The sequence below is a fragment of the Cognatiyoonia sp. genome (genome assembly GCF_965661665.1).
GTDB lineage: Bacteria > Pseudomonadota > Alphaproteobacteria > Rhodobacterales > Rhodobacteraceae > Cognatiyoonia.
In genome coordinates, this window is record NZ_CBFIEO010000008.1 from 1 (window position 1) to 109,603 (window position 109,603).

The 109,603-nt window shown below is 56.5% G+C and carries 119 protein-coding genes, 1 tRNA gene, 1 other RNA gene and 4 pseudogenes (1 of these 125 cut by a window edge); 67 read left to right on the forward strand and 58 right to left on the reverse strand.

Annotation, left to right across the window (positions count from 1 at the left end; genetic code table 11):
• Positions 1-144: 144 nt before the first annotated feature.
• The 3 genes and pseudogenes from ACTF5F_RS06645 to ACTF5F_RS06655 form a co-directional block, all read right to left on the reverse strand.
• On the reverse strand, positions 145-1,398 hold the full coding sequence (locus ACTF5F_RS06645; protein WP_438956096.1) for a sirohydrochlorin chelatase: 1,254 nt from the start codon (positions 1,396-1,398) through the stop codon (positions 145-147).
• Between the two features lie 17 nt (positions 1,399-1,415).
• Complete coding sequence (locus ACTF5F_RS06650; protein ID WP_438956217.1) at positions 1,416-1,646, reverse strand: MerR family DNA-binding protein; 231 nt, start codon at positions 1,644-1,646, stop codon at positions 1,416-1,418.
• Positions 1,613-1,732, reverse strand: a pseudogene (locus tag ACTF5F_RS06655) (Cu(I)-responsive transcriptional regulator); the annotation flags it as partial. The pseudogene ACTF5F_RS06655 and the gene ACTF5F_RS06650, both read right to left, overlap by 34 nt.
• Positions 1,733-2,421: 689 nt before the next feature.
• Between ACTF5F_RS06655 and ACTF5F_RS06660 the strand changes: the two are divergent.
• Complete coding sequence (locus ACTF5F_RS06660; protein WP_438956097.1) at positions 2,422-2,607, forward strand: GDCCVxC domain-containing (seleno)protein; 186 nt, start codon at positions 2,422-2,424, stop codon at positions 2,605-2,607.
• Positions 2,608-2,724: 117 nt separating this feature from the next.
• On the opposite strand, the gene ACTF5F_RS06665 is transcribed toward ACTF5F_RS06660, so the two are convergent.
• Together ACTF5F_RS06665 and ACTF5F_RS06670 are read right to left on the reverse strand one after the other, a co-directional pair.
• The gene (locus ACTF5F_RS06665; RefSeq protein WP_438956098.1) at positions 2,725-3,357 is read right to left on the reverse strand and encodes a response regulator transcription factor; all 633 of its coding nucleotides are present in this window, start codon (positions 3,355-3,357) and stop codon (positions 2,725-2,727) included.
• Complete coding sequence (locus tag ACTF5F_RS06670; RefSeq protein ID WP_438956099.1) at positions 3,354-4,781, reverse strand: cache domain-containing protein; 1,428 nt, start codon at positions 4,779-4,781, stop codon at positions 3,354-3,356. Before ACTF5F_RS06670 ends, ACTF5F_RS06665 begins: the two co-directional genes overlap by 4 nt.
• A 242-nt stretch (positions 4,782-5,023) precedes the next feature.
• Between ACTF5F_RS06670 and ACTF5F_RS06675 the strand changes: the two genes are divergently transcribed.
• The 4 genes from ACTF5F_RS06675 to ACTF5F_RS06690 all read left to right on the forward strand — a co-directional run bounded on the left by ACTF5F_RS06675 (position 5,024) and on the right by ACTF5F_RS06690 (position 11,240).
• Positions 5,024-6,106 carry a TRAP transporter substrate-binding protein gene (locus ACTF5F_RS06675; protein WP_438956100.1) on the forward strand — a complete coding sequence of 361 codons (1,083 nt, stop codon included), beginning with the start codon at positions 5,024-5,026 and terminating at the stop codon, positions 6,104-6,106.
• A 116-nt stretch (positions 6,107-6,222) separates the two neighbouring features.
• Complete coding sequence (locus ACTF5F_RS06680; RefSeq protein WP_438956101.1) at positions 6,223-7,242, forward strand: TRAP transporter small permease subunit; 1,020 nt, start codon at positions 6,223-6,225, stop codon at positions 7,240-7,242.
• Between the two features lie 12 nt (positions 7,243-7,254).
• Positions 7,255-9,609, forward strand: coding sequence for a TRAP transporter large permease (locus ACTF5F_RS06685; protein ID WP_438956102.1), 2,355 nt, complete (start codon positions 7,255-7,257; stop codon positions 9,607-9,609).
• Between the two features lie 53 nt (positions 9,610-9,662).
• Positions 9,663-11,240, forward strand: a complete 1,578-nt coding sequence (locus tag ACTF5F_RS06690) for a sulfatase-like hydrolase/transferase (RefSeq protein ID WP_438956103.1) — start codon at positions 9,663-9,665, stop codon at positions 11,238-11,240.
• On the opposite strand, the gene ACTF5F_RS06695 is transcribed toward ACTF5F_RS06690, so the two are convergent.
• From ACTF5F_RS06695 to ACTF5F_RS06710, 4 genes are read right to left on the reverse strand one after another with little or no spacing between them, the layout of a single operon-like run.
• On the reverse strand, positions 11,237-12,061 hold the full coding sequence (locus ACTF5F_RS06695; protein WP_438956104.1) for an arginyltransferase: 825 nt from the start codon (positions 12,059-12,061) through the stop codon (positions 11,237-11,239). The genes ACTF5F_RS06690 and ACTF5F_RS06695 overlap by 4 nt on opposite strands.
• A 60-nt stretch (positions 12,062-12,121) precedes the next feature.
• The gene (locus tag ACTF5F_RS06700) at positions 12,122-12,409 is read right to left on the reverse strand and encodes an RDD family protein (RefSeq protein ID WP_438956105.1); all 288 of its coding nucleotides are present in this window, start codon (positions 12,407-12,409) and stop codon (positions 12,122-12,124) included.
• Positions 12,410-12,430: 21 nt separating this feature from the next.
• Positions 12,431-12,937 carry a hypothetical protein gene (locus ACTF5F_RS06705; RefSeq protein ID WP_438956106.1) on the reverse strand — a complete coding sequence of 169 codons (507 nt, stop codon included), beginning with the start codon at positions 12,935-12,937 and terminating at the stop codon, positions 12,431-12,433.
• Positions 12,938-12,960: 23 nt separating this feature from the next.
• Positions 12,961-13,428, reverse strand: coding sequence for a YbaK/EbsC family protein (locus ACTF5F_RS06710; RefSeq protein ID WP_438956107.1), 468 nt, complete (start codon positions 13,426-13,428; stop codon positions 12,961-12,963).
• 62 nt (positions 13,429-13,490) lie between these two features.
• On the opposite strand from ACTF5F_RS06710, the gene ACTF5F_RS06715 reads away from it, so the two are divergent.
• A complete protein-coding gene (locus ACTF5F_RS06715) occupies positions 13,491-16,253 on the forward strand; it encodes a glutamine-synthetase adenylyltransferase (protein WP_438956108.1) in 2,763 nt (920 codons plus the stop codon).
• A complete protein-coding gene (locus ACTF5F_RS06720) occupies positions 16,250-16,522 on the forward strand; it encodes a hypothetical protein (RefSeq protein WP_438956109.1) in 273 nt (90 codons plus the stop codon). Before ACTF5F_RS06715 ends, ACTF5F_RS06720 begins: the two co-directional genes overlap by 4 nt.
• A 3-nt stretch (positions 16,523-16,525) precedes the next feature.
• Here the strand turns inward: ACTF5F_RS06720 and eda are convergent, their stop codons facing one another.
• Positions 16,526-17,167: a bifunctional 4-hydroxy-2-oxoglutarate aldolase/2-dehydro-3-deoxy-phosphogluconate aldolase gene (eda, locus tag ACTF5F_RS06725; RefSeq protein WP_438956110.1), complete on the reverse strand. Its 642-nt coding sequence runs from the start codon at positions 17,165-17,167 to the stop codon at positions 16,526-16,528.
• A gap of 15 nt (positions 17,168-17,182) precedes the next feature.
• Positions 17,183-18,988, reverse strand: a complete 1,806-nt coding sequence (edd, locus tag ACTF5F_RS06730) for a phosphogluconate dehydratase (protein WP_438956111.1) — start codon at positions 18,986-18,988, stop codon at positions 17,183-17,185.
• 152 nt (positions 18,989-19,140) lie between these two features.
• Here edd and ACTF5F_RS06735 point away from each other — a divergent pair, with 152 nt between their 5' ends.
• Positions 19,141-20,337 carry an RSP_2647 family RNA methyltransferase gene (locus tag ACTF5F_RS06735; protein ID WP_438956112.1) on the forward strand — a complete coding sequence of 399 codons (1,197 nt, stop codon included), beginning with the start codon at positions 19,141-19,143 and terminating at the stop codon, positions 20,335-20,337.
• Positions 20,334-20,873: an RSP_2648 family PIN domain-containing protein gene (locus ACTF5F_RS06740; RefSeq protein ID WP_438956113.1), complete on the forward strand. Its 540-nt coding sequence runs from the start codon at positions 20,334-20,336 to the stop codon at positions 20,871-20,873. Before ACTF5F_RS06735 ends, ACTF5F_RS06740 begins: the two co-directional genes overlap by 4 nt.
• Before the next feature lie 71 nt (positions 20,874-20,944).
• On the opposite strand, the gene mmsB is transcribed toward ACTF5F_RS06740, so the two are convergent.
• The 4 genes from mmsB to ACTF5F_RS06760 all read right to left on the reverse strand — a co-directional run bounded on the left by mmsB (position 20,945) and on the right by ACTF5F_RS06760 (position 24,786).
• Entirely contained in the window at positions 20,945-21,814 is an 870-nt protein-coding gene (gene mmsB, locus ACTF5F_RS06745; protein ID WP_438956114.1) for a 3-hydroxyisobutyrate dehydrogenase, read from the reverse strand.
• Position 21,815: 1 nt separating this feature from the next.
• On the reverse strand, positions 21,816-22,850 hold the full coding sequence (locus ACTF5F_RS06750) for an enoyl-CoA hydratase/isomerase family protein (RefSeq protein WP_438956115.1): 1,035 nt from the start codon (positions 22,848-22,850) through the stop codon (positions 21,816-21,818).
• 18 nt (positions 22,851-22,868) lie between these two features.
• Entirely contained in the window at positions 22,869-23,204 is a 336-nt protein-coding gene (locus ACTF5F_RS06755; protein ID WP_438956116.1) for a cupredoxin domain-containing protein, read from the reverse strand.
• A gap of 82 nt (positions 23,205-23,286) precedes the next feature.
• Entirely contained in the window at positions 23,287-24,786 is a 1,500-nt protein-coding gene (locus ACTF5F_RS06760) for a CoA-acylating methylmalonate-semialdehyde dehydrogenase (RefSeq protein WP_438956117.1), read from the reverse strand.
• A 101-nt stretch (positions 24,787-24,887) separates the two neighbouring features.
• Here ACTF5F_RS06760 and ACTF5F_RS06765 point away from each other — a divergent pair, with 101 nt between their 5' ends.
• The 3 genes from ACTF5F_RS06765 (at position 24,888) to coaD (ending at position 26,843) form a co-directional block, all read left to right on the forward strand.
• The gene (locus tag ACTF5F_RS06765; RefSeq protein WP_438956118.1) at positions 24,888-25,766 is read left to right on the forward strand and encodes a LysR family transcriptional regulator; all 879 of its coding nucleotides are present in this window, start codon (positions 24,888-24,890) and stop codon (positions 25,764-25,766) included.
• A gap of 62 nt (positions 25,767-25,828) precedes the next feature.
• Positions 25,829-26,263: a CBS domain-containing protein gene (locus ACTF5F_RS06770; RefSeq protein WP_438956119.1), complete on the forward strand. Its 435-nt coding sequence runs from the start codon at positions 25,829-25,831 to the stop codon at positions 26,261-26,263.
• A gap of 85 nt (positions 26,264-26,348) precedes the next feature.
• Positions 26,349-26,843 (forward strand): pantetheine-phosphate adenylyltransferase, encoded by a 495-nt coding sequence (gene coaD / locus ACTF5F_RS06775; RefSeq protein ID WP_438956120.1) that lies wholly within the window; start codon positions 26,349-26,351, stop codon positions 26,841-26,843.
• 55 nt (positions 26,844-26,898) lie between these two features.
• Here coaD and ACTF5F_RS06780 read toward each other — a convergent pair whose 3' ends face one another.
• The 4 genes from ACTF5F_RS06780 to gap (ACTF5F_RS06795) form a co-directional block, all read right to left on the reverse strand.
• Positions 26,899-27,060, reverse strand: a complete 162-nt coding sequence (locus tag ACTF5F_RS06780; protein WP_438956121.1) for a hypothetical protein — start codon at positions 27,058-27,060, stop codon at positions 26,899-26,901.
• Between the two features lie 196 nt (positions 27,061-27,256).
• Positions 27,257-28,258, reverse strand: a complete 1,002-nt coding sequence (gene gap, locus ACTF5F_RS06785; RefSeq protein WP_438956122.1) for a type I glyceraldehyde-3-phosphate dehydrogenase — start codon at positions 28,256-28,258, stop codon at positions 27,257-27,259.
• A 96-nt stretch (positions 28,259-28,354) separates the two neighbouring features.
• Entirely contained in the window at positions 28,355-28,498 is a 144-nt protein-coding gene (locus tag ACTF5F_RS06790) for a hypothetical protein (protein ID WP_438956123.1), read from the reverse strand.
• A gap of 40 nt (positions 28,499-28,538) precedes the next feature.
• Entirely contained in the window at positions 28,539-29,540 is a 1,002-nt protein-coding gene (gap, locus tag ACTF5F_RS06795) for a type I glyceraldehyde-3-phosphate dehydrogenase (protein WP_438956124.1), read from the reverse strand.
• A 216-nt stretch (positions 29,541-29,756) separates the two neighbouring features.
• Between gap (ACTF5F_RS06795) and ACTF5F_RS06800 the strand changes: the two genes are divergently transcribed.
• Positions 29,757-30,716 (forward strand): DUF808 domain-containing protein, encoded by a 960-nt coding sequence (locus ACTF5F_RS06800; protein WP_438956125.1) that lies wholly within the window; start codon positions 29,757-29,759, stop codon positions 30,714-30,716.
• Here the strand turns inward: ACTF5F_RS06800 and tkt are convergent.
• A complete protein-coding gene (gene tkt, locus ACTF5F_RS06805; RefSeq protein ID WP_438956126.1) occupies positions 30,713-32,731 on the reverse strand; it encodes a transketolase in 2,019 nt (672 codons plus the stop codon). The genes ACTF5F_RS06800 and tkt overlap by 4 nt on opposite strands.
• Before the next feature lie 236 nt (positions 32,732-32,967).
• On the opposite strand from tkt, the gene ACTF5F_RS06810 reads away from it, so the two are divergent.
• From ACTF5F_RS06810 to ACTF5F_RS06825, 4 genes are all read left to right on the forward strand, one after another.
• Positions 32,968-33,441 carry a hypothetical protein gene (locus ACTF5F_RS06810; protein WP_438956127.1) on the forward strand — a complete coding sequence of 158 codons (474 nt, stop codon included), beginning with the start codon at positions 32,968-32,970 and terminating at the stop codon, positions 33,439-33,441.
• A 1-nt stretch (position 33,442) separates the two neighbouring features.
• Entirely contained in the window at positions 33,443-33,826 is a 384-nt protein-coding gene (locus tag ACTF5F_RS06815) for a cell division protein ZapA (protein WP_438956128.1), read from the forward strand.
• Between the two features lie 114 nt (positions 33,827-33,940).
• Positions 33,941-34,168 carry a LysE family transporter gene (locus tag ACTF5F_RS06820; RefSeq protein WP_438956129.1) on the forward strand — a complete coding sequence of 76 codons (228 nt, stop codon included), beginning with the start codon at positions 33,941-33,943 and terminating at the stop codon, positions 34,166-34,168.
• 104 nt (positions 34,169-34,272) lie between these two features.
• Positions 34,273-34,548, forward strand: a complete 276-nt coding sequence (locus tag ACTF5F_RS06825) for a LysE family transporter (protein WP_438956130.1) — start codon at positions 34,273-34,275, stop codon at positions 34,546-34,548.
• A 92-nt stretch (positions 34,549-34,640) separates the two neighbouring features.
• Here ACTF5F_RS06825 and grxD read toward each other — a convergent pair whose 3' ends face one another.
• The 5 genes from grxD to ACTF5F_RS06850 form a co-directional block, all read right to left on the reverse strand.
• Positions 34,641-35,000 carry a Grx4 family monothiol glutaredoxin gene (gene grxD / locus ACTF5F_RS06830; protein ID WP_438956131.1) on the reverse strand — a complete coding sequence of 120 codons (360 nt, stop codon included), beginning with the start codon at positions 34,998-35,000 and terminating at the stop codon, positions 34,641-34,643.
• Entirely contained in the window at positions 34,997-35,251 is a 255-nt protein-coding gene (locus ACTF5F_RS06835; protein WP_438956132.1) for a hypothetical protein, read from the reverse strand. The genes grxD and ACTF5F_RS06835 overlap by 4 nt, the downstream gene beginning before the upstream one ends.
• A gap of 4 nt (positions 35,252-35,255) precedes the next feature.
• Complete coding sequence (locus tag ACTF5F_RS06840) at positions 35,256-35,489, reverse strand: BolA/IbaG family iron-sulfur metabolism protein (RefSeq protein ID WP_438956133.1); 234 nt, start codon at positions 35,487-35,489, stop codon at positions 35,256-35,258.
• A gap of 64 nt (positions 35,490-35,553) precedes the next feature.
• Positions 35,554-37,713: a phosphoribosylformylglycinamidine synthase subunit PurL gene (gene purL, locus ACTF5F_RS06845; RefSeq protein WP_438956134.1), complete on the reverse strand. Its 2,160-nt coding sequence runs from the start codon at positions 37,711-37,713 to the stop codon at positions 35,554-35,556.
• 402 nt (positions 37,714-38,115) lie between these two features.
• On the reverse strand, positions 38,116-39,033 hold the full coding sequence (locus tag ACTF5F_RS06850; RefSeq protein ID WP_438956135.1) for a LysR family transcriptional regulator: 918 nt from the start codon (positions 39,031-39,033) through the stop codon (positions 38,116-38,118).
• A 411-nt stretch (positions 39,034-39,444) separates the two neighbouring features.
• Here ACTF5F_RS06850 and ACTF5F_RS06855 point away from each other — a divergent pair, with 411 nt between their 5' ends.
• From ACTF5F_RS06855 to ACTF5F_RS06900, 10 genes and pseudogenes are all read left to right on the forward strand, one after another.
• The gene (locus ACTF5F_RS06855; RefSeq protein ID WP_438956136.1) at positions 39,445-40,149 is read left to right on the forward strand and encodes a lysophospholipid acyltransferase family protein; all 705 of its coding nucleotides are present in this window, start codon (positions 39,445-39,447) and stop codon (positions 40,147-40,149) included.
• Entirely contained in the window at positions 40,130-40,942 is an 813-nt protein-coding gene (locus ACTF5F_RS06860; protein ID WP_438956137.1) for a glutamate racemase, read from the forward strand. Before ACTF5F_RS06855 ends, ACTF5F_RS06860 begins: the two co-directional genes overlap by 20 nt.
• Positions 40,943-40,994: 52 nt before the next feature.
• Complete coding sequence (gene argC / locus ACTF5F_RS06865; RefSeq protein WP_438956138.1) at positions 40,995-42,023, forward strand: N-acetyl-gamma-glutamyl-phosphate reductase; 1,029 nt, start codon at positions 40,995-40,997, stop codon at positions 42,021-42,023.
• Entirely contained in the window at positions 42,020-42,463 is a 444-nt protein-coding gene (ccmE, locus tag ACTF5F_RS06870) for a cytochrome c maturation protein CcmE (RefSeq protein ID WP_438956139.1), read from the forward strand. The genes argC and ccmE overlap by 4 nt, the downstream gene beginning before the upstream one ends.
• Before the next feature lie 58 nt (positions 42,464-42,521).
• Positions 42,522-43,132: pseudogene (locus ACTF5F_RS06875) on the forward strand (holin-associated N-acetylmuramidase).
• Between the two features lie 70 nt (positions 43,133-43,202).
• Positions 43,203-43,481, forward strand: a complete 279-nt coding sequence (locus ACTF5F_RS06880) for a 3TM-type holin (RefSeq protein WP_438956140.1) — start codon at positions 43,203-43,205, stop codon at positions 43,479-43,481.
• A 131-nt stretch (positions 43,482-43,612) separates the two neighbouring features.
• Positions 43,613-43,819, forward strand: coding sequence for a pseudouridine synthase (locus tag ACTF5F_RS06885; RefSeq protein WP_438956141.1), 207 nt, complete (start codon positions 43,613-43,615; stop codon positions 43,817-43,819).
• Between the two features lie 63 nt (positions 43,820-43,882).
• Positions 43,883-45,850 carry a heme lyase CcmF/NrfE family subunit gene (locus ACTF5F_RS06890; protein ID WP_438956142.1) on the forward strand — a complete coding sequence of 656 codons (1,968 nt, stop codon included), beginning with the start codon at positions 43,883-43,885 and terminating at the stop codon, positions 45,848-45,850.
• Positions 45,847-46,290 carry a cytochrome c-type biogenesis protein gene (locus ACTF5F_RS06895; protein ID WP_438956143.1) on the forward strand — a complete coding sequence of 148 codons (444 nt, stop codon included), beginning with the start codon at positions 45,847-45,849 and terminating at the stop codon, positions 46,288-46,290. Before ACTF5F_RS06890 ends, ACTF5F_RS06895 begins: the two co-directional genes overlap by 4 nt.
• 71 nt (positions 46,291-46,361) lie before the next feature.
• Complete coding sequence (locus ACTF5F_RS06900; RefSeq protein WP_438956144.1) at positions 46,362-47,135, forward strand: enoyl-CoA hydratase-related protein; 774 nt, start codon at positions 46,362-46,364, stop codon at positions 47,133-47,135.
• Between the two features lie 53 nt (positions 47,136-47,188).
• Here ACTF5F_RS06900 and ACTF5F_RS06905 read toward each other — a convergent pair whose 3' ends face one another.
• From ACTF5F_RS06905 to ACTF5F_RS06915, 3 genes are all read right to left on the reverse strand, one after another.
• Positions 47,189-47,422 (reverse strand): DUF2087 domain-containing protein, encoded by a 234-nt coding sequence (locus ACTF5F_RS06905; protein WP_438956218.1) that lies wholly within the window; start codon positions 47,420-47,422, stop codon positions 47,189-47,191.
• Positions 47,423-47,885: 463 nt separating this feature from the next.
• A complete protein-coding gene (gene xth / locus ACTF5F_RS06910; RefSeq protein ID WP_438956145.1) occupies positions 47,886-48,665 on the reverse strand; it encodes an exodeoxyribonuclease III in 780 nt (259 codons plus the stop codon).
• A gap of 120 nt (positions 48,666-48,785) precedes the next feature.
• A complete protein-coding gene (locus ACTF5F_RS06915) occupies positions 48,786-49,112 on the reverse strand; it encodes a HesB/IscA family protein (RefSeq protein ID WP_438956146.1) in 327 nt (108 codons plus the stop codon).
• A 71-nt stretch (positions 49,113-49,183) separates the two neighbouring features.
• On the opposite strand from ACTF5F_RS06915, the gene ACTF5F_RS06920 reads away from it, so the two are divergent.
• The 7 genes and pseudogenes from ACTF5F_RS06920 (at position 49,184) to scpB (ending at position 57,331) form a co-directional block, all read left to right on the forward strand.
• A complete protein-coding gene (locus ACTF5F_RS06920; RefSeq protein WP_438956147.1) occupies positions 49,184-50,356 on the forward strand; it encodes a deoxyguanosinetriphosphate triphosphohydrolase in 1,173 nt (390 codons plus the stop codon).
• Positions 50,346-52,026, forward strand: a pseudogene (locus tag ACTF5F_RS06925) (cation:proton antiporter). The gene ACTF5F_RS06920 and the pseudogene ACTF5F_RS06925 overlap by 11 nt, the downstream one beginning before the upstream one ends.
• 83 nt (positions 52,027-52,109) lie before the next feature.
• The gene (argS, locus tag ACTF5F_RS06930) at positions 52,110-53,852 is read left to right on the forward strand and encodes an arginine--tRNA ligase (RefSeq protein WP_438956148.1); all 1,743 of its coding nucleotides are present in this window, start codon (positions 52,110-52,112) and stop codon (positions 53,850-53,852) included.
• Positions 53,853-53,918: 66 nt separating this feature from the next.
• Positions 53,919-54,890, forward strand: coding sequence for an SPOR domain-containing protein (locus tag ACTF5F_RS06935; RefSeq protein ID WP_438956149.1), 972 nt, complete (start codon positions 53,919-53,921; stop codon positions 54,888-54,890).
• Positions 54,891-55,880, forward strand: coding sequence for a glycoside hydrolase family 3 N-terminal domain-containing protein (locus ACTF5F_RS06940; protein ID WP_438956150.1), 990 nt, complete (start codon positions 54,891-54,893; stop codon positions 55,878-55,880).
• A 13-nt stretch (positions 55,881-55,893) separates the two neighbouring features.
• Entirely contained in the window at positions 55,894-56,685 is a 792-nt protein-coding gene (locus ACTF5F_RS06945) for a segregation and condensation protein A (protein WP_438956151.1), read from the forward strand.
• A complete protein-coding gene (scpB, locus tag ACTF5F_RS06950; protein WP_438956152.1) occupies positions 56,678-57,331 on the forward strand; it encodes an SMC-Scp complex subunit ScpB in 654 nt (217 codons plus the stop codon). Before ACTF5F_RS06945 ends, scpB begins: the two co-directional genes overlap by 8 nt.
• A gap of 59 nt (positions 57,332-57,390) precedes the next feature.
• On the opposite strand, the gene ACTF5F_RS06955 is transcribed toward scpB, so the two are convergent.
• From ACTF5F_RS06955 to ACTF5F_RS06975, 5 genes and pseudogenes are all read right to left on the reverse strand, one after another.
• The gene (locus tag ACTF5F_RS06955; RefSeq protein ID WP_438956219.1) at positions 57,391-57,669 is read right to left on the reverse strand and encodes a VPLPA-CTERM sorting domain-containing protein; all 279 of its coding nucleotides are present in this window, start codon (positions 57,667-57,669) and stop codon (positions 57,391-57,393) included.
• Between the two features lie 222 nt (positions 57,670-57,891).
• Positions 57,892-58,983 (reverse strand): 2'-deoxycytidine 5'-triphosphate deaminase, encoded by a 1,092-nt coding sequence (locus tag ACTF5F_RS06960; RefSeq protein WP_438956153.1) that lies wholly within the window; start codon positions 58,981-58,983, stop codon positions 57,892-57,894.
• 67 nt (positions 58,984-59,050) lie between these two features.
• Positions 59,051-59,127 (reverse strand) — tRNA-Pro (locus tag ACTF5F_RS06965).
• A 73-nt stretch (positions 59,128-59,200) separates the two neighbouring features.
• Positions 59,201-60,217, reverse strand: coding sequence for a betaine--homocysteine S-methyltransferase (gene bmt / locus ACTF5F_RS06970; protein WP_438956154.1), 1,017 nt, complete (start codon positions 60,215-60,217; stop codon positions 59,201-59,203).
• Positions 60,218-60,324: 107 nt separating this feature from the next.
• Positions 60,325-60,591: pseudogene (locus ACTF5F_RS06975) on the reverse strand (DUF1476 domain-containing protein); the annotation flags it as partial.
• 139 nt (positions 60,592-60,730) lie between these two features.
• Between ACTF5F_RS06975 and purC the strand changes: the two are divergent.
• From purC to ACTF5F_RS07010, 7 genes are all read left to right on the forward strand, one after another.
• Positions 60,731-61,492 carry a phosphoribosylaminoimidazolesuccinocarboxamide synthase gene (gene purC, locus ACTF5F_RS06980; protein ID WP_438956220.1) on the forward strand — a complete coding sequence of 254 codons (762 nt, stop codon included), beginning with the start codon at positions 60,731-60,733 and terminating at the stop codon, positions 61,490-61,492.
• A gap of 14 nt (positions 61,493-61,506) precedes the next feature.
• Positions 61,507-61,737 (forward strand): phosphoribosylformylglycinamidine synthase subunit PurS, encoded by a 231-nt coding sequence (purS, locus tag ACTF5F_RS06985; RefSeq protein ID WP_438956155.1) that lies wholly within the window; start codon positions 61,507-61,509, stop codon positions 61,735-61,737.
• Positions 61,737-62,405 carry a phosphoribosylformylglycinamidine synthase subunit PurQ gene (gene purQ / locus ACTF5F_RS06990; protein ID WP_438956156.1) on the forward strand — a complete coding sequence of 223 codons (669 nt, stop codon included), beginning with the start codon at positions 61,737-61,739 and terminating at the stop codon, positions 62,403-62,405. Before purS ends, purQ begins: the two co-directional genes overlap by 1 nt.
• A gap of 44 nt (positions 62,406-62,449) precedes the next feature.
• The gene (locus tag ACTF5F_RS06995) at positions 62,450-64,204 is read left to right on the forward strand and encodes a sensor histidine kinase (RefSeq protein ID WP_438956157.1); all 1,755 of its coding nucleotides are present in this window, start codon (positions 62,450-62,452) and stop codon (positions 64,202-64,204) included.
• A gap of 10 nt (positions 64,205-64,214) precedes the next feature.
• Positions 64,215-65,552, forward strand: a complete 1,338-nt coding sequence (locus ACTF5F_RS07000) for a sigma-54-dependent transcriptional regulator (protein WP_438956158.1) — start codon at positions 64,215-64,217, stop codon at positions 65,550-65,552.
• A 447-nt stretch (positions 65,553-65,999) separates the two neighbouring features.
• Positions 66,000-68,585, forward strand: coding sequence for an Rne/Rng family ribonuclease (locus ACTF5F_RS07005; RefSeq protein ID WP_438956159.1), 2,586 nt, complete (start codon positions 66,000-66,002; stop codon positions 68,583-68,585).
• A gap of 148 nt (positions 68,586-68,733) precedes the next feature.
• A complete protein-coding gene (locus tag ACTF5F_RS07010) occupies positions 68,734-69,024 on the forward strand; it encodes a hypothetical protein (protein ID WP_438956160.1) in 291 nt (96 codons plus the stop codon).
• A 10-nt stretch (positions 69,025-69,034) separates the two neighbouring features.
• On the opposite strand, the gene ACTF5F_RS07015 is transcribed toward ACTF5F_RS07010, so the two are convergent.
• Both ACTF5F_RS07015 and ACTF5F_RS07020 read right to left on the reverse strand, forming a co-directional pair.
• On the reverse strand, positions 69,035-69,796 hold the full coding sequence (locus ACTF5F_RS07015) for a L,D-transpeptidase (protein WP_438956161.1): 762 nt from the start codon (positions 69,794-69,796) through the stop codon (positions 69,035-69,037).
• Between the two features lie 155 nt (positions 69,797-69,951).
• A complete protein-coding gene (locus ACTF5F_RS07020; protein ID WP_438956162.1) occupies positions 69,952-70,176 on the reverse strand; it encodes a sulfurtransferase TusA family protein in 225 nt (74 codons plus the stop codon).
• A 103-nt stretch (positions 70,177-70,279) separates the two neighbouring features.
• Here ACTF5F_RS07020 and ACTF5F_RS07025 point away from each other — a divergent pair, with 103 nt between their 5' ends.
• Complete coding sequence (locus ACTF5F_RS07025; protein ID WP_438956163.1) at positions 70,280-71,035, forward strand: cytochrome c biogenesis CcdA family protein; 756 nt, start codon at positions 70,280-70,282, stop codon at positions 71,033-71,035.
• A gap of 296 nt (positions 71,036-71,331) precedes the next feature.
• The gene (locus ACTF5F_RS07030) at positions 71,332-72,036 is read left to right on the forward strand and encodes a hypothetical protein (RefSeq protein ID WP_438956164.1); all 705 of its coding nucleotides are present in this window, start codon (positions 71,332-71,334) and stop codon (positions 72,034-72,036) included.
• 47 nt (positions 72,037-72,083) lie between these two features.
• Here ACTF5F_RS07030 and ACTF5F_RS07035 read toward each other — a convergent pair whose 3' ends face one another.
• The 5 genes from ACTF5F_RS07035 to ACTF5F_RS07055 all read right to left on the reverse strand — a co-directional run bounded on the left by ACTF5F_RS07035 (position 72,084) and on the right by ACTF5F_RS07055 (position 75,188).
• A complete protein-coding gene (locus ACTF5F_RS07035) occupies positions 72,084-72,302 on the reverse strand; it encodes a ribbon-helix-helix domain-containing protein (RefSeq protein WP_438956165.1) in 219 nt (72 codons plus the stop codon).
• Entirely contained in the window at positions 72,295-72,471 is a 177-nt protein-coding gene (locus ACTF5F_RS07040; protein ID WP_438956166.1) for a DUF4169 family protein, read from the reverse strand. Before ACTF5F_RS07040 ends, ACTF5F_RS07035 begins: the two co-directional genes overlap by 8 nt.
• Positions 72,468-73,859, reverse strand: a complete 1,392-nt coding sequence (gene fumC, locus ACTF5F_RS07045; protein WP_438956167.1) for a class II fumarate hydratase — start codon at positions 73,857-73,859, stop codon at positions 72,468-72,470. The genes ACTF5F_RS07040 and fumC overlap by 4 nt, the downstream gene beginning before the upstream one ends.
• Before the next feature lie 63 nt (positions 73,860-73,922).
• On the reverse strand, positions 73,923-74,402 hold the full coding sequence (locus ACTF5F_RS07050) for an SspB family protein (RefSeq protein ID WP_438956168.1): 480 nt from the start codon (positions 74,400-74,402) through the stop codon (positions 73,923-73,925).
• 90 nt (positions 74,403-74,492) lie between these two features.
• Positions 74,493-75,188: a DUF1194 domain-containing protein gene (locus ACTF5F_RS07055; RefSeq protein WP_438956169.1), complete on the reverse strand. Its 696-nt coding sequence runs from the start codon at positions 75,186-75,188 to the stop codon at positions 74,493-74,495.
• A 116-nt stretch (positions 75,189-75,304) separates the two neighbouring features.
• On the opposite strand from ACTF5F_RS07055, the gene ACTF5F_RS07060 reads away from it, so the two are divergent.
• Entirely contained in the window at positions 75,305-75,658 is a 354-nt protein-coding gene (locus ACTF5F_RS07060) for a hypothetical protein (protein WP_438956170.1), read from the forward strand.
• A 55-nt stretch (positions 75,659-75,713) separates the two neighbouring features.
• Here ACTF5F_RS07060 and ssrA read toward each other — a convergent pair.
• Positions 75,714-76,063: a transfer-messenger RNA gene (ssrA, locus tag ACTF5F_RS07065) on the reverse strand.
• A 167-nt stretch (positions 76,064-76,230) separates the two neighbouring features.
• Between ssrA and ACTF5F_RS07070 the strand changes: the two genes are divergently transcribed.
• From ACTF5F_RS07070 to ACTF5F_RS07090, 5 genes are all read left to right on the forward strand, one after another.
• Entirely contained in the window at positions 76,231-76,359 is a 129-nt protein-coding gene (locus tag ACTF5F_RS07070) for a hypothetical protein (protein ID WP_438956171.1), read from the forward strand.
• On the forward strand, positions 76,360-76,566 hold the full coding sequence (locus ACTF5F_RS07075) for a cation:proton antiporter domain-containing protein (protein WP_438956172.1): 207 nt from the start codon (positions 76,360-76,362) through the stop codon (positions 76,564-76,566).
• A gap of 45 nt (positions 76,567-76,611) precedes the next feature.
• Complete coding sequence (locus tag ACTF5F_RS07080) at positions 76,612-77,397, forward strand: cation:proton antiporter domain-containing protein (RefSeq protein WP_438956173.1); 786 nt, start codon at positions 76,612-76,614, stop codon at positions 77,395-77,397.
• 20 nt (positions 77,398-77,417) lie between these two features.
• Positions 77,418-77,720 (forward strand): NAD-binding protein, encoded by a 303-nt coding sequence (locus ACTF5F_RS07085; RefSeq protein ID WP_438956174.1) that lies wholly within the window; start codon positions 77,418-77,420, stop codon positions 77,718-77,720.
• A 108-nt stretch (positions 77,721-77,828) separates the two neighbouring features.
• Entirely contained in the window at positions 77,829-78,032 is a 204-nt protein-coding gene (locus ACTF5F_RS07090) for a hypothetical protein (RefSeq protein ID WP_438956175.1), read from the forward strand.
• A 63-nt stretch (positions 78,033-78,095) separates the two neighbouring features.
• On the opposite strand, the gene msrB is transcribed toward ACTF5F_RS07090, so the two are convergent.
• The gene (msrB, locus tag ACTF5F_RS07095; protein WP_438956176.1) at positions 78,096-78,488 is read right to left on the reverse strand and encodes a peptide-methionine (R)-S-oxide reductase MsrB; all 393 of its coding nucleotides are present in this window, start codon (positions 78,486-78,488) and stop codon (positions 78,096-78,098) included.
• 68 nt (positions 78,489-78,556) lie between these two features.
• Here msrB and ACTF5F_RS07100 point away from each other — a divergent pair, with 68 nt between their 5' ends.
• The 3 genes from ACTF5F_RS07100 (at position 78,557) to ACTF5F_RS07110 (ending at position 81,136) form a co-directional block, all read left to right on the forward strand.
• Complete coding sequence (locus ACTF5F_RS07100) at positions 78,557-78,811, forward strand: hypothetical protein (RefSeq protein ID WP_438956177.1); 255 nt, start codon at positions 78,557-78,559, stop codon at positions 78,809-78,811.
• Between the two features lie 134 nt (positions 78,812-78,945).
• Positions 78,946-79,350 carry a hypothetical protein gene (locus tag ACTF5F_RS07105; protein WP_438956178.1) on the forward strand — a complete coding sequence of 135 codons (405 nt, stop codon included), beginning with the start codon at positions 78,946-78,948 and terminating at the stop codon, positions 79,348-79,350.
• A complete protein-coding gene (locus ACTF5F_RS07110; protein ID WP_438956179.1) occupies positions 79,319-81,136 on the forward strand; it encodes an ABC-F family ATP-binding cassette domain-containing protein in 1,818 nt (605 codons plus the stop codon). The genes ACTF5F_RS07105 and ACTF5F_RS07110 overlap by 32 nt, the downstream gene beginning before the upstream one ends.
• A gap of 39 nt (positions 81,137-81,175) precedes the next feature.
• Here the strand turns inward: ACTF5F_RS07110 and ACTF5F_RS07115 are convergent, their stop codons facing one another.
• Together ACTF5F_RS07115 and mazG are read right to left on the reverse strand one after the other, a co-directional pair.
• Positions 81,176-82,180 carry an extracellular solute-binding protein gene (locus ACTF5F_RS07115; RefSeq protein ID WP_438956180.1) on the reverse strand — a complete coding sequence of 335 codons (1,005 nt, stop codon included), beginning with the start codon at positions 82,178-82,180 and terminating at the stop codon, positions 81,176-81,178.
• Positions 82,181-82,258: 78 nt separating this feature from the next.
• Positions 82,259-83,080, reverse strand: a complete 822-nt coding sequence (gene mazG, locus ACTF5F_RS07120) for a nucleoside triphosphate pyrophosphohydrolase (protein ID WP_438956181.1) — start codon at positions 83,078-83,080, stop codon at positions 82,259-82,261.
• Positions 83,081-83,142: 62 nt separating this feature from the next.
• On the opposite strand from mazG, the gene ACTF5F_RS07125 reads away from it, so the two are divergent.
• From ACTF5F_RS07125 to ACTF5F_RS07155, 7 genes are all read left to right on the forward strand, one after another.
• A complete protein-coding gene (locus tag ACTF5F_RS07125; RefSeq protein WP_438956182.1) occupies positions 83,143-84,309 on the forward strand; it encodes a M20 aminoacylase family protein in 1,167 nt (388 codons plus the stop codon).
• Between the two features lie 57 nt (positions 84,310-84,366).
• Positions 84,367-85,335 (forward strand): agmatinase, encoded by a 969-nt coding sequence (gene speB, locus ACTF5F_RS07130; protein ID WP_438956183.1) that lies wholly within the window; start codon positions 84,367-84,369, stop codon positions 85,333-85,335.
• Positions 85,335-86,276 (forward strand): agmatinase, encoded by a 942-nt coding sequence (gene speB / locus ACTF5F_RS07135; RefSeq protein WP_438956184.1) that lies wholly within the window; start codon positions 85,335-85,337, stop codon positions 86,274-86,276. The genes speB (ACTF5F_RS07130) and speB (ACTF5F_RS07135) overlap by 1 nt, the downstream gene beginning before the upstream one ends.
• 11 nt (positions 86,277-86,287) lie before the next feature.
• On the forward strand, positions 86,288-86,749 hold the full coding sequence (locus tag ACTF5F_RS07140; RefSeq protein ID WP_438956185.1) for a DUF1499 domain-containing protein: 462 nt from the start codon (positions 86,288-86,290) through the stop codon (positions 86,747-86,749).
• An 18-nt stretch (positions 86,750-86,767) separates the two neighbouring features.
• Positions 86,768-87,823, forward strand: coding sequence for a peptide chain release factor 1 (gene prfA, locus ACTF5F_RS07145; protein WP_438956186.1), 1,056 nt, complete (start codon positions 86,768-86,770; stop codon positions 87,821-87,823).
• A gap of 23 nt (positions 87,824-87,846) precedes the next feature.
• Positions 87,847-88,668 carry a peptide chain release factor N(5)-glutamine methyltransferase gene (gene prmC, locus ACTF5F_RS07150; RefSeq protein ID WP_438956187.1) on the forward strand — a complete coding sequence of 274 codons (822 nt, stop codon included), beginning with the start codon at positions 87,847-87,849 and terminating at the stop codon, positions 88,666-88,668.
• A gap of 224 nt (positions 88,669-88,892) precedes the next feature.
• Positions 88,893-89,330, forward strand: coding sequence for a DUF4167 domain-containing protein (locus tag ACTF5F_RS07155; RefSeq protein ID WP_438956188.1), 438 nt, complete (start codon positions 88,893-88,895; stop codon positions 89,328-89,330).
• Between the two features lie 113 nt (positions 89,331-89,443).
• On the opposite strand, the gene rsmA is transcribed toward ACTF5F_RS07155, so the two are convergent.
• From rsmA to lptF, 6 genes are read right to left on the reverse strand one after another with little or no spacing between them, the layout of a single operon-like run.
• The gene (gene rsmA / locus ACTF5F_RS07160) at positions 89,444-90,283 is read right to left on the reverse strand and encodes a 16S rRNA (adenine(1518)-N(6)/adenine(1519)-N(6))-dimethyltransferase RsmA (RefSeq protein ID WP_438956189.1); all 840 of its coding nucleotides are present in this window, start codon (positions 90,281-90,283) and stop codon (positions 89,444-89,446) included.
• A complete protein-coding gene (gene pdxA, locus ACTF5F_RS07165) occupies positions 90,283-91,257 on the reverse strand; it encodes a 4-hydroxythreonine-4-phosphate dehydrogenase PdxA (RefSeq protein ID WP_438956190.1) in 975 nt (324 codons plus the stop codon). The genes rsmA and pdxA overlap by 1 nt, the downstream gene beginning before the upstream one ends.
• Positions 91,250-92,440: a peptidylprolyl isomerase gene (locus tag ACTF5F_RS07170; RefSeq protein ID WP_438956191.1), complete on the reverse strand. Its 1,191-nt coding sequence runs from the start codon at positions 92,438-92,440 to the stop codon at positions 91,250-91,252. The genes pdxA and ACTF5F_RS07170 overlap by 8 nt, the downstream gene beginning before the upstream one ends.
• Positions 92,441-92,459: 19 nt before the next feature.
• On the reverse strand, positions 92,460-94,496 hold the full coding sequence (locus ACTF5F_RS07175; protein ID WP_438956192.1) for an LPS-assembly protein LptD: 2,037 nt from the start codon (positions 94,494-94,496) through the stop codon (positions 92,460-92,462).
• Positions 94,497-94,555: 59 nt separating this feature from the next.
• A complete protein-coding gene (gene lptG / locus ACTF5F_RS07180; RefSeq protein WP_438956193.1) occupies positions 94,556-95,650 on the reverse strand; it encodes an LPS export ABC transporter permease LptG in 1,095 nt (364 codons plus the stop codon).
• Entirely contained in the window at positions 95,650-96,771 is a 1,122-nt protein-coding gene (gene lptF / locus ACTF5F_RS07185) for an LPS export ABC transporter permease LptF (RefSeq protein WP_438956194.1), read from the reverse strand. The genes lptG and lptF overlap by 1 nt, the downstream gene beginning before the upstream one ends.
• Before the next feature lie 127 nt (positions 96,772-96,898).
• Here lptF and ACTF5F_RS07190 point away from each other — a divergent pair, with 127 nt between their 5' ends.
• Positions 96,899-98,365, forward strand: coding sequence for a leucyl aminopeptidase (locus tag ACTF5F_RS07190; RefSeq protein WP_438956195.1), 1,467 nt, complete (start codon positions 96,899-96,901; stop codon positions 98,363-98,365).
• Positions 98,366-98,827 (forward strand): DNA polymerase III subunit chi, encoded by a 462-nt coding sequence (locus ACTF5F_RS07195; protein WP_438956196.1) that lies wholly within the window; start codon positions 98,366-98,368, stop codon positions 98,825-98,827.
• A 95-nt stretch (positions 98,828-98,922) separates the two neighbouring features.
• Here ACTF5F_RS07195 and ACTF5F_RS07200 read toward each other — a convergent pair whose 3' ends face one another.
• From ACTF5F_RS07200 to ACTF5F_RS07210, 3 genes are read right to left on the reverse strand one after another with little or no spacing between them, the layout of a single operon-like run.
• Positions 98,923-99,501: a retropepsin-like aspartic protease family protein gene (locus ACTF5F_RS07200; protein WP_438956197.1), complete on the reverse strand. Its 579-nt coding sequence runs from the start codon at positions 99,499-99,501 to the stop codon at positions 98,923-98,925.
• A gap of 16 nt (positions 99,502-99,517) precedes the next feature.
• Positions 99,518-100,144, reverse strand: a complete 627-nt coding sequence (locus ACTF5F_RS07205) for a MarC family protein (protein WP_438956198.1) — start codon at positions 100,142-100,144, stop codon at positions 99,518-99,520.
• Positions 100,141-101,991, reverse strand: coding sequence for an ABC-F family ATP-binding cassette domain-containing protein (locus ACTF5F_RS07210; protein ID WP_438956199.1), 1,851 nt, complete (start codon positions 101,989-101,991; stop codon positions 100,141-100,143). Before ACTF5F_RS07210 ends, ACTF5F_RS07205 begins: the two co-directional genes overlap by 4 nt.
• Positions 101,992-102,123: 132 nt before the next feature.
• Here ACTF5F_RS07210 and ndk point away from each other — a divergent pair, with 132 nt between their 5' ends.
• Complete coding sequence (gene ndk, locus ACTF5F_RS07215) at positions 102,124-102,546, forward strand: nucleoside-diphosphate kinase (RefSeq protein WP_438956200.1); 423 nt, start codon at positions 102,124-102,126, stop codon at positions 102,544-102,546.
• A gap of 656 nt (positions 102,547-103,202) precedes the next feature.
• Here ndk and ACTF5F_RS07220 read toward each other — a convergent pair.
• The 5 genes from ACTF5F_RS07220 to ACTF5F_RS07240 all read right to left on the reverse strand — a co-directional run bounded on the left by ACTF5F_RS07220 (position 103,203) and on the right by ACTF5F_RS07240 (position 105,375).
• A complete protein-coding gene (locus tag ACTF5F_RS07220) occupies positions 103,203-103,592 on the reverse strand; it encodes a TfoX/Sxy family protein (protein WP_438956201.1) in 390 nt (129 codons plus the stop codon).
• A complete protein-coding gene (locus ACTF5F_RS07225) occupies positions 103,589-103,765 on the reverse strand; it encodes a hypothetical protein (RefSeq protein WP_438956202.1) in 177 nt (58 codons plus the stop codon). The genes ACTF5F_RS07220 and ACTF5F_RS07225 overlap by 4 nt, the downstream gene beginning before the upstream one ends.
• Positions 103,766-103,889: 124 nt before the next feature.
• Complete coding sequence (locus ACTF5F_RS07230; protein WP_438956203.1) at positions 103,890-104,474, reverse strand: HD domain-containing protein; 585 nt, start codon at positions 104,472-104,474, stop codon at positions 103,890-103,892.
• 8 nt (positions 104,475-104,482) lie between these two features.
• A complete protein-coding gene (locus ACTF5F_RS07235; protein ID WP_438956204.1) occupies positions 104,483-104,722 on the reverse strand; it encodes a hypothetical protein in 240 nt (79 codons plus the stop codon).
• Positions 104,722-105,375 (reverse strand): alpha/beta hydrolase, encoded by a 654-nt coding sequence (locus ACTF5F_RS07240; protein WP_438956205.1) that lies wholly within the window; start codon positions 105,373-105,375, stop codon positions 104,722-104,724. Before ACTF5F_RS07240 ends, ACTF5F_RS07235 begins: the two co-directional genes overlap by 1 nt.
• A gap of 155 nt (positions 105,376-105,530) precedes the next feature.
• Between ACTF5F_RS07240 and ACTF5F_RS07245 the strand changes: the two genes are divergently transcribed.
• The 5 genes from ACTF5F_RS07245 to sufC form a co-directional block, all read left to right on the forward strand.
• A complete protein-coding gene (locus ACTF5F_RS07245; RefSeq protein WP_438956206.1) occupies positions 105,531-105,989 on the forward strand; it encodes an Rrf2 family transcriptional regulator in 459 nt (152 codons plus the stop codon).
• The gene (locus tag ACTF5F_RS07250) at positions 105,986-107,023 is read left to right on the forward strand and encodes a cysteine desulfurase family protein (RefSeq protein WP_438956207.1); all 1,038 of its coding nucleotides are present in this window, start codon (positions 105,986-105,988) and stop codon (positions 107,021-107,023) included. Before ACTF5F_RS07245 ends, ACTF5F_RS07250 begins: the two co-directional genes overlap by 4 nt.
• Before the next feature lie 22 nt (positions 107,024-107,045).
• Positions 107,046-108,569 (forward strand): Fe-S cluster assembly protein SufB, encoded by a 1,524-nt coding sequence (sufB, locus tag ACTF5F_RS07255; protein ID WP_438956208.1) that lies wholly within the window; start codon positions 107,046-107,048, stop codon positions 108,567-108,569.
• Between the two features lie 135 nt (positions 108,570-108,704).
• Positions 108,705-109,229 carry a hypothetical protein gene (locus ACTF5F_RS07260; protein ID WP_438956209.1) on the forward strand — a complete coding sequence of 175 codons (525 nt, stop codon included), beginning with the start codon at positions 108,705-108,707 and terminating at the stop codon, positions 109,227-109,229.
• A 111-nt stretch (positions 109,230-109,340) separates the two neighbouring features.
• Positions 109,341-109,603 carry the 5' end (the start) of a Fe-S cluster assembly ATPase SufC gene (gene sufC / locus ACTF5F_RS07265; RefSeq protein WP_438956210.1) on the forward strand. 493 nt of this gene lie beyond the right edge of the window, so 263 of the gene's 756 nt are visible here — the first part of the coding sequence; its start codon is at positions 109,341-109,343; its stop codon lies beyond the right edge, outside the window.

A 109,603-nucleotide genomic window follows, 5' to 3' on the forward strand; every position in this document is an offset into this window, starting at 1 on the left:
TTTGATGTCTTTGACGATCTTCTCGCCAGGACTCTTTATTGTTTTTCTCGTCGTCCACTCCTTGGTGGTTACGATGAGCCAAGAAAACTCTCTTATCAAATTGCCCTTTTTGGACCCATAAGCGCTGACGTCAGACACGGCTGACTAAGCCTCCTCCGCCCGTTTCGCGCGTTCGGCGTCGACGACCTCTTGCGGGAACTGGCTCATGAAGCAGCAGCAGACGCCTTCGTCGATCATGGTGCGCGGACCGTTGGGGTGGGCGATGTGTTTGTAGACACCGTGGCTGTGGCCATGGCTATGGTCATGCCCGTGATGGTGATGGTGATCATGCCCGTGCCCATGGCTGTGATCGTGGTCATGGTCGTGATCATGCCCGCCACCGGCTTCCTCATCATCTGGGTCGCGGTATTCGGCGTGGTGGTGATGTACGTCGACCTCACCCTTGGCGAGCCTATCTTTGAACGAGGCCATTAGGTCTTTCGTCTCCGTCAGCGAGCCTTGGCGCGCTTCCTCGATCCGCTCCACAAAGGTATCGATAACGTGGTCTTGGTCCTTGAGGTATTTGGCTTTCAGGAATTCAATCTCTGGATTCGCTGCCGCCACGCGGTCAACATACCCTTCGATCCGTTTGATCAGCTTGCCGGTGAAGAGGAAGTAGGGCGCAACAACGATCCGCTTGAAGCCCAGCTTCGTCGCCATCTCCAACCCGCGCCCGACGGAGGGGTAGGTGACACCGGAGTAGACTGTCTCCGCCCAGCCGAAGCCCATGTTTTCGCACACAATCCGGCAGAGACGCGCAGCCTCTGCATTGGCCATCGTGTCAGACGTGCCGCGACCCACGACGACCAGCATGGTGTCGTAAAGATCGCCGTCATGGACGTGACCCATGCCAAGCGCCTCAAGGATCCGCGCCTCAAATGCAGCGATCATCTGCGGGTGGAGGCCAAGCTCCCGACCGTAGGATACCGTCAAACCGGGATGCTTTTCGGAATAGGTCGTCAGGACGGACGGGATGTCGTTCTTGGCATGTGTTGCCGCAAAGAGCATGCCGGGGACCGCTGCGATTTCTGTCACGCCCGCTTCAACCAGCCGGTCGAGCCCCATGTGTATGTTGGGCGCAGAATATTCGAGGAACCCGTATTCCACCGGAATATCAGGATACCGCTTACGGATGCCTTTGGCGAGCAGGCTGAATTCCTCTTCCGCCGATTTCGCACGGCTCCCGTGCCCACAAATCATGATGCCCAGTTTCGACAAAGCGCATGCCTCCCATGTTCGTTGTGCCGCGCCTTTCTGATGGATCGCGCCGGATTTGGAAAGATCGAAAGTGCAGGCTTGGAGTGCGTTTTGAGGGCGCTGGGTTGGATGTCTGCAGTGCTGCTCGAAAATCCTACCCAACGCATGACTGCATTACTTTAACGCGCCCGCAGAGCGTCGAGCATTGGGCAGTCGCTCTTACCATTTGCGCAATTCGAGACAAGCTCCGCCAATGCTTTTTCAAGCTGGCTTAGCTCGTTCAATTTTGCCCTAACGTCGGCAAGGTGCTTTCGCTCAAGCCTCCCAACTGTCTGGCGCGAGTTGCTTGGTGCATCGGCTAGATCACGAAGTGCTACTACGTCCGGGATTGAAAACCCAGATCTCGGCAGCGCTTGATAAACCCAAGTTCGGATACTTCAGCATCCAAATAGGTCCGTCGTCCTGACGCGGTGCGTCCTGCCTTCGATATTATGCCCTCACGTGCGTATTAGCGGATGGTCTCAATTGAAACACCGCTGAGACGGGATGCCTCACCAATCGCGATCATGTGATCAAATCCCACTTGCGTCTGTAGTTAATACAAGATGCATAGACTTAGTCATGATGTCGAATACTGAAACGCTCCGCGTCGAAACCAAAGGACCAAATCGCCTGCTAGTCGGTGGAGCTGGATTGCTGGCTTTGCTCAGTGCATCGTGCTGCGTTCTGCCAATTGGGTAGTGAATCCTTGGCCTGGGCGGAACATGGCTCGCGATGCTTGGTCCATTCGTCGAGTAACGCATCGAAATTCTGGTTGTCGTTGGGATGTGTTAACTTGTGGTTGGCAACGTCTATGGCGACGTTGGCAGTGCGCGAGCCATAGACTTTCGACCGTGGTTTTACTTGGCTTTACAACATTCACATTTCTCTTGGCCGCCAGTTCGCCTTTTTGGGAAGAAGACGCGGTGCGCTTTATGTTCGCCTTGTTCCGGCAATACAGATGAAGGGTTGGTTGCTTCCCTTGAGCCTTGGCGGTGCCGGATTGGCCGCCATCTGTTGCCTGACGCCCTTCTTGCCATGTTTGTTCTCACCTCTGGGGAGCAGTGGCGCGCTTAGCTACGTCTACAGAGACGATGGATTGCTGCCTATTCTGGCAGTTTTTTTAATTCTAGCGGGATATGCGCTATGGCGACAAGAGAAGCAAAAGTACTTGGATCAACTCTGACTTGTCCTTCATGTGGGCATGCAAAAGTGGAAACAATGCCCACGGATGCCCGCCAGTGGTTCTATGAATGCAATGCGTGCAAGACGGTCTTGAGGCCTTATAAAGGCGATTGTCGCGTGTACTGCTCCTATGCCAATGTGCACTGACCGCCGATACAGGAAGGTAAGTCCTGTTGCGCATAGTAGAAGGTCGCCTTATCGCAACTATACTTAGGTTTGGAGTGACAGCGATCGTTCATTTGAGCACCTCCAAATCCCTGAACCCTAAATCCCAGTCCCTTGCAGCACCCCATGCTCCATAGCATAGCGGGTGAGGCCGGCGGTGCTGCTGATGCCGAGCTTGCGTTTGATGTTGTTGCGGTGCGTCTCCACCGTACGGACGGAGATGCCGAGTGTTGCGGCGACCTGTTTGTTCGATTTTCCTTGGGCCAATTCCAGCAGTATCGTCTGCTCGCGGTTGGTCAGCGGTTCGCGCCCGTCCGCGATTTTTGGGGCGAGCGATCCGCTTGCTCCGGTGCAGAGGTATTGCTCCCCCCCCATGACCGTATCAATCGCAGTGCGGATTTCCTCGGTGGGCACGTCCTTCAAGATATACCCCTTCGCCCCGTGGTTGAGCGCGGTTGAAATATATTCAGGGCTGTCGTGCATCGACAGGATCAGGATGCGCGTCGCTGGCCGCTTCTCCAAGATCATCTCCGTCGCGTTGAGCCCACTGATGCCCGGCATGTTGAGGTCCAAGAGCATCACATCGGGGGCCAGCGCCTGTACTTGATCCACGGCGTCTTGCCCGTTGGTTAGCGTGCCCGCAACTTCGATGTCGTCGTAGCTTTCTAAGATCGATTGGATGCCTTCGGTGACCATCGGGTGGTCGTCAACAATACAAACGCGGATCGTCATGCGCTTTCCTTTTGGCTGTCTTGCGGCCGCAGCATATGAGTCAGTGGTACCTGCGCGTCAATTGTTGTGCCCTGGTCTGAGGACACGATGCGGAGGCTGCCCCCCAGCTGTTCAACCCGTTCCTGCATGTTGCGCAAGCCCAATCCGCTGTCGCTTTTGCGGGAGGGTTTGGTCATCGGCATGCCGGACCCGTTGTCGGTGATCCGCAACTGCGCGCCCTTGCGCGTGCCCCTCAGCGCGACCGTGACATGTGTCGCCCGCGCGTGACGTTCGATATTGGTAAGGGCTTCCTGTGCAATACGGTATAGCGCGATCCGTGCTTCTTGGTCCAGACGGTTGCGGAAGACGACGGTTTCAAACTCCACCTCGATATCCGTGCGGGCGCTGAAATCGTCGGTCAACGCTTGCAGGGCTGGGCCAAGGCCAAGGTCATCAAGCACACCGGGGCGCAGGTCGCGACTGATCCGGCGCACCTCCTGAATGGCGCTGCCCAAACCGCCGATGCCTTGCTCAAGACTTTGATCGGCGCGGGCATCCCCGATGCCAATGCGGCGGCGGGTGAGCTCCAGCGCATAGCGGACACCCACCAACATCTGGCTGATCCCATCGTGGAGCTCCCGCGCGACGCGGCCGCGCTCCTCTTCCTGAGTGTCAATGATGCGTTGGGTCAACGCTTTCAGCTTCAAGTCCGCAAACCGGCGTTCGCGCAGGTTCAGGACGAGACCGGACAGGAACACGCCCAAGACAGCGAAGGACGCGATGAGGAGGATATAAAGCGACGTGCGGTTGATCCGCTCTTCCACGTCCGACCGTGCGGTCGCAATGCTTTGAACCACATCGTCGATGAAAATTCCGGTGCCGATCGCCCACCGCCAATCTTGCAACCCGTTCATATAGACAACCATCTGTCCAAGCTCACCGGTAGAGGGGCGGGGCCATTCGAAAGAGTGATACCCGCCGCCCGTCCGAGCAATGCGGATAAGCTCATCTGTGATCGGCACGCCGTTCCGATCTACCAGCCCGCTCCAATTCTTGTTGATCAGATAGGTCTGACGTGGGGCGACAAGGTTGGTGCCATTGTAATCGAACACAAAGAAGTAGCCGTCTTGCCCATACTGCATAGCCGCCAACTCACGACTGACGGCGAGCTTTGCCGCCTCGTCATCGGGTGCCGCACGCCCATAGGTGTTCACAACAGCGGTCCGTGCGATGGACAGGTAGTTTTTCAGCTCATCCTGTTTCGCTTGGATAAGTTCGGCCTCAAGCACGGCGATTTCCCGTTCCGCCAACTGACGCGACTGTGAGGTCACAACCAGCGAGATCAGCGCAACAGCCAGGATCAGGGGCACTGTCGCCAGTAAGAAGACCTTCTGACCGTAGCTTAAATCGAAGAGATCGCCGAAGATGGCGCGCCGCTTTTCCATGGCTCTTGGTGCTGCAAGAATCACCTGCGAAGCAAGGTAGAATCTGTTGGTTTTTGCCCGATGTGAGGATTGTTAGCGCCCAAACTTTCAACGAATTCGCTGCATTTTGCGTACCCGATGACGAAAATTACGCAGTACTACGTATTTGCCAATGAAATCCCCTGCGCTACCTTTTCTCCACTAAATGATCCGCGCGGACGCCAGACACGGCGCCCGTGTGCGAACCTAATGGGAGGAAATTCATGGATCGTCGTTCATTTATTGGCAAAGCAGCCCTTGGTGGGACAGCCGCAGCAGCATCTGCGCTGGCCGCACCTGCATACGCACAGGGCAACCGGACACTGACATTGGTCACCACATGGGGCCGTGGTCTTGCAGGTGTTCACGATGCCGCGCAGCGTGCCGCTGACACAATCACAGCCATGTCCGATGGCAGCCTGACAATTGACCTGAAAGCTGCTGGCGAACTCGTCGGCGCGTTCGAGGTTTTCGACGCTGTTACATCCGGTCAGGCCGACATGTACCACGGTGCAGACTACTACTTCGTAGGTCAGCATCCAGGCTACGCATTCTTCACATCCGTACCATTCGGTATGACACCACAAGAATTGACAAACTGGTACTACCAGGGCTCCGGTCATGCGTACCACGACGAACTGGGCGAAATCTTTGGCCTGAAATCCTTCTTGTCTGGTAACACAGGCCCACAGGCTGGTGGCTGGTTTGCGAAAGAAATCGCAGGTCCAGAAGACTTCCAAGGTCTAAAGTTCCGTATGCCAGGTCTTGGTGGTCAGGCTCTGGGTCGTATGGGTGCATCCGTGCAGAACCTTCCAGGTGCGGAAGTGTACCAAGCGCTCGCATCTGGTGCGATCGACGGGACAGAGTGGATTGGCCCATGGGCGGACGAGAAAGCTGGTTTCCAGGAAATCACTAAGTTCTACTACACAGCCGGTATGCACGAGCCAGGCGCAGGTCTGTCCCTGGCAACAAACCTCGACGTCTTCAATGAGCTGTCCCCAGCACACCAGAAGATCATCGAGATTGCTGCAGGTGAAGCACACCAGTGGAACCTGACACAGTTCATGAACAACAACGGTGCAGCGCTTCAGCGTCTACAAGCCGGTGGTGTTAAAGTCCTCGAATTCCCAGACAGCGTTTGGGATGCGATGGGCGTTGCTGCGATGGAGACTATGGACCAGTACAACGGTGACGATGTCTATGACCGTCTGCGCGCTGACTACAACGCATCCATGGCCGCATCGTCCGGCTGGATCCAGCGTTCCGAAGGCGCATACCGCGCCCAGCGTGACCGCGTCATGGGCTAATGGCTGACAGCGATTATAACCAGATTGGGCCCGCTGTCGCGGCGGGCCCTTTTCCACCACACTAAAGACTTTTCGCGGTGCGGGTCGCGTGATCCCCGCGAACCACGGGGGCTTCTATGGAAGACGAGATTGCCTGCTCAGGCTTTTTCCGCGCGAACGCAGAAGAAACGATCAGCTGTTTGGAGAAATTCCAAGAAGGCAGCGGCCTCGGCTTCGTCGTCGGCGGACTTGTTGAGGCTCCGTACAATCTGATTGCCGCACTCAGCAATCCGTCGTCATGGCTCGAATGGCTCAGCCACATCTCTCTCAAAGACAAAATCCGAGATCTCGAAGCGGCGCAGTCCCTGATCCGCTTTGTCTATTACGGCGCATCTTGGGAGTTGTTCTTCGTTTTCCTGTTCCTCTTCCTCGTCTGCACCGTTATCGGTTTTTTCCGCAACAGCTTTATGTGGGGCGCGGTGCGGGTGCTGGAGGCGATCAACAACTCCGTCGGGCGCTTCTTTGCGTGGGCTGGCCTTCTGATGGTCCTTCAACAGATCATCATCATTTTCATGCAGCGGGTCTTCGCGGTGTCTGAGATCAGCCTAGGCGTTGGCATGACCGTCACCTACGACGTAAGTTGGTGGTCGGAAGAACTCAAGCTCTACAACGCGATGATAGTCTGTATGTGCGTGGGCTATACCTTCATTCAAGGCAGCCATGTGCGCGTCGACCTGATCTATTCCGCAATCAGCTACCGCGCGAAACGTGTGATCGACATGATTGGTGCGATCGTCTTTATGATCCCAGCGGCGGCGCTGACCTATTTCTATGGCTGGTTCTTCCTCTGGCGGCACCTCGTGACGCCCAAGCTTGCCGCATCCGATGCCTCTAAAGACATCGACAAACTGCTGAACAAAGCGCGGGCGTTGAAGTTCAACGTTGAAACCATTGGCTTTTCGCCCAACGGGTTCAACGCGTACTTCCTGTTCAAGTTTTTGCTGGTGGCCTTCACCATTCTCGTGACGCTTCAGGCAATCGCTTTCTTCTACCGCTCGTACCTTGAGCGCAAAGAAGGGCCGAAGAGCGAAGGCAAACACCTCGACAAAGACCAACTCGGCGACGCTCAGTCAGAGCTTGTCGCAGAAATTCACTAAGGCGGACTGACCATGCTTTTCGGACTTGATGGCGTAGAAGTAGGCATCATCATCGTGTTCCTGACGCTCTTTGCGGGCATTCTGTCAGGTTTCCCTGTGGCGTTTGCCATTGGCGGCTCCGCGGTGATTTCATTCACAATCATTGCCCTTTTGGATGGCGGTGGCATCTTGCAGCACGCGGCCATTGATACCAGTACGGACGCGTATCGCGGGGTCGTGGCGGAGGGGATAAAACCCGACACCATATCGGTGTTCACCCATCCGGATTTGCCGCGATATACCACCGCGCTATTCCCGAATGGCTGGGAACATGCGCTTGACCGGAACGTCTCCTTCGTTGTGAACCGCATGAACGAACGGGTCCTGGCTGGTCAATCAATCGAAACGCTGCTGGCGGTGTTGATGTTCGTGATGATGGGGATCGTGCTTGAACGCTCCCGCATTGCGGATGAATTGCTGACGACGATGGCAAAAGTCTTTGGCCCGCTGCCGGGTGGATTGGCCGTGTCTATCGTGATTGTGGGTGCGTTCCTTGCAGCCTCTACCGGTATCGTGGGCGCGACAGTTGTGACCATGGGCTTGCTGGCGCTGCCTACGATGTTGAAGAACGGCTACTCGCCAGAGCTTTCGACAGGCGTTATCGCGGCCTCTGGCACCTTGGGTCAGATCATCCCGCCTTCTATCGTGATCGTCCTCTTGGGCACATTGGCCGGTGACTTGTATTCCGCCGCTCAGGAGGAACGTGCGCAGCTCGCCGGTTGTACCGATGCGCTGACGTTCCTTGGCGAACCCGCTGTGGTTTCTGTCGGCACGTTGTTCCAAGCAGCACTCTTGCCCGGTATTTTGCTGGCGGGCCTCTATGCAGCCTACGCCTTCGGCTTTGCGCTTTTGAACCCATCCAAAGCGCCTGCTGTCCCAAGCGACGGGTCCGGCACGGGTGAAGTCATCACCCGCAATGATGCGCTGACATGGTTCCTTGCGATGCCGGTTCTGGCGATTGGCCTTGTGATCCTTGGTGGTCAGGTGGGCGTTGTCGGTTCACAGTCCGTGATCGTCGACAGCTACACTGATGCGGGTCAAACCGCTTCCCTCCGCACGAACGTGGGGGAGGAGTGCGCAGCGTCGATGCAAGAACTCCACGGTGATGAGGCGTGGACCCAAGCGTTGGAAGAGCAAGCGGCGATTGATGCGGCAGGCGGCGTCGAACAAGCCCGCGAATTGACCGTGGAAGAGCGGGAAGCGCTTATCGTCAAAAAGATCGAGGCTGCTGCGCCCTTCGGCACAGGGCTGACGGTCGGCGCGCTGCTGTTGGGGCTGGTCCTGATCCTCGCCCGCGGCGTGGCCCCGTCGCAAGATCAGCGCCCGATTGCAATCGGGGCTGTAGGTGTCCTGCTGATGCTGCTGGTTGATGCCTTCATCATCGGGCCAACAACGTCACCGGGCACAACGGTTCTTTTGATTGCCATCCCGCTCATTATAGCATGGCGTGGGTTGACCGTCGCTGCGCGCCGCCTTTTTGCGAACGAGCTGTTGCGCGTGGTCTTCCCGCCGCTGGTTCTGATCGTGGCGGTGTTGGGCTCCATCCTGGGTGGCATTACCAACCCGACACCCGCTGCGGCGCTAGGTGCTGGTGGTGCGATCCTGCTAGCGGCTTTCCGCAAGCTTCAGGACGAAGGCAAAGACGGCAAGATGGTCCTCTGGACCGCTGGCGCGATTGTCCTGATGCTGCTCGTTGGCGTGAATTTCGACATGCGTCTGGGGCAGGAGAACGTACTCTTTGAGAACTACCTCGCGTTCTTCGTCGCTTTCGCCGCCTTCCTCTTCTCCATGTTTGGTCTGCTTTGGGCCTGCTGGACGCTGTGGTCTGGTGGGGTTCTAAGCCCAGTTGTCCGCGAGACCGCCAAAGTCACCTCCATGGTCTTTACCATCTTGATCGGCTCGCAGCTTTTGAACCTCGTTCTGATTTCATTCGGTGGGGAACATTACATCCAGCAGTTTTTAAAGTCCTTTAGCAACGAATGGACCGTGTTCCTGATCGTGATGCTGGTGCTCTTCGTCTTGGGCTTCGTGCTCGACTTCTTGGAGATTATCTACATCGTGATCCCAATCGTGGGTCCGGTCATCTATGGCGGCACGTTCGATCCGAAATGGGTGACGATCATGATCGCGGTGAACTTGCAAACATCGTTCCTGACCCCGCCCTTTGGATTTGCATTGTTCTACTTGCGCGGTGTGGCGCCGAAAGAGATCACGACAGGTCAGATTTACCGTGGTGTGATGCCCTTTATCGGTATTCAGGTGCTGGGTCTCTTGCTCTTGGCGCTTGTGCCCGGCTTCGTGACCATCGTTCCGAATTTGCTGCAATAACAATTCTACCAAACATCTTGTTAAGCTGGGCAATCTGATTGATTGTCCGGCTTATGTCTGAGCGGCCCAATATTGTTGTCATCCTCGCCGACCATGTTGCCTTTGCTGGGCACTATGGCTCGGATCGCTTCAATTACCGCTGGCCGCACCTCGAACGTATCGCGCAACAGGGCGCGTGGTTTGATTGCGCCTATGCGATTACCCCTGTCTGCACACCGTCCCGCGCCAGCTTTCTCACGGGCAAGCGGCCTGACAAACACGGGCTGCGGTGGAACAGCGAATACCCGATCCCCTACAACCGCACCGAATTCCGCGAAGACGAGGAGCTTTATGCCCAACACCTCGCACGCGCGGGCTATGACAATCACTACTACGGCAAATGGCACTGCGGCATCGACAAGACCGCCGCTGATTATGGTTTGAAGGGGTGGAGCCTGCCGGAATACGGCAACCTCTACGCCAGTGACACCTACAAGGACTACCTCGCTCGCATTGGTGAGCCGCAACCGATGTGCAAGATCGAACACCACCTGTTGCAACCCGACCTCAACGGCCAAGACGTCCTTATGGATCCGGCGGAACCGTGGGACTACATGGATGGTGCCGGCATCCTGCAAGGCTCACCCGAGGTGCAAGAGCAATTCTTTGTCGCCAACATGGCCTGCGACGCGCTGCGCGATCTCAAAGACAGCGATCAACCGTTTTCCATGTTCATCAGCATGTGGGGGCCGCATCACCCGTATTACCCCAGCCAAGAGTTTGCGGATCGCATCAACCCCGCTGATATTCCCAAATATCCCAGCTTTGGCGAAGACCTGAGCCAGAAGCCGTGGCGGTACCGCGTGCAGCGCGACCTGCGCTGCCAGCACCGCGCGATCGAACGCTGGCCGGAGTGGGAGACATGGCAAACCGTGCTCGCCCGTTGCTACGCCGCAGGTCTGCAAACCGACGCCGCCATCGGGCGTGTGGCCGATTGTTTGGAAGAGACAGGGCTTGCTGAGAACACACTCTTCATCGTCACAGCCGACCACGGCGACGGGATCGCTGCTCATGGGGCAGGCTGGGACAAGTATTCATCCTTTACGGAGGAGGTGGCCCGCATCCCGCTCGTCATGCGCCACCCAGCGTCGATCCCCGCAGGCACCCGCATCGACACGCCGGTCAGTCTGTTGGATGTGACTCAAACCATCTGCACCGCCGCAGGTGCCACCGTGGATCACCCGCTGCCCATGGACGGTGACGACCTGATCGCCATGACCAAGGGCGCGGTGACACGCGACACCCTCATCTGCGATCACTTCGGGCATTCCGGCGATGTGAGCTTCCAGAAAATCCTCTACCAAGACGGCTGGAAATTCGTTGCCTGTTGGGGGGATGGGGATGAGCTTTATGATCTTACGAACGACCCTTTTGAGCTTACCAACCGCATCACAGACGACACCCTCACGGATCGGAAACACGCCATGCGCCACCAGATCATCGAACATCTGGATGAACGTCGCGCCGAACGCGCCAATTGGCATCCGGCTGAGTTTTGGGAAGACGGCATCGTCTTTTCCTCCGCCGAATGGCCACGGGAGGAGACACTGCTGCTCTATAAACTAAGAACGCTGGTGGGTTCGCCGACCTAGGTTGCGGGCTGGCTGCCCGGCAGTTCGATCCGCGCCACCTGTTCGGCTATTGGCTCCGTCGATAGGGGATCGACAGCGCCAGAGAATTTGTCAGGCGATACCAAATCCTGCCAGCGCCCGCCGGCGAAGACTTCCATCCCTGCAAAGTTGGCTTTGTACCCCATCTTGGCACTGCCCGGCACCCAATAGCCAAGGTAGACGTAAGGTAGACTCAACTCGCGCGCGATCTCCACATGATCGAGGATCAGATACGTCCCGGGGGAGTTTGGCTCCAAACTTGGCTCAAAAAAGGAATAGACCATCGACAACCCGTCATCGAGGATATCGGTCAGGCAGGCCGCTACTGGTTGTCCATCCTCACGCGTCACATCGGTGTATTCCACCACGCGGCTGCGGATCGGTGTCTCTTCCACCATTGCGGCGAATTCGAACATATCCATATCCGCCATGCCACCATCAGCATGCCGCTGGTCGAGGTATTTTCGGAAGAGCTCGTATTGATCTTCGGTTGCCCAGGGCGATGTCGCGCGGTGCTTCAGATTGGCGTTTCGCTTCAAGACACGGCGCTGGCTGCGGGAAGGTTTGAAATCCGCCACACGGATGCGGGCTGACATACAAGCGGCGCAATCGGAACAGGACGGGCGATAAAGCACGTTCTGCGACCGACGGAAGCCTTGCTTGGACAGTTTGTCATTCAACTCCACCGCCGCATCGCCTTGCAAGGCGGTGAACAGCTTCCGCTCCATCCGCCCGTCAAGATACGGGCAGGGTTGCGGGGCCGTCACATAAAATTGGGGCGCTATGGGGAGCGTATGTTGCATGCCCATAAACTGCTTTGAAATGCGACGCCGCGCAACCCCTCTGACAGCAGCGCGGCGCTGTTACACAGGGCGGTTGATGGCGGCCGACCTCATCAGGTGATCGGTCAGGCCCTGACCACGGGGTGTCACGCATATCATGATGATCGAAATCAGCTGCAAAGGCGCGACCTCAACGGACACGGTAAAGCCCAGCGTGTGCAGCAGGGCCGAGCTTGACTCGAACTGCCCGCCACCATGATCGCGAAACTCAATCGCCATCAGGCGCATGCCCCAAGTGGTGGACCCGCTGGCAATCGTGAACCACCAATAAAGCAAAGCCTTCATCATCAACAAATGGAATTTGTTCATTAATCGCCGCTATGTGCGGTTTTATGAGTTCAGCTTGCGCGCAATTCTTTTTGCAGATGACGCGATTGTACGTGTCTGTTCAGATCCTAATTCAGGGGTCGCGGCGAGCGCCGCAATGGCAGCTGTTCCCACTTCGGAGACCTTTCCAGCCTCTGCCACTTGCAAAGCAGTGGTCGCATCCTCGATCCCGATGCAGCCATTCGCAAACCGCAGGTCTGTCAGGTAATCCGCCAGAATGGCATAGTGGTCTTTTTCCCGCGCCAAACGGAAAGCCTCACGAATGCGCGCGGCCTCGTCCATGTTCTCATTGCCTGGTGTGTCGCGAATTAAATCCATCACGATTTCAGTGTGGGACATAGGTTTGTCGAAATAATCAGGCTCAATCGCCAGCGCGATCGCCACATGCAACAGCTCGCTATTGGCGGTTTGAATGGGTTGTGCTTGTCCTTCGAGCCTCGCAATCGTCGCTTGTGCGATATAGCGCTGAAAAGCGCCCATGCCGACAAGCATGACCAAAGCCGAGATCATAAAAACAAGTTATGGCGACAGCCTCAAATCACAAAGTCCTCTAACGCGCCCTCTATCATCGCAATTAATTTTGACGGTTTTATGGGAAAGATATGACGCGGGGTGCCTGCGGCGGCGAAAATGACGTCTAATTCGGACAAACGCGGATCGACGAAGGCTTTGATCGGCGTCAAATGACCCACAGGAGACACGCCGCCGATTGCGAAACCCGTGGTTTTGCGAATGAGCGCAGCATCCGCCTGCGATAAGGGGCGGCCCGCGATCGCGCTTGCCTTGTCTAAATCCACACGGTTCCCGCCGGCGGTCAGGAATAGAAAGCAGGTCTCCTCCTCTGCCCGCAAAATCACCGACTTGGCAATCTGGTCCAATGCGCACCCTGCCTGATCTGCGGCTTGTTGGGCTGTACCTGTCTCGCCCGCCATCTCCAACACTTCGGTTTGCACATCGGCGGCGTCCAGCGCGGCCATGACCCGTTTGTAGCTTTTGCTCATTGCAGCCTCGGTTTTGTGTTTCTCAGATTGACCCCAAGGGCGGTGAGCCGCACTTTAGCCATATGACGACGCTCGTAAATCCCCCGCGCTCCACGCACATATTCGACCAAGACCGCGCGGCGGAGACGCCTGCACATGTGCCATGGGCAACGGGAGCGCTGGCGGAGCTCTTGGCCGCCACAGCCAGTTGCAGCCCGTACCTTTTCGACCTCATTAAGCAGGAGGGGACATGGCTGGAAACCGCAGTCGCTGATCCCAATGCAGCGGTCGAGGCAGCGCTGACAGAGATCAAGTCGATGGAGACGAGCGATCTGACTCAAGGCCTGCGGCAGCAAAAACGGCGCATGGCGTTGCTCATCGCGCTCGTGGACATTGGTGGTGTTTGGTCGCTAGAAATGGTTACGCAAACGCTGACTGATTTTGCGGACGCCTGTGTGGGGCAAACCCTGCGATGCCTCGTCGCTGACGAACTCAGGCGCGGCAAGATTCCTGGGATGGGGGAAGGCGAGGCTGAAACCGCCGCGGGGATGACAGCCCTCGCCATGGGCAAGATGGGTGCGGGGGAGCTTAACTATTCCTCCGACATCGACCTCATTTGCCTGTTCGATGACACGCGGTTTGATCCTGCTTATGAACATGACACCCGCGCCGCCTTTATCCGCGTTGCGCGCCGGATGACGACCATCCTGTCAGATACAAAACCGGGTGGCTACGTGTTCCGTACAGATTTGCGGCTGCGGCCCGATGCCTCCGTCACGCCGGTATGTATTTCGATGGAAGCGGCGGAGCGGTATTACGAAAGCGTTGGTCGCACATGGGAACGCGCCGCCTATATCAAAGCGCGCGCCTGTGCAGGTGACATCGCGGCGGGGGAAGCGTTCCTGAAAACTCTGCAACCTTTCGTCTGGCGCAAACACCTTGACTTTGTGGCCATCCAAGACGCCCACGACATGCGCCTCAAAATCCGCGATCACAAAGGGTTGGCAGGGCCTTTGAAGCTTGAAGGCCATGATATGAAGCTGGGGCTTGGCGGTATTCGGGAAATCGAGTTCTTTACGCAGACCCGCCAATTGATCGCAGGGGGCCGTGACCCGTCGTTGCGTTCCCGCCAAACAGTCGAAGGTTTGGCGCAACTGGCCGCTGGCGGCTGGATCGCGGAGGGGGAGCGGGACCAACTTACAGACCACTACCGCTTCCACCGCGAGGTGGAGCATCGCCTGCAAATGGTTCGTGATGCGCAAACGCACGCGCTGCCAAGTGATGAAGCTGGCTTTGACCGTCTCGCTGCGTTCATGGGAAAGACGCGGGATGCTTTGCAGAAAGACCTGCGAGATCAGCTCCACGCTGTGCATGATCTGACCGAAGGCTTCTTTGCCCCCGATGCGGCGCCGCGAGTGACCTCAGAATGGGGGCAAGAAGTGACAGAGCGGTGGATCGACTATCCCGCCTTCCGCAGCGCCCGCGCGCAGCAGATTTTCGAGCGGGTGAAGCCGCTGATCCTGACGCGCCTTCAAGACGCCGCCAAACCGGATGAGGCTTTGGCCGCCTTCGACCGTTTCCTCGCGGGGCTGCCAGCGGGGGTGCAGCTTTTCTCGCTTTTTGAAGCAAACCCGCAACTCACCAACCTGATTGTGGAGATTGCTGCAACGTCGCCCGCGCTCTCCACCTATCTGTCGCGCAATTCCGGCGTTTTGGATGCGGTGCTTGCAGGGCATTTCTTTGACGACTGGCCGTGGTTGGACGCGCTCAAGGATAGCGCCCGTGCCGCGATCGCTGCGCCCGCTGATTATGAAGGGCGGCTGTCTGCCGCGCGCCGCTGGGCAAAGGAATGGCACTTCCGCATCGGCGTGCATCACCTGCAAGGGTTGATTGATGCGCGGCAAAGCGGCCAGCAATACGCCGATCTGGCCGAAGCGGTGGTCGCCGCGATTTTCCCCGTTGTGCAGGAGGAATTCGCAATCAAACACGGCACCATCGCAGGGGCCACCGCCGCGGTGATCGGGATGGGGTCGCTTGGGGCGGCACAGCTCAACGCTCTTTCCGACCTCGACCTCATTGTCATTTATGATGCTAACAGCGACGCCACATCCGACGGCCGCCGCTCGTTGCCTGCGCGGCTTTATTATTCGCGCCTAACGCAAGCACTGATCACTGCGCTTTCCGCCCCAATGGCGGATGGGCATCTTTACGAGGTCGATATGCGGCTGCGCCCCTCTGGGCGGCAGGGGCCCGTGGCGACGTCTTTCGCTTCCTTCGCAGACTACCAGCGGAATGAGGCGTGGACGTGGGAGCATCTGGCGCTCACCCGGGCACGTCCCGTCGCGGGGGACGCAACGCTTTGCGATAGGATTGAAGTGGTCCGCCAAGCCGTGTTGCTAGAGAAATCAAGCGGCCCGACTGTCACCGAAGACGTCATCGACATGCGCCGCCGCTTGGATGAAGCCAAAGCAACAGGCGATCCATGGGACATGAAAACCGGTGCCGGTCGCCAACAAGATATCGAACTTTTTGCCCAATCCCTTGCCCTCCGCGCGGGTGCGGCAAACCGCAAAGTGCCGCAACAAATCGCAGCGGGTGTCGCAGACGGGCGACCTGAAGCCGCTGACGCGCAGACCCTGCAATCGGCCTATGACCTTATGTGGCAAGTGCAATCAGCCGGGCGTCTGCTGGCGGGTGGCATCCTGCAACCTGACGTCATCGGGGAAGGGGGACGCCGCTTTGTCTTGCGCCAAACAGGGTTTGAGACGATGGATGCGTTGGAGACGAAAGTCGCCGAATTGGCTAAGGCGGCAGATGCGGTCATAACGAAAGGGCTCGCACGATGAGGAAAGGGGACGCATTGGACCCGAAGGGCCTGATCCAAGAGGCCTATAAAATCGACGGGATCACAGCAGGAGAATGCCGGACGATCTTCCTGGATTGGGCGCTCGGCGTGCCTGTTGGCCGCGATACCAAAGCAGACGTGCGCACGATCCTGACCCAATACGCCGATCAACCGGCGGACCACCCAATGACACAAACCCTCGTCGCGGCCTTGCGCGATGGGGGACCGCCGCGCAGACGCGGTGGGCGGGCCGCGCGGGTCAAAGACTGATCATTAACGGGGCAGCGCGGCGGCTTCTTTGGCAAGCGCTGTGATGCCGTCCCAATCCTTCGCCGCGACAAGTTCCTTCGGGGCCACCCAGCTGCCGCCGACACAGGCCGTGTTGCTGAGGGCCAGATAGTCTTTTATGTTCTTCAGGCTCACGCCGCCTGTGGGGCAGAATGTGACCTGCGGGATCGGCGCGCCAATCGCTTTCAACGCGGGTGCGCCACCGTTGGCTTCCGCTGGGAAAAACTTCTGCATGCTATAGCCACGCTCGAGCAGATACATCGCCTCCGTTGCGGTCGCCGATCCGGGCAGAAGCGGCAATTCATTGGCGACACAGGCGTCGATCAAACGATCTGTCGCGCCGGGGGATACACCGAACCGCGCACCCGCTTCTTTGGCTTGTTCAACGTCTTGGCTCGTCAAAAGCGTGCCCGCCCCCACAACACCGCCCTCAACCGCGGCCATTTCGCGAATGACGTCAATCGCAGCCTTGGTTCGCAGGGTGACTTCCAACGCAGGCAAGCCGCCAGAGATCAAAGCTGCGGCCAAAGGGGCGGCAATGCCAGCATTCTCAACCACAAGCACGGGCACAACAGGAGCAAGTTCGCACACATTGCGCGTTTCGACGGAGGCTTGTTGCGGGGTCATATCAATTCCAGTTCCTTAAAGGGTCACACTCGCGCCCGTGTCGGCAGACCCGACGGTGCGACGGAAGACTTCAAACAATTCGCGGCCAACGCCATTTCCGTTTCCGGTGAGGTCAGCAATCGCGGTTTCGCGGGTCTCAAGGTCAACGTCAACCGCCTCCAGCACACCCGACGTGGCGTTGAGCCGCACAATGTCACCGTCGTGCAGTTTCCCAATCGGTCCACCGTCGGCGGCTTCGGGGCTGACATGGATCGCGGCGGGAACTTTGCCCGATGCGCCCGACATCCGGCCATCCGTGACCAGCGCCACACGCAAGCCTCGCTCTTGCAAGACGGACAGAACAGGTGTCAGGCCATGCAGTTCCGGCATCCCGTTCGACTTCGGCCCTTGGAAGCGCACCACGACGATGGTGTCTTCGGTGATCTCATTGTTCTGGAACGCCGTTTTGACAGCTTCTTGTGTGTGGAACACGCGCACGGGGGCCTCAATCACATGGCGGTCCTCTGCTACGGCAGAGATTTTGATGACGCCGCGCCCTAGATTGCCTTTCAACTGCGCCAAACCACCGGTTTTGGAAAAGGGATGAGACACAGGCCGCACGATCTTGTTATTCAAGGTCTCGCGCGTTCCGTCTTCGTACAGAACCGCGCCGTCTTTCAGCTTCGGCTCTTTGGTGTAACGGTTGAGGCCATCGCCAGCGATCGTCTTCACTTCTTCATGCAGCAGCCCTGCATTCAGAAGCTCCCCAATCAGAAAGCCCAAACCACCCGCCGCGTGAAAGTGGTTTACGTCCGCCAGACCGTTTGGATAGACCTTGGCGAGGAGGGGGGTCGCTTCCGACAGAGATCCGAAATCCTCCAGATCAAGGATAATCCCCGCGGCCCGCGCCATTGCTGGCAGATGCAAGATGAGGTTGGTAGAGCCACCCGTGGCCATCAGACCGATCATTCCGTTGACGAAGGCGCGTTCGTCCAGAACCTCTGACACGGGCGTGAAATCATTACCTAAGGCGGTGATCTGCAACGCCCGCTCTGTCGCGGCGACGGTCAACGCTTCGCGGAGCGGTGTGTTGGGGTTCACGAAGGACGAGCCGGGAAGCTGCATCCCCATGAATTCCATCAGCATTTGATTGGTGTTTGCGGTGCCGTAGAACGTGCAGGTGCCTGGCCCGTGGTAGGATGCCATTTCCGCCCGCATCAGCTCATTCCGGTCGCAAACGCCGGTGGCGAAGTCTTGACGCACCTTGGCCTTCTGATCGTTTGGGATCCCGCTGACCATAGGGCCCGCAGGCAGGAAGATCGACGGGATATAGCCAAACGTTGCCGCCGCCATAATCAACCCCGGAACGATCTTGTCGCAAACGCCAAGGTAGAGCGCGCTGTCAAAGACGTTGTGCGACAGGCCAACACCCGCCGCCAAAGCAATTACATCGCGGGAAAAAAGCGACAACTCCATCCCCGTTTGGCCCTGCGTGATGCCGTCACACATCGCGGGCACTCCACCGGCAACCTGAGCTGTGCCACCTGCGGCACGAGCCGCTGCGCGGATCACATCAGGATAACGCTCATATGGTTGGTGCGCGGATAACATGTCATTGTAAGCGGTAATAATGCCAACGTTCTCGGCGCGACCACCCGCCAAAGCCGCTTTGTCATCACCAGATGCAGCATAGGCGTGGGCTTGGTTGCCGCAGGTCAGATGCGCACGGCGCGGGCCTTCGGCAGCGGCGGCGGCCATTCGGTCCAGATAATCGCCGCGTGTTTGCTCGCTCCGCTTGCGGATACGGTCGGTGACTTCGGTGATGACAGGATGCAGGGCCATGGCGACTCGCTCTCATTGGCTTGTTTTGCCTGGTCCTAGCATGGGTCGTTAGCGCTAACAAGATCGGTCGGCAGTATGCCGCACCGCAAATCCGCGCCCTGCGTTGCGTTCTCAGCTTCCCTTGGCGCATCGGCTTCTGTAAGCGCTCCCCTATGACTGATGACCTCTTCCCCACAGTGCGCTTGCTGCCAAAAGGCGATGCCCGCGCGATCCGACACGGCTTTCCTTGGGCTTATGCCAACGAATTGGTCATGGACCGCCGCACCAAGAAATTGGACCCCGGCACACTGGCTGTCCTGCAAGATGCGGAGCGGAAACCGCTGGGTGTTGTCGGGGTGAACCCGCTCTCCAAGATCACCTGCCGCATACTCGACCGCAAAGTGGGGACCAAGATCGATTATGCGTGGTTCGTCGCCAAGTTCCGCGCGGCGCTCGCACACCGCAACAGGCTCTATCCCGATCCGTTCTACCGCCTGATCCATGCCGAGGCTGATGGGTTGCCCGGTGTGATTGTGGACCGCTTTGGCGATACGGCGGTGATCCAGCCCAATGCCGCTTGGGCCGACAAATTGCTGCCAACGATTCTTGATGCGCTTTGTGACGTCAATGGTATCACCAATGTTATCGTCAATGGCACGGGCCGCGCCCGCGTCCTTGAAGGGCTCGATGACCGAACCGAAGTGGGGCGGGGCACGGCACCAACCGCACCCATCCCCGTTCCAATGAACGGCGCGATCTATATGGCGGATGTGATGGGGGGGCAAAAAACCGGCCTTTTCTTCGACCAACGCCCGAACCATGCGTTCGTGGCGGGCTTGGCGAAAGACGCGAAGGTGCTGGATGTGTTCAGCCATGTCGGTGGTTTTGGCCTTGCGGCGCTAGCAAATGGCGCGGCATCCGCGCTCGCGGTAGATGGCTCGCAGGATGCGCTGGCCTTAGCCGCAAAAGGTGCGGCGGCGATGGGCGTCTCTGACAAATTTCAAAAGCGCAAAGGCGATGCCTTCGCGGTTCTTGAAGAACTCGCCAAAGAGGGGGCGAGGTTCGAAGTTGTCGTCTGCGACCCACCCGCTTTTGCACCGTCCAAAAAGGCGCTCGAGTCTGGCCTGCGCGCTTACGAACGGGTTGCGCGGTTGGCGGCCCTCTTGGTGGCAGAGGGGGGATACCTCACACTCTGTTCTTGCAGCCACGCGGCAGACCTCACCAAGTTTCGCAACGCTTCCGCCCGTGGGATCGGGCGCAGTGGGCGGCACGGACAGATCATCCATACAGGGTTTGCTGGACCAGACCACCCGCTGACGCCGCACCTTGCTGAAAGCGGATACCTTAAATCACTGGTCTTCCGCCTTTGAGAGTGCTGATCGACGCCTGCGTTCTTTATCCGACCGTGTTGCGGGAGGTGGTGCTGGGATGTGCCAACATGGGCGTGTTCGAGCCCAAATGGTCCGACCGCATATTAGAAGAATGGGTCCGCGCAACGCACAAGCTGGGACCAGAGGCGGAGACGATTGCGCGGGGGGAGGTGGCACTGCTGTCCGCTCAGTTCCCGTCCGCGATGGTTCCGGCGCATGAGGGGTTGGAACAGCGGTTTTGGCTGCCGGATCCCAACGACGTTCATGTGCTTGCGTCTGCCGTCGCGGGGTCGTGCGACGCGATTATGACGCTCAACGCGAAAGACTTCCCGCGTAACATTTTGGCAGAAGAAGGCGTCAGTCGTGTTGATCCCGATGGGTTCCTCATCGGGTTTCTTGAAAACCATAACGTGGACATTCGCGCGGTGTGCGAGGGCGTCCTCGCTACCGCTCGTGAGATGTCGGGGGAGGATTGGACGATGCGTAAATTGCTCAAAAAGGCGCTGCTGCCGCGTCTGGGCAAGGCACTAGCGTAGGCCAACCTGTACATACGCTGTGTTTACGCCCTGTGTACGCACCGTGTAAGTGAAAAATATGGGATTTCATGCTATCCGCGCCCGCGCTTTTCGAACCGCGGCAGCATGGCGGAGAAGTCTTTGCCTAGCCCGTCCTCATCCTCCACAAAGCTCTGATAAAGTGCTGTTGCCGCTTGCCCCATCGGCGTATCTGCATCCGTCGCTTCCGCCGCCATCTGACTCAAACGCAGGTCTTTCAGCATCAATTCCGCTGCAAATCCGGGGGTATAGCCGTTGTCGGCTGGTGACTGTGGCCCCACACCAGGGGCGGGGCAATAGGCGTTCATCGACCAGCTATAACCTGACGAGGTGCTCACCACGTCAAACATCGCCTGCCGGTCGAGGCCCAGCTTGTCGGCTAGATTGAACGCCTCACAGGTGCCGATCATCGTGATCCCAAGGATCATATTGTTGCAGATCTTCGCCGCCTGACCATTCCCCGCAGCCCCACAATGCACTGCCTTTTGCCCCATGATCTCAAACAGCGGTTGGGCTGTGGCGAACGCCTCTTCCGATCCGCCTGCCATGAAGGTGAGCGTGCCCGCCTCAGCGCCGCCTATGCCGCCGGAAACGGGCGCATCGACTGCGGATAGGCCCGCATTTTCAGCGGCTTCCCCGACGATCCTTGCGCTGTCTACATCGACGGTGGAACAATCAAGATGCAGCGCACCGGCTTTCATCGCGGGGTGAATTTCAGCGGCGACAGCTTGCAAGATCGCGCCGTTGGGCAGCATGGTGATGACCGCGTCAGCGCCCGTTGCGGCCTCCGCCGCGCTGCCTGCCATCGCGATCCCATCGGGAGTAGTGGCGGTGTCAAACCCTACCAACTCGTGACTTGCTGCAATCAGTTTGCGGGCCATTGGCGCGCCCATATTGCCGAGCCCGATAAAACTAATTTTCATCTCAATCCTCCCACGCCAGCGCGTCTTGGACCAAAGGCAGTGTCATTTGCAAAACGTCATTTGCACGCACGTCTTTCCAACTGTCATGTGCCCATTTGGGCGATTTGTCTCTGTCGATGATCGCCGCGCGGATGCCTTCGATGAAGTCCCCTTGGGCCACCGCACGGTGCGTAAACCGATATTCCTGATCGAGCGCGCACCTAATGTCATCGCGCATCCTGACGCGGTGGATCGCGGCCACAGCGACACACATGGCGAGGGGGGCGTTCTTGGCGATGGCTTTTTGGGCGTAAGTCAGGGCGTCGCTTGGTGCATCCGGAATCGCCCGCATGATATCGCCCAAGGTCTCACCGCCAAAAACGGCGTCGATGTCCGCCTGCCATTTAGCTAAGGTGCTTTCGGGTTCTGGTTTCGCGGCTGCGTCAATTAGGCTGACGGCGCCTGTAGAAATGAGTGAAGATTTCAGCGTATCCCATTCATAATAAGGAATAAAATAGTCTGAAAACTCTGCGTGGATCGCATCGCCAGCGGACATGCGATAGCCGGTGACGCCTAAGAACTCACCCAACCGCCCGGGCGCGCGGGCCAGCAGCAACGTGCTGCCTACATCTGGCAACAAGCCGATTGCGCATTCCGGCAGGGCGATTTGGCTGCTGTCACAGACGATCCGATGAGAGCCGTGGCACCCGACGCCAACGCCGCCGCCCATTGTGAACCCTTGAAGGAAGGTCACGACAGGTTTTGGAAACTCAAAGAGCTTGGCATTCATTCGGTATTCGTCGCGCCAGAATGTGCGCCCGTACTCCAGATCGCCCCGCAGCCCGCTGTCGTACATGTCCTGAATGTCGCCGCCGGCGCAAAAGGCTTTGTCACCCACGGCGTCAATGATGAGCAGATCAATGTCCGCCTCCGCCCAATCCTCCAAAGCCGCTTCAATTGCGCGACACATCTCCCACGTCAGCGCGTTCAGAGCGTCTGGGCGATTGAGTGTGATCCGGCCCGCTCGGGCTTCGATCCGTGTGAAGATATCCGTCATAGCGAGCCGTGATCGTGGTTAAGCGACAGTCAAACTGCCTTTCATGCTGGGGTGAATGGCGCAGAAATAGCTGAAAGTGCCAGCCCCACCAAACGTCAGCGTCGCCGACTGGCCACGGGATAGCGTGCCCGTGTCGAATGCACCGTTGTCAGCGGTGGCCGTGTGCGGGGCGCTGTCTTCGTTGGTAAAGACCACCTGATCGCCTGCACTGATTGTCAGGGTCTCAGGCTCAAAAGCAAAGCCTTTGATGGTCACAGTGTGGACGGTCTGGGCCTGCGCCACATTTGCTGCGGCCACGCCAGCAAAAGCAGCACCAAGGGCCAAAATGTCTCTGCGGGATTTGTCACTCATCATTTGTACTTTCATCAATCAAACTGGAAATAATGATTTCAACTATAACCGCCATTTCCAGCGCTGAAAGGGGGTGACGCCATCGTTACTCCATCACAGGGATGGAGAATTCGCCGCCTTCCTTGATGCCCGATGGCCAGCGGGACGTGACGGTTTTCGTCCGCGTGTAGAATTTGAAAGCATCCGGACCGTGCTGGTTCAAATCACCGAACACGGATTTCTTCCACCCCCCAAAGGTGTGATAGGCCAGTGGTACTGGGATCGGGACGTTCACGCCGACCATGCCAATGTTGATGCGGTTGGCAAAATCGCGCGCGGTGTCGCCATCGCGGGTGAAGATCGCGGTGCCGTTGCCGTACTCATGATCCATCGCCAAACCGATTGCTTCTTCATAAGACTGCGCACGCACGGTGGACAGCACTGGCCCAAAAATCTCGTGCTTGTAGATGTCCATGTCCTTGGTGACGTTGTCAAAAAGATGCGGGCCGACGAAGAAGCCATCCTCATAGCCTTGCAGTTTGAAATCGCGCCCATCGACGACGAGTTTAGCCCCTTGGTCGATGCCGGTCTGGACCAAACGCTCGATATTCGTTTTGGCCGCTGCGGTCACAACGGGCCCATAGTCCACATCGTTCCCAGCGGTGTAGGGGCCAACCTTCAGGGCGTCGATCCGTGGGATTAGCTTTTCAATCAGGCGGTCGGCTGTTTCATCGCCCACCGGCACCGCGACAGAGATTGCCATGCAGCGCTCACCTGCCGCGCCATAGCCCGCGCCTACAAGCGCATCTGCAGCTTGGTCCATATCCGCATCCGGCATCACGATCATGTGGTTCTTGGCTCCTCCAAAGCACTGCACGCGCTTCCCTTGTGCACAGCCGGTGCCATAGATGTATTCCGCAATCGGCGTGGAGCCAACGAACCCAACAGATTGGATCGTCTCGTCATAAAGGATCGCATCGACCGTTTCCTTGTCGCCGTTCACCACTTGCAAGATGCCTTTCGGCAGACCCGCTTCTTCCATCAGTTCGGCCAGCATCAGCGGGACGGAGGGGTCACGCTCGGACGGTTTCAGGATGAAGCTGTTGCCACAGACAATGGCAGGGGCGAACATCCACATCGGGATCATGGCTGGGAAGTTGAAGGGTGTGATGCCTGCGGTCACGCCCAACGGCTGTTTCATCGAGTACATATCGATGCCGGGACCAGCACTGTCGGTAAACTCCCCCTTAAGCATGTGCGGGGCACCAATGCAGTATTCAACGACCTCGAGCCCGCGCTGCACGTCGCCCGCCGCATCCGGGAGGGTCTTGCCGTGCTCGCGGCTCAGGGCCTCGGCCAATTTGTCCATATCGCGTTGGAGGAGTGCGACGAACTTCATCATTACTCGCGCGCGGCGCTGCGGGTTGGTGGCGGCCCAAGCAGGCTGCGCGGCAGCAGCAATGGCCACTGCTTGCTCAACTTCTTCCTTGCTGGCGAGCGGGACTTTCGCTTGAACCTCGCCGGTGGCGGGGTTGAAGATATTGGTAAAACGGCCTGACGTGCCTTTGACATGTGCGCCGTCGATGTAATGAGTGAGCTCTAGCATGGGATCCTCCAACAAGTTGAGCGGAACCATACTCTTGCGTTTTTGCGTGATAAAGTGGCAATCAGGCAAAATCATTTTGCGATAATGCAAGGATTGGTGAGATGCTGAATTGGGATGACATGCGCGTTTTTCTTGGGGTTGCCCGGGCTGAACGGCTGAGTGCGGCCGCCCCGAAGCTCAAGATGGACCCTGCCACACTCAGCCGACGTATCATGCGGCTTGAACAAACCATGGGCCAAACGCTGTTTGTGAAATCGCCGCAGGGCTATCGCCTGACAGATGCGGGCCAACGGATATTAGAAGAGGCGTCGGAAGCCGAAACAGCACTGATGCGCGCCTTTGATGCCTCTGCGCGGTCTGGAACGGCGCTTTCGGGTCAAATTCGGATCGGCGCGCCGGATGGCTGCGCAGGGTATTTGCTGCCGCAGGTCTGCGCCAAGATTCAGGCAGACAATCCAGAGCTGGAGATACAAATCCTGTCGCTCCCGCGGGTGGTGAACCTGTCCCAGCGGGAGGCGGACATGGCGATCACCGTTAGCCCACCCAGCACGGGCCGCTATACCGTTCAAAAGATTACAGACTACTCCTTGCGCTTAGCGATGAGTGCGGATGCGACCCCGCCCAAAACCTTGGCTGATCTGGGTGATCTGCCGGTCGTTGGCTACATTCAGGATATGATCTTCGACAAAGAACTTGATTATCTGGACACCTTGAAACGTCAAACGGCACAGCTCACCTCCAACTCCGTCGCTGTGCAGATGCATCTGATTCAGCAATCGCGTGGCGTTGGGTTTGTCCATGACTTCGCATTGCCCGCCTTTCCAAATCTGCGACGGGTGTTGCAGGCCGATGTTTGCTTGACCCGCAGCTATTACCTTGTCCGCCACGCCTCTGACCGTACATCCGAACGCCTGAAGACCTTTGCGGAGGCGCTCTTAGCCGGCATGCGGGCCGAAGTTAGCCGGTTAGAGGCAGCATAACCTTGACAGACTGATCCTTCCGGTCGCAGGCTAAGAAGACAGCCAAACAAAGGAGGGCTGCTATGCTCGTTCAAAAAATTCTTGCAACGAAACAAGACCTTGGAGTCATTTCCATCAAGCCAGATGCGCCGGTGGCCGATGCGGCCAACATACTTTCGTCCAAAAGGATCGGTACGGTCGTCGTGTCAGAGGATGGCGAAACGCTGCAAGGGATTTTGTCGGAGCGGGACATCGTCCGCGAACTTGGAAAGCGCGGGGCAGGGTGTTTGACTGATCCTGTTTCGGATCTGATGACACGTAAGATCGTGACCTGTTCTCAAGCTGATACCGCAGATCGCGTGCTCGAGATGATGACCAAGGGCCGCTTCCGTCATTTGCCTGTGATGGATGATGACAAGATGATTGGCCTGATTTCTATCGGTGATATGGTCAAGGCTCGTCTGTCAGAACTGTCGATGGAAAAGGACGCCCTGCAAGGGATGATTATGGGTCACTGAACCTAACGTTGCTTTTTCAAGCGGGTTGCAATCCGCCCCGCAATATTGTTGCGTGCGCGAAAGCAAGTCAGAACGAGGGTCCAGAATGCGTATTGGGCTGTATCCGGGCACTTTTGATCCCATTCACCATGGGCATATAGACATTATTCGCCGTGGCTGTTCGCTGGTGGATCGCCTCGTGATCGGTGTTGCCATCAACCGCGACAAGGGGCCGATGTTCACGCTTGAAGATCGTGTGGCGATGATCGAAGCTGAGGTAGGACCTGTCGGTGAGCAAACCGGTTGTGAGATTGTCGTGCACTCGTTTGAAAATTTGCTCATCGACTGCGCCCATGACGTAGGTGCATCGGTGATTGTGCGGGGTTTGCGTGCGGTGGCTGACTTTGAATATGAATACCAGATGGTTGGGATGAACCGCGCTTTAGATGCCAGCGTTGAAACCGTCTTCCTAATGGCGGATGCCAAGAACCAAGCGATTGCGTCGAAACTTGTGAAAGAGATTGCCCGTCTGGGCGGTGATGTTAGCAAGTTCGTAACGCCAGCGGTTCGGTCGGCGCTGATGGGCAAACTCAGCACCTAAAAAAGGGGCAAAGCGGTTCTCACATGCTCCTCGGGATTCCCAAACTGTTGATCGCTTATGCACCGTAGACCGCGCGGGACGCGATTTTAGCGCCGTCGCCTTTGTAGATGTCGAGGTCGAGCGCGATATCAAGCGGCATCCGCTCCAGCTCTGCTTTTGTGCGCAGGTAAGTTGCCCGCTTCTGAAGTGCAGTTTGAACAGTTTTCAAGACAGACATGTGCGGTGCTCCTTCGGTTGAACTGCAGTTTCGCTGTGTCTTGTCCCATGATTTAGTCATGCTTCAGCGCAGCACCACTGACGGTTTCGAAATGACTTTGCATGAAATGCATGACACTGGTTGCAAGATGTCCATTTGCCCCCGAAACGCAAAAAGCCGCCCAGAGGACGGCTGATTACGATGAAGTTTCAGGCGTTTAGATAAGTTTACCCATCGCCACAGCCGTATCGGACATGCGGTTAGAGAAGCCCCATTCGTTGTCATACCAAGTCAGGATGCGCACCATATTCCCGTCGAGGACTTTGGTCTGATCCAAATGGAAGACCGAAGAATGGGGATCATGGTTGAAGTCGATGCTCACCATCGGCAGGTCGGTATAGCCCAACACGCTTTTCAGCGGACCGTCCGCCGCCGTTATGATGGCGTTGTTGACCTCTTCCACAGTTGTTTCGCGGGATGCTTCAAACGTCAGATCAACAACGGAGACGTTCGGCGTCGGCACGCGGATCGCAACGCCGTCAAGCTTGCCATTGAGCTCTGGCAGCACGAGGCCAACAGCCTTGGCCGCACCGGTGGAGGTTGGGATCATCGACATCGCCGCGGCACGCGCGCGGTAAAGGTCTTTGTGCAGCGTATCCAGCGTCGGCTGATCGCCCGTGTAGCTGTGGATGGTGGTCATAAAGCCTTTGGTGATGCCGATCGCGTCGTTAAGGACTTTGGCGACAGGGGACAGGCAGTTCGTGGTGCAAGAGGCGTTGGACACAACGATATCATCGCTGGTCAGCGTGTCATGGTTCACACCGTAGACGATTGTTTTGTCTGCGTTTTTGCTAGGGGCAGAGATGAGGACGCGGCTGGAGCCATTCTCTAAATGTGGCTGGCAGGCTTCTTTGCTTGTAAAGATGCCGGTGCATTCCATCACCACATCTACATGCGACCACGGAAGGTCCGCCGGATTGCGAATGGCGGTCACGTCGATGGGGCCACGGCCGACGTCGATTGTGGCCTCTGTCGTTTTGACTTCGGCAGGGAAGCGTCCGTGGACGGAGTCAAAGCGCAGCAAATGCGCGTTTGTCTCAACCGGACCCAAATCATTGATGGCGACAACTTCTATATCTGTGCGTCCGCTTTCGATGATCGCGCGAAGCACGTTTCGTCCGATACGTCCAAATCCATTGATTGCAACTTTGACTGCCATAAAAGGGCCCTCCGAAATACTGCGCTGGGAGTTAGCGCGATTGTTGGCGCTAACATTGCGATTTTCAGGGAAAGGTCAATGGCAGGGCAAAGCGAATTACCGCCAAAAGGCGATGTATTCGATCAGGTCCAGAAGAAGTTTCATAAAGCCAATAAGCAGCGCCGAGTCGAAAAATAGGTAATCAACGGTAAAGAGCGCGAGGATGATCGCGGCAATCCAAAGGATGAGGGTGTTGGTCATGCTGCTCCGTACAGCGAAGCGGCAGGTGTTGCGAGTGTAATCAGTGAAGCAGACCCATGGCGGAGGCGACATCGGCCATCCGCGCGGAGAAGCCCCACTCATTATCGTACCACGCCAGAACCCGCACCGTGCGTCCACCGACGACCTTGGTCTGATCGGGGGCAAAGATGCTGGATTCGGTGGTGTGGTTGAAATCGATCGAGACTTTCGCCTCCGCATCATAGCTGAGCACCATGCCCATGTAGCCGTTCGCGGCTTCTGCGACGATTTCGTTCACGTCATTGGCGGTGACGTACTTGCCCGCCTCAAACGTCAGATCAACAGCACTGACATTCGGTGTCGGCACACGCATCGATGTGCCGTCAAGCTTGCCGCTGAGTTCTGGCAGCACTTCCCCCAAAGCTTTCGCGGCACCTGTGGAGGTTGGGATCATCGCCATAGCTGCAGCACGCGCGCGGTAGAGGTCTTTGTGCCGACGGTCCAGCGTTGGCTGGTCGCCTGTGTAGCTGTGGATCGTCGTCATGATCCCACGCTCAATTCCGATGGCGTCGTTCAGGACTTTGGCCAGAGGGGCGAGGCAGTTCGTGGTGCAGGACCCGTTGGAGATCATCCGCTCCTCCGCCATCAGATCGCGGTGGTTCACGCCATAGACAACGGTGCGGTCGACGTTGGTGGCAGGGGCGGAGATCAGGACTTTCTTCGCGCCACGGTCAAGGTGGACGGCGGATTTCTGACCGTCGTTGAACTTGCCTGTACATTCCAGCACGACATCCACACCGTCCCAGTCGAGTTCCTGAGGCTCATAAGTCGACATCACGTCAATCGGGCCACGGCCTAGTTCGAGTGAGTTCCCGTCAACCTTTATGTCACCGCCAAAGCGGCCATGCACGCTGTCGTATCGAAGGAGGTGGGCATTGGTTTCAATTGGGCCAGTGGCGTTGATCTTGACCACTTGGACGTCGTTTCGCGCGGCTTCCGCGATATATGCCAAAGTACAGCGACCGATGCGGCCAAATCCGTTAATGCCCACCGTTACTGTCACAACGTACGTCCTCTCATGTCGGAGCCCTTGTGCGGCATATATCGTGCTCAAGCGGGATCATGAAGAAAAAATGTATTTTTGTCAGTATGTTATCGCAAACAATCAACGTTAGCGGTAACGAATTTCGGATTGTTCAGCGGTGGTTGCGCTAACGATTGTATTGGCATGGGTTAGAATGGCATTACCTATCAAATCTCAGAGAATCATGGAGGCCACATGAGTGGACTGCTGGCATTGTTGGATGATGTGTCTGCGATTGCGAAAGCAACAGCGGCGAGTGTGGATGATGTGGCCAGCATGGCTGCTAAGGCGGGGTCAAAGACTGCCGGGATCATTATTGATGATGCCGCAGTGACACCAAAGTATGTCGAGGGCTTGGATGCAAGCCGTGAGTTGTCGATTATTTGGAAGATCACGCGGGCATCGTTCTTCAACAAGCTTGTGATCCTTTTGCCCTCCCTTTTGCTGCTGAACGTATATGCACCTTGGTCTGTTACCTATCTCTTGATGCTCGGCGGGAGCTATCTTTGCTTTGAAGGGGCGGAGAAGGTCTTCCACGCTTTGTTCCCGCATGGGGACAAACACGTCGAAAAGGATATGGATATCGGGGATCCGCTGCATCTGGAAGAAAAGCGCGTACAAGGGGCGATCAAGACGGATTTCATTCTGTCGGCTGAGATCATGACCATCAGCTTTGCGGCCATTCCCGCTGCGTCTTTCTGGCTCGAAACGGCCACACTCGCTGTTGTTGGGATTGCGGTGACGATTGCGGTCTATGGCTCCGTCGCGCTGATTGTGAAGATGGATGATGTGGGTCTGTGGATGGCCAAGAACGGTCGCTCCAGTGCTTCCCAGAGTTTTGGGCGTTGGTTGGTATTGGCAATGCCGAAACTGATGAAAGCCCTGTCGATCATCGGCACCGCTGCCATGCTTTGGGTCGGCGGCTCGATTATTATTCACGGGCTTGAGGTGACGCACATCTGGGCATGGCCTTATGAGGCGATCAAGGCGCTCGCCCTGCAGTTGGCGTCCGGCATGGAAAGCGGCACGGGGTTCATCAAATGGTTGATCACCGCGACGCTGGATGGTGTGTTTGGTCTGATCTACGGACTGATCCTGATCACGATCGGCACGCGCATTGTCGCGCCGATCATGTCCCGTATCAGATTGGCTTAACCCAAAAGCTCTTTCGCTTTAGCGGCTGTGGCCTCTGCCGTGATGCCGAAATTTTGGAACAGAACGCCAGCGGGTGCGGATGCGCCGAAGCTGTCCATGCCGACAAAGCCCGCCTTCTGCTCACGGCCGCGTTCGCCTAAGAGCCACTGATCCCAGCCTTGGCGCACGCCTGCCTCAATTGCGACGCGCACAGGACCGCCGGGCAGCACGCGCTTGCGATAGCTGGCGTCTTGCTCCGCGAACACCTCCATACACGGCATGGAGACGACACGGGTGCCGATCCCTTCGGCTTGCAAAAGATCACGTGCGGCAATGGCGACGGAGACTTCGGAGCCTGTGGCCATCAGGATTACCTGACGCTTACCCTCAGCATCGGCGAGGACGTAAGCACCTTGTGCAGACAAGTTCTTGGCCTTGTGGTCCTTGCGAACTGTTGGTAGCCCCTGACGGGACAGGGCCAGAACGTGCGGCGTTTTCTTTGACGTCAGCGCACATTCCCACGCTTCTGCTGTTTCCACGATGTCCGCCGGGCGGAAGACGTGGGTGTTTGGTGTCGCGCGGAGCAGGGCGAGGTGTTCGACCGGCTGGTGCGTTGGGCCGTCTTCCCCCAGACCGATGGAGTCGTGGGTCATGACGTATGTCGTCGGCACTTCCATCAAGGCTGACAGACGCATCGCGCCACGAGCGTAGTCAGTAAAGCACATGAACGTGCCGCCGTATGGCCGCGCACCACCGTGCAGCACCATGCCGTTCATCGCTGCGGCCATGCCGTGCTCGCGAATACCGTAGTAAATATAGCGCCCACCGCGGTTCTCTGGCTCAAAGACGCCAAGGTCGGCTGTCTTTGTGTTATTGGACCCTGTGAGGTCGGCAGAGCCGCCAATGGTCTCTTTCAAAATCGGGTTCACGACGCCCAAGACCTTTTCGGACGCGGCGCGGGTCGCGAGTTTCGGCGCAGTCTCAACCATTTCCTTTTTGAAAGTGCGTATTGCGGAGGTGAGCTTCTTCGGCGCTTCCAGTGCGTAGGTGCGGTTGAACTCCGCCTGCTTGGCGCTGGAGAGCTTCAGGAAGCGATCCTGCCATTTGGCGCGAGCTTCTGCCCCGCGTGCGCCCATTGCTTCCCAGCCTGACTTGACGTCGGCAGGGACTTCGAACGGGCCGCCTTTCCAGCCGTAAGCGTCCTTCGCCGCTTGCAGTTGCTCTGGATCCGTCAGTGCACCGTGGCCCTTGGACGTGTCCTGCGCCGCGTGGCCAAGTGCGATATGCGTTTTGCACGCAATCATCGACGGGCGCGGGTCTTTCTGTGCGGCGACGATGGCTTTGTCGATGGCAACCGGATCATGGCCGTCGATGGAAATGACGTGCCAGCCTGATGCCTCAAACCGCATGATCTGATCGGTTTTATCCGCAAGGTCGACGGTGCCGTCGATGGTGATGTTGTTGTTGTCCCAGAAGACGATGAGGTTGCCGAGCTCGTGCTTACCTGCAAGGCCAATCGCTTCTTGGCTGACGCCTTCCATCAAGCACCCGTCGCCCGCGATCACATAGGTGCGGTGGTCGACGATCTTCTTGCCGTAGCGCGCGCGCTGGATTTCTTCAGCTATGGCAAAACCGACGGAGTTTGCAATGCCCTGGCCAAGTGGGCCAGTCGTCGTCTCAATCCCTGGCGCGTGGCCATATTCTGGGTGGCCGGCAGTCTTGGCGCCCCACTGACGGAAGTCCTTGAGTTGTTGGAGGTCCATACCCTCATACCCCGTGAGGTAGAGCAGGGAGTAAAGTAGCATGGAGCCATGCCCCGCAGAGAGGATAAACCGGTCGCGGTCGGGCCAGTTGGCGTCCTTGGGATCAAAGCGCAGGTGCTTTTCGTACAGAACCGTTGCAACATCTGCCATGCCGATGGGCATACCGGAGTGGCCAGAGTTCGCGGCAGCGACCGCGTCCAATGTCAGCGCCCGAATAGCGGCGGCTTTCATCCAGTGATCAGGGTGGGTGGTGCGGAGTGCGTCGATGTCCAAGGTCTGTGTCCATTTTCTGAAGGTGGAACTCTCTCGCGTCATACCAATTTGAGGACGTAGTTCAAGGCCGAGAGCTAAGCCGTTCAAATCGTTCACGCTCATCAATTTGCGGGACCGAAACCAATGGCATAACCTGTCTGTGTGGGGCACGATTCGAAAATTGGTGCTGTTGAATGAGGCATTTAGCGACTGTCGTTGAAGCTGAAGGATGGTTCCAAAATGACAAGGACGGGTGAATGAGCGAACTGAGCGTATTGGAAGGCAGACTAACGGACGCGCTAAGGCGGATTTCCGCAGGTGTGGAGGCTTTGGATGCGGCGCAGGCGCCAGCAGCGGCTCCGGCGGACAGCGGGCTTGAGGCGCAATTGGCCGAGGAACGCACCGCGAATGCGCAGTTGGAAGAGCGGGTGAAGGCCCTGAAAGTGCGGCAGGACAACAAAATTGCCGAGCTTGAAGCCCGCGTGACGTCCTACAGAAAACAATTGAGCGATCTGGATGGGGAGTTGCAGACCCTGCGCACCTCTAACGCGGATTTGAACGCGATGATTGAACAGCTGCGTGGGGCTGTGACCAGCAATGTCGCGGAACCGGAATTGGTGAACCGCGCGTTAATGGCGGAGCTTGACGCCCTGCGCGCACAACGCAGCGCCGACGCGGCAGAGGCGGACGCGATCATCGCCGATCTGAAATCACTGGTGGAGGGCGCGTAAGATGGCTCAGTTGGATATCAAGATCGGCGGTCGGACGTTTGAGGTGGCGTGCGCGGATGGGGAAGAACATTTCCTCCAAACAGCCGCAGGCATGTTGGACGAAGAGGCGGAGCATTTGTCGAGCCAGATCGGCCGCATGCCAGAATCACGGATGCTGTTGATGGCTGGTTTGATGCTGGCGGATAAGACTGCCGGCCTCGACGACAAGGTCAAAGAAGCCAACGGCCGCATCGCGCAACTTCAGGCGCGGATCGATACGCTGGAAAGCCAACCTTCCGAGACCCGCGAAGTCCGCGTCGTGCCGCCCTCCGTGACAGAAACCCTGTCCGAACTCGCCGCCTGCGCAGAAGCGATTGCCGATGAGGTGGAGCGGAAGGCGGGGTGAGTTCGGTGACTTGCTAGCTCAGTCGATTAATGTGGAAGTCTGCTGTGCGGACAGATCTTCACTCGACGATTTAATGTTTAAAGAAGAGCCTATCCTGTATTTGGGGCCTGTCATATGTTGCTTGAAATTTTGCTAAAGTGGCTGGTCCTGGTCCTCCTTCTCGGGACTGGTGTCATTTTCACTTTAGCAATTGGTCTTGGCCGTGGGTTCAGGGCGAGCATCGCTGCCGCGTTCGGATGCATGCTTGGAATTATACCTGCCGCCTTTGCTAGCATCATTGGATTGGCAGCATTGCTTCATACCAGCGCTTTAGCTTTCCAAGTCATTAAATTTTGGGAGTAGGATATTTATTCTACATGGCTTGGAAAATATTGAAAGACGACACAGTGATGGAAGTATTTGTGAGCAAAGAATGAGCAGGATACTTTCGGATAACGACTAGCGGCATGTTGCTGAACGTTTTGAACCCAAAGCTATTGTTATTCTTTCTGGCGTTTCTGCCTCAGTTTATTTCACCAAGCGTAACCAATGCGACAGCCTCCCTTGTGGGGTTGGCGATTGTATTCATGATCATGACATTCTGTGTCTTCTTGGTCTTTGGTGCATTCGCGTCATATGCGCGTGACTATGTTATTCGGCGGCCATCGGTCATGAAATGGATCGAACGCCGCTTCGCCGGAACTTTTGGTTTTCTCGGTGCAAAGTTGGCTGTCTTAAATTGAAGTAGGATGTTTGGAATGTTCCGAGCAAATCTCTTTTGTAGACTTGGGCTCGAAACAAACATTCAATTGTAATTCACTAGACGAAAGTGCCCCTATGCATTCGCCTCACGAATCTTATCTGCTGCCTCTTTATTGAAACCCACGCCGTTCTCATCCAGCAGCGTGTCGAGTTCGCCGGAGAGGGTCATTTCGGTGACGATGTCGCAGCCGCCGATGAACTCACCTTTTACGTAAAGCTGCGGGATGGTGGGCCAGTCGGAGAAGTCTTTGACGCCTTGGCGGATGTCGTCGTCCGCCAGCACGTTGATGTCGGCGTACTCAACACCTATGAAGTTCAACACACCTGCCACGCGGGAGGAAAACCCGCACTGTGGCATGGATTTCGTGCCTTTCATAAAAAGCACCACGTCGTTGTTGGTGATGGTCTCTTTGATTTGGTCTTGAGCGCTCATTTTGAGGTGTCCGTTCTTTGCTTGGGCACGAAGCTTTTGGCGTAAGCCTGCGGATCGCGCGGTATTTTGTAGGATGTGGAGTGCCCCGAAAAGCCGGAGCTGTATTCTGCGTGGATCGTATGATCGCCATCACCGGGTTCGGAGCCGCGCACAGGTTTGTTGCCTTCCCGCTGTACGATCAGGATCGCGCGACCGATCAGAATGGCAAGGATCGCGCCACTAACAAGGAAGATGAAGAAGCCGGAGTTCATCAGATTAGTCCGGTGCCTTGGTGGTCAGGGCGAGGGCGTGGAGTTCGCCGTTGCTGCCATCCATCTTGCCCTTGAGCGCGGCATAGACGGCGCGTTGCTGTTGCACGCGGTTCTTGCCACGGAAGCTTTCATCGACCACTTGTGCAGCAAAATGCGCGCCGTCATCGCCCTGCACGGTGATTTGTGCATTCGGGAAGCTCTCTCGGATAAGGTCCTCGATGGTTTGAGCGTCGATCATGTGCCGTCCTTTGTTGGTTCACCTTGTAATTTATGAACTGCTAGCAAGTTGACAAGAGGTTTGATCAGGCAACCGCCTTGGCAAAGCTGGTGCGATAGACCTCTGAAAGCTCCGCCAGATCGGCGCTGTGGCTGCCGAAGGTGACTTGATCGCCACCGACGCGGCCCACCATCGCAATCGGCACACGGTCGCGGCCTGCGCACAGCATCAGGTCTTCGGCTTGGTCGAAATTGCAGGCAATCAGGTAGCGCGCTTGGTCTTCGCCGAAGAGCGTTGGCGTATCGTCCATATCGAGTGTGATGCCGACGCCTGCGGCCTCTGCCAGTTCGAACGCGGCCAAAGCCAGCCCGCCGTCAGAGAGGTCAATACAGGCACGGATCATCGTGTGGTTGGCGCGGATGAAGTCACCATTGCGCCGCTCAGCGGCCAGATCGACGGTCGGCGCGTCTCCTTCGGCTTTGCCGTAGACTTCGGCGAGGAGGGCGGATTGACCAAGGTGTCCAGTGGTGTAGCCAATGACGAGGAGGACATGCCCCTCCCGAATATCATCAGCAATCATGTGTTCGGCGGTAGCGATGAGGCCCACAGCACCGATGGTGGGCGTGGGCAGGATCGCTTGACCGTCCGTTTCATTGTAGAGAGAGACGTTGCCCGACACGATGGGCATATCGAGCGCCGCAACCGCTTCACCGATGCCTTGGATCGCGCCAACGAACTGGCCCATGATTTCCGGTTTTTCGGGGTTTCCGAAGTTCAAGTTGTCGGTTGTGGCAAGAGGTGTCGCGCCAACGGCTGTGAGGTTGCGGTAGGCTTCCGCCACGGCCTGTTTCCCGCCTTCGATGGGGTTGGCTTTGACATAGCGCGGGGTCACGTCGCTGGTGAAGGCGAGCGATTTTTCCGTCCCATGCACACGCACGACGCCGCCGCCTTTGCCGGGCGGCACGGCTGTGTCGCCCATAACCTGTTGGTCGTACTGCTGATACACCCACTGTTTGCCCGCATAGTTCGGGCTGCTGATCAGGGCTTTCAGGCCGTCGATGGGGTTCACGCCAGTGATCTCACCTAAGGGTTCCGCGGCTGGGGTGGCAACCCAAGGGCGGTCGTATTCCGGCGCGGTGGAGGACAGCTTGGAGAGTGGCAGGTCTGCCTTCACTTCCCCGTTGTGCATGATGAGGAAGCGATCTTCTGGCAGGGTTTCCCCAACTATTGCAAAATCGAGGTCCCATTTCTCAAACACAGCGCGCGCTTCGGCTTCAAGCTCTGGCTTCAGGACCATAAGCATCCGCTCTTGGCTTTCGGACAGCATCATTTCGTACGCGGTCATGTTCTCTTCCCGCTGGGGGACGTTTTCGAGGTCAAGGCGCACGCCAAGGCCGCCTTTATCACCCATCTCCACGGCGGAGCAGGTGAGGCCAGCGGCCCCCATGTCTTGGATGGAGATCACAGCACCCGTCGCCATCAGTTCCAGCGTGGCTTCCATCAGGCGCTTTTCGGTGAAGGGGTCGCCCACCTGGACGGTTGGGCGTTTTTCCTCAATCGTGTCGTCAAACTCAGCCGAGGCCATCGTCGCCCCGCCAACACCGTCACGGCCGGTTTTCGCGCCGAGGTAGACGACAGGCATGCCCACACCTGATGCTGCGGAGTAGAAAATCTTGTCCGCATCGGCGAGACCAGCCGCGAAAGCGTTCACCAGGCAGTTGCCATTGTAAGCTGGATCAAAGCGCACTTCGCCGCCAACGGTGGGAACCCCAAAGCAGTTGCCGTAGCCGCCGACGCCGGCGACGACGCCGTTCACAAGCTGGCGAGTTTTTGGGTGATCCGGTTCGCCGAACGACAGGGCGTTCATCGCCGCAATCGGGCGGGCCCCCATGGTGAAGACATCGCGAAGGATGCCGCCGACACCCGTTGCCGCACCTTGATAAGGTTCAATGTAGCTGGGGTGGTTGTGGCTCTCCATTTTGAAGATGACGGCTTGGCCGTCGCCAATGTCCACGACGCCTGCATTCTCACCCGGTCCACAAATCACCTGAGGGCCTTCTGTTGGCAGGGTGCGGAGCCATTTTTTGGAGGATTTGTAGGAACAGTGTTCGTTCCACATGGCCGAGAAGATCCCCATCTCGGTGAAATTCGGCTTACGGCCCAAAATTTTCAGAACTTCCTGCCATTCGTCGGGGCTGAACCCATGTGCGGCGATGACATCTTTGGTGAGTCCTGGCTCTGACATACTCTTCCCCTAGCAGCAGTTGCGGGCCTTTTAGGGCAGAGGGTCAAAAAGGGAAAGGCTGGATGTGTCGGCAAGGCTTTTCGCCTACTTTATAGGCCGTTCGGCCAAAAAAAAGCCGGGCTTGAAGCCCGGCAAGTCCAACAGGGAGGTAAAAACGATCAGCGCGGAGCGTCATCGCCTTCGAGCATGCATTTAGGGCTGCTTTTCTAACCCATCAAGGAAAAAGCCGTACGATTCTTGCAAGGCCGATATGCGCGCTGCGCATATCACTCAGTAAGTCTTTGAAAGATTAGAAAAGTCTCAATTATTGGCGTCTGAGGTATGATGCTAAATTGCCATATTAAAACTAACGGTGAATTCGTGATGGAACGTTTTTTGATCCAGCAAACCTATTGGCGGGGCCTAGCTGCATAAGTCGTCCTTAGCAAGCTCACGCATTTTTCGGCGATGCGAAATGATCTCGTCCTGAACAAAGTCTCTGAAGGCCGCGATCCGTTTGGATTGGCGCAGCTCTTCTGGGTAGGCCAAGAACACGGGAACTTCGCCTGACTCGAGTTCCGGCAGCACACGGACAAGGTTTGGGAAATCCTCAGTCACGTAGTCAGGCAATACACCGACGCCCAAGCCGTTCAACACACCCTGCAACACGCCGAAGTAGTTGTTGACGGTGAAGAGGCTAGGCACGTCATAGCTGAACAGGTGTTGTACGAGCGTCGCGCCAGCGGCAACTTGTGCAGAACTCAGGCTCTGGCAAATCAGACGGTGGCGGGAAATATCGGTGAGGGACTCGATCCCGCCACTCTTCTCCAGATACTCCGGCGTCGCATAGAGCCGCATGCGAACGGACATCAACCGCTTGCGGATCAAATCAGCCTGCGACGGTTCCTTCATCCGAATGGCAACGTCGGCTTCTCGCATCGGCAGGTCGAGCACTCGCTCTTCCAGCATCAAGTCGATCTTGAGATCGGGATACTGCTTATAGAGTTGCGGAAGGCGGGGAGCGAGCCAAAGCGTGCCGAACCCGATGGTCGTTGTGACGCGCAGTTCGCCGAACACTTCTTCCTCGCTGTCGCGGATGCGAGCGGACGCTGCCTCCAGACGTTTGTTCATCGATTTGGTCGCATCAAACAGCAATTCACCTTGTTCGGTAAGGATCAGGCCACGGGCATGGCGGTGAAAGAGCGTGGCGTTGAGTGCCTCTTCCAAAGCGCGGATTTGGCGGCTGACCGCAGATTGCGAGAGGTGCAGAGTGTCCCCAGCGTGGGTAAGCGAACCTGCGTCGGCCACGGCGTGGAATATTCTGAGTTTGTCCCAATCCATCTTAACCTCTTCAAGTGCCGCGAATACGATGCTGCGCGTTCAATCCGTCACTTTTATCATGGCGGTTTGCAAAGGCGAGCGTTTCTTTTGCCACGTGTTGGGGCTTCTTGGCTGCGTCGAAACAAACGTTGTTGAAATCTGATCCATTTGACCGCACGCGTCACATGAAGTTCATATTTAGCATCTAATCAGTCGCTTTAGTTTGGTGGCACAGCACAATGTCAAAGCACGAACGTCAGATTGCCCGCGATATTTCTTATGCGAACTCGGCCAAGGGTCGGAGCGGGCGCGCTCATCCGAGTGATGGAGAATGCCGCAGGACCTATTGGCCTCATTCGAAGGGCAAAAAGCTACGCGGTGGATGTGGTCAATGGTGCAGACTTTTGAGAAGTCATGGCAGAGCGGTAAGGGTTGTCGCTCGACATCGTGGGTGGATCGCTGGAAAGCATTCCGAAAGACGACCCACTCATAACGGTTGCCAATCATCCCTATTGTATTCTGGATGGCCTGATGCTGTCGCAGCGCCGCGATGGGGAGTTCAAGGTGCTTGCCCACCGTGTGTTTCGCAATGCGCCTGATTTGGAAAAGGTCATCCTACCGATTTCCTTTGATGAGGCAAAAGAAGCAGCCAAACATAACCTCGCGACACGTTCAGAGGCGCTCAACTACCTTAAAGGCGGCGGGGCGATTGGCGTGTTTCCCGGTGGAATGGTCTCCACCTCTGCCGAGGCGTTTTCAAAGCCGCTTGACCTGGCGTGGCGCAATTTCACCGGAAAGATAGTAGCGCGGTCAGATGCGACTGTCGTGCCGGTCTTCTTTGACGGCTCCAACAGCAGGTTGTTCCAGATCGACAGCCATTTGCATTACACGCTGCGGATGGGGCTGATGGCGCGAGAATTCAAAGCACGGATAAATTCACTAATGCGCGTCGTGATTGGGGAGCCAATCCCAGCGGAAGACTTGGCGAACGCCAAAGGCGATCCAACGCAATGCATGGATTTCTTGCGCAAAGCCACGTATGTCTTTTCCCCTAGGCCGATCGACGTGAATGAATGCGGCCATGATTTTGAGGCCAAGTACAAAGGGCGGGCAAAGAATGGCAGTCGGAATATTTGATAGTGGCTTGGGCGGGCTGACCGTTTGGTCGGCAGTGCATGACAAACTGCCTGATCTGCCGCTGGTGTATTTTGCCGATAGTGCACACGCGCCATACGGGGTGCGGGATGCCGATGACATCTATGACCTGACCACAAAATCCGTTGGCCGTATGTTTGATGAGGGCTGCGATCTGGTGATTTTGGCCTGTAATACGGCCTCAGCTGCCGCTTTGCGGCGGATGCAGGAAAAGTGGGTGCCAAAGGACAAGCGCGTCTTAGGCGTGTTTGTGCCCTTGATCGAAGCGCTGACAGAACGGCAGTGGGGCGACAACTCCCCACCGCGCGAGGTGGACGTGAAACATGTGGCGCTCTTTGCGACGCCGGCAACCGTGGCTAGCCGCGCCTTCCAGCGTGAGCTGGCGTTCCGAGCGATTGGTGTTGATGTTGAGGCACAGGCCTGTGGCGGTGTCGTGGACGCCATTGAGGACGGCGACATGATTTTGGCGGAGGCGCTGGTGCGCAGCCATGTGGACGCCCTGAAACGTAAAATGCCGAACCCCGGTGCGGCAATCCTTGGCTGCACCCATTATCCGCTGATGCATGAGACCTTTCAGGACGCGCTGTGCGCAGATGTGAAAGTGTTCAGCCAAGCTAATCTGGTTGGCGACAGCTTGTCCGATTATTTAGATCGGCGGCCCGAATTTGTGGGCTCTGGCACAGAAAGCAAGTTTCTGACGACAGGCGATCCCAAACGGGTATCCGACCGCGCAACCCAATTTTTGCGACGAAAGATCACGTTTGCTGCCGCCTGATTTGGCAGATCTCGTTCTTTTTTCTAAATAACCCTGCAAGAAGGGAATCATCATGACTTATAATGTCGCCATTCTTGGCGCCTCCGGCTACACCGGAGCAGAATTGGTTCGGATCATTGCGACGCATTCGTCGCTGAACATCGTTGGGCTGTCTGGCAACTCGAAAGCTGGGCAATCCATGGCGCAGGTGTTTCCGCATTTGCGTCATCTCGACCTGCCGGTGCTCACCACAATTGAAGACATGACATTTGACGGTGTCGATTTGGTGTTCTGTGCCTTGCCCCATGCGACGTCGCAGCGTGTGATTTCCGAACTGCCGGCGCATGTGAAGATTGTGGACCTGTCCGCTGATTTCAGACTGCGCGATCCTGAGGCTTATGAGGCTTGGTACGGGCAGCCCCATGCCGCGACAGAGCTGCAAGAGAGCGCTGTCTATGGCTTGACGGAATTCTACCGGGACGAGATTGCCAAGGCACGGCTGGTCGCGGGGACGGGGTGCAATGCGGCGACAGGGCAGTATATCTTACGCCCCTTGATCGCCGCGGGTGTGATCGGGTTGGACGATATTATTCTGGACTTGAAGGCGGCTGTCTCCGGCGCTGGGCGGTCTTTGAAAGAAAACCTGCTCCACGCGGAACTGTCAGAAGGGTATTCAGCCTATGCCGTTGGTGGCACGCACAGGCATCTCGGTGAGTTTGATCAGGAGTTTTCTGCGATTGCTGGGCGGCCGGTGCAAATCCAATTTACGCCGCATCTGATGCCCGCTAACCGCGGGATTTTGGCGACAGCTTATGTCAGTGGTGACGCGGCGACCATTCACCAAACGTTGACGGCAGCTTATGACGCGGAACCCTTCATCGATGTGCTCCCAAAAGGTGAATATCCCAGCGTAAAGCAAGTTAGGGCCAGCAATTTTTGCCATATCGGTGTGGTCGCGGACCGGATTGAAAGCCGCGCGATTGTGATTGGCGTGCTTGACAATCTGACCAAGGGGTCGTCGGGTCAGGCGATCCAAAACGCGAACCTGATGTTGGGTTTGCCCGAGACGGAGGGGCTGATGATGGCTCCGGTATATCCATGAAAACGCTCAAGAAACGCCGCCGCATCCAAGTGATTGTCATGGCCTTTGTAGCCTTGGGGCTGTCTGTTGGCTTGATGGGCTATGCGTTCCGCGATGGTATCAACTTCTTCTATTCGCCCACGCAAGTGGTTGACAATCCGCCAGAGGCGACGGAGGTGTTCCGTATTGGCGGGCTTGTGGAAGAGGGCTCCGTCGTCAAAGATGGGACCACCGTTGCCTTCCGTGTGACAGACGGTGTGCAAAGCGTGCCTGTTGTCTACGACGGTATTTTGCCGGACCTCTTTGAAGAGAATCAGGGCATGGTTGGGCAGGGGCGTTACATAAACGGCATCTTTGAAGCATTTGAAATACTAGCGAAACATGATGAAGAGTACATTCCGAAAGAGGTGCTCGACGTTTTGAAGGAAAACGGCACCTACGTCGCACCGGACGCATCGTAGTCAGCTCATTAAACAATTGTTCTGAGGGGTTGGTCCATTCCTTTGGTGGAGTTGGACCATGCAAGACGTGCGCGTGATCGCGGAAGACGTCGTACGCCGGGAAGGCGGATACGTGAATAATCCCGACGATCCGGGCGGGGCAACCAATCATGGCGTGACCATTCACACGATGCGGCGGTTAGGGCTTGATCAGGACGGGGATGGCAGCGTGACTTCTGCTGACGTGCGGATCCTGCCGCGCGAAGAGGCGACCGACATCTTTGTCGACCACTACTTTCACGGGCCAAGTATTGCGGCCTTGCCGGAAGTGTTACATGCCTCTGTTTTTGACATGTACGTCAATGTGGAGAGCAATACCGTGAAAATTTTGTAGCGTTTTTTCAATCAGATGCGGATCGATATGACAGCTGATGAGGTGATCGGTCCACTGACTATCGCTGCGGCAAAGCAAGCCATCGGCGCGGCGCCAGCGTATTTGGCTGACGCTTACGGGATCGCGCGGCGCAACTACTACTACGCTCTCGCAGATCGGCGCCCCGCGTCCCGCAAATACGCGCGGCGGTGCGATGGCGGCAAGGGGGATGGATCACGCGGGCGGAGGAGGTCATCGCGCCAAAATACCATCTGACGGACGCACAACATAGGGAACGGGTGGCGAAATGGGTTTGATTGGGTATTTGATGTCTTTGCTTTCAGGGACGGGCGGAACACCGTAGCTAAAACAGCGGAGGTTTTCCGCGTGAACGCCGAACGCGCGGACGCCCGTACAACCGGGTTGACCGAAGTGACGTTGAAGCAATTCGCAGCAGAATTTGCACATCAGCGCCGCGGTCTATTTGACCGGTTCGTGGGCGGGTTGAACCGTTTGCCGCGTCCTATGCTGGCGTTTGGCACAATTGCGCTCTTTGTTGCGGCGATGTATGACCCAGATGGCTTTGCGGATCGGACGTCTAGCGTCGTTTTGGTTCCTAAGCCGCTTTGGTGGCTGATTGGCGCGATTGTCAGCTTCTATTTTTGATGCGCGGCATCAGGCCGAAGGACAGGAATTTCAACGCCCTATCGTGCAAACTTTTGCCGTTTAGAAAATACTGAGTGCACGTTCAGACAGCTAAGACGACAACTCAGCTTTGTCCGATTGGTGGGACCAGAATGGAGCGTGAATGGACACAACAAGTTGAACAAAGCTTGGCCGTGCTAGAAACGGGCAAAGCGGTGGATGAAGTACATCGGGCGAATGTCACTGCACGTCTGTCAACCATAGAGGATACGCTGAAATGGTTGGTGCGGCTTGTACTTGGTGGGCTAATTTTGTCGGGCCTGACATACGCACTTAGCGGGAGCTTCGCCCTGACATAAGGTCGCGCCAAATATTCAGAAATTGGCATACCCTCCCGCATTGGGTTGCGCTATACATCAGCTATGTTGATCGAACTCGCGCATTTCTCCCTAGTCTTGGCCTTTGGCATTGGTGTCGTTCAGATGATCGTGCCGTTGGTGGGAGCACAAAAAAACTGGCGCAATTGGATGGCTTTGGCCGAACCAGCGGCGACGGCGCAGGTAGTCCTTGTCGGCTTTTCGTTTCTGGCGCTGACGTGGGCGTTTGTTACCTCTGACTTCTCCGTCCGATTGGTGTTTGCCAATTCGCATACGGACAAGCCGCTGATCTACAAGATCAGCGGTGTCTGGGGGAATCATGAGGGATCGTTGCTGCTTTGGGTGCTGATCCTAGTGATCTTTGGCGCTTGTGCCGCGTGGTTTGGCGATGGCCTGTCGGAGCGGTTGCGGGCGCGGGTTTTGGCGGTGCAATCCTCTGTCGCTGTGGCGTTCTATGCCTTTATTCTTTTCACTTCGAACCCGTTTGAGCGGTTGGCTTTGGCGCCCTTGAATGGGCGCGATTTGAACCCGCTGTTGCAGGATCCGGGCCTCGCCTTTCATCCACCTTTTCTCTACCTTGGCTACGTCGGGTTGAGCATGACCTACTCCTTTGCTGTCGCGGCACTAATCGAAGGGAAGGTGGATGCGGCTTGGGGCAGGTGGATGCGGCCTTGGACTTTGGCTGCATGGATGTTCCTGACGGTGGGCATCGCGCTTGGCTCTTGGTGGGCCTATTATGAGCTCGGCTGGGGTGGGTTCTGGTTCTGGGATCCAGTTGAAAATGCGAGCTTCATGCCTTGGCTGATCGCAGCTGCATTGCTGCATTCGGCCATCGTCGTTGAAAAGCGGGAAGCTTTGAAAAGCTGGACAATCCTATTGGCGATCCTTGCCTTTGGGTTTTCACTTTTAGGCACCTTTATCGTGCGATCCGGCGTTCTGACGTCTGTGCATGCCTTCGCGAATGATCCCGAACGGGGCGTTTATATCCTTGCGATCATGGTAATCTTCACCGGCGGCGCTCTGGCGCTTTATGCGTGGCGCGCGGCGGCTTTGCAGTCTTCGGGTGTCTTCTCTGTCGTCAGCCGCGAAAGTGCGCTTGTCCTCAACAACCTTCTACTTGCGGTCAGCACGTTTGTCGTTTTCATCGGCACCATCTGGCCGCTTGTATCAGAAATGGCGTTCGGACGGGTTTTGTCGGTTGGGCCGCCCTTCTTCAACGCCGCCTTTACGCCGTTCATGTTGGCTTTGGCTGTTGCGCTGCCGCTTGGTTCGATCCTCGCGTGGAAACGTGGATCTTTGGGCCGGTCGTCGAAAATCCTCGCTGGGTGGGTGGCTCTGGCCGTTGGGATTGGAGCATTGTGTTACGCCGTGCAAAGCGGTCGATCTGCGTTGGGCCCATTGGGCATTGCCTTGGGCGTTTGGGTTGTTGGAGGGGCGATTGCAGATTTGATGCAACGAACTGGACGGGGCGATTGGGCTGCGCGGCTTGCGCGCTTGCGGCGCTTGCCGCGGGCCGACTGGGGCAAGGCAACCGCGCACTTCGGGATTGGGATCACCTTCATCGGGATTGCTGCGATGATGGCCTATGAGGTTGAGGATATCCGCGCCGTTGAGCTGGGCGAAAGTTATAGCGTTGGCGCATATGAGGTGACGCTTCTTGATGTGCGGCAGGAACGGGGACCGAACTATCTAACCTCACTGGCGGAGCTTCAATTCCAGCGCAGCGGTCAATCCTTTGTTCTGACGCCTGAGAAACGCTTCTACCCCGTAGCTCAGATGCCAACGACGGAGGCAGACATTCAGAATGGCTTTCTGCGCGATGTCTATGCTGTGATCGGTGATCCACAAGAAGGCGGTGGGTTTGCCGTGCGTGTGTACGTAAAACCCTTTGCAAACTGGGTTTGGGGTGGCGCGATCCTGATGTCCTTGGGTGGACTGATTTCCTTGACCGATCGCCGCCTGCGCGTGGCTGCCGGTGCGCGGAAACATGCAAAGGCTGTGCCTGCGGAATGAAACGACTAGCGCTCATTTTTACCCTTCTGGCCGCGCCAGCCTGGGCGGTTGATCCGTCTGAGATGCTGGATGATCCAGTGTTGGAGGAGCGGGCGCGCGAAATCTCACAACTTGTCAGATGCCCTGTCTGTTCCAACGAAAGCATTGATGAATCGAACGCGCCGGTTTCGGAGGAGCTTCGGCTGATCATTCGTGAGCGTTTGGTTGCGGGCGACACAAACGAGGAAATCCTGACCTATCTCTCGGCGCGGTTCGGGGAGTTTGTTCTACTCAATCCGTCCCGCGACGGTGCAAACCTCCTCTTGTGGTTGGCGGCACCCGCAATGTTGCTCTTGGGCGGCGCGGTGGCTATTGCGGCCACCCGGCGGAAGGGCTCGCACGTAGAAGAGGGGCTTACCCCCGAAGAACAAGCGGAGCTCGACAAGATTTTGCGCTCGTGACGTCCGGTAGGGGTTTTCTAAACCGTACGGTTCACTAGATTGGGCGACAGGATCAGTAAGAGGGCTCCCCGATGCAGTATGAAGCGATTTCCTATGTAAACCGGGCTGAGGTGGGCGTGATTACGCTCAACCGTGCAGAGGTTATGAACGCGATCAACACGCAAATGCGGGCAGAGTTGACCCATGCTGTGCTTCAGGCGGAAAAGGATGCGCGCGTTCTGGTCATTACGGGACGGGGTAAGGCGTTCTGTTCCGGTCAGGACCTTGGCGGTCGTGATCTGGCGCATCTGGATGTGGAGCGGACGCTGCGCGACGAATACGCGCCGATGCTGAAAGCCATCTTTGATTGCAAAATCCCAACGATCAGCGCGGTCAACGGACCAGCGGCAGGCGCAGGTGCGAATCTTGCATTGGCTGCGGACGTGGTGATTGCGAGCGAGGATGCGTACTTCGTTCAAGCCTTCACGCGCATTGGCCTCATTCCAGATGCGGGCGGTACATGGTTCCTGCCGCGCCAAATTGGAATGGCGCGCGCAATGGGGGCTACCCTCTTTGCGGATCAGATCAGTGCCAAGCAGGCGGTTGAATGGGGCATGATCTATGAATCTGTGCCGCAGGAGGGGTTCGCTGAGCATTGGCAGCAACGCGCGGCGCAATTGGCGAACGGCCCGACCCAGACCTACAAGCATGTGAAAGCTGCGATCAAATCATCCTTTGACAATGACATTGATCAGCAGTTGGCCCTTGAAGGGAAGCTCCAAGGGAAATGCGGGAAGACCCGCGACTTCAAAGAGGGCGTGGTCGCCTTCCTTGAAAAGAGACCAGCCGTTTTCGAAGGCCGTTAAAGCAGCGCACCGAACGCAGGCCGTGTGCCTGCGTTGTCTGGGTTCACCCTGGCCTACAAAACACGCTCTGACAGCGCGCGGATCACAGTGCGGGCTTCGGATGTTGGGCTTTGTTCAATGCGCCGATAGGTGCGCCCATCTCGCGTGCGCGTGACAAGCCCATGATCGATCAAAGAATGACGGATCAACACGTGATCGCCGAACCTTTCCGCGTTTTGTACGATCTCGTTGACCTGCGTTTCGATCAGATCTGTTTTCGCGGGTAGAAGGTTCCAAAACCACGCGATGCAGAGCGCCTAAACAGACGTTTTCTTGGGCCAACGCTGCATCGTCCCGTCTGCGTCAAACACACGAAGCGCATCTTCAATCCGCTTGTCTGCGTCTTTTGACGGTGCGGGGGACGGCGTAACCTCAGCCTTCAGATGTTGGTGATTGTGATAGCCTGCCGATTTCGCAATCAGGGTCAGAACCTGCGTGTGGCTTGGTGGATCAGTGGCCTAGCTTTTGCGTAAGGTTTGCGCAAAAGCCGACACGTCCTCGTTCACGAAGGGAAGTGGAGACCTCGTCCTGTATCTCTCCAATAGGACGCATGGAATGGTTCGAGAGCTGCCATTGTCGACCGAAGCGTCATTGGCTGACGGTCTGAACGTGGCGTAACGGGTTTAGTGTGGCCCACGTGGGCTGGCAGCGTCTAGGTGTCCCGTCGACCTGCTCGCGTTTTATCGTCTGTCGATGATATCTGGCAACCGCCTAGGCGGCAAGGTCGACCCAAACTGGCACGTGGTCGGATGGCTTTTCGCGGCCGCGCACCTCCGCCTCGATCCAACAGGTGTTGAGCAGATCGGCGCATTGCGGCGTCAGGAGGAAATGGTCGATGCGGATGCCGTCATTGCGCTCCCACGCGCCCGCCTGATAATCCCAGAAGGAATAATGCCCTTCACCGTGGGTTTTGGTGCGGAAGGCTTCGGTGAAGCCGAGGTTCAGGATACGGCGGTAGCTTTCGCGGCTTTCCAGCCGAAAGAGTGCGTCTTCGGTCCAAGCCTCTGATCGTTTCGCGTCTTCCGCTTGCGGGATGATGTTGTAGTCCCCGCACATAATCGCGGGCATTTCATCGGTGAGCAGGGCCTCAGCGCGGGCTTTCAGCCGTTCCATCCATGCAATTTTGTAGTCGTACTTGGGACCAGGCGCAGGGTTGCCGTTGGGCAGATAGAGACCGCAGATGCGAACAGCGATTTCACCGATTGCAATCGCCTCAATCCAGCGGGCTTGTTCATCGCTGTCATCACCGGGCAAGCCGTGTGTCACGTCTTCCAACGGGAGTTTTGAAAAGATCGCGACGCCATTGAAACCTTTTTGACCGTGGGTTTCGACGGTATAGCCCATGTCCTCGAAATGTTCGCGCGGGAAGGCTTCATCGACGGATTTAATTTCTTGCAACACCGCGACATCAGGTTTGCTTTCTGCCAGCCATTGGGTGAGGGCACCCATGCGGGCTTTGACACCATTGATGTTGAACGTCGCGATTTTCATTTGCGCCCCTCCGTTGTGTTGGTTGTGACGGATTGAGCGGTGAAGCTCAAGCGATGTTAGGCGCGGAACGGAGCTCTTTGTCAGTGCGACGACGCTGCCCAGAAAGGACCATGGACGTCATTACATCGAAAAGCTGGTTCCGCAACCGCAGGAGCTTGTAGCATTGGGGTTATTTATGACGAACCGTGCGCCGATGAGTTCTTCGCTGAAATCGATCACGGCGTCTGTCAGGAATGGCAACGATACGTCGTCGATCACGACCTTCTCGCCAGCGCCTTCTAGCACCAGATCCCCATCTTTGATGTCATCGAGTTCAATCTCATACTGAAAGCCGGAGCAGCCGCCACCTTCTACAGCCACACGCAGGGCTTTGCCTTGATCGGCGGCGCCAATCTCGGCCAGGCGTTCAAACGCGCGGTCGGTCACTTTCGGGGGCAGGGTCAGCATTTCTGGGCCTATCGGTCTGATCTTGCTTCAGATATAAGGACGACAGGCAAAGACGACAAGACAGGGAAGGCATGGTAGCCCCATATGCAACCGACCCCGGGCAGGTCCGGGGGCGGCTTTATCCAGAAGAGGAATCCCTCTTTCGATCCCCATTTCAGCGGGATCGCGACCGGATTATTCATGCCAGTGCGTTTCGGCGGCTGAAGCATAAGACGCAAGTGTTCATTGAACATGAGGGTGATTATTTTCGCACCCGTCTGACTCATTCGATCGAAGTGGCGCAAGTGGCGCGGACCGTGGCCGCAGCGTTGGAGTTAAATGTCGAATTGACGGAATCGGTGGCGCTTGCGCATGACCTTGGCCATACCCCGTTTGGCCATACGGGAGAGGACGCCCTGGACCGTCTGATGCAGCCCTACGGCGGGTTCGATCACAACGCGCAGGCGCTTAGGATCGTGACATCGCTAGAGCGGCACTATGCCGAATGGGACGGATTGAACCTGACGTGGGAGACGCTTGAAGGGATCGCCAAGCACAATGGCCCTGTCACGGGCGATATTCCTTATACGCTCGCGCTCTACAATGAGCGACACGATTTAGAACTCCACACCCACGCCAGTGCAGAAGCGCAAGCAGCCGCCTTGGCCGATGACATCGCCTATAACAACCATGACCTTCACGATGGATTGCGCGCGGAACTGTTCAGCACGGATGAATTGGTGGAACTGCCCGTTTTGCATGATTGCTTTGCGGAGGTGGATCGAAAATATCTGGGATTGAACTATTACCGCCGCAGGCACGAAGCCTTGCGACGGTTCTTTGGCATTCTGGTGGAGGATGTGATCGTCGTTAGCCGCCGCAATCTGGCGGAGCTGGCCCCTGCATCGGTCCATGATGTCCGCCACGCGGGGCGTATGATGGTCCAATTCACGCCCTCGCTGTGGGAAGACCTGAAGGTGATCCGCAACTTTCTCTTCACCCGCATGTATCGCGCTCCTGTGGTCATCGAAATGCGCGAAGCCGTGACGCATATGATCGACGAGCTTTTTCCGTTCTTCATGGAGAACCCAAGTGAATTGCCAAAGCAATGGCGCAAAGATGTGGCCTGTGCGGGGAACCAAACCGCATTGGCGCGCATTGTGTCAGACTATATTGCAGGAATGACGGATCGCTTTGCGATCCAAGAACACAAGAGGTTGATTGGCGGCACGCCAGTTCCACCAGGGGTAACAGATGGCACTTGAGACGGCATCAGAAGTGATGGCTCCGGTTATGGCATTCGCACTTGTCGGCGCTTTGGGCGTTGGATCACAGTGGTTGGCCTTCCGTTTGAGGATGCCCGCCATTGTTTTGATGCTGTTGGCAGGGATCCTCATAGTATCCGTGGCAGGTGTGTTTGACCCAGAACGGGACATTGGACCTCTGATGGGGCCGACGATCTCCATCGCGGTGGCTATTATTTTGTTTGAAGGCGGGCTGACGCTCAACTTCCATTCGCTTCGAGACGCTGTGACTGGGGTCAAACGATTGGTCGTCGTAGGTGCGCCGCTGGGGTGGCTCACATCGACTTTGGCATTGCATTATGCTGCTGGCTTGAGCTGGGAAGTCTCCGCCATCTTTGGTGGGATTATGATTATCACTGGGCTCACTGTGATCGCGCCGTTGTTACGCACTGCACGCCTGTAGAAACGGCCCGCTGCATTGCTGCAATGGGAAGCCATCGTCAACGATCCTATTGGGGCTTTGGCGGCGGTTCTGGCGATTGAAGTCGTGCTTGTGCTAAACACGGCGAAAACGATGGGTGAGGCGGTCACGACGCTTTTGATTGGGATTGTGGTGACGACGGCTCTGGGTCTGTTCGGTGGCTATGGCCTTGCGCGGCCTTTCAAAGACGGCTGGGTGCCGGAGTTTATAAAAGTACCAGTTCTATTTTCCGCGTTTCTGGCCGTGTTCGCGCTGTCGGACACCGTCTTGCACGAAAGCGGCCTCTTGGCGGTGACGATCATGGGGATCGTGATCGCAAACAGCAACTTGCCGAGCTACGTGGAACTATTGCGCTTTAAAGAGCGCGCAACCATCTTGCTAGTCTCAGGCGTCTTTATCCTGCTCGCCGCGTTCACAGGACCGCGTGGGGTGGTTTTGGTCGCAGTTGCTGGCCTTTTGGGGGGAGCGTTTGGCGCAGCTTGGGTTGCCTGATGCGGGGCTCATCGCGCCACTGGCCTTCGTCTTGGAGGCATTTATTGTGGTCCTCCACGGGTTCACCTTGGCACCGCTTGCGCGGGCGCTTGGGCTCACCGGCGCAGACACGCCTGGTGTCATCTTGGTGGGCGTCGCGCCTTGGACCACCGCTTTGGCCGAAACGCTTCGGTAGGCCGAAGTGCCTGTGCTAATGACGAACCCCAACTTTGGGAACCTTCGCAACGCGCGGACAGCGGGGATAGAGACCTTTTCCGGTGACATCCTTTCAGAAGCGGCGGAGCAGCGCCTGGAGTTGGTCAGCTACGCAACCTTGGTCGCCGCGACTTCCATCGACGCTTACGACACGCTTGTGGCAAATGACCTCGCGCCGGAGTTTGGGCGGGATGACGTCTATCAAGTCACGCGGGCAAAGTCTGATAGCGCGCGGCACAACTTACCGACGACTTTGGGTAGCAAGAGCGTCGGTCCTGACCTGACCCATCGACGTTTGAATGATTTGATGCGGGCGGGCTGGACGTTCCGGATCACCCGCCTGACGGAAGAGTTCACAGCATAGGATTGGCGGGCAGGGAGCTCTGAGGCCCATTTTTTTGCGCGGGTCGACCCGAAAGGCATCATCCGCTTCATCAGCAGTGATGACGAGATCAAAGGTGCCCCCGATGTGAAGGTGATCGCATTGCGGCCACCCGAAGCTGAGACGGCGAAGGCTTCCTGACCAGCGTCGATCTCATTGGGTGATGTTGACCAACGGTGGCAAGCTGTTAGTAGGGGCGTCATTCAAGCAGATGGAAACGACCCATGAACCTTTTTGCTGATCTTCGCGCGACCGTGATTGCTGCCATTGATGTAATGGTGGCGGATGGCGCTTTGCCCGAAGGCTTGAACACGGCGGCCGTGACGGTGGAGCCGCCGCGCGACCCGCTTCATGGGGATATGGCGACGAATGCGGCGATGGTGCTGGCAAAACCCGCCAAGATGAACCCGCGCCAAATTGCCGAAGGCTTAGCGGCAAAACTGGCCGACGATCCTGCTGTGACAACTGCGGATGTCGCTGGCCCCGGCTTTATCAACCTGCGGCTTACGACCGGTGAATGGCACAAGGTGATTGCGGCCGCGCTCGGGCAAGACGGCTATGGTCAGTCTGACATGGGCGCAGGTCAGAAAATGATGGTCGAATACGTCTCCGCCAATCCGACGGGTCCACTGCATGTGGGCCACACGCGGGGCGCTGTCTTTGGTGACGCTTTGGCAAGCTTGCTCGACTATGCGGGCTTTGACGTCATGCGGGAGTATTACATCAACGACGGCGGCGCGCAGGTCGATGTCTTGGCGAGGTCAGTTTACTTGCGGTATCTCGAAGCACACGGGCAAGAGGTTGCGTTTGAGGATGGCACCTATCCGGGTGACTACCTGATCCCAGTTGGGCAGGCCTTGAAAGACAAGGTTGGCGACAAATTTGTCGACAAGGGAGAGAAGTTCTGGCTCGAAGAAATTCGGGACTACGCGACCGAGGCGATGATGGACCTTATCCGTGATGATCTGGCCCAGCTTGGCATCAAGATGGATGTGTTTTTCTCCGAAAAGTCGCTCTACGGCACGGGGCGGATCGAAGATGCGATCCAGTCGCTCAAGGACAAGGGCTTGATTTATGAGGGCGTGCTGGAGCCGCCAAAGGGCAAAGTGCCTGAGGATTGGGAGCCGCGGGAGCAGACGCTCTTCAAATCCACCGAGTATGGCGACGATGTAGATCGGCCAGTTCAGAAGTCAGACGGCGCTTGGACCTATTTCGCGCCCGACATTGCGTATCACTATGATAAGGTTCAGCGTGGCTTTGACCAGTTAATCGACGTCTTTGGTGCGGACCACGGCGGCTATGTCAAACGGATGAAGGCGGCGGTTGCGGCTTTGTCGGATGAGAAAGTGCCGCTCGATATCAAGCTGACGCAGTTGGTGAAGCTCTATAAGAACGGGGAACCGCTAAAGATGTCCAAACGGGCAGGGACGTTCATCACCCTGCGCGATGTGGTGGAGCAGGTGGGCCCAGACGTGACCCGCTTCAACATGCTGACGCGGAAGAACGACGCGCCGCTCGATTTCGATTTCGACAAGGTGACGGAGCAGTCGAAGGACAACCCCGTTTTCTATGTTCAATACGGCCATGCACGGGTCAATTCCAGTCTGCGGAAGGCGGCCGACGAAGGGTTCGATGTCAGCAATGAGGCGCTTAAGGCTGCTGATCTGACCTTGATCACGCATGAGGCCGACATCGCTTTGGCCAAAAAATTGAGCGAATGGCCTCGGCTGATCGAGATTGCTGCCAAAGGGCATGAACCGCACCGCATCGCCTTCTACCTTTATGATTTGGCCTCCGAATTCCACGGGCTTTGGAACAAAGGCAAAGACGATCCGTCGCTGCGGTTCGTGCAAACGGGTGACATTGCCACAACACAAGCGAAAATCGCGCTGATCCGTGCCGTACAGCTTGTTATTGCATCCGGCTTGGGTATTTTGGGTGTAACTCCAGCGAAAGAGATGCGCTAACGCACAGACCGCTGGTCGAGCAAATCCCAAAGAGGTCCAAAAGGGCCCAAGCGGAATGAGGCAAAGATGGCGGTTTATGACAACGGGGCGCAGCCCTTTTCCCGAAGCGCAGGAACTTTCGTAAATTTTGCAGCAGCGACGTGTTCGCTCGCGCTGATGGTTGGCGTGGGTATCTGGAGCTATGAGCTGATCAAACGGGACGTGTCCGGCATTCCGGTGGTGCGAGCCGTCGAAGGTGACATGCGCGTGGCCCCCGAGAACCCTGGCGGTGAGATCGCAGATCATGCTGGCCTGTCGGTCAATGATGTGGCTGCAGAGGGTACGGCTGGAGAGTTCGAAGACACTCTATTGCTGGCCCCACGAACGCAAGACCTTGCCGCCGAAGATCTGACAGCTGAACCGGAAACGGAGCTTGAAGCCACGTCGGTGTCTTTAACGGGCGAAGTTGCACCGCATACGCGCTCCTCCATGACAGCCGATGCAGTCTTGGCCTTGGCGGACCGCATCGCAACTGGCGCCGCACCTTTGACGGAGTTGGAAGATGGCACTGCTGTTGAGCCGGTTCTGGCGATCGATGGTGAGGCTGTCGAGGAAGAGCTGGTCTTGATCGCAGCGACGGTGCCTGGTGTGTCGACATCCCTGCGCCCGTTTGTGCGCCCTGCATCTTTGCGCATTACGGCCGCCGCTGTCGATGTTGATGAGGCGGTGGCAGCAGCATTGGCATCCGCCACCGCGAACTTCGGCCCGAACAATGCAGAGGTTTCCGTGATGTCGGCGGACCTGCCTGTTGGAACGAATTTGGCGCAGCTTGGTGCCTTCCCGACACCGCAAGCCGCGGCAGAGGTTTGGGCATCGCTCGAGGGGGAATTCGGCGATTATCTGGTGAGCAAGGAGCGGGTGATCCAACTGGCCACCCGTGGCGATGCGAGCTTCTATCGTCTGCGGGCGATGGGCTTTACCGATCTGACAGATGCGCGCCGGTTCTGTGCTGCGCTTGAGGCGGGTAAAGCGGAATGTATCCCCGTCGTGGTGCGGTAAGTGCCGCACGGCGCGACAATCCTTGCGCCATTGGGGCTGTCCCTCAGCGACACCGAAGCACAGTTCTTTCGAGAGGCTGATCCTTGGGGCTTTATCCTTTTTGCGCGGAATGTTGAGACGCCAGATCAGCTTCGTGCGTTGACGGATGCTTTGCGCACGGAAGTCGGTCGTCACGCCCCGATTTTTGTCGATCAAGAGGGTGGGCGCGTGCAACGGATGCGTGCTCCGCACTGGCGGGAGTATCTGCCAGCCTTGGATCAGATGCAGCGCGCATCAGACCCGATCCGCGCCCAGTGGCTGCGCAATCGCCTGATCGCTGCGGAGCTGATGGCGGTCGGAATCGACGGGAATTGCGCGCCCTTGGCCGACGTGCTTGAGCCTGAAACGCACGCTGTTCTGGCGAACCGGTTGTACGGCGCAAGCGTTGAGGCAGTAGTCGATGCCGCGCGGACCTGTGCGGAGGCATTTTGCGCGGGCGGCGTGCTTCCGGTCCTGAAACATCTGCCGGGGTACGGACGTGCGTATGTGGACAGTCATGTCGATGTACCGCGCGTCAGTGCGTCGATTGCCGAGCTTTGGGAACGCGACTTCCGTGCCTTCGTTGACCTCAATGATTTGCCGATAGGGATGACAGCGCATGTGATCTACGAGGCGATTGACCCAGACCAACCCGCAACATTGTCAGCCAAAATGATTGACCTGATACGTCGGGAGATTGGCTTCGACGGTTTGTTGATGACGGATGATATCTCGATGGGTGCTTTGTCTGGATCGCTTTCAGACCGAACGACAAGCGCAATCACCGCAGGCTGTGACATCGTCTTGCACTGCAACGGCGTGTTGTCTGAGATGCAGGATGTGGTTGCCGCAGCAGGTACCTTAATCGCCGACAGCATGCGCCGCGCAGATCAGGCTTTGACCACACGACAGCCCGCTTCGCCGATTGACATTTCGACCTGTGCGGCGGAACTTGAGGCGCTGCTGGCATAAGGGCCAATCCGAGATGGGCGAAGAGTTTTCCGAAGACGTGGTAAGCGTCGCCGACCGCGTTGCGGCGGAGGCTCTGATAGTGGATGTCGGGGCGTTTGAAGGGCCGCTCGATCTGCTGTTGACGTTAAGCCGGACCCAAAAGGTCGATCTGCGTCAAATCTCCATCCTCGCATTGGCCGAACAGTACTTGGCCTTTGTCGAACGTGCCAAAGCGCTGCGGTTGGAATTGGCGGCAGACTACCTGGTGATGGCTGCTTGGCTGGCATTCCTGAAATCGCGTTTGCTGCTGCCGCCCGATCCGGCGGAGGAGGGACCGTCAGGCGAAGAACTTGCCGCGCATCTGGCGTTTCAGTTAGAGCGGTTGGAGGCAATGCGCAAGGTTGCTGCGCAGTTGATGGCGCGGGATCAGTTGGGGCGCGATTTCTTTGCACGCGGGATTACCGAAGATGTGCAGCGCACCCGCCGCGTGACCTATACCGCGACGCTGATGGACCTGATGCAAGGCTATGCGCGGATCAGGACCAAGGATGAATTCCGCCCCTTCGTTATGGACCGTGAAGAGGTCATGACGATGGAAGAGGCTTTGGGCCGTCTGCGCAAGGTCATTGGATTTGCGGGAGAGTGGACGGATTTGACAAGCTATTTGCCCGAGGGCTGGAACAAGAGCCCGATGATGCGCCGCACCGTGACCGCGTCGACTTTTGCAGCAACGCTGGAACTGGCGAAAGAGGGTAAGCTCGAACTGCGCCAAGGCGGCACGTTCGAGCCGATTGAGATACGAAAAAAGGACCCTGGGGATGTCTGAAGAGACGCAAGAAGAAAGCCTGTTCGAAGCGCCACCGATGGCGGAGCAAGAGCGCATGGTCGAAGCGATACTCTTTGCGACGGCGGAGCCTGTGTCGATCAAGGAACTGACAGGCCGGATGCCGCACGGGTGTGAACCATCGGAGGCGTTGCAGCATTTGCGTAAGCGCTACGAAGGGCGTGGTGTGCAACTGGTCAAGACTGGCGATGCTTGGGCGTTCCGCACGGCAGGCGATCTTGGGTTCTTGATGCAGAAAGAAACAGTGGAGGTGCGCAAGCTTTCCCGTGCGGCGATCGAGACTTTGGCCATCGTGGCCTACCACCAGCCCGTGACACGGGCAGAGATTGAGGAAATCCGTGGCGTGAGCGTCAGCCGAGGCACCATCGACCAGCTCATCGAATTGGAGTGGATCCGTTTTGGCCGCCGTCGCATGACACCGGGTCGACCAGTCACGTTTGTGGTGACGCAAGACTTCCTGGACCACTTCGGGCTTGAGAACGCGCGCGACTTGCCCGGATTGAAAGAGCTCCGGTCCGCCGGCCTTTTAGAGAGCCGACCGCCGCCTGGTGTGGAAGCGGAAGAAGACGCGGACGAAGATGACGACACGCCCGATATGTTTGTCCCATCTCCGGAAGAGGAAAGCTAGTTTCTAAGAAATGAAAGGAGGCCCCTAAGGGCCTTTGTTCGTTAGTGCTGGAGCCTCGCTTAACTTTGCCGACGTTTGACCGCGGCTAAGCTACCGAATGCCGCTAGCATAAGCCAACCGGCCGTAGGCAAGGGTACTGGCGCGACGTCAGCTGTCCAGAATGAGATGTGGGACACATTTGGCCGGCTACCGCCGTTGCTCAGGATACCTAAAGTTGACCAACTTCCACTGACAGCCCCGCCGACGTCGTCAAATGCGAAGGAATTCGCAGCGTAGACAGTAATATAATCGATGCCGACTTGTGCAACGGTCGCCCACGTGCCGCTATTGCCGCCCATACCGGTTAAATTAAAAAGTCCCGAATCATCAGCAGACTTGCCGTAAAACTCGACATCGATGGCTCCACTGGTCACGGCCAAAAGCGCAGCTTCGACTGCTGCTTCAGGATCACCCCCATCAGAATTCGAGTACACGCTATCGCCGCCGCCTGGGTAAGCATCCCCAGTGCCGGATATACATCCATCTCTGATGAACCCGTCAAAGAAAGCAGAGAATTGGGTCTAGTCGCGAGAGGCGTTTGTTCGAAAATGCTTCGACAGCTTCAGCCCCTGTCCTTGATAATTAGATTTAATCTCACGGCCATAAAGCGCGTCCGGCATTGCAGCCATGTGCTCATATACCAGGCGTCCGACAATCTGACCGTGCTCCAAGACGAAGGGTGCTTCGTGGCAGCGGACCTCTAGCACACCGCGGGATCCGGCACCGCCTGCCTCCGCATATCCAAAGCCTGGATCAAAAAAGCCAGCGTAATGCACGCGGAACTCGCCGACCATGGCGAGGTAGGGGGCCATTTCGGCGGCTTGCATCGGCGGGATCACAATCGCTTCGCGGCTGACGAGTATGTAGAATGCACCGGGGTCGAGGATGATCCAACCTTGGTCGGTGTGAACCTCTTCCCAATACTCGGCAGGGTCATAATGATCAAGATTGCGCAGGTCGATGACACCCGTGTGCGGCTTGGCGCGGTAGCCGACGAGCGTGCCGTCTTTCGGCTTCAGGTCGACAGAAAAGCCAAGGCCATCGGAAATGACCGCATCCGTGTCCACAATGGGTGTTTTGGCATGTAGTGCCCGCAGAGCGTCATCATCCATGAAGGTGCAGCCTTGGCGGAAAATGATTTGGTTCAGCATCTGGCCTGGGGTTGCGACAACGCTGAAGGAGCGTGGGCAAATCTCCACATAAAGTGGGCCGTCGTAGCCGTCAGGGACGCGGTCAAATTCCTCGCCTTTGTCGGTGATGATGCGGGTCAGCAAATCAAGCCGCCCGATGGACGATTTCGCGCTCGCCGCGGCCGTCATGCCTTTGGGCAGCGACAATCGCTCCATCAGCGGCACAACGTAAACGCAACCCTTCTCCAGCACGGCACCGCCTTCCAGCTCCACCGCGTGCATCTGAAAATCGGCAAGACGCTCCCCAACTGTGCGGTTGGGGCCTGCGAGGAAGGACGCGCGGACGCGGTAGGCGACGTCGCCAAGGCGGAGGTCGAGCGAGGCGGGCTGTATTTGACCGTCGGTGATGTCTTGGCTGGCGGCAATACCGCCCGAAGCGATCAAATCGCGGATCTGATGATCGGCCAAAACGCCATTGGTCATAGGTCTTCCCCCAAGTGCGGCTTAGCAAAACGCCCGCCGCGTTTTTCACGCAAGCGGGCGATGTTGCTGGTCGGGCTAGCAGGACTTGAACCTGCGACCTTCCGTCCCCCAGACGGACGCGCTACCAGGCTGCGCCATAGCCCGACGTGACGATGTGTTTATCGAATTTGACCGCTGGGGCAAGCGGGAAATAGGGGCAGGCGGTGCGGGCCAGGGACTACCCGCGCCGCCGCCCACGCCGGGCAGGGCGAGCCGGCGCGTTTCCATCAGTTCCATCGGATTCAGATGAGAAGCCGCCAAGGGCCGATGAAATCTGTTCGAGTGTCGGTGTGTCACCGCATGGGCGCGTCTCCAACGCCTCGCGCATTTTGCGCAAATGTTCCGGCGTTGTGCCGCAGCACCCACCGATGATTGTTGCCCCTGAGTCGCGGGCCAGAACGGCATAGTCACCCATCAGTTCCGGCGTTCCGTCATAGTGGATGTGACCGTCGTGGTATTTTGGGATGCCCGCATTGCCCTTGGCAATGATAGGGGTGGTGGTGCCCGCTTCTTTGAAGCCGCGCACGGTTCGGAGCAGGTCAGATGCGCCGACACCGCAATTGGCACCAAAGGCCACTGGCGCATTGGTTATCTTTCCAACTTGCTTGGTCAGGTCTTTGGAGGTCAGGCCCATCATGGTACGTCCGGCGGTGTCAAAGCTCATCGTGCCGCACCACGGCATATCGGCAAGGGCAAAGGCCTCTGCCGCTGCCTTGAATTCTTCGATTGCGCTGATCGTCTCGACCCAAAGCACGTCCGCGCTGCCGGCTTTCAAACCTTCGGCTTGCTCATGAAACATTTCCACCGCGATTTCATGGGTGAGGGAGCCCATAGGCGCCATGATGTTGCCCGTTGGGCCGACGGAGCCTGCGACGATAACAGGGCGACCGGCTTTATCTGCAATCTCCCGACCAATCTCGGCCCCGGCTTTGTTCAACTCATGAACGCGCTTTTCGCCGTTGTGGAGTTTGAGGCGGGAGGCGTTGCCGCCGAATGTGTTTGTCAAAAACAAATCGCTGCCCGCGTCGACAGACCCTTTGTAGAGCGCATGGATGCGATCGGGGTGGTCCACGTTCCAGAACTCTGGCGCATCACCCGATTCCAGCCCCATGTTGAATAGGTTCGTGCCCGTGGCCCCGTCAGCGAGGAGCCAGTCACGAAGAGCTAGTAGTTTGGAAAGCGGGTTGTCTGTCATGTCTCGGCCTATCTGGGAGGATCAACCGATGATATGCGCTGACTACTTTATAGGCGCAAACTCATAATTATCATGAAGGTTATGAGGTCTATTCATACTCAGAACTACTACGTTTCGTACAGAAATTGCCCTTTCGCGAGCGCAAGAAGCTCATTCATCTTGGCGCGCACCTCTTCCTCGCTGGCGCGGCCGCCCAAATCATCCACGAATTTGGGCAGAACGTCCGCATTACCAGGTTCGGCGAAGTCAGCTTTGATCACCTCTTTCGCGTAATCGGAGATTTTGGAGCCGGTTTGGTCAGGCAGTTCAGCCGCCCAATGGCCAGGCAATTTGTTCCGAGGGGCTTCGGCCTTGAACATCATTTCCTCGTCATGGTCGAATTTGGCGCGATCCTTTCATTTAAGTGCCGTTATAATTTATATGGAAACGCTTGTGCTTGCCCGCAACGGATGGGTGTCGTATGAGGCGCTCAAAGTCGTGTCGCTGCTGATACGCATGGGGAAAGAGACGGGTATGGCACGTCGTAAGATGATCTACGAAGGCAAGGCAAAAATCCTTTATGAAGGGCCTGAGCCGGGGACATTTGTTCAATATTTTAAGGACGATGCGACCGCGTATAATGCTGAGAAGAAAGCCGTCATCGAAGGCAAAGGCGTGTTGAACAATCGCCTGTCCGAGTTTTTCATGATTGGTCTGCAAGGGATCGGCATTCCGACCCATTTCATCAAGCGCTTGAACATGCGGGAGCAATTGATCCGTCAGGTCGATATTGTGCCGCTTGAAGTGATCGTGCGAAATGTCGCTGCGGGCTCTATGGCCAAGCGGATGGGCATGGAAGAGGGGGCGGCACTGCCGCGTCCCATCGTAGAGTTTTCCTACAAAGACGACAGCCTTGGCGATCCTTTGGTGCCAGAGGAGTACGTCATCGCATTCGGTTGGGCCTCTCAACAGGATTTGGACGACATCGTCAGCATGGCGTTACGCGTGAATGATTACATGTCAGGCCTGATGCACGGCGTTGGTATCAAGCTCATCGACTTCAAGCTGGAGTTTGGCCGCCTTTGGGATGGCGATTTTCAGCGATTGGTTCTGGCGGATGAAATCAGCCCAGACAGCTGCCGTTTGTGGGACGTTGAAACCGGCCAAAGGCTTGATAAGGATGTGTTCCGCAAGGATTTGGGGAGCCTGTCTGACGCCTACACTGAAGTTGCCCGTCGCTTGGGTGTCCTGCCCAGCAACGTCACCCATTCGCCCAAGCCAACTCTGATTAACTGAAAGGTTTCAATGCTATGAAAGCCAAAGTTCACGTCATGCTGAAAAATGGTGTTTTGGACCCTCAGGGTGAGGCGGTTAAGCACGCGCTTGGGTCTTTGGGCTTTGACGGGGTCGAAGGTGTACGGCAAGGAAAGGTGATCGAGCTTGATCTTTCTGATGACACATCTGAGGCGACAATCAACGAGATGTGCGAGAAATTGCTCGCCAACACGGTGATCGAAAGCTACCGCGTGGAACTCGTCTGATGAAGGCGGCGGTCCTCGTTTTTCCAGGATCAAATTGCGATCGTGATATGGCTGTGGCGCTACGTGATGCAGGCGCAGAAGTGCACATGGTCTGGCATAAGGACGCAGATTTGCCCAGCGGCCTTGATCTTGTCGCTGTTCCGGGTGGGTTTTCATTTGGAGATTATTTGCGGTGTGGGGCCATCGCGGCGCAGTCGCCAATTTGCAAAGCCTTGGTCGCGCATGTGAACCGTGGCGGATACGCACTCGGCGTGTGCAACGGCTTTCAGGTGTTGACCGAAACGCGCTTGCTCCCCGGGGCATTGATGCGGAACGCGAACCTCAAGTTCATCTGTAAAACCGTTGATTTGAAAGTACAAACGTCGCAGTCGGCTTTTACCGATGGCTATAACGCCGGCGACGTGATTGGCGTTCCGATTGCGCATCACGATGGTAATTATACCGCTGATGCAGAGACGCTTTCTGTTTTGAAAGGCGAAGATCGGATTGCCTTCACCTACGAAGACAATCCAAACGGATCCGTCGATAACGTCGCCGGTGTTCTTTCGGAGAACCGCCGAGTGTTGGGCATGATGCCGCATCCAGAGCGGGCGATTGATATGGGCCACGGTGGAACGCATGGCAAAGCTATGTTCCGCAGCCTGTTGGGGCATTTCGCCGACGCTTAATTGGCTGACTTGCGGGCCTTGGTGGCGCGTCGTATTTTGTCACTATGGACGGTGCTTCCAAACCAACAATTTCTGGACGCTTTAGCGGTTGGCGTTTGCGTGTCGTGGTTCTGGCGATCATTGCAATTGCGATCCTCGTTATATCCGGCTCAAACCGGCTTTTGACGGAGCGGTTTACCGAAAGCACCCGCAACCGAGCCGAAGTGCGTCTGACGTTCTATGTCGCCAGTTTGATGGCTGAGCTTCAGCGAAACTCCATCGTGCCGCAGTTACTTTCGCGTGACCCCGAATTGATTTCTGCTCTGGAAAGCAAAAACTACTCCCTCTCAACCGCGCGCCTTTTATCGTTTGTCGATGAAATTGGTGCGGCCTCTTTGATCTTGATGGATGAGGACGGGCGTACGGTTGCGGCAACTGATAGAAACCGATTGGGCGAAAACAATCGGCAGGTGCCCTATTTTGTCGAAGCGATCCGCTCAAACACCACAACATTTACAACCTCACCGGTGGAGGGTGGCGGCTTCACCTTCGTCTATGCCCGCAAAATGGTGTCGGGAGGTGACACACTGGGTGTCATCGCCGTTCAAGTTGATATTTCCAAATTGGAACGGAATTGGTCTGGGGTGTCTGATGCGGTGTTCGTCACTGACAGTGAAGGCACCATCATTATGGCCTCGGAACCACGTTGGCGGGGTCTGGTGGAGGAAGACGCTTTTGCCGCGCAGTCGGTGCCCAACGCGCTTGAACGCGCATGGCGTCTCACACAAGGGTGGGGTGGTCGTCCGGCTGATGCCTATTTGGGCGGTCAAGCTGTGCTCCGACGGGATGTGCGCGTCCCATTCCAAGGCTGGCGCATGGCCAGTTTCACGGCCTATTCGTCTGTTCGGGACCGCGTGAATACGATTCTGGCGTTGGAGATTATGGGATTTGCCGTGCTCCTCGCCTTTGTCTTTTGGGTCGCCTCGCGGAAGTCAGCGTCGCGTGTGCTGCTGTTTCAACGGGAATCAGCAGATTTGCGCCAACTGAACCAGCGCCTCCAGCGGGAAATTGCCGAGCGGGAAAAGGCGGAAAAGAACCTCGAAGTGGCTGAACAGACGATTGCGCAGTCATCGAAATTGGCCGCGCTTGGTGAGATGTCAGCGGCGGTCAGTCATGAACTCAATCAGCCACTTGCCGCGATGAAAACCTATCTTGCGGGAGCGCGCCTTTTGCTGACGCGGAAGCGGTCGGAGGAGGCTTTGTCGTCCTTCCAGCGGATCGATGATTTGATTGAAAGGATGGGCGCGATCACACGGCAGTTGAAGTCCTATGCGCGGAAGGGCTCAGAGGCGTTTGAGCCTGTCGATACGAGGGATGCGGTATCAGCAGCGCTTGGAATGATGGAGCCGCAGTTGAAGGTGCGAAACGTTGATATCACGCTCAACATGCCTGAAACACCAGCGATAATTTTAGGGGACCGGTTGCGGTTGGAACAGGTCATTATCAACCTCTTGCGGAACGCTCTTGATGCAACCAAATCATCGGACGAACCCGCGATTGAGGTTCTCTTGTCCGTTGGGGACACGGTGACGCTCACCGTGCGTGACAACGGGGAAGGTATTGAGGATTTGGATGAGTTGTTTGAGCCGTTTTACACCACAAAGCAGCCCGGTGATGGGGTTGGCCTTGGGCTTGCCATCTCCTCCGGTATCGTCAACGACTTGGGGGGGCGCTTGACCGCACGCAATGGGGCAGCGGGTGGCGCGGTTTTTGAGGTGCGTCTGCCAGCGATGGCTGTCGAAACCGCAGCAGCAGAATAGGAGCCGAGAGATGGGCAAGGCTATGAAAATTGCGATTGTGGATGATGAACGCGATATGCGTCAGTCGATCAGCCAGTGGTTATCACTGTCTGGCTTCGAGACGGAGACGTTCGCCTCGGCCGAAGACGCGCTGAAGGGCGTCGGCAATGACTTCCCCGGAATTGTGGTCAGCGACATCAAGATGCCCGGCATGGACGGGATGCAGTTTCTGAAGCGCCTGAAGGGCGTTGATAGCCAACTTCCGGTGATCATGATCACTGGTCATGGCGATGTGCCGATGGCGGTTGAGGCAATGCGTGTAGGCGCTTTTGACTTCCTTGAGAAGCCGTTCAACCCCGACCGCATGACGGAGCTTGCCAAGAAGGCCACAATCGCTCGGCGTCTGACGCTGGACAACCGTGCGCTGCGCAAGGAGTTATCGGATGGCAGTGCGCTGATCAAGAAGCTGATCGGGCAGTCGCCGCCGATGGAGCGGTTGAAGGAGGATATTCTTGATCTCGGTCAGGCAGATGGACATGTATTGATCGATGGCGAGACGGGCACAGGTAAAACGCTTGTTGCCCATGCGCTGCATGCAGTGGGAGCGCGCGCGTCTAAGCAATTCACGCTGGTCAGTTGTTCAGCCTTTGAGGAGGAAACCCTCGGTCGCCGTCTATTCGGTCCGGTAGAAGAGGGCGAGCCGCAACCCGCTTTGGAAGAGGCGCGTGGTGAGACATTAGTGCTGGAAGACATTGAAGCGTTGAGCGACAAGCTGCAAGCGCGGCTTTTGACCGCGATCAACGATCAAGGATCACCAGCAGAGACGCGCATCGTGGCGATCTGTAACCTGCAAGAGCAGGACAAGACTTGTGAGGATGTGTTGCGTCCAGACCTCTTCTATCGCCTAGCGGCGCTCAAGATCACAGTGCCGCCCTTGCGCCAGCGCGGTGAAGACATCCTGACGCTCTTCACGCGGCTGAGTGAGCAATTTGCGGACGAATATGGCTGTGATGCGCCGGAAGTGTCCGCACAAGAAGCCGCCCAGCTTTTGCAAGCGCCGTGGCCCGGCAATGTGCGTCAGCTGATCAATGTAGCCGAACGAGCGGTATTGCAGAACCGTCGGGGTACGGGCTCTATCGCGTCGCTTTTGATAGCCGATACTGAAGAAACGAAGCCTGCCATCACGACTGAGGGTAAACCGCTCAAAGAGTTTGTAGAAGCCTTCGAACGCATGCTCATCGACAACACCATGCGCCGTCACAAGGGCTCGATTGTTTCCGTCATGGACGAATTGTGCCTGCCGCGCCGGACCTTGAACGAGAAGATGGCGAAGTATGGATTGCAGCGGGCTGGTTATCTGGACGGCTGACCAAATGGGAACCCTTTGAATTGTCTGGAGTTTCGCTTTGCACAGGCAATTTGCGGTACTTTCCGATTGTAAATTCTATGTGACCTCCCTTATGTAGGGGGAACGGGCATGTCGCGTGATGGATCGCGATGGCCCCGATGAGATTCTCTGTTTTGGACACGTGGCAATGACCTCGAAGAGCCAACACAGCTAATTTGGCCCCAAAAGGGTCAGTGGAACGCCCTGGGTCTTGCCTGTTTATTTTCGCAAGAACTGGGCCATGAACGGGTCCCCTCCCCAGAGGGTGCCGGAGAAGAAACGCGATGTTGAGCGCGCGAACCATAGGCAGAGTAGCAGGACCCCCAAGGGGCCGCACCGCCGCATGCGCGTCTATCGCCTTAATCAGACATCACCACCTATCAAACGCTCCTCCGGGGGTCAGGCGGTCATGTCGTGTGAACGGATACAATGCCAAAGAAAATGTTAATCGATGCGACGCATGCGGAGGAAACCCGCGTCGTCGTAGTAGACGGGAACAAAGTCGAGGAGTTTGATTTCGAGAGCCAGTTCAAGCGACAGCTTGCTGGGAACATCTATCTAGCCAAAGTGACGCGGGTTGAACCGTCGTTGCAGGCTGCTTTTGTAGATTACGGCGGGAACCGGCATGGGTTCTTGGCTTTCTCTGAAATCCACCCAGACTATTACCAAATTCCAGTGGCCGACCGCGAGGCGTTGATCGCCGAGGAAAAGGCCTATGCCGAAAGCCTGAAAGCGGCTGAGGAAGAGGAAGAAGCCAAACCAAAGCCAAAGCGCCGCCGTCGCCGGTCAAAGACCGCAGCGGCGGAAGCTGCAACTGATGATGCTATTGTAACTGCTGACGCTGAGGAAGCGCCAGCTGGCGACGCTGCCGAAGGTGAAGCGGCGGAAACGCCTGTCGAGACGCCGGAAGAAGAAACATCTGGCGACATCGCAGGGATGGAAACCATCGATCTGGCTGATGAAGCCGCAGAAGATTGTGAGCCGATTGCGGACGCCAGTGATGACGATGAGGATGCTCCAAAGGCGGATGCGACCTCCAAAGACGACCGCATCGAAAGCGTGAAAGAGGACGATACTGAGGAAGTGCGCCCCGTCCGTAAGCCACGTCTGAAGCGCTACAAGATCCACGAAGTCATCAACGTGCGCCAAATCCTTTTGGTGCAGGTCGTGAAAGAAGAACGTGGCAACAAAGGCGCTGCGCTGACGACATACCTAAGCCTTGCGGGTCGTTACTGTGTTTTGATGCCAAACACTGCACGCGGTGGCGGGATCAGCCGCAAGATCACCAATGCGTCCGACCGTAAGAAGTTGAAAGAGATCGCGAATGGGATGGAGGTGCCGGATGGGGCTGGCCTGATCATTCGGACAGCAGGGTCTCAGCGGACGAAGACGGAGATCAAGCGCGACTATGAATACCTTCAACGGATGTGGGAGCAGATTCGGGAGCTGACGCTGAAATCCATCGCACCCGCACGAATTTACGAAGAAGGCGACCTGATCAAACGCTCGATCCGCGATCTTTATTCCAAGGAGATCGAGGAAGTCATCGTTGCCGGTGACGAAGGTTTCAAGACGGCCAAAGATTTCATGAAAATGATCATGCCGTCCCACGCCAAGAACGTGAAGCACTATGCCGAACAACTGCCGCTCTATGCGCGGTATCAGGTTGAGGGCTATCTGAACGGGATGTTCAATCCGACGGTTCAATTGCCGTCCGGTGGTTACATCGTGATAGGGATTACGGAGGCACTGGTCGCGATCGACGTGAACTCAGGCCGTGCGACAAAGGAAGGTTCGATTGAGCAAACCGCGCTCAAGACCAACCTTGAAGCGGCGGATGAGGTTGCGCGTCAGTTGCGGCTGCGTGACCTGGCGGGTCTGATAGTTATCGACTTCATCGACATGGATGAACGCCGCAACAACACGGCTGTTGAGAAGCGCTTTAAGGATCGGTTGAATACGGACCGCGCGCGGATTCAGGTGGGTCGCATCTCCGGCTTTGGTCTAATGGAAATGAGCCGTCAGCGCCTGCGCCCAGGCATGTTGGAAGCCACAACGCAGATGTGCTCGCACTGTCACGGCACGGGGCTGTTGCGCTCTGATGACAACGTGGCTTTGTCGATCCTGCGGTCTTTGGAAGAAGAAGGCGTTCGGGGTCGTAGCAAAGAGGTGCTGATCAAAGCACCAGTGTCAATTGCGAACTTCCTGATGAACGGGAAGCGGGAGCATATTGCGGATATTGAAGGTCGCTATGGAATGTCTGTGCGGATCGAGTGTGAACCTGCCTTGGTCTCCCCCGATTTTGCGATTGAGAAGTTCAAGACGGCAACGCGGGCGGTGCCTGAAGCAACGGTCGTTGTGTCTGCCGACACTTTGATTGAAGAGGGCATCGATCTCGAAGCTGCTGTCCCCGATGAGGAACCGCAAACGGACGAGGATAAGCCAAAGCGCCGCCGTCGTCGTCGTCGCCGCCGTCGGGGTGGTGGCAACGGTGAAGGACAACGGCAAGAGGCTGCGACGGACGCGCAGCCTGAAGATCAGCCAGAGGCTGCTGAGGTGGAAGAAAAGCCTGCTGAGGCCGCTGAAGAGGACACAAAGCCCAAACGCCGCAGCAGCCGCAAGAAAGCCGATGCGGAGGAGGCTCAGACTGAGGCTAAGCCCGAAAAGGTTGAGGACGCGCCCGCCGCTGAGGACGAAAAGCCCAAGACGCGGCGCGGGACGCGGAAGAAGGCCGAGGATGAGGCGCCAGCGGACCCTGTGGCAGAGGCCGAGGCTCAGCCGGAAACCGAAGAAAAGCCAAAGGCGAAGCGGACCCGCAAGAAGACTGCGCCGAAAGAGGACGCGCCTGCTGAGGAAGCTCCAGCCGAGGCTGAGGAAAAGCCCAAGCGTAAACGGGCCAGCCGCGCAAAGCCAAAGGCAGAAGCGGCGGAACCCGTCGCGGAGGTAGTCACGGAAGAGGCGGTCAATGAGCCTGACAAGCCCAAGAAAAAGGGCTGGTGGTCACTCGGCCGGTAACTCTCAAATAAAGCGCCGTCCCACGGGGCGGCGCTTTCGTATGATGCGCTGGCACAACATGCCGAAGCCTTTGCATGTTACTTCACTTTGAAACTTTGGCGTGGCAAGCGATAGTCCGCTAAGCCGCTATTGGATTCGGGGACTGGTTATGAACGTGTGGACGTTTTCAAAACACATTGGACAGGTAAGCACTGCTGTGCTGCTGTTGGCAGCTTGTGAGGTGGAGACCCCGACGACAAACGGGCCATCAAACCTTCCCAAAGAAGTCGCAGCGATCGTCGCGCCCAATCAGGACCTGAGCTTTGTGCGTCTGATGCCAGAGGACAATTGTTATTGGTACCGGCACCGTGGTCCAGTTGAGACAACTATGCTGCCTTTGCGGAACACGCGCGGTCGTCCGATCTGTGTGCTGGTTCAAGAAGCGCCTGCAACTTCCTGATTTGTATAAACTAAGCTGGATACAGGTGCGCTGTCGAACCAGTTGCAACGTTGTCGTAGAGCTGGTTGATATGGGCCATCACCATTCTCACGCAGCCAGAACTTGCCCGCCCGCCAATTGAGCGCGGGCTAGGTGTGCCGTGGATGCGCAAATAGGTGTCGCGGTTCCCAACATAGAGATAGAGCGCACGCGACCCCAACGGATTGCGTGGGCCGCCATCCATGCCGTTCTCGAACTCTTTGAACTTATTTGGCTCGCGTTCAATCATTTCATCCGTTGGACGCCATGTCGGCCATTTTGTTTTGCGACGGATGTTATAAACACCCGGTTCGTAGAGGTTGCCCTTGGCAATCGCGACGCCGTAACGCATCGCAGTCCCATCGGTCTGAATGTGGTAGAGATACCGCGCCACCGCATCGACATGGATATCGCCAGGGGTCAAACCGGCATTCGCTTCGACCCGAACAGGCAGGAAGCGCGGATGCAGGCCCCAAGGGTTTGATGTGGCGGCATCATAGTTTGCGGGCGTCACCTGCGCATCCCAGCGATCCCAGTTGCGTGGATCAGACACTGGACGCCGCGCGGGTGGCTGTTCCTGCACGGCTTCAACGGTGGCTTCGAGTTCTGTGGGCTCCGGCTCCGTAATAGAGGCTTCAACGGCCAACATATCAAGGCCACCCATTTCATCCAGCGCCCACAGTGGTTGGGAGATCGGGCCAGAAAAAAGTACGGCGGTGCCGCCAATAAATTTCCGTCTATTTGTCTTCAACATCGTTCATCCTTTTAAGCTGGGTCGCAAATTTACGCCGACTCAGCCTCTACATAAATAATCTTTGAAGACACAATAAATCATGGTGTTTTGGTCCAAAATCAGATTTTAGAGAGCGCCAGAAGAGGTGGCTAAGCGGCAACACCTCGCCCATGCGCTCATCGCTTTTTGATTTCGTAGGTTTGGACACCATTTTCGTCGGCCATGCCCAACAGATCGTGTCCTGCTTCAGCGCAGAAATGCGGGACGTCGACAATGGCCGCAGGATCATTAGCCATTACCACGAGGATATCGCCCGCCTCCAAAGACTTTAGTCGCTTGCGTGCTTTGAGCACTGGCAGGGGGCAGAGCAGCCCGATCGCATCAAGTTCGTATTTCGCCATGTGAGGGGATTATGCCGCATGTTACAGCTTGTAAACACAAGTGTGACGAAAGGTAGGGTGACGCGCTTGCGGAGTTGTCTTATCTGCAAATCAAGGAGACGCCATGCTTGATGCAGTCACACTCTTGGATGCGACGCTGCTGCCCGCAATCGCCATCGCGATCGTGGCTGGTCTTTTATCGTTTCTTAGCCCCTGTGTATTGCCCATTGTGCCGCCTTATCTGGCCTATATGGGCGGGGTGTCCGTCACAGACATGGATGCGGATGTTGCAGCACGGCGTCGGGTGATCGTCGCAGCGCTCTTCTTTGTTTTGGGCCTTTCGACTGTCTTTATTTTCTTAGGAATGGCTGCGTCTGTATTTGGTCGCGCGTTCCTCCAGTACCAAGAATGGTTCATCTATATCGCCGGCGTGGTTGTGATGATCTTCGGGACGCATTTTCTTGGCATCTTTCGCATCGGGTTTTTACAGCAAGAGGCACGTGTCGATGTGGGGGATCGCGGCGGGTCAGCCTTTGGGGCTTATATCCTTGGCCTCGCCTTCGCCTTCGGTTGGACGCCGTGTATCGGGCCAATCTTGGGTGCAATCCTGGGGCTGGCCGCGTCGGAGGGCGACGTGGCGCGTGGAACAACTCTTTTGGCCTTCTACGCTGTCGGTCTAGGCATCCCGTTCTTGCTAGTCGCGGTATTCTTTCCACGGCTCAAGGGGGCGATGGCGTGGATGCGCCGGCATATGAAAGTGATAGGGCGGATTTCGGGGCTTTTGCTACTGACTGTGGGTCTCTTGATGGTCACCGGCCATTTCACCGCGCTCAGTTATTGGCTGGTCGAACAATTCCCAGCCCTTGCTGTGCTGGGCTAGAGGCTTATTTCCGTCGAATTTTCTGTGTATATATTGGCCAAGCAAAAGGCTGAGTAGGCTCTGTCACAGGCTCAAACCAGTGCGAGCGTCAGATGACGTCGGGTGTTCTATGTACTCTGCTACGACCCGATTCACCCCCGTCGCTTTAGGGAGCTTTATCGCAAAGAAAGTGTGAAGCAGGTCAAGATCAGCGGGTAGGAGATTGGGATTGCAGCCAAGGAGGGGTTGAGCGGTATGGCTGGCGGGCGGCGGCAAAGATTGATGGCGCGACGACAGTTGCGGACATTGAGGTGCTGGTGTTGTTCGACATCGTGCGCGACAGCATGTCAAACTCGATCCCTGCGACCTACTGGCAGCTTTTGCGGACCTCTTGGACCTATATAGCCAGCGGCGCATTGCGCCGTCTGGTGTGGCTGCGGAAGGGCCCCGTCATCGCGGCGCTCTATCCCGTTGGTATGCTCCTGGGTCAGTTGCTTTTGGCGCTTCTTTTGGGCGCGCTATTTTCCCGTGTGCTGGAGTGGGGCATTAACCTTCCTGCCGATTACTTTGGCTGGCCCGTCGTGTTCCCGTGGTTTGTGAACTGGCCGATCATTTTGGCCGTTGGCGTCTATGCCTTACCGTGGTTCCACGGAAAAGATAGCAAATTCTACGCCTATTACCTGATGCACGATTATGCTTATTCGGCACGCTGGAAGTGGGCCAACCTGCCCACTTTGGAAGCGCGGATGGCGGAGTTTAAGGAGACGATTGGAGAGGCTTTTCGGTCGGTTGTGGATGAGGTTTTGGTTGCCGGCCATTCCTCCAGCGCACATCTGGGCGTGTCGGTGCTTGCCGATTTGATCCGTGAGGGTGGCGTGCCGAGCAATCGTCCGGCGCATCGGTGCAATGCCATTGATCCAAAGGTTGCAGCGAGACTCTCTGAACGGAGACTAAGAGAATTTGAACGTCTGGAAAGTCAGTCCCTGACCAGGATCCGTGGCGCTCTTTGCGCCTGCGAGTAGTCGCTACTCCGCAGGTATGAGGCGGCCTTCTGGGGAGGGCCGCCTTTTTATTTGTGCGTCAACGTTTCCAAGACAAAAACGCGGATCGCTGAGGCGAGGCCAATGTCCCCACGGTTTGCATCAATTTCAGCCGCTAAGCCATTTATGGTTTGTCCGTTTGCTTGAGCAATGCCTTTGAATTCGGACCAGAAGATATCTTCTAAGGACACGCTTGTGCGGTGGCCCTTGAGCGTCAGCGACCGCTTAACAGGGCGACCGCTAGTCATCTTCGAACTTCAGTTCTGATAGGCGTTTGCTAGCCTGCTCATTGCGTGCGGCATCCAGCATGCGCTCTGCCTTCGTGCGCCCAAACTTGATCGAGTTCTGAACCGCGCGGGCCTTTTCTTCAGCCCGTGCTTTGGCTTTGCGCACTTTGTTCAGATTGATCGGCTTCATTTCGGGCCGATCATATCCTCAGGACGGACCACCCGGTCAAAGGTTTCTTCATCGACAAAGCCCAGCTTAATGGCTTCTTCCTTCAGCGTTGTCCGATTTTTGTGTGCGGTTTTGGCGACTGTTGTGGCGTTGTCGTAGCCAATGGTTGGGGCGAGGGATGTCACTAGCATCAGGCTTTCGCGCATCAGTTGATCGATCCGACCTTCATCGGCTTTGATGCCCACAACGCAGTTGTTAGTAAAGGCGCTCGCCGCGTCACCGATCAGTTGCATGGATTGCAGCACGTTGTACGCCATCATCGGCTTCATTACGTTCAGTTCGAAGTGACCTTGCGATCCGGCAAAGCCCACGGCGGCATCATTGCCCATCACATGTGCGCAGACCTGCGTGATGGCCTCAACCTGTGTCGGGTTTACCTTGCCGGGCATGATCGAAGACCCAGGCTCATTCTCCGGCAGCATCAACTCACCCAAGCCGCAGCGTGGACCGGAGCCGAGGAAGCGGATATCGCAAGCGATTTTGTAGAGGCTGGCAGCAACGGTTTTCAGGGCACCCGACATTTCAACAAGCGCGTCATGGGCGGCCAGAGCTTCAAATTTGTTTGGAGCTGTGACAAAAGGCAGACCCGTGATGTCCGCCATATTCTTTGCGACGGTTTCGGCCCAGCCTTTCGGCGTGTTGAGACCTGTTCCCACCGCTGTGCCGCCTTGTGCTAACTCGTAGATCGCGGGCAGGGCGGCTTTGATCCGGCGGATGCCCATAGCGACCTGATGGACATAGCCGCTGAACTCTTGCCCAAGCGTCAGGGGGGTGGCGTCCATCGTGTGCGTGCGTCCGATTTTGATGATGTGCTCGAACTCTGCCTGTTTTGCCTTCAACGCCTCATGCAGCTTTTCCAGGCCGGGCAAGAGCACGTCATGGGCTGTCGTGGCCACGGCGATGTGCATGGCAGTGGGGAAGGTGTCGTTAGACGATTGCCCCATATTGCAGTGATCGTTGGGATGCACTGGATCTTTTGAGCCGATCTCACCCCCGAGGATTTCGATCGCGCGATTAGAGATCACCTCATTCGCGTTCATGTTGGATTGCGTGCCGGAGCCTGTTTGCCAAACCACGAGCGGGAAATGATCGTCGAGCTTTCCAGCTACGACTTCAGATGCCGCTTCGATCATTGCGTCGGCTTTGGTTGCGTCCAGTTTGTCACGATCTTTGTTGGCCATCGCGCAGGCCTGTTTGATGACGCCAAGCGCATGGACAATGGCGACCGGCTGTTTTTCCCAGCCAATCGGAAAATTTTGGAGAGAGCGCTGCGTTTGCGCGCCCCAATACCGGTCTGCGGGGACCTCAAGTGGGCCAAAGCTGTCGGTTTCGGTGCGGGTTTTGGTCATCTGGCTCTCCCTCATCAGAATTTACGTTCTGATTAGCCAGCAGGCCAGAAATGCGCAATGGCGCTATTTGCGGAATTGGTCCAGGGAGACGACATCAGCCTGTTGTTGCTGAGGTACGTCGTCTTCCGCCATCTCCTCCATCGGCGCTTCTTGCGCGGCTTCTTCCTCGGCGTCTTCATCGTCGTCAGAGGGTTCAGTTTCCAGCCGCAAGCCAAATTCAACAGACGGATCCACGAATGTCTTGATCGCGTCGTAGGGTATATACATTAGCTCAGGATTTTCGCCAAAGTTGAGCGTGATGGCAAAGCCTTCGTCGGTCACGTTCAAGTTCTCAAACCAATGCTGAATGACGATGGTCATTTCATCGGGGTACCGGTCCGAAAGCCAATCAGCCAGTTCCACGTCTGGATGCATTGTATCGAAGGTCACAAAGAAATGGTGTTCACCGGGAAGGCCATCTTTTTGCACATCTGTGAGTACATTCTGAATAAGGCTGCGCATCGCTCGGTGCATCAGATTTCCGTAATCGATGTGGCGTGTCATGGCGGCCCTCAACTCTCGATACGTCCACCATAGAGGATTCGATGGAGGTTGAAAGGGGCGTTCGGAAATGTCGCTTGTGGGGGACAGGTACTAGCCAAGCAGACGGCTGAGTTCGCGCAGGATCTTTTGTCGAATGGCGCGCGGGTAGTCGATATGTCGCCGCGCCGTCAGCACAAACCCGTCGCGTGTGATGACCGTCCGCTGGTAGAAATTCGTGATCGCAATGCCCATCGATTCAATCGCAATGCCGTTGATGGTGACGCCTTGGCGTTCTGCCGTGTTTCGTGCGGCCGCCGTGTCAGCGCCCGCATTCGGCGTGCCATTGCCAGAGATGTCGATGACTTTGCGCAGGCAGTCAGGAACATCTGCGAATTGCTCGAGCGAGAAATAGATCGCCTCTGCCGGAGCTGTGTCTGACAGAACAAATGCACGTTCCAGCCCCAGCGCCCGTTGCGCAAACAGCACGGCATCCAATTCCGTATTGACATGGGTCCACGGGATGGAGACCTCTTGCTTGTCCTCGTCCGACCATTGGATCATCATCATGGCCGCCTGAGACTCGACCATCGTTGCGACGATTTCAGGATCACGCAGGACATTGGCAAGACCATCTCGCTGCAACCGCCATTCGCCTGGATCAACAGAGTTGGAAACGTCGATTGTCAGGATAAGGGCTGTGTCACAGGCGGAGACTGATTGGGCCCCTAGCAAGAACAAAGCCGAACAGAGAGCAGAGCGCAGCATCTGAGCACTTGGGCAAATCTTACGTGTTTCTGCAAGTATCATTGCTGGTTTCCCGTAAAACTTACCAAAAGCTGTAATGACAAAACTGTGATCGGGGGCTTGCAGTTAGCGAATATGCTCAATCTTGGGCGTTATCACCATGAGTAGGAAGGTACATTGTGTCGTTTCATTTTAAGACTCTGGTGGGTTTGGCAGTTGCAGCAGTTTCCCTTGCGGCGTGCGGTGATGAACAGGTCACCAACGTCTCTAGCTCACTGAACAGGAATGTGGTTATCGTAGACCAAACCGGTGCCACCATCTGGGAATTCTACGGGTCACGTATTTCGACGAATTCATGGGAAGAAGATATTCTTGGCTCAACGATTCTGTCGAATGGCGAGTCCGTGAACATCGATTTTGATGATGGTACTGATTCCTGTGTCTTTGACATGCGCGCAGTCTTCCGTGACGTCAGCGCGATTGTGCAAAACGGAGTTGATGTCTACCGCGTCACTTCGGTTACTTTCCGTTAAACCAAGCGTAGCCTGCGTTCAGTTTTGGGGCTTAGCCGAATAACGTGATGTTCGAAATGCAGGTTTCTGTTGCCAGGTACCTGCGGACCCCGCCTATGGTCGCAAAACCGTAGGAGTTAAGGTTTCAGTCTTAGGAACTGCTTAAGCAGCTACTGCAACTGGAGCATGGTTGTCATTTGCAACTATACATTTTGAACCGATAACGGTGGTATCTCACCGAAACAAAGCTAACCCCTTTAGACGTTCGTCGATCCTATTTCGGCCCCATGATCCCCAAATGAAGGATGTTTGGTGGAGCCGCCGGGTACCGCCCCCGGGTCCGATCCGCTTATTATGAGCGCGTTTATGTTCATAGTCCCGGAGGACATGCCAAATATAGGTGAGGGGCCTGCACCGCGCAAGGCGCGAATGCCACCGATCAATTTGTACAATTCATCCTATTTTGTCCAAAATTTGGATTGCGGGGGCAGACCATGATTGACTATCTGGCATTGGCATTTGTGTTTCTTTTTGCAGATGTGGTTGCTATTTCCATCTCATCGCGGCTGGGACTTGGATCGGTTCTTGGCTAATTGATCGCGGGCATTGTTATCAGCCCGGACCTTGCGGTTTTGGGCGTGGATGTCATCGCCATCAAGCATTTTGCGGAGTTTGGCGTTGTCATGATGCTGTTCCTCGTCGGGCTTGAGTTGGAACCGTAGTTGCTGTGGCAAATGCGCGCCAAGCTTTTTGGGCTTGGTGGTGGGCAGGTGGGGATCACCACAGTGCTTATCACGGGGATCGCGATGGCCTTTGGACAGCCTTGGACCATCGCTTTGGCGATTAGTCTTGTGCTGGCGCTATCGTCGACGGCCATTGTTCTTCAGACCTTGAACGAGAAGGGCTTGATGAAGAGTGATGGTAGGTAGTCGGGCTTTTCCGTTTTTCTTTTCCAAGACCTTGCCGTCATCCCAATGCTCGCGCTGATCCCACTTTTGGCGATGCCGGACTTGATAGATGTCGCTGCCGCTGCTGACGCCCACGGCGGGATAGAGTTGCATGCGTCTGACGCCGCTCACGGCGATGAAAGCCACGCGGATGATGACCAACATGATGATGGGCCCGGCAGCAGTATGAGCCTTGTAGATGGGCTGAACGGCTGGCAGACCGCCCTTGTGACTATTGGCGCGGTCGCGGCTGTTGTCCTCGGCGGGAGCTATCTAACACGTCCGGTCTTCCGCTTTGTCTCTGTCGCCAATTTGCGTGAACTTTTCACGGCGACGGCCTTGATGATGGTTGTGGGTATTGCGCTTCTGATGTCGCTAGTCGGCCTCTCCGCCGCGTTTGGGACATTCCTCGCGGGGGTAGTGTTCGCCAACAGTGAATATCGCCACGTGTTGGAGTCCGACATCGATCCGTTTAAAGGTCTGCTGCCGGGGCTTTTCTTCACGACCATTGGCACGGGGATCAACTTTGCGCTGCTGTCGGAAAACCTGATGCTGATCCTAGGGCTGACCATTGGGTTGATGGTCGTGAAGGGCGCGGTTCTTTACGTCCTCGGCACGATCTTCGGCTTGCGCGGCACAGACCGCTGGTTTTTGACCCTTGGCTTGGCGCAAGCGGGTGAATCTGGCTTTGTCTTGCTGTCCTTCACCGTTGCCAATTCGCTCATTCCGTCAACGACTGCGGATCTTCGTCGCTGGTGGTCGCGTTGTCGATGCTGCGGACGCCAACGCTCTTTATCCACTATGAACGCGTGATCGCCCCATGATACACGGAGGTGTCCGATAGGAATCCGGATGAGATTGATGTTAAGAACCATGTTATCATCGCCGGCAGCGGATTTGTTGGCGGGCTGATCAACCGGATGCTGAAAGCGGCGGGGTTCGAGGCGACGCTCATCGATTACAGCTCAAAACATCCGGAGAATCTGCGCACGTTTGGCTTTCACAATTATTTTGGGGACGCGGTGCGTCCGGACTTGCTTCACCCAGCGGGGATTAAGGACGCCAAGCTGTTCAACATATCGATCGATAACAAAGACCAAATCACCGAATTGACGCGCTATATTCACCAAAACTAATCTCATGTACACATCCTCGTCCGCGCCATCGACCGCGATCATGTCTATGAACTATGGGCCGCAGGGTCGCGCGATATTGTTCGAGAAACCTTCGATAGTTCCATCCGCATGGGGCGATCGGCTTTTGAGGCGATGGGCATTCAGAAGGATCACGCGCAAGAAATGGCGGATAAATTTGTGAAGATGGACCGCAAGGCGATGCTGGCCGTCACGGATGTCCACGACCCGAATATTCCGCCCGACGAAAACGAGGCCTACGTGGCGCTTGTGCTGGAAATGCTTGGTCCTTGGCAGGCGGAGGTCAATCAATAGATGAACGACATCTGTGCCAAGGACATACCTTATGATCCTGAGGAAGCGGCCTCCTAATGGCCGCTAGTCTTCGCTCTCGAATTTCAAAGCTGCGCCGTTGATGCAGTACCGTAAGCCCGTTGGCGCGGGACCGTCTGGGAAGACGTGACCAAGGTGACCTTCGCAACGGTTGCAGTGCACTTCCGTCCGGGTCATGAAGAAACTGCGATCGGTTTTCTCACCAACCATGTCTGGATCAAGCGGCTGGTAGAACGAAGGCCAGCCGGTGCCGCTTTCAAACTTGGTGTTCTGATCAAACAGCGGAGCATCACAGCCCGCGCAGCGGAAGGTTCCGGGATCTTTAGGGAAGTTGTCATTGGTGCCAGCCCGTTCGGTGCCGTGTTTCCGAAGCACCTTATATGCGAGGTCAGACAATTGAGCGCGCCATTCAGCATCAGATTTGACAACTTTGTCCATTTGCTTCGTCCTTCCGTTACGATGACCCGTAATCTAGGTAGAAAAAGGCCGGCTCCAAGGGTGCATTGATGACAATTGCGTTTTCAATTGGTCGGTTCGTTGTAACATTTGCTGCGACGCCAGCGGATGCGAAGGGGTGCCAAGAGCTACGGCATCAGCATTTCTTTGGCTGTGCGGGGGTGGACGCGGATGAGTTTGCCCCTTTGTGTTGTCACATAATGGTGCGCCGCGATGGCGATCTTGTTGCGACTGCTTGGACTTTGCTGTTTGCGTTAGGGGCAGAGATGAAGACGAGATATTCTGTCCAACAATATGATTTATAATCATTTTTTATCTCCAATCTCCCATGCTAGAAATTGGCTGGCTTTGTGTAGCAGATGTCACTTTTCGATTTGAGGCATTGCGGGCGTGCTGGGGTGCATTGGCGCAGATTGTGGATCGAAAGAGTGTTGTGCTCATGTTTGGATGTTCCAGTTTTGAGGGCGTTGATCCAGCGTGCTACCAAGATGCCTTTGCTTTCTTGGCTGAAAACTATCGGGCCCCGGATGCGTTAATCCCGCGCAAACGAAGTGCGGAAACCTTTGATCTTCCCAAGGGCCACCCCTTCGACAAGAAACGCGCCATTGCGCAACTGCCGCCCTTGCTCCGCACATATCTCAGCTTGGGTGGTTGGGTCAGCGATCATGCGGTGGTGGACCGTAATTTGAACACCCTTCACGTGTTAACAGCGCTCGAGATCGCCGCTATCCAGAAGCTCGGGCGCGTGCTCTGCGCGCGATGGTTTGATTTAGACGCTTGCGCCGCTGCTGCGTCTTGCGTAGCAGACGCGAATGGCGCGCACTCCACTACTCCAACTCAGTGATATTTCCCTCACGTTTGGCGGGGATCCTGTTTTTGATGACCTATCTTTGGCCATCCAGCCGGGCGACCGCGTGGCACTGGTTGGTCGCAATGGTTCCGGCAAGTCGACGCTGATGAAAGTGATGGCGGGGCTGGTGGAGGCAGATGCCGGCACTGTGATCGCGGCACCTGGCGTGAGCGTCGGTTATATGGAACAGGATCCGACGATGGCCGGATTTTCAACCTTAGGCGACTATGCGGCGAGCGGCATTGATCCCTCGGAAACCTACCGTGTGGAGATGGTGGCGGAAGGCTTGAAATTTGACCCCGCAGGCGACGTTTCAACCGCATCTGGCGGGGAGCGGCGCCGCGCCGCCTTGGCAAAACTGATGGCCGAAGCGCCCAAATTGATGTTGCTTGATGAGCCGACCAACCATCTTGATATCGAAGCGATTGCATGGCTGGAGGCGGAGTTGCAGCAGACCCGTGCGGGCTTTTTCGTCATTTCCCACGACCGCGCGTTCCTGCGGGCTTTGAGCCGTGCAACGCTTTGGATCGACCGTGGTGTGGTGCGGCGGATGGACGGGGCGTTCGATAAGTTCGAGCCGTGGCGGGAAAAAGTGTGGGAGGAAGAAGACCTCCAACGTCATAAGCTTAACCGCAAGATCAAAGCCGAAGCACGGTGGGCTGTTGAAGGGATTTCTGCCCGCCGCAAGCGCAATATGGGCCGTGTGCGGGCTTTGCAGGAGCTGCGGGCGGAGCGGGCCTCTCAAATCAAACGGCAAGGCACGGCGGCTCTGTCTTTGGACGCCGGACCCGCAAGCGGCAAGAAAGTGATTGAGGCGGACGGCATCTCGCTGACCTTTGGTGACAAGCGCATCGTGCGGGGTTTTGACTTGAAGGTGCAGCGCGGGGATCGTGTTGCCTTTGTCGGCCCAAACGGTGTCGGGAAAACAAGTATTATCAAGATGTTGCTTGGTGATCTTGAACCTGACAGTGGCACTGTCAAACGCGGCACAAACTTGCAGATCACGGTGTTCGATCAGGCGCGTGCGCAGTTGAATCCAGACGAAAGCCTGTGGGACAACCTGGTTAACGATCCAGAGATGGGTGTCAGTGGCAAAGCGGATCAGGTGATGGTCCGTGGGAAGACGAAACACGTTGTCGGCTATCTGAAAGAGTTTTTGTTTGATGAGGCGCAGGCCCGTGCGCCGGTCAGATCGCTGTCTGGCGGCGAAAAGGCGCGGCTGTTGCTAGCGCGGTTGATGGCGCGAGAGAGCAACCTGCTCGTGCTCGACGAGCCGACGAACGATTTGGATATTGAGACGCTCGATCTGCTTCAGGACATTTTGGGCGACTATGATGGCACCGTCTTGCTTGTCAGTCACGATCGCGACTTTCTAGATCGCGTGGCCACGACGACTGTCGCGATGGAAGGGGATGGCTCTACTGTCGTCTATGCGGGCGGCTGGTCAGATTATCAGGCGCAGCGTGGGGAAAGGCCAAAGGTCGCGGTTGAAAAAGCCCCGTCAAAGCCGCAGGTTGCTAAAGAGAAACCAAAGTCGGAAAATGCCCAAGTAGGGCTTTCCTTCACTGAAAAGCATCGTCTCGAAGAATTGCCATCTGTCATGGACCGCCTCACAGCCGAAATTGCGAAGCTGGAAGAGTTGTTGGCTGCCCCCGAATTCTTCTCCGCCAATCCGGTCAAATTCCAGAAAGCGACGGAGGCTTTGACAGAGCGGCAAACTGCGCTTGCCGCTGCTGAGGATGAGTGGCTTACGCTCGAAGAAAAAGCCACGGGCACCTAAGGAGAGGAGGCCCGAAGGCCCCCTATGAATCTCAAAAGACTAACCGTCGAAATCGACCTCTTCCATGATCCGCAGCGCAGTGGCGCGGTGACCCGCGATTGTGGTCAGATCGACGCCATCAGGTGTGAATGTGCCCCAGCCCGCGACCAGCTCTGACAGCGGCGCGTCGACGAGGACGGGGTATTCATAATTCACTTCCGCATAGATCGCTTGCGATTCCGGTGTCACAAGGAACTCCATCAGTTGCAACGCCTCATCCCTGTTCGGTGCGGATTGGGTCATGGCGATGCCTGAAACGTTCACATGCGTGCCACCGGCGGCGAAGGATGGGAACACGATACGCACACTGTCTGCCCATGCCTGCTGCTCCTCATTCGCCAGCATTTTGCCCATGTAGTAGGTGTTGCCCAAGCTGATGTCGCATTCACCCGCCCAGATTGCTTTCACTTGCGCACGGTCATTGCCTTGCGGGCTGCGAGCGAGGTTGGCTTTGACGCCTGCAGCCCAGTCTTTGGCCGCGTCTTCTCCAACGTGGTCGATCACAGCAGAGACGAGCGCCAGCGTGTAGTTATGAACACCAGAGCGCGTGCAAATGCGACCATTCCATGTGTCAGACGCAAGGTCTTCATAGGTGGTGATTTCGCCATCAGCGACCCGATCTTTGGAGGCATAAACGATGCGGGCGCGGGTGGTGAGGGCGAACCAAAGGTCGTCCGCGCTGCGAAGGTCCGCCGGGACTGCATTCTTCAGGACGTCACTGTCGACAGGTTGCAGGACATCGGCGTCCACAACGCGTTGCAGGTTGGCGATATCAACGGTCATCACAAGATCAGCGGGTGAGCGGGCGCCTTCGGCCTTCAAGCGTTCGACCAATCCGTCATCAACAAACTGGAGCGACACGTCGATTCCGGTTTCAGCCGTGAAGGCATCCATCACCGGTTGAATCAAATCCGGCTGCCGTGTCGTGTAGATCGTCACGTCTGCAAGTGCGGGCGCTGTGACAGCGGCCAATGTGGTGGAGAGAAGAAGGGTACGAAAAGTCATGTTAGGCTCCAGTTTCTGATGCCTTCTGTAAACCCGACTAAATTAGTTAGGTCAATACCTAAATAAATTTGTCAGGATTTATGTGGGCGATTTTTCGCGGAGCTTCTCAGCATCCCAGAGCGCGTCCATTTCGTCGAGGTTGCTGTCGGCTGGAGTTTTCCCTTGCTCGGCCAAAGCATCTTCTATCGCCTCAAACCTGCGTGTGAATTTTGCGTTTGCCGCGCGCAGCGCTTCTTCGGGATCAATGGAAAGATGCCGCGCGAGGTTGGCCATGACGAACAACAGATCCCCGTATTCTTCTGTCATCTCAGTGTGGCTGAGCGTGTCACGGGCTTCGGTCAGCTCACCCGCTTCCTCCGCAATCTTATCCACCACAAAGGCCACATCGGGCCAATCAAACCCGACCCGCGCGGCGCGTTCTTGTAGCTTCACCGCGCGTGTCAGGGCAGGAAGACCAATCGCGACCCCATCAAGCGTGCGGCCTTGATCCTTGCCTGCGCGTTCAGCCGCTTTGATCTTTTCCCAGTCAGCAGTTTGCTGTTCAGGGGACTTGTCGCGGCTCTCATCGCCAAAGACATGCGGGTGGCGGGTGACCATCTTGTCCGCGATGTTCTTGACCACGCTTTCAAAAGTGAAATGCCCAGCCTCCGACCCCATCTGTGTGTGGTAGACGGTCTGCAACAAAAGATCACCCAATTCGCCCTCAAGCTCCGCCCAATCATCACGGGCGATGGCGTCTGCAACCTCATAGGCTTCTTCGATGGTGTAGGGCGCGATGGAGGCGAAATCCTGCTCAATATCCCACGGGCAACCCGTTTCTGGATCGCGCAAACGCCGCATGATTTCCAGCAAGCGCGGCATGCCACCGTTCGGATCGGTGATGAGTGTATCTTCTGCCATTGCATCGGCCTTTCATCTGCTATCATGTGATGTGTAGCCTTGGGCCGGTCGGAGGGAAAGCCATGCCAGTTTTGAATCGCATTGCCGCATTTGCCGACGACATGAAGGCGTGGCGCAGACACCTCCACGCGCATCCCGAAATTGGGTTTGACTGTCACCAGACGGCGGCTTTTGTGGTGGAGCGCCTCAAGGAATTTGGCATCACCGAAATCCACGAAGGGATTGCAACCAGCGGGGTTGTCGCGATCATCGACGGGCAGGGTGATGGGCCAACGATTGGACTGCGCGCGGATATGGATGCCCTGCCGATGACGGAGGAAACGGGACTCGATCACGCCTCAACCATCGACGGTGCCATGCATGCTTGCGGCCACGATGGGCACACAACGATGCTGCTGGGGACCGCGAAATATTTGGTGGAGACGCGGAATTTTGTGGGGCGCGTCGCGCTTATTTTCCAACCAGCTGAGGAAAACTACGGCGGCGCGGGTGTTATGGTGGATGAAGGTGTGTTGGACCGTTTTGACATTGGCCAAATCTATGCGCTCCACAATGCGCCGGACCTGCCGGTTGGATATTTCTCCACCACTCCAGGGGCAATCATGGCGGCGGTCGATACGATTCACATCCATTTCGAAGGTGTCGGCGGTCATGGAGCCTATCCGCACGAAACCATTGATCCGGTCGTGGCGGCGGTGAGCACGGCACAGGCGATCCAAACCATTGTCAGCCGCAACCATGACACACGGGGACTCTTGGTGATCTCTGTCACGCAAATCCACACAGGCTCAGCCGATAACATTGTCCCGCAAACGGCTTACCTCAACGGCACTGTGCGGACGTTTGACAAGGACGTGCAAGCGATGGTGAAGCGGCGGTTGCAGGAGATTGTCGACGGCCAAGCTGCGAGCTTTGGCGTGAAGGCGGTGTTGGACTATGAAGTCGGCTATCCCGCGACGTTCAATGCGGCGGCGGAGACGGAGTTTGCCGCAAATGTCGCACGAGAGGTTTCTGGCCCAGACGCCGTGATCGCAGATCAACCAGCCGAAATGGGGGCGGAGGATTTTGCGTTCTTCCTTGAAAAGCGCTCCGGTTCCTACCTCTTTGTCGGCAACGGCGACAGCGCCGGACTGCATAACACGGCCTATGATTTCAATGATGAGGTTTCGGTGACAGGTGCGTCGTTCTTTGCCCGCCTTGTTGAGACGGCCCAACCCATCACTCGGTAGCTTGACGCGCTTGGGGCCTTCGCGTCTAGTGATGCGAAAGAAAAGGGGAGGTGCGCGATGTCGTTGGCAAAGGCGCGGACAGCAGTTGATCGGGCATTCGCGGAAGACGATCCGCGTGGGTTGGCTTATGAGAACGCCTTTGGCGGTGCGACCTCCTTCCTTCGGCGCAAGTATACCAAGGATTTGAGCGGTTTCGACCTGGCCGTGACAGGTGTACCGTTCGACCAAGCTGTGACGCATAGGCCCGGCACCCGCTTTGGCCCCCGCGCCATTAGGGAGGCATCCAGCCTTCAGCCATTTGATCCACCGATTTACTGGGACGGGTTTGATCCGCTGTCTGAGTTTGCCATCGCGGATTACGGCGATTTGGCGTTTGACTATGCCAATGTCGCGGGCGTGCCTGATCTTCTTCAAGACCACATTAAGGGGATTTTGGATCGGAACTGCTCTGCCATCACGTTGGGTGGCGATCACTTCATCACCTTGCCGATCCTCAAGGCCTATGCCGAGAAGTACGGACCGATGTCCGTCATTCAGTTTGATGCGCATTCGGACCTTTGGCCGGATGACGACATGTCCCGCATCGATCATGGGACGATGATGTATAAAGCGGTGAAGCTTGGCGTGATCGACGTGTCATGCTCGATCCAGATCGGGATCCGCACAGTATGTGACGACTACCTCGGGATGCCCTTCATTGATGCGCGGACGGTGCATGAAAAAGGCTGTGGCTGGGTTACGGAGGAGGTGAAACGCCGCGTTGGGGATCATCCAACCTACATCACCTTTGACATCGACGCGCTTGATCCAGCCTATGCGCCGGGGACGGGGACACCTGTTTGGGGCGGGCTTCATTCTTGGCAAGCAGCAGCAATGTTGCGCGACTTGGCTGGTATCAACATGGTCGGTGGCGACTGCGTGGAGGTGTCGCCCCCCTACGACACGACCGGCGCAACAGCGATTGCGGGCGCACATGTGGCGATGGAACTCTGCTGTCTCAACCTATGGAACAAACGGACCGCCTGATGCCTGAAATGCCGATCAGCGGGAACGATCTGGCGCGGTTCTCTGGCCCACAGACGTTCATGCGATTGCCTGAGGCGTCGTTAGCCGAGGGGCTTGATGTTGGGTTCATCGGCGTGCCGATGGACATTGGGACAAGCTGGCGATCTGGCACCCGTTTCGGGTCCAAGCAATTGCGCCAAGAAAGCGCAATGATCCGGCCTTACAACATTCAGACGGGGGCTGCGCCATTTGATGCCTTGCACTGTGCCGACCTTGGGGATGTGCCAATCAATACGTTTTCGCTCAGTGACACTCTACACATTATCAAAAAAACGTTTGATGCACATCTGAAGCACGACTTTGTGCCGATGACACTTGGTGGCGATCATTCCCTGACGTTGCCGGTGCTCAGGGCAATCGCGGAAAAGCATGGGCCCGTCGCCCTGGTCCACGTCGATGCCCATGCCGATGTGAATGATGAGATGTTTGGAGAACGGGAAACCCACGGAACTGTTTTCCGTCGTGCGTATGAGGACGGGCTGATCACCGCGGACAAAGTGTTTCAAATCGGGCTCCGGGGCACGGGCTATACCGCCGATGATTTCCGTGAGGCGGCTGGTTGGGGCTTTCAGCAATGGCTGGCGCTTGACCTGTGGCACAAATCGCTGACGCCTTTGGCGGCAAATATCCGGCAACAAATCGGGGATCAGAAGACCTATATCACCTATGACATCGACAGTTTGGATCCAGCGTTCGCACCCGGCACAGGCACGCCAGAGATTGGCGGCCTGACAACAGCTCAAGCAATGGAACTGATCCGTGGGCTGCGTGGGCTAAATATTGTGGGATGTGACCTTGTTGAGGTCTCGCCACCCTACGATCCATCTGGCAATACCGCGCTCACAGGGGCAAATCTGATGTTTGAAATGCTGTCGATTTTGCCCGGCGTGCCGTTGCGATAAAGGACAAATACATGCTGGATTATGTCATTGCGCTTGCGATTTTTGCCGTCCTTGCAGTGGTCATCTACATCCGGCTATCGCCCAGTGATATTCCGAAATACAACCAATGTGCGGAGCCGCGCGAGATTGGGGACTATAATTTCGATGCTGGCTTCATTGCCGTCCGTGCGATGACGATTTCTGAAACGGACATGCGCGGCGCAATCAATCGCGTTATTCTGCAGACACCCCGCACGAGGCGGGTCGCGGGCACGCTTGAGTCCAATGCGATCACCTACGAAACGCGCTCTTTGCTGTTTGGATTCCCAGATTTCGCGACCGTTTCTTTCTTGCAACCGCGTGAGGTTGGCAATGAGACGCCGCTTTTAGTGATCGACAGTCGGTTGCGGTTTGGCCTTTATGGTATGGGTGTAAACAGGCGACGGGTTTTGGGCTGGCTCGAGCAGCTTGGCCCCTTGACCGTCGCCCCATAAGTCGCCACATCGCTCGTCATGATCGCACAAGAAAAAATCGCGCAACTGATTGATCGGTTTCAGTTCATTGAAGCCAAGATGTCGAGCGGCCTTGAAGGGGCAGAGATTGCGGCTTTGGCCAAAGAATATGCTGAGCTGAAACCGGTCGTGGAAACCGTAAGCGCGTATAAAGACCTCGCTGATCAGATTGCCCAAGCCGAAGAAATGCTCACCGATCCTGAGATGAAGGAATTGGCAGAGGCTGAGTTGCCGGAATTGCGGGAGCAGTTGGAAGCGTCAGAACACGGTGTGCAACTAGCGCTCTTGCCGAAGGATGCCGCGGACGGGCGACCTGCGCTGCTGGAAATTCGACCTGGCACTGGTGGCGATGAGGCGGGGCTTTTCGCAGCTGATTTGTTACGCATGTATCAGCGCTACGCCGAAAACCTAGGCTGGTCGTTTGAAATTCTTGAGCAAAGCTTGAGTGAACTAGGCGGCATCAAAGAAGTCACCGCACGGGTTGCGGGCGAGGGCGTTTTTGCGCGGCTTAAGTTTGAGAGCGGTGTGCACCGCGTGCAGCGCGTGCCGGAGACGGAAAGTGGTGGCCGCGTGCACACCTCCGCCGCAACGGTTGCCGTTCTGCCCGAAGCTGAAGATGTAGATATTGAGATCAATCCAGCCGACATCCGCATCGATACAATGCGCGCGAGCGGGTCAGGTGGTCAGCACGTGAACACGACCGATTCCGCTGTGCGGATCGTGCATGAACCCACAGGTATCATTGTCGTAAGTTCGGAGAAGTCCCAGCACCGAAATCGCGAGATTGCGATGCAGGTTCTCAAGACACGGCTCTATGATCTGGAGCGGCAGAAAGCGCACGATGAACGCTCCGCGGATCGGAAGGCTCAAGTGGGATCGGGGGATCGGTCAGAGCGTATCCGAACCTACAACTTCCCGCAGGGCCGGATGACCGATCACCGGATCAATCTGACGCTCTATTCCTTGGGCCAAGTGATGCAGGGTGATCTGGATGAGACCATTGACGCGTTGATTGCCGATGCTCAAGCGACCCTACTTGCGGAAATGGGCGAGTGACGTCTGAGCAAAGCGTTCAAAAATTGATCGCTAAGCTTGTATTGCAATTGGACCAATCAGGAGTTGCTAATCCCAAACGCGATGCGCGACTGCTTGTTGCACTGTCGCTTGGGATCGACCTGGGGCGGTTGACATTGCATCTGCACGATCCGGTGGACGACGGCGCATTTGAGCGGGCGCAGGCGCTGGTTGAAAGGCGCAAGGCCCGAGAACCGATGTCTCATATCCTTGGCTATCGTGAGTTCTACGGGCGGCGCTTTGACGTGGGGCCTGACGTGCTCGATCCCCGGCCTGAGACGGAGACCCTGATCGAAGCCGCACTTTCGTACCCCTTCCAACGAATACTTGATCTTGGAACTGGTTCTGGATGTATCCTTCTGACGCTCTTAGCAGAGCGTGAGGGCAGCAAAGGGGTCGGCATTGATCTAAGTGACGCCGCCCTGACTGTTGCGCGCCGGAATGCGGAGGCGCTCGGCGTCACCGATCGCATCACTTTCGTGCAATCGGACTGGTATCAGACGGTTGATGGGCCATTTGATTTGATCGTATCAAACCCGCCTTATATCGCATCTGACGAGATGGCGACGCTGGCGCCTGAGGTGCAAAAGCACGAGCCGCGAATGGCACTCACAGACGAAGCGGATGGTTTGACGTTCTATCGCCGGATTGTGTCTGGATGCATGAATCACCTCGAACCAAATGGCCGACTGTTGGTTGAGATCGGTCCGACGCAAGCCGTCGCTGTCAGCGACATGATGGATAAAGCGGGATTAAGTAACGTCACCGTCTTTCGCGATCTTGATGGCCGCGACCGTGTTGTGAGCGGGCGCAGAGGCGCGGAATAGGTGCAAATCGGCTGCATTTTGCCGCCATAAGCCCCATCTTCTGATATTTTCCCTTGCTCTGCGCCGTTCCACATGTTTTTAGTTGTGCCATCGCCGCGAAGAGATTTCACGCTCGCTCTTCCCGATTATATCCTAATCCTTGACCGCATTCGTTGATGCCCCTCACGTGGCTCGGTCGGAACGAAAAGCAAAAGTGCGCGCTTGAGCGTTGTGAAAGTAACTTCATGAGATCTTCTAAATCACGGTCCCGCAACAAGAACCGCAACAACCGTCCTTCCGGCGGAAACATCATCAATCGGGTGTTCGACAGCTCTGGCCCAGACGGGAAGGTGCGCGGTACGCCGCAGCAGATCATTGACAAATACAATCAGCTGCACCGCGACGCGCAGTTGTCCGGCGACCGAGTGAATGCGGAAAACTTTGCGCAGCACGCCGAACACTATCTGCGGATGCTGGCCGAAGCGCAGCGCGAAGTGGAAGCGAAGCGGGAAGAGCAAGAAGCCGCCAATCGCGAACGCCAAGCGGAGCGTGATCGTGAGCGGGCAGGACGCTTGAAGGCGCAAGAAGCCGCGTCCAACGATCCTGCATCACAGGATCAGCCAGATGTGTCCGATGCGGGCGACAATGGTTTGGTTAATACACCCGAAGCACAGCCGAAATAGCGCAGACCGCACCAGCGCAAGCCGCGCAACAATCCGGTTGAGAATGCAGATTAATCAGCAGCGTCGAATGAGGGGTCTGCGCCGGAGGCGACTGAGTAAAACCGCACGAGACCTTATTGGGCCAATTCGCGCGCCAGGGCGCAAAACCCTTCAATGGGCACTTGTTCTGCGCGTTCGGTCGGCTTGATGCCTGCTGCCAGAATCCTGTCGTCGATATCAGGTGCCAAAGCCTTCAGGGCTGAACGCAGCATCTTACGGCGTTGATTGAAGCCAGCCGCCACAACCTTGTTCAAAACATCTGGGTCCGCTTCGAACCTTGGTTGAGGCAGAGCCTTTAGGTGCACAACGGCGGAGCTGACCTTGGGCGCTGGGGTAAATGCCTCCGGCGAAAGGTCGAGCACGATCCGCGGGTCTGCACGCCATTGAGACAAGATTGCCAACCGCCCATAGGCTTTGGAACCTGGTTGGGCGACGATCCGTTGCGCCACCTCCCGCTGGAACATCAGGGTCAGACTTTCCCAGAAAGGGGGCCATTCTTGCGGTGTGAGCCAGCGGACCAGCAGTTCTGTACCAACGTTGTAGGGCAGATTTGCCGCGACCTTGATAGGGTGCGTCAGGTGGGCTGTCGGGTCAAGCTCAAGTGCATCGGCATTCAGAACAGTCAGTTTGCCAGGGTAGGCGGCTTCTATCTCTGCCAGTGCGCTCATGCAGCGGCTGTCTTTCTCGATGGCCAAAACCTTCCGCGCACCTTCAGCCAAAAGCCCACGGGTCAGCCCGCCCGGTCCTGGTCCAACTTCCAGAATGTCAGAGCTGGAAAGATCCCCCGCCAAACGCGCGATTTTGGCGGTCAGGTTGAGGTCTAGGAGGAAGTTCTGACCGAGCGATTTCTTAGCAGCGATGCCATGCGTCTCAATTACCTCGCGCAGCGGTGGCAGGTTGTCGATCGTTGGCACTAGGACCGCGCCCCCGCCATTTGCGCCGCCATACGGACAGCCGCGATCATGGAGGTGGCATTCGCTTTGCACTTACCCGCGATATCAAAGGCGGTGCCGTGATCGGGGGAGGTGCGGACAAACGGGAGACCAAGCGTGACGTTCACCCCGCCTGAGAAGTCCAATGTCTTAATGGGGATGAGCGCTTGATCGTGGTACATACAGACCGCCACATCATAACCCTCGCGCGCGCCGGCGTGGAACATCGTGTCGGCTGACATCGGGCCCGCGATGTTCAAACCCTCTGACCGCAAAGCGTTCAATACGGGGATGATCATGTCGATCTCTTCCGTCCCCATCTTGCCGTCTTCCCCCGCATGAGGGTTCAGCCCTGCCACTGCAATGCGTGGGTTTTGCACGCCAAAGTCTCGCTTAAGCGCGGCGTGGGTAATGAGGATCGTATCTGTGAGCTTGGCCGTCGTCAGTTTTTCCGGCACCTCGGCAATTGGGATGTGGATTGTCACGGGCACCACGCGCAGCGCGTCACAGGCCAGCATCATCACAACTTCATCCGGACCCGTGAGTGCGGCCAGAAATTCGGTGTGGCCGGGGTATGGGAAGTCAGCACCGTCTTGCAGCGCCGCTTTGTGGATGGGTGCTGTGCAAAGTGCGGCACAGGCGCCGGATTGGACCTGCTCCACAGCCAGTTCAATCGACTGAATGATACCTTTCGCGTGACGTGCATCTGGTGTGCCAGCAACGCGCGGCGTTCCGAAATCAAGTTTCAAAACGGGCAGGTGACTTTCGCAAACCTGCGCGGCCTCTTCCCCTGATGTCACGGGCGTCCACGGCGTGCCCTCCGGCAGATGTGCAGGATCACCGATCCACATGACAGGGGTATCGTGTTTGACGACCTGCCATGCCGCGACCGTGATCTCGGGGCCAATGCCAGCAGGCTCACCGCAACTAATGACGATGGTTTGTGAGTTAGCCATTAATCGTGGCGGCTGCGCGCAGATCGGCGATGAGACCGTCGGCCAAACCCGACAAGCGCCGACTGCGCAACTGACTGCGGATCTGGTCCCGATCTGCCGGTTCGCTTTCACCGAATTGGCGGTTGCACAGCATCAGAACAACCGATGTTTGCCCCTCTGATCGTGTCAGAGTGGTGGAAACCTCTCCCGCATCCAAACGGGCTAATTCCAGCACAACGTCTTGCGGGATGTCTGCGATGGGCAAGGTGTCCCGTTCCAATACTTCTGCCGGTTGGCCCTTGGCCTCCCCATATAGATCGTCACAGGTATCAACGCGCTCTGCAACTGCCTGAGCCTCTTGAGGGGACGCAACATAATAGGCGGCGTATTCAATGGCCGTCGGGGCGCTGGCTCCGGCCGCGACCTCACGGATGCCGCGCATCTGGAAAAGGGCGATGCCGTTTGGAATTTGGATGGGCGCGGTCACTTCACCGAGATCAAGCGCCAAAAGAACAGGGCGTAGTTGTGGCGGGTAATTCGAAATCGGCAACCAACCGAGCCGCCCACCGTTGTTGCGGCTTGGCAGGGCAGAGACTTCGCGCGCCTGAGCTGAAAAAGCGGACGTGCTGGTCAAACGTGCGATTTGTTCCGCCTGCGCTAAAGCTTGCGCTGCTTCTGGGGGTGGTGCTGGAATGATGATTTCGGACAAAAGCACTTCGATCCCTTGGGTGCCGCCACCTAATTGTCCGATTGCGCGATCTACCTCGGCATCTGTGATCTGCGCACGACTGTCGAAGCGGCGCCGCACATAGTCGCGCCACAAAACACCTGTCTGTACGAATTCTTCCAACGTGGCGCGTTCGATGCCGTTTTGTTGTAAGACAGTCAGGAATTGGTCGAGCTCAAGGTTCGCACGCGCTGTAAAGGATTCCATCTCAGTTTCCAGCGCATCGCCGACCAAACTCGCCCCAACGCCCTCAAGAGTCTGTTGTTTTAGTCGGTCATCGATCAGTTGTTCGCGGGCAACTTCAAGAAGATTGCCGGGTGTGCGGAACAAGGTCAGCAACCTTATCCGCTGATCAAGTTCGTACCCTGTGATTGCTTTGTCGTTCACCGTGATCACGGGTGAAAATGTGCCCTGTGCGGCTGCGATCATTGGCAGCCAAAGGCCTGCCAAAACTGCAAAAACGAAAGTGAGACGCATGTTTCGTCCTATCTGCTCTTCAGTTTGTGCACCTTGTGGAGCGCCGGGCTGCACTGCGATTCGTGGAGAACCCATTTAATGCAACCGACAATCCATAATCGGTGGATGGTTCTACAGTAGTCGAAGACGTGAACCGACGCGAGACCGAAAGATCGACTGTGATACATTCATTGTGCCATTCGATCCCGATCCCTGCGCGGGCAGGTCGGTCGACAATAATGTCATATCGCGTGTCAAAGCTGAGCTTCCATGCATCCGTGACCTGATATGCAGTGTCTAAAGACCATTCTGACAGTGTATCGGTGCCCAGATCGTCGTCGGCCTCTTGCCAAATATAGCTTGCGGAAAGCGAAAGCCACTTCGTCGTCCAATCGACTTTTCCGGTGGCGAGTGTGGGGCGCAACGTTTCTGACAGCAGGGCGCGGCCGTTGAACCTAAACCCTTGGTGTAACGCAAACTCACCCGCGACGAGCCAGTCAGATGCGCTGCTGCCCAAACCCGAACTTGATGTGAATGCGGAACTTGGCGTATCTTGATACACCCGTCCAAACGTCAGCCTGCTTGTCGTGTCGTCCCTCCCGTGACGGGTCCACGTCACGCCGAGGGCTCCCCTGAACCCTTCGGCGACAACGTCCTCACCAGGAAATTGATCGGGCCAAAAGAGGTTTCCTTGATCCAACTCGGGTCGGCTCGCATCTTCGTTCGGTGGGCGGATTCCAATATGTTTGGACCAAGATGCGGCCAAGGTTGGTTCAAGAATGTGAGTTGCGGTAGACCTGCTGCGGACCAGCGGGAATGCGAGCGTCGCAGAGGCGTTAGGCACTATGCGGCCAAATGACGGCTCCAACGCGCTGTCACCCTCTGTGAGATAGGAATCAAGGACGGTGCCTGTTGATGCTGTGACCACGAAACCGGCGTCGGTCAGGATCCGCGTGCTCCATTCCAACTCTGCCCCGATGCGGGCCACGTCGCGTGCAATCGCACCATCACCGTGTTCGGGGCGCACCAAAGCGTCTGCGTTTAACTTCCAATCCAACGATCCGCCCAGCTTTGGTTGCAGCACGCCTTCGAAAGACAAATCCGCAACAAGCGGGGGCAAGGTATCATTGGTTTCGTCATCGCGAAGTGTTTCAAAATACGTGATGGCACCGCGGGTGAACGTATCCTCGGTGATGCGGCTGATTTCGATCGCGCTGTCGATGCGGTCTCTTCCAGAATACCCGTAATCAAGAAGGTAGGCTGGGTCTGACACGGTTTCGATGTCAAACTTCAATTCATAGTCCGACGGCAGGTCGAACGATCCATCTGCAAAGAGATAATACCGCAACTCTCCGGGGCGAAGCCTGTCGCGACTTCCCGCAAGGTTGACCTCAATATCACCTGAAACAAAGGCTTGGCGATAGCGTGTCTCCAGCGTGGTTGTCTCACTTGAGAGATACGGCGTTAAGGTCAGGTCGCGGTGATCGCCCAAGGCGATGAAATAGGGGATCTTGATTCCTGTGCTCAGTTGGTCGGTCGTTCGGATTTTTGGGATCAGAAACCCCGTCGCGCGGTCGAGCGTTGGGTCCGGCAGCCGCAGTCGCGGAAGCCAGATTAGGGGGACATCGCGCACCAAAAACTGTGCGTTCTCAAAATAGATTTGGCGCTCAACCTCGTCATGGATCGCACGTTCGGCACGGATCGACCATAATGGCGCTGTGTCGCCGCAGACCGGGCATGAGGTGACGGCCGTTTTGTAAAGCTGGGAATATCGGCCATCGACGCGATCGATTTGGTTGGCGGCGAGTTGAAGCTGTTGGTCGAGGACCAGCCGCGCCGCTCGCAATAAGCCGTTCTGGAGCTTTGGGTCGAGCGAGGCGCGATCCGCGATTAACACGGCTTGATCGGGGCCACGCAACATCAGCGGGCCCGTGATCTCCAGCCGGTCTTGCTCGGCGTAGAAGACAATTTTGCGCGCTGTTAAGGCCGTTTCCTCAAAGAAAACCTCAACATTCCCGGTCGCGATCAATCGCTGTTGGTCCTCCAAAACAACAGTGTCAGCAACAAGCGTCGCCAACTGTTGCGCTATGCTGAGTGTCGGGAACAAGCATACTATAAAACAAAGGACGAACCGCATCAGCCGTCCTCGTTATGCAGCAAAAGACCCATGGAAAGCCCAATTGCCGCCAGTGGTGGGGCCCAAGCCGCAAGAGCGATGGGGATTTGGCTGTTCTCGCCCAGAACCTGTGCAAAGTTCCTCAAAAAAGAGATACTGAAACTCAAAAGAATGGCAAAGAGTACCATAAGACCCGTGCGTCCACCACGCTGGTGGCGGATCGTGAATGTCGCCCCGATCAGCACCATCGACACCAAAAACACGGGCTGCGCGAGCTCCATTTGGAACCAAACCTGATGTCGGGTTGCGGAGAATCCGACCTGCTCTAATCGGTCGATGAAAGCCGGTAAATCCCAAATTGGAATCGACGATGGCGTGCCAAAGCTATGGCGGATTTGTTCGGCGGTCAGGGTCGATGGTACGCTCAGTGTTTCATGTGTGGTTGCTTGCGCCTCGGGGATTATCCCGCGCACCAGCGGCCAGCTTTTCGCGCGGTCGAGTTGCCAAGCGCCTTCTACGAGTTCGGCGCGGTCGGCAGAAATACGTCGTGTTGGAAGCCGTGCTTCCGAGAAGGTGATGAACGTAACGCCACTCAAAACTGTCCCGTTGAGCGTGGCTTTTTCTGCCCTGATGACGGTTTGGCTTTCATCGCTGCCTTGACGGAGCCATAGGCCGGACTCACCCAGTGTGAGCACACTGCTTGATCCCTTGAGCGCATCGCCGCGCGCCTCGTATTGGCGGGACGTGGCCGCGACGATGGGATTGAGTATCGCAACAGCCAATATGCCAATTGCGAGCGCGACCAGAAGCGTCGGCACCATCGCCCTCAGTGCGCCACGACCCGCAGCCCGGGTCACGACCATCTCCGACGATCGCGCGAGTGCCAAGAATAGCGCGATGGTCGCAATAATCATGATCAACGGCATGATACCATAGAGCCCTTCAGGCAGGCTCAACGCCGTCAGCGCGACCACCTCTGCAAAGGTCGCAGGCGTGCCGGAGAATATCCGAAGCTGATCGACAATCCCCACAAAACCCAAAATGAGAACGAAAATCGAAAATACGGCTGCGAATGTACCCAAGAATCGCAGCGCAAAATAGCGATCCAACCTCATTACGCAGCCACCCTGCGTTTTTTTAGGAGGTCAGGGCGCGCGCTGATCCAAAGCAATCCCACGACGATGGTCAAGCCGACAAAGTTGGCATAATAGACCGCAAGCCAATGTGCTTCGGATTGGCGCGCGGCACTTAGGCCGACAGTCTCAACGCCTTTGATGATGACGATCAGAAAGATCGCAAACAGGATTTGCCGCCAAACCCCAAACCGGCTGTATCCCCCCACCAGCAAGGCAGAAAAGCCCAGCAAAGCGCCGATAAGACCCAGCAAAGATTGGGAAATGCGATTGTGCGCTTCTGCAATCAATTGCGCGCGGCTTTGACGGGTCTCTGCAACCACGTCTGGCGTCGCAGCCAATAATTCTGTAGTGAGAAGTTCGCGGTACTGGCGCCTGTCCGATTTCGTGCCGGTCAGAAGGGCGCCGATGTTGTAGGTGAAATCCTCAAAGGAGGTCGCAAAAAGCTGGTCGGAACTGGCGACGAATGTTTGGGCGAGCCCGTCTATCATGACCAACTGGGTCTCTGTTGCGTCGCGCACCAAATAAGCTCGGGAAGCTGTATAGGTGATCTGACGATTTGGGTCCCTCAGATCGGATAAGAACACATTCCTAAGTTCGCCAGCAGGCGTGATCTCCGCAATATAGACTGTGATGCCGTCCGCAGGCTCCATAAACTGTCCCTCGGTCAGCAATCGCGCCGTGGCGTTTTCTGCCAGTTCTGCCGTTCGATCGTTCAGGCGTGAAGTTGAGAGCGGAACAAGAACGTGCATCAGTAACGTCATCAGGATGGCCACCAGCAAGCCGAACAAGAAAACAGGCCACGCCAGCCGCCACGGGGAGTATCCCGTGGACTGGACAACGACCAATTCGCTTTCGGATGACATGCGGTTCGTCACATAGACCGCAGCTGCAAATGCGGCGAGGGGGAGGACCAATCGCACCAAACCTGGCAGCGACAGGGCGGTGAATTCAAGGAAGACAACAGCGCTTTGCCCGTCCGCGATGAGTTGGTCGAACAAGCGGACCGCGCGGTTGATCCAATAAACAAGGATCAGGATCAGACTGAAAAAGCCAAACAGCATCGTCAGTTGCGACAGCATATATCCGTCAAACCGTGCCAAATCACTTTCCCCAAGGTGTTTGTTCCCCATCAGAATAGACGAATGAAGGCGGGGACAAAACCGCAATCTGGTCATCTTTGAGTGCGCGGGCTACGTATTGCTCAAAGAGCCTTTTGGAGCGCCCCATATGACCGACCCGATCAATATCTCATTTGCTGAGACGGACCTGAGCAACGTCAAAGACTTGGAAGGTGTTTTGGTCGTTTTTGTCGATGCAGAGGGGCGCATGGACGCGGGCGCGCGCCGCGTGAACAGCGCGTGTCATAGGGCGATCAGTCGGTTTGTAGAAAGCGAAGCGTTTGAGGGGGCGCCCGAAGGCACCGTATCTCCACTCGCGTTTCCTGCAGGTGTCGCTGCCAACGGCGTGTTGGTTGTGAAACTGGCGCGGAACGCCAAACCGCTCGTCGTGCGCAAAGCTGGCGCGGCTTTGGCAAAATCTCATGGACCGCAGGCCATGACGATCTTTGCCGGTGGCTTGAACCAGGTTGAGGAGTTGGCCCAAGGCCTTGCGCTCAGGGCCTATGCGTTCGAGACGCACAAAACAACGGACCCGAAAGCAGTTGGTGATGTGACGATTCAGGTCTCAAAGCCAGAGGCATTGGCGGACGCAAAGGTTGCAATTGATGCGATTGTCAGTGGCGTGTTCATGACCCGCGATCTGACAAGTGAACCTGCAAATGTGTTGACAACAGAAGAGTTTGCGAACCGTCTTTCATCTATGTCTGACCTTGGCCTCAAGGTGGAAGTGCTTGACGAAAGCGATCTTGAGAAACTGGGCATGGGGGCATTGCTTTGTGTTGGGCAAGGGTCCAAGAGCCCGTCCAAGGTAGTTGTCATGCAATGGAATGGTGGCGGGAAAGAACCGCCCTTTGCTTTGATCGGCAAGGGTGTTGTCTTTGATACGGGCGGCATCAGCCTCAAGACCGCTGGTGGCATGGAGGAAATGACGGTAGATATGGGCGGCGCGGGGGTTGTTGCCGGTGTGATGCGCAGCCTTGCTATGCGAAAGGCCAAAGCAAACGTTGTTGGGCTGGTCGGCTTGGTTGAAAACATGCCCTCCGGCGAAGCAACCCGCCCCGGCGATGTGGTGACGTCCATGAAGGGCGACACGATTGAGGTCATCAACACCGATGCCGAAGGGCGTTTGGTTCTGGCAGACGTTTTTTGGTACGCGCAAGACCGCTTTAAGCCTTCTGCAATGATCAATCTGGCGACATTGACAGGCGCGATCATTGTGGCGCTCGGCCATGACAAATGCGGGGTCTATGCCAATTCAGATCCATTCGCCGCCAAGCTTTTGAAAGCAGCAGAGCAAGAAGGCGAGGGCGCGTGGCGCATGCCACTTGGGGAGGCTTATGCCAAAGGGCTGAAGTCACGGATAGCAGATGTCAAGAATGTTGGCGGGCGTCAGGGTGGGGCGAATGTGGCGGCAGAGTTCCTCAACCGCTTCGTCAAAGAAGACGTGCCGTGGTGTCATCTGGACATCGCGGGCGTGGCTTTGACGAAATCGGAAACGCCAATGGCGCCCGCTGGTTGTACCGGCTGGGGCGTGCTCACGCTGAACCGGCTGATAGCCGATCACTTCGAGGGTTAGATGGGCGCTGTCTACTTTTACCACCTGACCGACACTCCGCTCGAAAACACTCTGCCGATGCTTTTGAACAAAGCGCGGGAGGCGGGTTGGCGCATTTTGATCCGCGGGGCGGAAGCACCGCTATTGGAGCGGTTGGACGAGGTGCTGTGGACTGCAGATGTGGACAGTTTCCTACCTCACGCGATGGCTGGTGGCGACGCTGACAGTGCGCAGCCGATTCTGCTGGGCACGGACATCGCAGCGGATGGTTTTGACTGCATCATGAGCGTTGGGGGCGCGGACGTCTCTTCTAGTGAAGTGGGCTTGTCCGAGCGGACGTGTATCCTTTTCGACGGCCATGATGAGGTGGCGTTGAACCACGCGCGCGGGCAGTGGAAAAGACTGACTGAAAATGGTTGCGCTGCGCAGTATTGGGCGCAAGAAGGTGGGCGCTGGACGAAAAAGGCCGAAAGCGCGACCTAGAACACAAACTCAGGATTGAAGTCTTCGGGTAACGTTTTGGGCGCACAGGCCACTGTGCCTAGGAAAACCGCCAATACGATCAGTCGTGGCATCACCTACCTCCGCAAAACCAATTCGCCACCTCGGATCTCAATGCTTTCAAATCCGTTGAGATAGGTCATCCCCAAAAGCGACCCATCCATATCGCCACCATTCACCACAGCGCGGACATTGGCGTCGACGACGCCACCTAGTTCCACCGTGTCTAGGATGATCGGCGCTGTGCGCACGATGCCATTGGCGGTTTGGGCGCTGCCAAAATATCGAAGATCGGCCAAATCAATACCAATCTTTGCGGCATCCTCTCGGCTTAGAACCACTTGTGAGGCGCCTGTATCAACGATGAAATCAACCGGTCGGTCATTGATCGCGAGCGTTAGGTGGTAATGGCCGTTGTTGTCTCGTGGGACGACCACCTCATCAGCCCCGACAAACTGCTGTTGGGGGGCGACTGTGGACCGAATGTCACCCCACATGCCCACGGCCGCGATGACGCCCACAAAGATGAGGCCCCAGATCATGGCTTGCTGCGCGACCTTTCCCATCTGGCCTCGGTTCGCGACGATATAGCTGCCTGTAATGGCAGCGCCGAGCAGGCCAAGAAAGGCCAAGTTTGCAATCTGATCACCAGTCATGACTTTGATATAGGGGTTAGTCCGTCAGACCAAAACCCTGCAATCCGTCCAAGATGAACTGTACGGAGAGTGCGGCCAGCAACATGCCTAGAAGTCGTGTGACCACATTGATGCCTGTTTTGCCCAAAAGCCGCTCAATCGGGTTGGCTATGTTGAAGAGGATGAAGACCAGCATAACCACAGCCAACATCACACCAATCGTTGCGCCAAATCCGGCGACACCCTCCGATTGACCAGCGAGCAGGATGATCGTCGCAATCGCACCGGGCCCAGCAATCAGCGGGATCGCCAGCGGGAAAACGGATGGGTCGTGCACGATGGCGGTTGATTCATCTGACGTATCCTGCCGCCGTGCCTGACGGCGTTCGAACAACATGTCAAGCGCGGTCAAGAACAGCAGTACCCCCCCGGCGATCTGGAAGGCGGGCATGGAAATGCCAATAAAGCCAAGAAGTTGTTCGCCAAAGAGCGCAAAAACAATCAAGATGCCGACGGCGACGGAACAGGCGCGCAAAGCAATGCCACGCCTCTCCTTCGCTGAAAGCCCAGGCGTCATGGCAATGAACAGCGGGGCCATTCCGATGGGGTCAATGACGACAAAAAGCGCGGTAAAGGCCGCGATCAATTCAGGGATTGTTGTCATCGTGCTTCCGCGTCTTCCAGTTTCTCAAGCGCAGTCATCCAGAGCGCTTCGGCGCGGTCAACAGCTTCCATAACTTCAGCGTATTTTTTGTTCCAAGTTTCCAGCTCACCAATCCGGCTATCCTCGTATAGCGCCGGGTCGGCCAGTTTGGTCGCAAGCTTGTCGCGCATGTCGTTGATCTTGTTCACGCGTTCTTCACATTTGCGCACGTCCGCTTTGAGGGCGAGCATGACATCACGGGACGGCTTAGGTTTTTTCGGTTTGGCCGCGGCCTTTGCGATGTCCTTTTCGGAACTCAGCAACATCTTGCGATAGGCGGGTAGGTCGTCGTCGTAAGGGGCGACGCGCCCGTCTTTGACTAGCCAGAGTCGGTCCGCGACCATGCTCAGCAAGTGCATATCGTGGCTGACGAGGATCACCGCGCCGGCGTACTTGGTCAGTGCTTCGACCAGCGCCTCCCTGCTTTCGATGTCGAGGTGGTTGGTCGGTTCGTCCAAGATCAGCAGATGCGGCGCGGGCAGGGTGGCCAGCAGGAGCGACAACCGCGCTTTTTGCCCACCGGAGAGCCGTCCAACGTCCGTTTCTGCCTGATCCGCGCCAAGACCAAATCCGGCCAACCGTGCGCGCAGTTTGGCCTCTTGCTCATCGGGGCGCTCACGACGCAAGTGTTCGAGTGGCGTCTCTTCGATATGGAGTTCATCCACCTGATGCTGGGCGAAAAACCCAATGCGTAGTTTCTTGGATGACGTCATCTGCCCATGTTTGGCATCCAACCGACCAGATAACAGCTTGGATAAGGTGGATTTGCCTTCGCCATTGCGACCCAGCAGCGCGATCCGATCGTCTTGGTCAATCCGCAGGTTCAACTTGTCGAGAACGATTTTATCCTCGTACCCGACACCAACACCTTCGGTTGCGATGATGGGTGGGGACAGTTCTTCTGGCTCTGGGAAGGTAAAGACCGTGCGGGCGGCGTCTTCTGGGGCGCGGATTGTCTCCATCTTCTCCAGCATTTTGACGCGCGACTGCGCTTGCTTGGCTTTGGAGGCTTTCGCTTTGAACCGATCCACGAAGGCTTGCATATGGGCGCGTTTGTCGGCCTGCTTCTTGGCTTGCGCTGCAAGAAGGGCGCGTTTTTCAGCCCTTTGACGTGCGAACTGGTCGTAGGGGCCGTTGTAGAAAGTAAGGCCCTTGTCCTCCAAATGCAGGATGCCATCAACGGACCGGTTCAAAAGCTCCCGGTCATGGCTGACAATCAAGACGGTGTGGGGATAGCGAACAAGGTAGCTTTCCAGCCAGAGCGCGCCTTCAAGGTCCAGATAGTTGGTCGGCTCGTCCAGCAGCAATAGGTCGGGTTCAGAGAACAAGACAGCTGCAAGGGCAACGCGCATCCGCCAGCCGCCAGAAAAGGCGGAACAAGGCATCTTTTGTTCGGCGTCGGGGAACCCCAGCCCCTTCAAGATCGATGACGCCCGCGCTTCTGCCGACCACGCGTTGATGTCGCTCAAGCGGGTCTGTATATCGGCGATCCGCGCCGGATCGGTCGCGGTTTCCGCCTCTGTCAGCAGATCAGCACGCTCAACATCTGCAGCTAGAACTGTGTCGATAAGGGACACCTCATTCCCAGGCACCTCTTGGCTCACGCCGCCGATTTTCCACCCTTTGGGGATATCGACATCGCCTGTGTCTAAAACCATCTCCCCACGGATCACGCGGAAAAGGGTGGTCTTGCCGGTCCCGTTCCGTCCGACCAGGCCGACCTTATGCCCTGTGGCGATTACGACGGAGGCGTTCTCGACCAGCGTGCGGCCTTCGATGGAATAGGTGATGTCGGTCAAGCGAAGCATGAATGCGCAGTGCCTTAACTCTCAAGGGGCGTCAATCCAGCAGATGTTAGCGCTTCCCATAGCGCGGGACCCATGCTAGTGCGCGGCCATATCAGATTTCGAGCCAAATCGCCCACATCCAAAGGAACTCACATGGCTATCCAACGCACGTTTTCGATCATCAAACCAGACGCAACAAAGCGGAACCTGACTGGTCAAATCATTGCCAAGTTTGAAGAGGCTGGTCTGCGCATAGTAGCGTCCAAGCGTATTCAACTGACACTGGCACAGGCGCAGCACTTTTATGGCGTTCACAAAGAGCGTCCGTTCTTTGACGAGCTTTGCGAATTCATGATTTCTGAGCCAATTGTGGTTCAGGTTCTTGAAGGCGAAGATGCGATTGCCAAAAACCGCGAAGTTATGGGCGCCACAAACCCAGCAGACGCAGCCGACGGCACCATCCGCCAAGAGTTTGCGCTGTCCGTTGGTGAAAACTCCGTTCACGGTTCCGATGCACCAGAAACAGCCGCAGAAGAGATTGCTTTCTTCTTCTCCGGTCTTGAGCTGGTTGGCTAATTTAACAGTCTGTTAAGCTATTTGACGGTCGCGTGGCTCAATGCGGGCGCGGCCGTCTTTTTGTTTCTAAAGATGATTAATCTTTTAATATAACGGGTTAAGCAGCATTTGTACGAACGACGTTTGAGTGTCTTTCCCAATCAGAATACGAACTGGTCCGAAAAAACTGGATAACCTGACCATTTGGTCTGCAGCAACCTATACGGTAGTTCGGCTGGCATATGAGTTCTTAGGTAAATGAGTCGGTTTCGGTTCTCGAGTTTGTGCGATCCACGTTGGATCATTATTGGGAAGTGATCAGTACCCACGCTTTGGCGGTCGGCAGTTAGTTTATAGCTTGCTATATTGGTTGCCCCAAATATCGAACGAGAATTCAAAGGCGTCTCTGAAGAGGCGCCTTTCCGATTCGATGGTGCCGACTTCACACTCGAAACAGTCTGTTTCAACAAAAAGGCCTCCACCTGTCCCAATAGACCATTGTTGGTCTCACGCATTTTGTCTAAGTCCACGCCAACGGTTGTTAAACAGTTGCTGGTTGGTTTTTGAAGAGTATTCCGACGGTTTGGGACCACCGCGCAAAATTGATGTTACGCGCGCTGTGAGAGTTGCCGGTCAATCAATGTTCGATTGATTAAGTTTTTAAAAAGTCACGCCCCTTATAGGGCAGATAAATTGAAAGGGTGTTCCTCGGCGGGAGCGCCCTTTAGTTCTGGGGTCAGCCTTTTTGAAGCCACCACACCGATTTGATCAAGGATCCTTTCAAACTCTGATTGGTCTTGATCAAAATGCTTTGCCTTCAGCGTATCAAATCTTTTGCGCAGCTTCTTCTTCTCCTCGCCCTTGCAGTCGTTCCAAGGGCGACCCTGTAGGGCCATATGAAGAACGTAGTAACCTATGAAGTGTGGTTTCGTGCCGCCTTCCAGCAGTTTACAATAGGCCACATCTGCACCGAGCGCACGAAGCTCTTCCGCCGTCTTGATCCCGACGGCCGTAAGCGCATCGGCAAAGGTCGGTCCGATGTTTCTAATAGAGATCAGTTCGGTCATGCCGCAGGATAACTAGCCAGCGTGCGACGTGCCAGTGTGAAAAACTTGGACCACTCAAGGCGGCGTACGATGCTTGCGAAATCCGTAAAGATCGGCTTGGGCTTCGGTGGTGAAGGTTTCTTATCGCCCGCGGATGGCATCGGTTTAACGGGTGTTGGTTTGGACTTGGCCATGATACATACCCTTTCTTCCTCATTACAATGAACACAAAAAACGTGCTCTCATGAGAAACAATCACACAGCATTATGTCCAGAATTGGCGCCCTATTGGTTAAATATGTGAAATAATCGTATCGATTAGCGATGTTCTGTTTCAAACCAGTCATCAATGCGCGCCTTCAACAGGCTCCAAATCTTGGGAAAACCACGCCGTACTTTCACACCAACGCGACGTTCGATCTGTTCGTGCGTCACTTGATACTCGTGCCAACTACCGCCGCCAGACTCGAGATTGGCGACAACAGGCTGCACGCGGTCGAGGGATTTGGCAAAGATCGCGTCGTCACTTTCCGCGGCTTCAAATTCTTCCCACAGGCTGCGATAATCATCCCGCTGGTCAGCGGGCAGAAGGCCGAAGATTCGATCTGCTGCGGCCTGCTCCAACTGTTCCATCTCAACCGGATCGTGATTGCCGTGGATGGGGTTGTCGCCTGCATCAATCTCAACAACGTCATGCAGCAAGAGCATTTTGATCACTCGTTCAACGCGTACGGGCCTTTCGGCATGCTCCGCCATCGTCAAAGCGTAAAGCGCGATATGCCAGCTGTGTTCGGCTGAATTCTCGCGGCGGCTGCCGTCGTTCAGGGTTGTTCCGCGTGTGACTGTTTTGAGCTTGTCGACTTCAATCAGAAAATTCAATTGGCGTTCAAGTCGGTTGCTCATAAATGGCGCTATTCTGCGGCAGCGTCGTCTTTGCCCGCGCGTTTTGCTTTTGATTCAGCAATCATCTCCCGCGCGCGCGTTTCAGCGCGCCTAACGCGAATATCCGTCAAGAACGCCTCTTCCATTGACTGCGATGACGCACCAAGCATAACCGCGATGCGATCGACGAGCTTTTCGTCGCCGGAGGCAGCTGCTTGAGCCAATGCCTCATCCGCAAGGCGCAAACCCAAATCGTCAATAAAGCTCATTAGCGGGTCGTCTCCGTCAGGCGGCGGCGCACATAGGTTTGCACATGGTCAATCATCGGATCCATGTGTGGGTCCTCAAAAAAGTGACCCGCGCCTTCCATCTCTTCATGCGTGATGGTGATGCCTTTTTGCTCATGCAGCTTGTTAACGAGCGTAACAGTGTCCGCGGGCGGGGCCACCCGGTCGTTTGACCCGTTGATGATCAGACCGGAGGACGGGCAGGGTGCCAAGAAGCTGAAGTCATACATGTTGGCTGGCGGTGAGACGGAGATGAAGCCCGTAATTTCTGGCCGGCGCATCAAAAGCTGCATGCCGATCCAAGCGCCAAAGGAGAATCCTGCAACCCAGCAATGCTTGGAGTTGGAGTTCATCGACTGTAGATAGTCGAGCGCAGAGGCTGCATCAGACAGCTCACCCACACCTTGGTCATATTCACCTTGGCTGCGGCCCACGCCACGGAAGTTAAACCGCAAGCAGGTGAAGCCCATCTCATGAAAAGCATAGTGCAGGTTATACACCACGCGGTTGTTCATCGTGCCGCCAAACTGCGGATGGGGATGAAGGATGATAGCGATTGGGGCGTCGCGGTCTTTTTGGGGGTGGTAGCGACCTTCGAGGCGACCCTCTGGGCCAGGAAAGATGACTTCAGGCATTTCGATCCATTATCAGTGATCCTATCTTGACAAAAAGAGTAGGGTAATTTAGAAACATTCTAAATCCGAGCATTGGCTGCCGGACACGGTTAACCTGACCTAATCAGGTGACGGGGTAACGTCAATAAAATTGAGCTTCGGGTGGGGGTGTCGTCATGAAATTAAGCACGAAAGGCCGCTATGCAATGGTCGCGCTCGCCGATCTTGCGCTTCAGCCTGAAAGTGCGCTCACCAATCTCACGGAAATCTCAAAGCGGCAGGACATCTCCCTTGCGTATCTTGAACAGCTTTTTGTGAAGCTACGTCGGGCGGAGCTGGTCGTATCCGTGCGTGGGCCCGGTGGAGGGTATCGTCTGGCGCGCCCGTCTTCTGAGATCAGGGTGTCAGAAATTTTTGGCGCCGTCGATGAAACCGTCAGCGCGATGCATAAGGGGGCAGGAGCCTCTGGCGCAGCGTCTGGCAGTCAGGCGCAGTCGTTGACCAATCGCCTTTGGGAAGGTCTCTCGGCGCACGTCTATGTGTTTTTGCATCAGGCGCGGTTGTCCGATGTTGTGGGCAACGGACTCGCACCGTGTCCTGCTGTACCAGCACTCTTTGAGGTGGTCGACGAATGAACAAGCGTGTCTACCTTGACCACAATGCCACCACGCCGCTTCGGGCTGAGGCAAAGGCCGCGATGCGTGACGCGATGGATGTTGTCGGCAACCCGTCTTCTGTTCACGCCGAAGGACGCGCGGCGAAGGCCATTGTTGAGAAAGCCCGTGCTCAGGTCGCGGAAGCGATGGGCGCAGGGACTGCGGATATCGTCTTTGTCTCCGGCGCGACGGAAGCCGCGGCGCTTGCGCTGGCGGGGCGTGGTCTGAAGGCTAGCGGGTTGGAGCATGAAGCGGTCTTGGGGTGGGTTGATGCTACGCTTCCGGTCGTTGATGGCTGCGTCGTTGTTGACGATCCCGACGCGTCTGTCGTTCAGCTCGCAAACTCCGAAACTGGGATTATCCAAAAGCTGCCCGAAGGGCTTGCCGTGTCTGACGTCACGCAAGCGGTCGGCAAGCTGCCGTTGTCCTACAGCTGGGCGGGTGTCGAGATAATGTTCCTCGCCGGACACAAGTTTGGCGGGCCGAAGGGGACAGGCGCGATCATCATTCCTCAGGGTTATGATTTGCAGGCCAGATTAACCGGCGGTGGGCAGGAAATGGGACGGCGGTCTGGCACGGAAAATGTTGTTGGATTGGCCGGACTTGGTGCGGCGATCACCGCCGCTGTCAAGGATTTGGCTGATGGCGCGATGGACCGGGTTGCGAAACTTAGAAATATTCTAGAAAAGGCCATTGAGGATGCTGCGCCCAATGCTATTTTCATAGGGAAAGAGCGCGAGCGGCTGCCGAATACCTCCTGCTTTATCGCCCCCGATTGGAAGGGTGAAACGCAGGTCATGGCGATGGACTTGGCGGGATTTGCGGTATCAGCGGGGTCAGCGTGTTCCAGCGGCAAAGTCAAGGCGAGCCGCGTGTTGCAGGCGCTTGGATACGATGACGATATGGCGAGCTCTGCGCTGCGCGTATCGTTGGGGGTCGACACCTCCGAAAAAGATGTTTTGCGCTTCGCTGAAGCGTGGACCAAGAAACGTTTAGGTCGGCGCGCTGCATGATGCGCGTCAGAGAGGTCACAAAATGACGGCTTTGGATCAAGTAGAGGTCAAGGACGGCGTTGATCAGGAAACGGTTGATGCCGTTGCCGAACTGTCCGGAACTTATAAATACGGCTGGGAAACTGAGATCGAGATGGAATACGCCCCGAAAGGCGTGTCTCCCGATATCGTGAAGCTCATCTCTTCCAAAAATGACGAACCGCAATGGATGACGGATTGGCGTCTTCAAGCTTTCGAGCGTTGGGAGAAAATGGAAGAGCCGACATGGGCGATGGTGGATTATCCAGAGATCGATTTCCAAGACATCTATTATTATGCGCGTCCAAAGAGCATGGAAGAAAAGCCGAAGTCTTTGGACGAGGTCGATCCAAAGCTCTTGGCGACCTACGAAAAGCTCGGCATCCCGCTGAAAGAGCAGATGATCCTTGCCGGTGTCGAAGGTGCGGAGGATGCGCCCGCCGAAGGTCGCAAGGTTGCTGTGGACGCAGTCTTTGACTCCGTCTCCGTTGGCACGACATTCCAGAAAGAGCTTGAAAAAGCAGGTGTCATCTTCTGCTCTATCTCCGAGGCGATCGAGAAGCATCCTGAGCTCGTGAAGAAATACCTAGGCACCGTCGTGCCGCCGTCTGACAACTTCTATGCAACGCTCAACAGCGCGGTCTTCTCTGACGGCTCGTTTGTATACGTGCCGCCCGGTGTGCGTTGCCCGATGGAACTCTCAACCTATTTCCGCATCAATGCCGAAAATACGGGTCAGTTCGAACGCACCCTGATTATTGCCGACAAAGGCTCTTATGTCTCTTATCTCGAAGGATGCACCGCACCTAAGCGCGACACCGCGCAGCTACACGCGGCTGTCGTTGAAATCATTGTCGAAGAAGATGCAGAAGTGAAATACTCCACCGTTCAGAACTGGTTCCCCGGTGATGAGAACGGGAACGGCGGCATCTACAACTTTGTCACAAAGCGTGCCGATTGCCGCGGTGATCGGTCCAAGGTGATGTGGACGCAGGTTGAAACCGGCTCTGCCGTGACGTGGAAATACCCAAGCTGCATTTTGCGCGGGGATGACAGCCAAGGTGAGTTCTACTCAATCGCCATCGCTAACAATTACCAGCAGGCCGACACTGGCACGAAGATGGTGCATTTGGGCAAAAACACCAAGTCGCGCATCGTGTCTAAAGGCATCAGCGCGGGCAAGGCACAGAACACATACCGCGGGCTTGTGTCGATGCATCCGAAAGCCAAGGACAGCCGGAATTATACGCAATGTGACTCTCTGCTGATCGGCGACAAATGCGGGGCGCATACGGTGCCATATATCGAGGTGAAGAATAACTCCTCCCGCGTGGAGCATGAGGCGACAACGTCCAAAGTGGACGACGATCAGCTGTTCTACTGCCGCTCGCGCGGTATGGACGAGGAAGAGGCCGTCGCTTTGGTCGTCAACGGCTTCTGCAAGGATGTCTTGCAGGCGCTGCCGATGGAGTTTGCGATGGAAGCGCAGGCTTTGGTCGCTATTTCGCTTGAAGGGTCAGTTGGGTGATCCAAAACTTGCAAATCATGTCAAATATTGGCCTTGAATCCACTCATTTTGGACGAACACTGGCCCTTACTCGGTCCAAGTGTCGCCCGAATGACTGGCTATTTCAGGTCATGATTAGTGATGTGATGTGTGAAAATGACCCAACAGCTCGACCAGTACAACGCGCGTGTGAAGCGGATCAACAATCCGCGCAACAACAGCTTCAAATACCCGGAAACCGGGATGGTTATTCCGAAAAGAGTGTCGCGTCAGCTTATCCGAACAAACAACCGTATTCGTCCGCAAAAAGCGGGCATGATGGGGTTGTTGATGTCACTGAGCCTTGGCGCGCTGTGCCTCATCGGTGCACGCTACGTGCGGATCGAGGTTGCGGGTATATCCGAACTCGACAGCGGTCCGTCATTCATCCTTGCGATGTACACAGGGCTGGCGCTGATGGCGGCCTTCGTGATCGGCGGCGTGATCATGCACAAATCCCTGCGCCACATTGCAGCGCAATTGGCGGGCGTCGCAGTCTTGGCCGTGGGCATGCACAACATCGTTTGGATGGTGCTGGAGCAGGTCGCGCAAGTCTTCAGCAGCGACTATATCGGTCAGGTCCAGCAGTTGACCGTCCCGATGTCGATCTACGTAAACGGCGGAGCGGTCTACCAACTCTAAGCCTAATAGAAATTTCAGCGACAATTGCGTCGGCGCCTGGTGCGCACGGCGCCTTTCGCGTTTGGAACACAACAATCGTGACTGCCCTTGATGGGCAAGAAGGACTTCAAAATGCTTCAAATCAAACAGTTATGCGTCGACCTTGAAAAAGAGGAAAAGACGATCCTGAAGGGTGTTGATCTGACGATCGCGCCGGGAGAGATTCACGCTATCATGGGGCCGAACGGCTCTGGAAAGTCCACGCTGTCTTATGTTTTGTCTGGCAAGGACGGGTACGAAGTCGCGGGGGGCAAAGCGCTGCTTGATGGCGAAGACCTGTTGGAGATGGAGCCGGAAGAGCGTGCTGCGGCGGGTCTCTTCCTTGCATTTCAATA

Excerpts from the sequence above, each read along its gene's own strand:
- ACTF5F_RS06660 (WP_438956097.1), top strand. The coding sequence starts at position 2,422 with ATGGCGACAAGAGAAGCAAAAGTACTTGGATCAACTCTGACTTGTCCT.
- ACTF5F_RS06665 (WP_438956098.1), bottom strand. The coding sequence starts at position 3,357 with ATGACGATCCGCGTTTGTATTGTTGACGACCACCCGATGGTCACCGAA.
- ACTF5F_RS06670 (WP_438956099.1), bottom strand. The coding sequence starts at position 4,781 with ATGGAAAAGCGGCGCGCCATCTTCGGCGATCTCTTCGATTTAAGCTAC.
- ACTF5F_RS06675 (WP_438956100.1), top strand. The coding sequence starts at position 5,024 with ATGGATCGTCGTTCATTTATTGGCAAAGCAGCCCTTGGTGGGACAGCC.
- ACTF5F_RS06680 (WP_438956101.1), top strand. The coding sequence starts at position 6,223 with ATGGAAGACGAGATTGCCTGCTCAGGCTTTTTCCGCGCGAACGCAGAA.
- ACTF5F_RS06685 (WP_438956102.1), top strand. The coding sequence starts at position 7,255 with ATGCTTTTCGGACTTGATGGCGTAGAAGTAGGCATCATCATCGTGTTC.
- ACTF5F_RS06690 (WP_438956103.1), top strand. The coding sequence starts at position 9,663 with ATGTCTGAGCGGCCCAATATTGTTGTCATCCTCGCCGACCATGTTGCC.
- ACTF5F_RS06695 (WP_438956104.1), bottom strand. The coding sequence starts at position 12,061 with ATGCAACATACGCTCCCCATAGCGCCCCAATTTTATGTGACGGCCCCG.
- ACTF5F_RS06700 (WP_438956105.1), bottom strand. The coding sequence starts at position 12,409 with ATGAACAAATTCCATTTGTTGATGATGAAGGCTTTGCTTTATTGGTGG.
- ACTF5F_RS06705 (WP_438956106.1), bottom strand. The coding sequence starts at position 12,937 with ATGATCTCGGCTTTGGTCATGCTTGTCGGCATGGGCGCTTTTCAGCGC.
- ACTF5F_RS06710 (WP_438956107.1), bottom strand. The coding sequence starts at position 13,428 with ATGAGCAAAAGCTACAAACGGGTCATGGCCGCGCTGGACGCCGCCGAT.
- ACTF5F_RS06715 (WP_438956108.1), top strand. The coding sequence starts at position 13,491 with ATGACGACGCTCGTAAATCCCCCGCGCTCCACGCACATATTCGACCAA.
- ACTF5F_RS06720 (WP_438956109.1), top strand. The coding sequence starts at position 16,250 with ATGAGGAAAGGGGACGCATTGGACCCGAAGGGCCTGATCCAAGAGGCC.
- eda (WP_438956110.1), bottom strand. The coding sequence starts at position 17,167 with ATGACCCCGCAACAAGCCTCCGTCGAAACGCGCAATGTGTGCGAACTT.
- edd (WP_438956111.1), bottom strand. The coding sequence starts at position 18,988 with ATGGCCCTGCATCCTGTCATCACCGAAGTCACCGACCGTATCCGCAAG.
- ACTF5F_RS06735 (WP_438956112.1), top strand. The coding sequence starts at position 19,141 with ATGACTGATGACCTCTTCCCCACAGTGCGCTTGCTGCCAAAAGGCGAT.
- mmsB (WP_438956114.1), bottom strand. The coding sequence starts at position 21,814 with ATGAAAATTAGTTTTATCGGGCTCGGCAATATGGGCGCGCCAATGGCC.
- ACTF5F_RS06750 (WP_438956115.1), bottom strand. The coding sequence starts at position 22,850 with ATGACGGATATCTTCACACGGATCGAAGCCCGAGCGGGCCGGATCACA.
- ACTF5F_RS06755 (WP_438956116.1), bottom strand. The coding sequence starts at position 23,204 with ATGATGAGTGACAAATCCCGCAGAGACATTTTGGCCCTTGGTGCTGCT.
- ACTF5F_RS06760 (WP_438956117.1), bottom strand. The coding sequence starts at position 24,786 with ATGCTAGAGCTCACTCATTACATCGACGGCGCACATGTCAAAGGCACG.
- ACTF5F_RS06765 (WP_438956118.1), top strand. The coding sequence starts at position 24,888 with ATGCTGAATTGGGATGACATGCGCGTTTTTCTTGGGGTTGCCCGGGCT.
- ACTF5F_RS06770 (WP_438956119.1), top strand. The coding sequence starts at position 25,829 with ATGCTCGTTCAAAAAATTCTTGCAACGAAACAAGACCTTGGAGTCATT.
- coaD (WP_438956120.1), top strand. The coding sequence starts at position 26,349 with ATGCGTATTGGGCTGTATCCGGGCACTTTTGATCCCATTCACCATGGG.
- ACTF5F_RS06780 (WP_438956121.1), bottom strand. The coding sequence starts at position 27,060 with ATGTCTGTCTTGAAAACTGTTCAAACTGCACTTCAGAAGCGGGCAACT.
- gap (WP_438956122.1), bottom strand. The coding sequence starts at position 28,258 with ATGGCAGTCAAAGTTGCAATCAATGGATTTGGACGTATCGGACGAAAC.
- ACTF5F_RS06790 (WP_438956123.1), bottom strand. The coding sequence starts at position 28,498 with ATGACCAACACCCTCATCCTTTGGATTGCCGCGATCATCCTCGCGCTC.
- ACTF5F_RS06800 (WP_438956125.1), top strand. The coding sequence starts at position 29,757 with ATGAGTGGACTGCTGGCATTGTTGGATGATGTGTCTGCGATTGCGAAA.
- ACTF5F_RS06810 (WP_438956127.1), top strand. The coding sequence starts at position 32,968 with ATGAGCGAACTGAGCGTATTGGAAGGCAGACTAACGGACGCGCTAAGG.
- ACTF5F_RS06815 (WP_438956128.1), top strand. The coding sequence starts at position 33,443 with ATGGCTCAGTTGGATATCAAGATCGGCGGTCGGACGTTTGAGGTGGCG.
- ACTF5F_RS06820 (WP_438956129.1), top strand. The coding sequence starts at position 33,941 with ATGTTGCTTGAAATTTTGCTAAAGTGGCTGGTCCTGGTCCTCCTTCTC.
- ACTF5F_RS06825 (WP_438956130.1), top strand. The coding sequence starts at position 34,273 with ATGTTGCTGAACGTTTTGAACCCAAAGCTATTGTTATTCTTTCTGGCG.
- grxD (WP_438956131.1), bottom strand. The coding sequence starts at position 35,000 with ATGAGCGCTCAAGACCAAATCAAAGAGACCATCACCAACAACGACGTG.
- ACTF5F_RS06835 (WP_438956132.1), bottom strand. The coding sequence starts at position 35,251 with ATGAACTCCGGCTTCTTCATCTTCCTTGTTAGTGGCGCGATCCTTGCC.
- ACTF5F_RS06840 (WP_438956133.1), bottom strand. The coding sequence starts at position 35,489 with ATGATCGACGCTCAAACCATCGAGGACCTTATCCGAGAGAGCTTCCCG.
- purL (WP_438956134.1), bottom strand. The coding sequence starts at position 37,713 with ATGTCAGAGCCAGGACTCACCAAAGATGTCATCGCCGCACATGGGTTC.
- ACTF5F_RS06850 (WP_438956135.1), bottom strand. The coding sequence starts at position 39,033 with ATGGATTGGGACAAACTCAGAATATTCCACGCCGTGGCCGACGCAGGT.
- ACTF5F_RS06860 (WP_438956137.1), top strand. The coding sequence starts at position 40,130 with ATGGCAGTCGGAATATTTGATAGTGGCTTGGGCGGGCTGACCGTTTGG.
- argC (WP_438956138.1), top strand. The coding sequence starts at position 40,995 with ATGACTTATAATGTCGCCATTCTTGGCGCCTCCGGCTACACCGGAGCA.
- ccmE (WP_438956139.1), top strand. The coding sequence starts at position 42,020 with ATGAAAACGCTCAAGAAACGCCGCCGCATCCAAGTGATTGTCATGGCC.
- ACTF5F_RS06885 (WP_438956141.1), top strand. The coding sequence starts at position 43,613 with ATGGAGCGTGAATGGACACAACAAGTTGAACAAAGCTTGGCCGTGCTA.
- ACTF5F_RS06890 (WP_438956142.1), top strand. The coding sequence starts at position 43,883 with ATGTTGATCGAACTCGCGCATTTCTCCCTAGTCTTGGCCTTTGGCATT.
- ACTF5F_RS06895 (WP_438956143.1), top strand. The coding sequence starts at position 45,847 with ATGAAACGACTAGCGCTCATTTTTACCCTTCTGGCCGCGCCAGCCTGG.
- ACTF5F_RS06900 (WP_438956144.1), top strand. The coding sequence starts at position 46,362 with ATGCAGTATGAAGCGATTTCCTATGTAAACCGGGCTGAGGTGGGCGTG.
- xth (WP_438956145.1), bottom strand. The coding sequence starts at position 48,665 with ATGAAAATCGCGACGTTCAACATCAATGGTGTCAAAGCCCGCATGGGT.
- ACTF5F_RS06915 (WP_438956146.1), bottom strand. The coding sequence starts at position 49,112 with ATGCTGACCCTGCCCCCGAAAGTGACCGACCGCGCGTTTGAACGCCTG.
- ACTF5F_RS06920 (WP_438956147.1), top strand. The coding sequence starts at position 49,184 with ATGGTAGCCCCATATGCAACCGACCCCGGGCAGGTCCGGGGGCGGCTT.
- argS (WP_438956148.1), top strand. The coding sequence starts at position 52,110 with ATGAACCTTTTTGCTGATCTTCGCGCGACCGTGATTGCTGCCATTGAT.
- ACTF5F_RS06935 (WP_438956149.1), top strand. The coding sequence starts at position 53,919 with ATGGCGGTTTATGACAACGGGGCGCAGCCCTTTTCCCGAAGCGCAGGA.
- ACTF5F_RS06945 (WP_438956151.1), top strand. The coding sequence starts at position 55,894 with ATGGGCGAAGAGTTTTCCGAAGACGTGGTAAGCGTCGCCGACCGCGTT.
- scpB (WP_438956152.1), top strand. The coding sequence starts at position 56,678 with ATGTCTGAAGAGACGCAAGAAGAAAGCCTGTTCGAAGCGCCACCGATG.
- ACTF5F_RS06955 (WP_438956219.1), bottom strand. The coding sequence starts at position 57,669 with ATGGGCGGCAATAGCGGCACGTGGGCGACCGTTGCACAAGTCGGCATC.
- ACTF5F_RS06960 (WP_438956153.1), bottom strand. The coding sequence starts at position 58,983 with ATGACCAATGGCGTTTTGGCCGATCATCAGATCCGCGATTTGATCGCT.
- bmt (WP_438956154.1), bottom strand. The coding sequence starts at position 60,217 with ATGACAGACAACCCGCTTTCCAAACTACTAGCTCTTCGTGACTGGCTC.
- purC (WP_438956220.1), top strand. The coding sequence starts at position 60,731 with ATGGCACGTCGTAAGATGATCTACGAAGGCAAGGCAAAAATCCTTTAT.
- purS (WP_438956155.1), top strand. The coding sequence starts at position 61,507 with ATGAAAGCCAAAGTTCACGTCATGCTGAAAAATGGTGTTTTGGACCCT.
- purQ (WP_438956156.1), top strand. The coding sequence starts at position 61,737 with ATGAAGGCGGCGGTCCTCGTTTTTCCAGGATCAAATTGCGATCGTGAT.
- ACTF5F_RS06995 (WP_438956157.1), top strand. The coding sequence starts at position 62,450 with ATGGACGGTGCTTCCAAACCAACAATTTCTGGACGCTTTAGCGGTTGG.
- ACTF5F_RS07000 (WP_438956158.1), top strand. The coding sequence starts at position 64,215 with ATGGGCAAGGCTATGAAAATTGCGATTGTGGATGATGAACGCGATATG.
- ACTF5F_RS07005 (WP_438956159.1), top strand. The coding sequence starts at position 66,000 with ATGCCAAAGAAAATGTTAATCGATGCGACGCATGCGGAGGAAACCCGC.
- ACTF5F_RS07010 (WP_438956160.1), top strand. The coding sequence starts at position 68,734 with ATGAACGTGTGGACGTTTTCAAAACACATTGGACAGGTAAGCACTGCT.
- ACTF5F_RS07015 (WP_438956161.1), bottom strand. The coding sequence starts at position 69,796 with ATGTTGAAGACAAATAGACGGAAATTTATTGGCGGCACCGCCGTACTT.
- ACTF5F_RS07020 (WP_438956162.1), bottom strand. The coding sequence starts at position 70,176 with ATGGCGAAATACGAACTTGATGCGATCGGGCTGCTCTGCCCCCTGCCA.
- ACTF5F_RS07025 (WP_438956163.1), top strand. The coding sequence starts at position 70,280 with ATGCTTGATGCAGTCACACTCTTGGATGCGACGCTGCTGCCCGCAATC.
- ACTF5F_RS07035 (WP_438956165.1), bottom strand. The coding sequence starts at position 72,302 with ATGACTAGCGGTCGCCCTGTTAAGCGGTCGCTGACGCTCAAGGGCCAC.
- ACTF5F_RS07040 (WP_438956166.1), bottom strand. The coding sequence starts at position 72,471 with ATGAAGCCGATCAATCTGAACAAAGTGCGCAAAGCCAAAGCACGGGCT.
- fumC (WP_438956167.1), bottom strand. The coding sequence starts at position 73,859 with ATGACCAAAACCCGCACCGAAACCGACAGCTTTGGCCCACTTGAGGTC.
- ACTF5F_RS07050 (WP_438956168.1), bottom strand. The coding sequence starts at position 74,402 with ATGACACGCCACATCGATTACGGAAATCTGATGCACCGAGCGATGCGC.
- ACTF5F_RS07055 (WP_438956169.1), bottom strand. The coding sequence starts at position 75,188 with ATGATACTTGCAGAAACACGTAAGATTTGCCCAAGTGCTCAGATGCTG.
- ACTF5F_RS07080 (WP_438956173.1), top strand. The coding sequence starts at position 76,612 with ATGCTCGCGCTGATCCCACTTTTGGCGATGCCGGACTTGATAGATGTC.
- ACTF5F_RS07090 (WP_438956175.1), top strand. The coding sequence starts at position 77,829 with ATGGGGCGATCGGCTTTTGAGGCGATGGGCATTCAGAAGGATCACGCG.
- msrB (WP_438956176.1), bottom strand. The coding sequence starts at position 78,488 with ATGGACAAAGTTGTCAAATCTGATGCTGAATGGCGCGCTCAATTGTCT.
- ACTF5F_RS07100 (WP_438956177.1), top strand. The coding sequence starts at position 78,557 with ATGACAATTGCGTTTTCAATTGGTCGGTTCGTTGTAACATTTGCTGCG.
- ACTF5F_RS07105 (WP_438956178.1), top strand. The coding sequence starts at position 78,946 with ATGTTTGGATGTTCCAGTTTTGAGGGCGTTGATCCAGCGTGCTACCAA.
- ACTF5F_RS07110 (WP_438956179.1), top strand. The coding sequence starts at position 79,319 with ATGGCGCGCACTCCACTACTCCAACTCAGTGATATTTCCCTCACGTTT.
- ACTF5F_RS07115 (WP_438956180.1), bottom strand. The coding sequence starts at position 82,180 with ATGACTTTTCGTACCCTTCTTCTCTCCACCACATTGGCCGCTGTCACA.
- mazG (WP_438956181.1), bottom strand. The coding sequence starts at position 83,080 with ATGGCAGAAGATACACTCATCACCGATCCGAACGGTGGCATGCCGCGC.
- ACTF5F_RS07125 (WP_438956182.1), top strand. The coding sequence starts at position 83,143 with ATGCCAGTTTTGAATCGCATTGCCGCATTTGCCGACGACATGAAGGCG.
- speB (WP_438956183.1), top strand. The coding sequence starts at position 84,367 with ATGTCGTTGGCAAAGGCGCGGACAGCAGTTGATCGGGCATTCGCGGAA.
- speB (WP_438956184.1), top strand. The coding sequence starts at position 85,335 with ATGCCTGAAATGCCGATCAGCGGGAACGATCTGGCGCGGTTCTCTGGC.
- ACTF5F_RS07140 (WP_438956185.1), top strand. The coding sequence starts at position 86,288 with ATGCTGGATTATGTCATTGCGCTTGCGATTTTTGCCGTCCTTGCAGTG.
- prfA (WP_438956186.1), top strand. The coding sequence starts at position 86,768 with ATGATCGCACAAGAAAAAATCGCGCAACTGATTGATCGGTTTCAGTTC.
- ACTF5F_RS07155 (WP_438956188.1), top strand. The coding sequence starts at position 88,893 with ATGAGATCTTCTAAATCACGGTCCCGCAACAAGAACCGCAACAACCGT.
- pdxA (WP_438956190.1), bottom strand. The coding sequence starts at position 91,257 with ATGGCTAACTCACAAACCATCGTCATTAGTTGCGGTGAGCCTGCTGGC.
- ACTF5F_RS07170 (WP_438956191.1), bottom strand. The coding sequence starts at position 92,440 with ATGCGTCTCACTTTCGTTTTTGCAGTTTTGGCAGGCCTTTGGCTGCCA.
- lptG (WP_438956193.1), bottom strand. The coding sequence starts at position 95,650 with ATGAGGTTGGATCGCTATTTTGCGCTGCGATTCTTGGGTACATTCGCA.
- ACTF5F_RS07190 (WP_438956195.1), top strand. The coding sequence starts at position 96,899 with ATGACCGACCCGATCAATATCTCATTTGCTGAGACGGACCTGAGCAAC.
- ACTF5F_RS07195 (WP_438956196.1), top strand. The coding sequence starts at position 98,366 with ATGGGCGCTGTCTACTTTTACCACCTGACCGACACTCCGCTCGAAAAC.
- ACTF5F_RS07200 (WP_438956197.1), bottom strand. The coding sequence starts at position 99,501 with ATGACTGGTGATCAGATTGCAAACTTGGCCTTTCTTGGCCTGCTCGGC.
- ACTF5F_RS07205 (WP_438956198.1), bottom strand. The coding sequence starts at position 100,144 with ATGACAACAATCCCTGAATTGATCGCGGCCTTTACCGCGCTTTTTGTC.
- ACTF5F_RS07210 (WP_438956199.1), bottom strand. The coding sequence starts at position 101,991 with ATGCTTCGCTTGACCGACATCACCTATTCCATCGAAGGCCGCACGCTG.
- ndk (WP_438956200.1), top strand. The coding sequence starts at position 102,124 with ATGGCTATCCAACGCACGTTTTCGATCATCAAACCAGACGCAACAAAG.
- ACTF5F_RS07220 (WP_438956201.1), bottom strand. The coding sequence starts at position 103,592 with ATGACCGAACTGATCTCTATTAGAAACATCGGACCGACCTTTGCCGAT.
- ACTF5F_RS07225 (WP_438956202.1), bottom strand. The coding sequence starts at position 103,765 with ATGGCCAAGTCCAAACCAACACCCGTTAAACCGATGCCATCCGCGGGC.
- ACTF5F_RS07230 (WP_438956203.1), bottom strand. The coding sequence starts at position 104,474 with ATGAGCAACCGACTTGAACGCCAATTGAATTTTCTGATTGAAGTCGAC.
- ACTF5F_RS07235 (WP_438956204.1), bottom strand. The coding sequence starts at position 104,722 with ATGAGCTTTATTGACGATTTGGGTTTGCGCCTTGCGGATGAGGCATTG.
- ACTF5F_RS07240 (WP_438956205.1), bottom strand. The coding sequence starts at position 105,375 with ATGCCTGAAGTCATCTTTCCTGGCCCAGAGGGTCGCCTCGAAGGTCGC.
- ACTF5F_RS07245 (WP_438956206.1), top strand. The coding sequence starts at position 105,531 with ATGAAATTAAGCACGAAAGGCCGCTATGCAATGGTCGCGCTCGCCGAT.
- ACTF5F_RS07250 (WP_438956207.1), top strand. The coding sequence starts at position 105,986 with ATGAACAAGCGTGTCTACCTTGACCACAATGCCACCACGCCGCTTCGG.
- sufB (WP_438956208.1), top strand. The coding sequence starts at position 107,046 with ATGACGGCTTTGGATCAAGTAGAGGTCAAGGACGGCGTTGATCAGGAA.
- ACTF5F_RS07260 (WP_438956209.1), top strand. The coding sequence starts at position 108,705 with ATGACCCAACAGCTCGACCAGTACAACGCGCGTGTGAAGCGGATCAAC.